The following is a 91,288-nucleotide window of genomic DNA, read 5'->3' as shown; positions in this document are numbered from 1 at the left end:
TCACTCTCCCTATCGCCGTGCCGGGACCCGCCCCCACACCCGAACAGAGAGCCCCGGGGGGGGGGGCGGGCCGGCGCGGGGCGTCGGGCCGCGCCCCCCCCCCCCCCCCGGCCACCTGTGGCACGGTCACCCCCCCCGGGGGCTCATGAGGCTGTGGTCGATCACGCAACACGCCGGTCCGTCAGCAGGTGTCGTACTTCCAGGCACCGCCCTCCTTCGTCCACGGCTGCGCCCGCTGGTCGAACTTCGGCAAGCCCTCACCCTGTAGCTCACTCGGGCCATGCCGCCGGCGGCATCCGCTTTCACGAGCGTGGGCTGGAGACGAAGGACGTCGTGGAAAAGGTCGAGTTCCTCTGCCGCGTCTCCGAAGGATTCATGGAACGCGGAGTCTTCGAGCCCGAGAATCTGCGCGATCTTCGCGCAATCGGCCGTTGCCTCGGTGAGATCAATACCACTTGCCGCGTCGGACTCTGGTGCAACGCCCTGCCCGCAAATTCAGCGTGGGGACGACGTACGTTCTCTCACCCGCCAGTTCCTCCTCACAAGGCTGGGCCACTGACGTCAGCCACTGCCACGTCTCGTGCGTACACACCGCCGACCGCTGAGCCGTCAAGGCCGCCTGTGCGACTCCGCCGCAGCCGGCGCAGCACACAGGCCGTCGTACCTCAGCGAACGAGACCGATCGCCTCGATCTCAATCATCCAGTCGGGATCGGCGAGTGAGGAAACCTCGACGAACGACTCCGCGAGGTGCGGCTTGTCCGGGAAGTATTCCGCGCGCAGTCCGGCGAAGACGTCCTGCCGCGTGATGTCGGTGACGAACACCGTCGCCTTGACCGTGTCGGCGAGGCTCGAGCCCGCGTTCGTCAGCACCGTGGCCAGATTCGCCAGCGCCTGACGGGCCTGGACCTCGAAGTCTCCCACGCCGACCGTGGCCCCCTGGGCATCAATCGGGGCCTGGCCCGATGTGAAGACCAGGTTCCCGACCCGGATACCGAGTGAGATGCCGGCCGACTCGTACCAGTCGGGCTCCGCGGAAACACGCACACGTTCGACAGCGACCTGTGTAACGGACATGATGCTGCACTCCCTCAACTTGCCAGTGAAGCCGAGTGGCCGTGAGCGCCACTCGGTGTGTTCCACACGCAACAGCTATGGAAGTTCGTGATCCATTCCCGAAGGACGGGAGCATAATTTCTCTGGTGCCTTCCGAAGTGGTCGACATGTGCTGTCCGTTCGGGGATCTGGCACACATTCCGTGAGGCGAACGGTGGGGCGGCGGCCTTGGCACGTGCCCTCGATGTGGCGGTGCGATTACCCCCGAGGTAATCGCACCGCCCAACCACCCTCAGCTACGTTCTGGTCATCGCTAACACCCCGGAACGAAGGAGCCTCGTGGTGTCCGCTTACGGCTTCGCTCATCTCCGCAGCCGCCGGAATCATTCCGACATCGTCGAGTACCTGGAGCGCATCCAGGCGACCCTCGACCCCTTCGCAGGCCGCTTCGTCATCCACGGCCCGCCGGCCGAAGTCGTAGAGGGTACGTGGCCCGGCAGCATGGTGCTGATCGAGTTCCCCAGCCTTGCCGAAGCCCGTGCCTGGTACGACTCTCCCGCCTACCGGGCCATCCTGAGTTTGCGTACCGATCACATCGAGGGTGACTTGCTGCTGATCGAGGGCGTCGGACCGAACTACGACCCGGTCGAGCGAGCTCGCAAGTTACGAACAGAAGCCGGCCGAGCGGGCCAGTCGACCACGTAGTCCTGCAGCCGCCTCCTCGCGCCGAGATATTTCGCGCTCGTTGTCTTTCCCCACTCAGTCACAGTCTGAGCAGCACAGTCATCGGACGGCCGTGAGAAGTACCCGTTTGCGGAGGAGCGGGAGTTTGGCGCGGCCGAACATCCGGCGCTTGACCATTTTGATGTGGTTGACCCGGCCTTCGACGGGACCGGAGTTCCAGTGGGTGGTCAGGCCCTGGACGACGGCGTCCCAGTCCTTCTCCAGGCCGGTGGCGAAGGAGTGGAGGCCGGGAAGATTCTCGGCTCGCGCGCCGATGACCCAGTCCTTCAGGTGCTGGCCGGTGCGAGTGGAGAGGATCTCGCCAAAGTTGCGAACGAGACGGTCGGGCGCCGCGAGTTCAGGGCAGCGGGCGAGGATATCGGTCAGCTGTTTGCCCTCGCTCTCCGAGAGCCGGTCGGGGTGGCGCATGATCCACCCAGTGACTTGCCGGATTCCGAGTGGCGCAGGCCCGACGACGCGGACGCGGCGTCGGCGCCGTGGCCGCAGGTAGTCGCTGATGGTTTGGTAGTTGCCGCGGTAGCCGAGCTTTTTCAGCTCTGCGTGCAGGTGAACGGCATTGGTGTGGCCCTCAGCCCAGCGCGTGTCCAGATAGGGCTTGTAGGTGTCCAGTTGGCTGGGCCGGGGTTGCCGCCGACCGCCGAGTAACTCCTCAGGGATGGCCGCGCGGGCGCATCGGCGCACCGTATTGGCGCCCATGTGTAATTCTCGGGCGATCTCCCGGATGCCGTGGCCCTGATCGAGGAGGGCGTGGACGATGGCGTGACGTTCACGGATGCGGGCTTCGATCGGCGACAACGGTTCCCAGGTTTTGCCACAGGTGAAAGCGGTCAGCGACCTGGACCGCCTGTGGGGCTCCGAGGCGGGCGCCTTCAGCGTAGGAACCGGCGCGATCTCGGCAGATCACCTCGACGCCAGGGTGTTCGATGAGCCATGTGGCCAGGGTCCCGGCGTCCCGTCCCGGCAGCAGGCCGAGCGGTTTGCGGGTCTGGCAGTCGATGAGCACCGTTCCATAGTGCTGCCCGCGGCGGGTGGCGAAATCGTCGACCCTGAGCACCCTGGGCATTGCCCAGGAGGGATCAGGAAGCGCCATCACTAGCCGCAGCAGCGTCATCCGACTGACCGCACTGTGCAGCACCACGGTCAGCCGGGCTCCCGCCCGGCCGGCGAGCGCGACGGTCACGGCCTCCAGAACCCGGCGCGAAGCAGGCGTCCGTCTTCCGTACCGAAACGTCAGCCCCTCGGCCTGCTCGACGAACGTACGACGCCCACACGGGGCGTTATCGCAGTACAACCGCCGCACGGTCAGCTCAATCAGCACCGGCTGGTCGCCGACCGGAGTATCGGCCAGCCGACGCTCGTAGCAGCTGTGCACACGACTCGGCGGAAGCTCGCAGTCCGGGCATGAAGCACTGCCATCGAGGGTTCTCGCAACGATGTGCACCACACCGCACTCCGTGAACACCCGCTCCACCAGAACCGCATTGAAGTGCGGAAACAGCACCGCTATGAGGTCATCACACGGCACCACGATCCCAGATGACGCGAGGTCACCGTGGCGAAACCCTGCTGATCGTCCTCACGGAATGTGTGCCAGATCCCCGTTCGGTGGTTCTCGGGGTTCGACGGGTAAGGTAGCCCGCTGAACACGGACAGGTACGGAGCCTGTCAATGCTGGTGGTCAGCTCTGGGTTCGCTGACGGGACTTGCGCGCGTGCCGGACGAACACCTCACCGAGGGTGCCGATGAACATGCCCAGTGACCCCAGCACGAACAGCCACAAGGCGATCCTCTCCAAGCTGGGAAACAGGAAGCACACGCTGCCAACCAGGAACGCCGTGTTGCCGAACCCGCCGATGACCAGATGGATGAACGGGAAGTCCTGGAGCAGGTACCGCTCGAGTCGGGTCAGCATATCTTCGTCCCTCCTGTACCGGATCGTTCCGTGGCTGCGCGGAGCTGTGGGGGTACCGCCTGGAACGACGCGGGAAACCTCCGTCGCGCGACCGCCCCAGCTTCCGGCCTCCCGGTTTCGTCTCCGCCTGCCGGCGGTTGCGCCTGTGGCCGCGGCATCGCCGCCCGCGTCGTACACAGGTCGTATGAGCAACGATGACGAACTCCACTCGCCCGGCGAGATCGTGCCGACCTCCGGCATCACGAATGCGACTGCGGACAGCACCGCGAGTACAGCACCGACGTCAAAGGCCACCGGTTCCCGCCACTGCACGACACCTGCACCGGCAGCGGCTGGAAGCTCAAGGCCCCCTCGCATCCCAACTCCTGACCTACCGCCGCCCTCTGCGCGCGCCCGGTCAGGTACCGAACAGCGGCACCGCACCCGGGCCCACGTCGAGGCGGGCGCGGTGCAGCCGTACCGGGTGCCGCCACCGGCCTGCCGCGTCCACCACCACCTCCACCACGGCACCGGGCCAAATCAAAGTGACGTCCAGGACGTCGCGCGCCCCAGCCCGCGGTGAACGTGCGGCCCGTCCACGGATGCCCGCCCGCCGCCGGCACCAGCAGCCCGGCGAGTGAAGTCGCGGCAGCGCGTGCGAGCGGGGCCGCCCGGCCGGTGCAGTGCAGCATGCCCATGGGGTCGTAGCGGCCTAGCAGCAGCGTGCGCGGCGCGGTCGTCGGTCCCGTGACGGCGCCCACGATGGCCTCGGTGGTGGCGCGGACCTTGTACTTCCGAGCCGCCCGTCGGCCCGGGCGGTAGGGCTCCTGGAGGTGCTTGAAGCACAGGCCCTCGATGCCAGCCGCCGTCCATGTCAGCCACTCACGCGCGGTTGCCGGATCGGTGGTCGCCGGACACAACGTGAACGGGCCGGTCAGCCCCGCCTCGGTGAACAGGTCCTTGATGGCGGCGCGACGGCGTGCGTAGGGCCAGGCGGTAAGGTCGGTGCCGGCGCAGGCGCAGTAGGTCGAAGACGTAAGCGAGCAGGTTCGTGGATTCCCGGAGTCGAACAGCAAGGAACCCGACGACGCATCCGAGGGAGGCTGCGTGAGCGGGCAGGTTCCCCGGGGCTCCACCGGTTTGCATGGCCCGTGCCCGTCGGACAGATGCCGGCTACCTACTCCCACATCAGCGACCGCGCCTTGAAGGAGGCGCAGGCCCGCCTGACTGGGCTACATGCCGAGTACGACCAGGCAGGTCAGTGCTCAGGTCCAGGATCTGCTGGCCGATGACCTCCGCAGAAACCTTGACGAAGACTGACCGCCCTCACATCCGCCCCTCGGGCTGGTCGTTGTAGCAGGGAAGGCCCCTGCCGGCCGTCGCCGTGGCGCGCATCCGTCAGTCGGCCAGCGTTCGCGTTCGCGCGTGTGGCCGGCCGGTCGGCTCAGTCGGGGAGCGGCAGGCCGGCGGCGTGGAACAGCCGGTCACGGGAGGCCGCGGCCTCGTCGAAGACGGTGTCCCCGGCCTTCAGCACACCGTTTTCCTTGAGGACGTCACCGGCCACCACGACCATGTCGACGTTGCCGGCGTGGCCGCCCGCGACGATCGTGGCGGCGACGTTCGTAGCGGGCAGCAGGTTGGCGTGGTCGAGGCGGATCATGATCAGGTCTGCCTCCTTGCCGGCGGTCAGGCTGCCGGTGCGGTTGTCGATCCCTGCGGCCCGCGCGCCCTCGATGGTCGCGAAGGACAGCAGGTCGGCGGCGTCGAAGGTCGGCAGGCCGGCGATCCGGTCCATGGGTCCGGCCGCGCCGGCGAGGATCAGCTGCTGGTAGGCGAGCGTTGCCCGCATGACGCCGAACATGTCACCGCTCACGATCGTCTCGGTGTCCACGCTGAGGCTCGGGCGGACACCGGCGGCCAGTAGTCGGTTGGTGGCCGGCTGGCCGAGGCCCGGCATGAAAACCTCCAGGGCGCCGGCCACGGACGCGGTGGCCCCGTGCGCGGCCAGCATCCTCAGCTCCTCGTCGGTCGACGTGCAGCAGTGGATGAACGTCATGTCGGAGGCCAGCAGCCCCGTCTCGGCGAGCTGCCGGATGGCCTGCTGATCCGCCCCCCACTCACCGAGGCCCACGTGCATGCTGATCCGCAGGCCCAGCTCCCGGGCGAGTCGGATGTCCTGTGCGGACACGTCGGGGGTGGACAGCTCCGGTCCGCGGAGCATCGCGTTCAGCGTGACCCGCGCCGAGTCGTCGGACAGCACCTCGTTGCGGATGCGCCGGATGTCGGCGGGATGCGTGCGGTTGCTGCCGAACTGCCACTGCTCGGCCTCCGTCGACGGCCAGCCGTGGTCGAAGACGGCGCGGATGCCCGACTCCCAGTGTGCCGCGATCGCCGCGTCCGAATGCTCGGGGCTGTTGCTGATGTGGGACTCATCCCGCACGGTCGTCACCCCGGAGTCGAGTGACATCAGGTCCGCCGCCAGGTTGCCGACGTGGACATCCCGAGGTTCGAAGTGCTGGCCGAGGCCGATCTGCACGTTGCTGCGGTACTCCTCATAGGTCCAGGCGGGGCCCAGGTTGCGCAGCGCCCCCTGCCAGTTGTGGCGGTGGGTGTCGATGAAGCCGGGCAGCACGGCGTTCCCCGTGCCCTCGACGACCCGGGCCCGGTCGTCGGACAGGTCCCGGCCGACTTCGACGATCCTGCCGTCGGCGACGAGGACGTCGCCCACGAAGTTGCCGAGCTTGTTGTCCTGCGTCATCAGGTACGCGCCCTTGATCAGGATGCGTTCCTTGTTCTGCGGCTGATTGTGGGACATCTGTTGTTCCTTTCGTGCCGTGGGCGGCACTGTGTCGCTTGTCCGTTGAGAAAGGGATGAGAAGAAAGGGACGGTGGGTCAGGTCCGCGCCCGGTCCGGGCACAGACGGGGATCACTTGCCGGAGGTGCCACGTGGGCGCCGGGAGGCGATCCAGACGGCGGCGAAGGTGAGCAACGCGCCGAAAACGGTGAGGACGGAGGGGAGCTGACCGCCGGAGGGGGCCAGGAAGTCCAGGGCGATCGAACTGGCGAGCTGTCCCGCGATCGAGGCCATGCTCAGCAGCAGGACACCGATCCGGCGCACGAGGAATGCCGAGGCACCGATGAACACCATGCCGCACAGGCCGCCGAGGTAGACCCACCAACTGGTGGGCAGCGGATGCCCCGACGTTCCCTGGACGAGTGTCTTCACGCCCCAGGCGGCGGTGAGAAACACCGCTCCGACGCAGAAGTTGAGCCAGGTCGCGGCGAGCGGCGAGCCTGACGCGGCGGCCGCCGCCCCGTTCAGGGCCTGCTGCACGCCGAGCAGGAAGCCGGCGGCGACCGCGGCGAGGACGGGCAGGACGATGGTGGCGGGCGCTGGGGTGTCGGCGAAGCGAGGTAGCGCGGACACGACCGCGGCCACCAGGACGACGGCCGCTCCCGTGAGCCGGGCGGCGCCCGGGCGTTGCCTCAAGCCGCCGCCGATGCCCCGGGCGTCCACGATCAGACCGCCGAGGGTCTGTCCGGCGATGGCTGACACGGTGAACACGGCGACGCCGGTGATCAGCGCGGCGGTGGACTGGGCCAGCGCGAACGTGCCACCCAGCACACCGGCCAGCAGGTACCGGCGGGGGAGCCGGCCGTCCCGGGCGGCCCCGGTCATTCTCCGCAGCGCGTCACGCAGCCCGGGTGAAAAGAGGGTGAGGAGGGACAGCAGGACGAATCCGCCCGAGAAGCTGATCGCCGCTGCGGCGATGCCGTCATCAAGGCTGTGGCTCAGTTCACCGTTGAGCCGGGCCTGTACCGGTACCACCATTCCGGCGGCGATGGCCGCCGCGACGGCCAGGAATCCGCCGCGGGACGCGGACGTGCGGGAGCGCCCCGGTGACTGCGGACCGGGCCCGGCAGGACGGCGGCCCGACGTAGGCGGCGCGGTGGGGATGGTCATGTCGAAGCCCTTCAGGAAGGCGGGAAGGGGCGCGGCCGGACAGGGCCTTGATGTCCCGGCCACTGGTGTCCGGTCGGTCCCACCTGCCGCGAAGCCCGGGGTGGCGCGGTTCTCGCTCAGAAGTCCGTACGCGCGATGTCGTCGAGGACCGACGGCCCCTGCGGCGACCAGCCGAGTACGCGCCGGGCGGTGCCGCCCGAGGCCTGCTGGTCGAGCAGGAGGGCCTCGCCGAGCAGGCCGAGCCGGTCGAGTGTCTGCACGACGGGCTCGGGCTCGACGCGTCCGGCCAGACCGACGGAACGGCTCACCGCTTCGGTGATCTCCCGTACCGTCGGGTTCACGCCGCCGGCGCCGAGGAAGTACGAACCGGCCGGGGCCTTCTCCAGCGCGAGCACGTACAGCTTGGCCAGGTCGTCCACGTGCACGGTGCTCCAGTGCTGGTCACCGGGCCCGACCATGGTGAGGGCCGGGGCGTTCCCCGTAGTTCGCGGACCGGCGGCGACGAGGTTCAGCAGGCCGCCGCCGTGCCCGTACACCACCGCCGGTGCGATGACCGAGGTTCTGACGGCCTGCGCGTCGCGTACTTGCTTGGCAAGCGGCACCCGCCAGGCGGTCAGGCGCGGGGCGTTCATGGCGGTCGACTCGGTGATCGCGGAACCGCTGCCGTGCAGCCAGACGCCGGTGGTGTGCACAAAGGGCCGGTCCGTGTCCCGCAGCGCGCGCAGGAAGCTGGTGACGGCCACCTCGTCGACGGTCGCACTGGTCTCGTCACCCGGTGACGCGACGTGGACCACGCCGTCGCTCGCGGCCGCGAGCTCCTGGAGAGCGTCACTGTCGGACAGGTCGGCGATGGCCGGCTCCGCACCCCTGGCCCGCACCAGTTCGGCCTTCTCGGCGGAACGGACCACGGCGGTCACCTGGTGGCCGCCGGAGATGAGCCGGTCGAGCACCGAGGCTCCGATGTAGCCGGTGCCGCCGGTGAGCAGTACGCGCATGGTCATCCTCTTTCACTGACGTCTGACGTTTTCCTGGACGGGTCGGTAGCCCGCACGACAACGGTCACTCCGGCTGACTATCGTGTCCAACGAATGTTTCCGAATATCTAATCGGGAACGTCGATAAATGAGGGACTGGTGGATCAGTGGATCAAAGGAGACTGGAGTACTTCCTCACGGTCGCCGAGGAACTGAACTTCACACGGGCGGCCCAGCGACTGCACGTGACACAGTCCACGCTCTCGGCCGGCATCAAGGCCCTGGAGCAGGACCTGAAGGCAGAACTGCTCATCCGCTCCACACGGTCGGTCAGACTGACAGAGGCCGGTTCGGCGTTCCTGCCCGAGGCGCGTACCGCGATCGAGGCACTCGACCGGGCCAGGGCCGCGGTGGAGCCGCTCTCCACGGGGCTGCGCGGCAGCCTCACCGTGGGGGTTCTCAGCGGACTGACCGTTATCGACGTGCCCGCACTGGCAGGCGACTTCCACCGGCGCCATCCGGAGGTCCGGTTGCGTACCGAGACCTCCCAGCGGGGGACCTCCGGGCTGGTCGAAAAAATCAAGGAAGGCCACGTCGACGTAGCCTTCGTGGGAGCCGATATCAAGGACCCACACCTCAGAGTGAGGGCCGTCAAGAGGTACCACGTCCAGTTGCTCGTTCCTGCCGGTCACCCACTGGCTCTCCGCAAGAGCGTGCGGCTCAGGGATGTTGCCGGGGAGCCTTTCGTCGACATGCCGATGGGGTTCGGGCAACGCCAGATCGTGGACGACGCGTTCACGAGGGCGGAGCTGTCCCGGCGTGTCCTGATCGAGGTGTCGGACATCACCACGATCGCGGAGTACGTGGCGCACGGTCTGGGCGTGGCGCTGCTGCCCCCGGACTTCGCGGAGACGGCCGGGGGCGCTGTGTGTCCCGTCCCCCTCGCGGACGCACCCCTGTCCTGGACGCTCGGCGTGGTCGCCTCGGCGACGCGCCCGCCGACACGGGCGCTGCACGCCTTCCTCGACCTCATCCCGCACCACATCCGGCGCGACCGCGTGTTCTAGGCAGACGTACGCGACCACGTACGAATCACTGAGCTCTTTCAGCGTGGCCACTGATCGGGTGACGGGATCGGTCCCCGCAACACACGAGGCTCCCGTGCCGTTGGAGGAGGTGTTCTACGTCTCAACCCACCGGCGCGGGAGCCTCGACGCCCGCCCCGCCGAGAACTCACACCCACCCAGCGCACGACTAACCGGGCACTGTGAGCAGCCCGAGCACCAGTCGAACGGGGGGTCGTCGCAAGGCTGAAGTCTTGGCGGATCTTCCGCAGAGCCCGATGCAGCCCGAACCGCCTGCCGTCAAACACCGCAGCGGTCCTCACCTTGGAGCGTCAGCGCTGGAAACGCTCAGTCCGCGAACCCACTGGAGCGGATGAGCCGCGAGACCATCGAGTGAGCCAGCACCTCGGGGTGGACTGGATGCTCGCGCACAACCTGCTCTACACCTACATCGCTTCCTATCTGCAGCAGATGCATCTCGCGCTCCGGCCGGACATCACACTTCTCGTCTTCGGTGTCGCCGCGCTCGGAGGGATCTGGATTACCGGCATCTTCATCGACCGCGCACTTCGCAGGCTCACCCTGGCGAGTGTGACCCTGTTCATCGTCGCCGCAGCGTTTCTTGCCGCCGCGCAGCAGTCCACTGTGCTCGTGCTGCTCGCGATCGTCCTGTGGGGCCTCGCGTTCGGCGGCTCGGCGACGCAGTTGCAGACGGCCATGGGGGAGGCCGCGGGTGAGAACGCCGATGCGGCGAACGCGATGCTGACGACTTCCTTCAACATGGCGATCTTTGCGGGCGGTGCTGTAGGGGCTGTGGTCGTCGATGGTGTGGGCGCGCCGGTTCTTCCAGCCGGGATGATCGCTCTCACACTCATGGCGCTCGTCACGGTCGGCTTCGGCCGACGCGCAGCATTTCCCGCAGGGCGTTGATCGAGAGAGGGGCGCATCGCCGCGATGCGCGCCGTGCGCTGCTGACTCGGGGCGCACCCGGCTCCGGCGGGAGCGCGCACAGCGCGCCGAACGGCTCGATACCGCCACCGCGACACGCTCAGCCCGGACGATCGGCAGCGGCCCGGCTCCGAGGCTGTCTTCCCTCACCGGCCCGCCTGACTGCGCGTATCACCGACAAGTGAGCGGCGAGGGTCCCGTCGCCGTGGAAGCCCGGTACGTCGAACGCAGCCGCTCAGAGCCGTCTCTTCCGTTCAGTGGCTCAACTCGTTTGCCCGGTCGACCTCGGCCATGTGTTCTTCGGCCCAGGTGCGGACGCCGGCGAGCGCGACCTCGAGTGACAGGCCGAGTTCGGTGATCCGGTAGTGCACGCGGGGCGGAACTGTCGGCTCGACGCGGCGCGTGACCAGGCCGTCGCGCACCAGGTTCTGCAGCGTCACGGAGAGCATCTTCTGTGAGACCCCCGGCATCCGGCGCTGCAGTTCCGCGAAGCGCACCTCCTGCGGGGAGGCCTCCGCCAGTACCTTGACCGCCATCGACGTCCACTTCGTGCCGATCCGGTCGAGCAGCCGACGTGTTGGGCACTGCGGGTCGAACAGGTCGCCGCGTACGTTCGAATCGCCCCTGACCTGGGAGGTCACCTGGAGCTCACCACCTGAAGAGAAAGTGCCGTCTTGGACACACCAGCGTACTTACCTATCGTTCCCTTGTCACCAATCGATACCACTGGAGTGCACATGACCGCCAGGACCGTCCCCCTGCCCGCCGACCCCTCTCATCCCGAGTCTCGCCCCGAGGTCGAGTTGCGCCGAGTCACGGCCAACGGCGTCGAACTCAACGTGGCGACGGCAGGACAGGGGCCCGCTGTCCTGCTGCTGCACGGCTTCCCGCACACCTGGCGGGTGTGGAGTCATGTCATCGGCGAACTGGCCACGCGTTACCGGGTGATCGCACCGGATCTGCGGGGCTTCGGCGACAGCGACCGGCCCGCGGACGGTTACGATGCCGGGACGCTGGCCGACGACGCCGAAGGCCTGCTCGAGGTGCTCGGCGCCCCCTCCGCGGCCGTGGTGGGCATCGACGTCGGCACTCCGCCCGCCTTCCTGCTGGCCATGCGTAGGCCCGACCTCGTGCGGCGGGTGGTGGTCATGGAGTCGCTGCTGGGCCGGCTGCCCGGGGCCGAGGGTTTCCTCGCCGACGGCCCGCCGTGGTGGTTCGGCTTCCACGGTGAGCCCGGGCTGGCGGAGTCGGTACTGGTGGGGCACGAGGAGCGGTACGTGGAGTGGTTCCTCGACCGCGGCACGCTCGGCCGCGGGGTGCCGCGGGACCTGCGCGCCCCCATCGTCCGGGCCTACGCGGCAAGCGACGCGCTGCGCGCCGCGTTCGGCCCGTACCGCGCGCTGCCGGCGTCCGCCCGCCACATCCGGTCAGCAGTGGACTCAGCTCGGTTGAGCGTCCCCGCGATGACGATCGGCGCTCACCCTGTGGGCCGCGCTCTCGAACACCAACTGCGCCCTTACGCTGATGACTTGGAAGGACACGTCATCGAAGACTGCGGCCACATCATCCCCCTGGACCGTCCCGACGCCCTGCTGCCCCTGCTGTGTCCGTTCCTCGCCGCGGACCTCTGACCACTCGACCGCCCCGATGCTCGGCGCGGTAGCGTAGCGATCATGGCGGACGGGCAGGCGGTCACCGAACCGGACGGTCGACTGCTGTGGCTCCCACCCGCGCTGCCGGGCCGTGCCCACGATCTGACCGCCGCCCGCACCCGCGTCTGCGAGCGCCAGGGCATCCCCATCCTGGCCGATCTTGCCTACCAACGCGGCGGCCCCTGGGTGAGCACGGGCATCATACGCAGGCCCCTGCGGGAACTCACCCCTACTGGGAAGACCGACAACCGCACCCTAGCCGCAGCACGGGGCACGGGTCGAGCGCGGCGTCTCCCGCTTGGCGTCACGGCGGATCTTCCGTAAATCTCGATACAGTCCGAACTGCATGACGTCAATCGCCAAAGCCGTCCTCACCCTGGAGCGGCAATGCTGAAGAAGCTCCTTGTCCGCACGGAGTTTGACGGGCCGGCGCCGCCGTGGACCCCGGCGGGACCGGACCGCGGGGATGCCGAGGATGAGCGGCTTGAGGGCGAGACCGTCGTGCATGTTCGCACCTGACACGGCGACGGCGGGCGGGGCTCCCTGGGCATCGGACAGCACGTGGAGCTTGCTGCCCTTCTTGCCGCGATCGATCGGGTTCGGCCACGTCAGACATCCCCCTTTCGGCGCGACCGGAGGCCGCGTCGACGATCGCGAGGTCCAGTCCACCTCGCCCCGGGCTCCGAGTTCGTCCAGCACCGCCCGATGCAGCCGACGCCACAGGCCGACCCCGGTCCACACCGTGAAGCGGCGATGCGCGGTGGCGGAGGACGTGCCGAACGTCGGCGTCAGATGACGCCGGGCACATCCGCTGGTCAGCACGTACACCACTGCGCTGGACACGGCCCGCTCGTCACGCGGAGCGGTCCCGCCACCCTGCGGTCGAGCCGCGAACGTCGGCAGCACCGGGGCGACCAGCTCCCAGAGCTCATCAGGAACCAGACGCTTCGACAGATCAGCACTCACGGTCGGCATCATGGCGCTCGAACATCAAGTCACGTGGCACAGCCTTCTGTGCCTGACCGATGCGGCCTCCCGGCAGGCGACTGCCTCCTTGCGTGCCTGCGGCAGGGCACCCCGCCACGCCGCAAAGAGCTCCCGCATCGCCTGCTGAGACGGCGGTACGCGCAAGCCGAAGTCACCCCGATGGCGCGGCCGGTTGAACGGATCGATCGGTGACTCCACCAGCACACCGAAACGCCGGCTGATCCCACCGGCGTACCGCTGCTCACGTAGTGGGCCGGCCAGGCCTGTGCCGCGGCGAGAACGCCGACGTCGCGGCGGCGGGCCAGGCGCTGCTGCAGGCGCTCGAACGCCGGCCGTCCGGCCTGCCACACCACCAGCTCCCCGTCGAGACCCGTGTCGGCGGGCAGCTGCGCCAGGGCACCGTCCCGGACCTCCGTGAACGCGTTCGTCATATCTGTGCCCTGCCGAGAGCGCGGCTGAAGGTCAACAGGCAGGATTCCGAAACACGCCCTCTAGCCTCTGCACCGGGCGGCGTGGGCGGCCAGCGCGTCGTGGAGGGTGGGGTGATTGTGCAGGAGTTCGTCGAGGCCGGTGAGGTACAGCATGCGGACGAGCCGGTCGGGTGCGGCGGCCAGGACAAGGCTTCCGTCCGCTTCCCGGGCGCAGCGCCAGATGCCGACCAGGGCGCTGAAGCCGGCGGAGTCGCAGAAGGTCACCTGGCCCATGTCCAGGATGAGGTGGTGGTGGCCCTGGGCGACGAGGTCGAGGGCTTGGGCGCGTGCGAGGGGTGCGGTGGTGTGGGTGAGTTCACCTGTGACGGCGACCAGGGCGAGGTCGCCGTCGGTGTGCTGGCAGGTCAGCTGGACGTGGTTCACGGGCGGCTCTTCGGCTGCGGGCCGGCGGGGGCGATGGCGTGGGCGACGGCGCTGGCGCCGTCCGTGGCTGTGTCGGGGGTGGGTACGGACAGGGCGAGCAGGGCGACGTCGTCGTCGGCGCCATGGGGGAGGGCGTCGATGAGGGCGGTGGTGTCCTCGATGAGGGCGGTGGCGCTGACGGGCCGGGTGCGGCCGGTCAGGAAGCGGGTCAGGCCGTCCTCGCCGATCATCGTTCCGTCCTGGGTGCGGGCTTCGGTGAGTCCGTCGGTGTAGAGGAGCAGGGCTTCGCCGGGGGTGAGGCGGAAGGTGTGGGAGGCGAAGCGGGCCTCGGGCAGGGCTCCGATGAGCATGCCGCCCTCGGGCCGGACGGGGGCGGCCAGCCGGCTCGTCCCGTCGGTGCACAGGTGGTAGACGGGCGGGTGGCCGCCGGTCGCGATGGTGATGTCGAATGATCCGTCGCTGCGGGGCTGGAGGATGCCGAAGACGGCGGTGCAGTAGCGGGTGCCTACTGACGGGTCGAGGAGCAGTGCGCTGTTCAGTGCTGTCAGGACCGCGTCGGGATCCGAGTTGATCAGGGCGGCGGCGCGCAGAGTGTAGCGGGTCAGGGAGGTCACGGCGGCGGCTTCGGGGCCTTTGCCGCACACGTCGCCGAGGAAGAACGCCCAGCGGCTGCTGTCGAGGGGGAAGACGTCGTAGAAGTCGCCCCCGACCTCTTGGGGGGAGGCGGTGGTGTAGTGGCATGCCAGCTCGAGTCCCGGGACCACGGGGAGGGTGGGTGGCAGCAGGGTGCGCTGGAGGGTGGAGGCGAACGCGGCGATGGCGGCCTTGTCCCGCTCCGCCCGCGCGCGGGCCTCTTCCTGTACCTTGCGGCGTTCCTGCTCGGCCCGCACCGCTTTGAGAGCCGACAGACGCAGTTCCATCTCGTCCAGGACCACCGCGGCCAGGTCCGCGAGCGTGGCGGTGTCCTCGCGTGTGATGGAGCGGGGTTGGGTGTCCAGGACGTTGACGGTTCCCAGGCGGTGCCCGTCGTCGGTGACGATGGGGGCCGCGGCGTAGAAGCGGACGCCCATCGGTCCGGTTACCAGGCCGTTGGTGCGGGCGACGGGGTCGGTGAGGGTGTCGGTGATGACCAGGGGGTCGTTGGTGAGGATGGCCGAGCCGCACAGGCCTGGCTCCCGGCTGATCTCGCTGCCACCGTCCAGGCCGTGGGCGGCCTTGAACCAGATCCGGTCCTCGTCCACGATCGTCACGCTCGCCACGGGGACGTCGAACAGCCGGGCGGCCATCGCTGCGACGCGGTCGAAGGCGCCGTCGGGTGGCGTGTCGAGGATGTCGTAGCGGCGCACCGCCTCCAGCCGGGCCGCCTCGCCTGCCGCACTTGGCGTCGGCTGTTCGGGGGTGTCCCCCCACTTGGCCGCGTGTCCCGCTTGCGGCATCCTTACCCACTCCTTGTCCGTCGGCCCGGGTGGTCGACGATGTGGGGAAGGATAGACCGGCCAAGCAGCTGAAATGAAGGCAGGCCCGTGGGCGGCCGTCGATGCGGACGGCCGCCCGGGTTGGTCACAGGCCGAGGTAGAGCCGCACGTTGGTGCCGTCCGCGTCGGTGTGTGTGCGTACCAGGTCGGCCACGTAGTGGACCAGCATCAGCCCGCGTCCGCCGATCTGCCCGCGCTCTGGCGGGCGGCGCCCGGCGAGCGGATCGGCGAGCCGCCCCGCATCGCGGACCTCGACGACGACCTGGCCGGTCTCCCGCCAGATGGCCAGTGTTCCCCGGCCGCCGCCGTGGACCACGCTGTTGGTCGTCAGTTCCGACACCGCCAGCTCCGCATCCAGCAGCCGCTCCCCGGCCAGGCCCAGCCGCACGGCCTCATCGACGGCGAAGAGCCGGACCGCAGGAAGCTCCTTCTCGCCGAAGGTGAATATCGCCGCATTCGGCGCGGCCGGCAGCGGCTCGTTGTAGCGGGCCACGACCGCTTCCCAGTCGTAGGCGTCACTGACCTGCTCAGTGCCGGCCGTGATGAGGGTGGGATGGGTGATGCGCGCATCGGCCAGCACGTCCGCGTCCAGCCGCACGTCGTCATACGGGCACAGGATCGTCACCGCCCTGTCCTTGAACGCGGCGTTGATCAACGCCTCGTGCTGCGCGCACGCCGGGTATTCCACTTCGGACCGGCCCGCCCAGATCGGCTCACCGATGATCCGCACTCTCCCCTCGGGGTGGGCGTCGGCGAACCCGCGCAGCACCTTGGGGATGATCCGCCCCGGATTACGGCCGGCCTCGGTCATGTCCAGGAACAAGATGCCCTCGGCGTCCGTGCCCAGCCCATTCTTGATCAGGTCCAGGTTGGGGCCGGGCACCGCGACGGCCATCGGCTCGCCATTCGCCAGGCCCTCCTGCAGGAACGCCACCGTCTGCTGCGTGTACTCCTGTTCGGTGCGGTAGAACAGGGCAGGATGCGCGAACGCCCCGTTGGTGGTCACCGTGCTCATCGCGGCGCCACCTCGATCCGGCGCTGGCCCGGCCAGAACATCTCCAGCACCCGCGGCAGCTGCGGCGGCGGATGCTCCACCACCACCCGCCCCTCGGGCAGGTTCAAGGCCGTGACGGCGAGCGCCGTCACCCCGGCCACGTCGACGAACGCCACATCCGACAGCTCCACATACGACACTCCCGCGTGCCGCTGGGCCAGTTCGGCCAGGGCCTCCTCCCAGGAGGGGCGCGTGACCACGCTGATCTCACCGCTGGCTCGTATCCCGGGACGGCCGGGCAACAAGCTCACCTCCAACGCGCCCCTTCCGGGCACCGCCGGGCCGGGTCCGCCCACCGCATGCGGGGCATCCACGCTCGGACTCCTTCATCATCCGCCAGCCACCTGCCGACCGGTTGGCACAGCACGGGCAGAAGGACACTCCTTCCAGCCGCGGAGTCTAATGCGGCCCGTCGGCCGGCCACCCGGCCTCCTCGAAGAAGCACTTCGTACCGCCCGCGAGATCAAGACCCGCGCCCCGCACTGCCGTGATCGCCGCCGAGCCGACTGCGCTCGCTACTGGAAGGGCTGGGACACCGCGGCCCGCAAGGCACGGCGACCGGCCGCCCGGCATCACCGACGACAGCGCCTGTCGCGCATCTGTCGGGCGTTCGCCGAGCACGCGGTTGGACACTCACCGGGAACACCCTTAGCTCCACGGTTCGACCTGATGCCGGTTAGTGGATTGCATGCCCGGCCGGGGGCGGGGTAGACGCTGCATCGCCGGTTCGTGAGCCGGCGATCACTGGGGTCGGTCGACCGGGAGGGAAGATCATGACGACGACCGTGCAGACCGCCGAGCGCGCCACCGCGATACCCGAGATCGCGGATCCGTCGAAGGTGGCGCCCAGGGACGCGCGGGAGTTGTCGAAGCTGTTCTTCGACCAGCTCGCGATACTGGAGGAGGGGACCCCCGACTACAGTTACGCGCGCAACACGCTGATCGAGATGAACATGTCCCTGGTCCGCTTCGCGGCCGGCCGGTTCCGCAGCCGTGGACCGGAGGAGATGGAGGACATCGTCCAGGTCGGCATGATCGGCCTGATCAAGGCCATCGACCGGTTCGAGCTGACCCGCGAGGTCGAGTTCACCTCCTTCGCCGTGCCGTACATTGTCGGCGAGATCAAGCGGTTCTTCCGTGACACCTCGTGGGCCGTGCACGTGCCCCGGCGGCTTCAGGAGGCCCGTGTCCAGCTGGCCCGGGCCACCGAGGAGCTGCGCAGCCGACTGGGCCGCAACCCCACCACCAAGGAACTGTCCGAGCTGATGAGTCTGCCGGAGGACGAGGTCGTCGAGGCCCGCCTGGCGGCCAACGGCTACAACTCCGCCTCCCTGGACGCGGCCATCAACGGCAGCGAGGACAGCGAGTCGGCGCTGGCGGACTTCATCGGCGCCGACGACGGAGCTCTCGAACTGGTCGAAGACTTCCACGCCCTCGCCCCGATGATCGCCGAGCTGGACGAGCGCGACCGGCAGATCATCCACTGGCGGTTCGTCGACGAACTCACCCAGAAGGAGATCGGCGAACGCCTCGGCTGCTCGCAGATGCACGTCTCCCGCCTCATCTCCCGTCTTCTGGCACGCCTGCGCGAAGGCATGCTCACCAGCACTTGAGCTGCTGGCCAACGGATCGCCTTCCCGTCTGACGGTAGGCGCCGCGGCGTGGGCAGGGAGGTCCATGAGAGGCATTACGGCAAGCCGCCGTTCCGGGCTCCAGCGCGGCGGGCCGCAACCATGCGTACACGGGGGCATCGATGTCAGGGCGGGGCCGGGCCGGTAAGGAGGCACAGTGATGGAGGAGTCGTCATTGCGGGCAGTGGGGTGGGCGCGCTCGCTGCCGATGAACACCGGCCCGAAGGAGGCACGCGATTGGACGCGCGAGCATCTTCAGGCCCTCGGCTGGACACACAGCCTCCCGCAGACGGTAGAAGACGTCCTGCTGACCGTGTCCGAACTGGTCACGAACGCCCATGTCCACGCGCACTCCGCGGCCCGGCTCGTGGTGACCTGGGACGGCTGCTGCCTGCACATCACCGTGCATGACGACGCCGCTGCCCTGCCCACGCCGCGCCCGCCGAGCGGCGACCGCCTCGGCGGACGGGGCATGCTCCTCGTCGACGCCCTGTCCGACGACTGGGGAACCCGTCCCTGCCCTCACGGCAAATCGGTCACTGCCTGCTTCTGTCCAACGGCCACAGCACAAGACTCTCTCACGAGTGAAGAGGGGTAGGTGACTCGTCAAAGTGCCTCCGAGCTGGATGGGAACGGGGGCGGGGTGGTCGGTGAACGTCCAACGGGGCGTGGGCGCGTCAGGAATGAGGGTGCCGCGCTGTGGGAGCAGCTGGTCGACTACAGTGCGGTGCGGGCCGTGACTGGCGCCGAGGTGGAGCACCACCGGGGAGCGGTCTGACGAGACGTCGTTGCCGTGCACCTGGGCGAGTGGTCAGCAACGCCCGGAGGACGATCGCGTCCGCGACTCAGACGGTCCAGCTCATGGACGGCACCAGCCTTGCCAAGCGCGTCGTCGAAGAGGCTGCGTCAAGGCAGCGGAGATTTCACAGAGCACGGGCCTTGCCCCTTGTCCGGCCACCGTATTGGTGGGAGAGGACCTCGCGTCGGTCACGTACGTCCGTATGAAGCGGGCGAGGTGCGCAAAGGCAGGTATCCAGTCCCGGCTCAACGGTCTGCCTGCCACCACCACGACTGCCGAGCTGATCGGCACCCTCGCCGGCCTGTCCGCCGATCCGGGGGTGCGGCCATCGCCCCGTAGAAGGATGTCGACGGGGTCACGATGCACTCCTGCGCCGCGATGAGCTTTGGCCTGCCGGGCTTCGTGTCCTGCACGCCGGGCGGGATCCAGCGGCTGCTGAGGCATACGACGTCGACCTCGCCGGCAAGCACGCTGTCGTGGTGGGCCGCAGCGTCATCCTCGGCAAACCGGTGGGGATGCTCCTGCCTGCCAAGGAAGCAACGGTATCGATGCCGGACACAACCCGGGCAACGTCGGCGACGTGGACTTCGACACCGCCCTCACCCGCGCCCGTCTGATCACTCCGGTACCTGGCGGCGCCAGGCCGATGACCATCGCCGTCCTGCTCGCACAAACCGCGGACGCCGCCGCAAACCAGCTCGGAATCCAGTACCACTGACCTCAATGGAAACGGACAGGCGGGTGAGTTCCAACAGCATGGGCTCTGCACAAATAGCGGATGGCCCGGTAAGTGACCGGGCGTCATGCGTTGGTGGGCCGTGTTCCCCATGCTTGGAAGAGTGTGGCGTGTACGACCAGGGTGCCGGGATCGTCGAGGTGCCGGGAGAGTGCTTCGATGTGGTCGTCCAGTTCGGGGTCGGTGATGAGGCCGTGCTCGGTAAGGGCCGACCGGCACAGCTGGGCTCGGTCGACGAGCAGGGTCTGGTACGGGTCGGTGTGCTGGAAGACATGCGTTGACGCCCGGACCTGGACGTCCTGGAGTCCTCGTCGGCGCAGCATGCCGGGCAGTCGGCGGCCCAGCATGACGTCCATGCCGTTGCGGCGCCAGAGTTCCGCGATCGCCGTGACGAGGCGGTCCCAGGAGGGGTGGGGCGGCTCGCAGATCCGGGTCAGCCAGTCGACGTCCTGCACGGCCACGGTGCCGCCGGGCTTGGTCAGGGCGACGATTTCGTCGAGGACCTGGTCGGTGTGGGGGACGTTCATGAGGACCAGGCGGGTGTGGACCAGGTCGAAGGAGGACTTCGGCAGGCCGGTGTCCGCTGCGTCCGCGCTGGTCAGGGAGACGTTGGTCAAGTGGTGTTCGTCGATGGTGCGGCGGGCCATCTCGATCATGCGGGGTTCGGCGTCCACTCCGGTGACCTGGCCTGTTTCCCCGACTCGTTCCGACAGTGCGTCCATGATGCCGAGCGGTCCGCAGCCGATGTCGAGGGCCCGGTCGCCCTTGTGCAGCGGCAGTCGGTCGAGTAGGGCGTGTGTGTCGTCCTCCAGTAACTTTCCTTGGAAGATCAGGCGCCGGCGCTCGTCGTCATCGGCTCCGAGGAGGTAGGGGGACGGGGTGGCGGGGGTGGAGGTCATGGGCTTTCCTTCTGGTCGGGCGGGGAGGTGGAGGTCTGCCGCAGCCGGTCCCGGAGTCCGAGGAGGTGCCGGTTCAGGTCGGGCAGTTCGGCGGGCCGGAAGGCGGTGGGCAGGTCGGCTCCGAATGCGCGGAGGGCGGCGTGTGTGCCGGAGGTGAAGCGCAGCAGGCCGTCCTCGCCGAGCCGCACGCCGTCGAGGTGCTCGCGTTCGCGGTGGAAGGCGACGGCCTCGGCGCGGGAGATCCCTGGAGGCAGCCGCAGTGAGAGGATGGAGCCGTCGATGCGCACCGGGTAGCCGCCCGGCAGTCCGTGGGGCGCGGGCAGGTGTCCCGTGTAGGAGGCGGCAGGGTCGGTGAGGGCGTGCAGCGCCGGCACGGCGCTGTGGGCGCCGAGTTCGTTGAGGAAGTCGCGGGGCATGGCGCGGATCTCGCCGAGCACTTCCGGCAGTTCGGTGAGCGGGGCGCCGTCCAGCCATCCGGCGGCCTCGTCACGCGGGTCGTCCGGTGCGCTCAGGTGCGCGTGGTGTGCCAGCAGCGACAGGCGGGAGTCGTCATGCAGGCCGAGTCGGGCGCGGGTCGCGGTGGCGAGGGTGGCGACGTTGCCCAGTCCGCACAGCACGGGCAGGCCCTCGGCGTGCAGCGCGGGGTTGACGAGGTCGGGGAAGCAGGCGTTGACCACCCGCGTGCCGGGCGAGGCGTCGGCGCAGGCCAGTACGGAGTGGCGGACCAGCGCGGCCTGGAGGGGAAGTGTGGCGCCGAAGCCGGCCCGGCGCAGCAGCCGGGACCAGTCGGAGTCTCGGGTGCGTGCCTCGCTCGGCGACTGTGGTGAGGCGCACACGATCAGCAACGCCGGTCGCAGGTCCTGAAGGAGGGGGCGTAGCCGGTGGGCTGGGGCGGGGCCGGCGTCGTGGGGGACGAACGTCACCTGCGTGCCGGCCAGTGTTCCGTGGCCGGTCGCGAGCGCGGCCACGTCGCGGGCCCGCTGGTGCGTGCGGCCGATGACGTGGACGGTGGTGACGCGCTCTGGGCGATGGGCCAGGCCGCGCAGCAGGCCCTGGGCGAACGCCCCGGTTCCCAGTACGGCCCACGCACGGGTCGGGCCGCTGGTCACGCCGTCACCGGTACGGGCGTCGGGACGGTGCCGTCGAAGAGTGAGGCGACAGGGACGGTGTGGGGGACTGGCAGGCCGGGGCAGCGGGCGCTGAGGTCGAGTCGGGGCGGGCGTTGGTCGTCGGTGAAGTAGACCGGTACGAGTGAGCCGTCCGGCCGGTGGGAGAGCAGCGGGTTCGCCACGAGGAAGTCGCGCAGGGCGGGGGTGTCGCGGCGCGCGTAGAGGCGGATGCGTTTGGTGGAGAAGTGGTTCGGTGGGAGTTCGACGCGCGGGCCGAGGCGGCGTTTCCATTGGAAGATGCCCTTGCTGATGAACGCCTCCGTGCCGTAGAAGTCGACGCGGGGGACGCCTTGCGTTTGGGCCCAGCGCAGCAGGTGGTGGTAGACCGCTTTGAAGGTGCCGTCGCGGTAGAGGCGCTCGTCGCCGTCGAGGACGCCCAGGAGGCGGGTGGTGAGCGTGGTGCCGTCGGCCGACCAGTGGCACAGGACGCCCGCCACGCGGTGACCCGCGTCGGTCAGGAAGAAGAGACTGCCGCTGGGCAGGATGGCGTGCCGGGCCACCGGCCATGCCTCGGTGCGGCTTCGGTCGCCGTGCCGGGTCGCCATGGTCGGCAGGTGCATGCGCCGGTAGAAGAACTCCAGGGCGTCGGGGGTGGTGTCCTCAGTCCACGTCCAGTCGTGTCGTGCGTGGTCACGGCGGAACTGCCAGCGTTCGCGCTTGGAGATCTGCTGTTCCAGGTCGTCGAGTTGTGCCGGTACGTCGACCGTGAGATGGATGCGGAAGGGTGCGGTGATGCCGCGTTCTGCGGGCAACTGGGCCAGTCGACCCGATTCGGCTCCGATGACGACCAGGTCGGCCGGGGGCAGAGCGCCGCGGGCGAGATCGTGCCACGCTACGAGGGCTTGTTCCCGGCCGCCGGTGTCCATGCCGAGCATGCTTCGCTGGTGTTCCAGCAGTTGGAGGATGTTGGTGCGGCCGGCGGGCAGTCCGACGTAGGCGATGTCCAAGAGGCCGCGCCGCTCACGGGAGACGACGGTCCTCACCCGCGTCGGCGCGTCGTCGACGATGCGACGGGTGGTCCGCCATGCCGGGTGCCGGCTGTTGTTCCAGGTGTAGCGCAGACGCGCGGGCAGTGAGGGAACGAGTTCGGCCGTCGGGCGCGGGGCGGCCGGACGGGCTGGCGTGGCCGGTTCGGACGAGCGGGGTGCGAGCAGCAAGGGGGCTCCCTGTCGCGGCGGGAGGGCTGGGGGGCGCGGGGCGCGAACGGGACTCGGCCCCGCGCCGTTGCGGTCAGCTGACCGCTTCACGTACGGCGAGGGCCAGTTCTCCGGCGTCCGTGACCGGCCGCAGATGCTCTTCGGGGACCGCCGCGTAGTCGCCGGCGGCGTAGGAGCCGGAACCGTGGACGAGAATGTCGTCGGCGTCCACCAGATCGCGGTCGATGGCGTTGAGTACTCCGGTCAGTGCCATCACCAGGGACCATTCGCGCAGGTGGCGCGGGTCGGCGGGCAGGTGGACACCGGTGGGTGCGAGCAGGGAGCGCACGGTCGGGTAGCGGTCGAGACACTCCGCCAGGGAGACCACGATGCCGCCCCCGCCTTGGCGGCGGATGATCTCGTTCATGCGTTGCGAGGTCGCTGGCTGTCGGGTGTAGAAGGTCGAGTCGAGCTGTTCGTCGGGCGCGTAGGCGGTTCGGGGGAAGTGGGGGTCGTGGTCCTGCACGAGCCGCCCGTCGCGCTCGGTCCAGCTCGGCCGGTAGTCGAAGCGGTCGTGGTAGAGGCTGGAGACCATGTCCGGGGTGCCCAGGTGCTGGACCAGGAAGTAGCCGGCCGAGGTGTCCGGCCACTGCTTGCCGGTGATGTGCTGTTGCCCGTGGAAGTGTCCCAGCAGTCCGAAGGCGCTGGACACGGCGTGGGCGTGCAACCGCGGCACGGTGGGCAGCCGGTCGCGCTCGAACAGGGCGCGTGCGGTGTCGGCGACGGCGTAGTTGAGTAGTTCCAGTGAGTGCCACAGCCGCACACCGTGTTCCCGGTGCAGGGCGGGGGACAGCGTGTCGGTGACGGTACGGGCGAGTTCCTTGACCTTGCCCGGTTCGGCCGTATCCAGCACGGTCAGCGGGTTGCTCCGGCGCAGGTCCGGGTCGTCGGTCAGGGCGGAGCGCCACAGCTTGGCGCGTGAGGAGGAGGGGACCACGCAGGCGATGCCCAGGGCCTGTGGGGTGGCCAGGCCGCACTCGTGGGCGCGCAGCACGGCGTCCCTGAGCGCGGTTGCCTTGTTGGCGCTGGACGGGGTGAGGATGACGACCCGTTCGCCGGTGCGCTCGATGTGCGCGACTGCGCGGGCGACGATCACCAGGGAGGCGTAGGTCTTGGTGGTGCGGGTGCGTGGGTTGTGCATCAGGTGCAGCAGTTCCACGCGGCGGCCTTGGTGTTCGGTCAGGGGATGGGCGCTGATCGTGCTGGGGGCGAAGAAGGCGTCCAGTGCGGGGCTTGGGCGTGGCAGTTCCCAGCGCGGTGTGAAGGCCGCGGCGTCGTGGTGCGCCTCCCCCGCGGTTTCGTGGAGCACTCGGCGCAGTTCCGCGTCGTAGCGGGTCAGGGATGCGGGAAGTCCGACCTGGTCGGTGGTGAGGGGCGGGGCGGAGGTCACGAGGCGGCTCCCTCAAGCAACTGGTCGCCCCGGACCAACTGCGCAGCGTCCGTCTCGGCGGGTACGTGGGCGGGGTCGGTGCCTACGTCTCGCGGGCGGTTGTGCCGGTCGACGAAGACGACGTCGGGCCTCAGCGTCCTCGCCTCCTCGTCGCTGACGGTGGCGTACGCGATGATGATCACCAGGTCGCCGACGGAGATCAGGCGGGCGGCGGCGCCGTTGATTCCCACGACTCCGCTGCCGCGGGCGCCCTCGATCACATAGGTGGTGAGCCGGTTGCCGTTGTCGATGTCGACGATGTCGACCTGCTCACCGGGTAACAGGCCGGCGGCGTCCATCAGGTCGCGGTCCAGCGTGAGGGAACCGACATAGTGAAGGTCGGCCTGGGTGACGGTGGCGCGGTGGATCTTTCCGTGGAGCATGGTGCGGTGCACAGGGTCCTCCTTCGCTGGAAAGTCAGGCCGCTACCTGGATACGCCGCAGATGCCTGCTGCGGTCGGTGAACGCGTTCCGGGCGTGCAGCAACCGCCAGTTGTCCCAGACCAGCATGTCGTTGCGCTGATAGGTGACGGCGACGTGCTCGGCCTCGAAGGCCCGCTTCCAGCGCTCCTGAAGGTCCGCCGCCGAGTCGTCGTCCTCCCGCAGGAGGTTGTTGCAGCTGAAACGGACGATGAGTCCCTTCTCGTGCTCCTCCAGGATCGGGTGCCGGGTCTTGAGGTCGAGCCCGAGGCGCTGGACGCCTTCGGTGGTCTTCCAGTCGTGGGCGTGGTCCAGCAGCCGCTTGCGCTCCTCGTCCGGCAGGGCCTGGACCCAGGGCCGGGTGTCGCACAGCGTAGTTTCGCCTCCGGGCCCGGAGGCCGGGGTGACGCACCACAGGGCGATGTAGCGGGGCGGCAGCACGGCGAAGTCGTACCCCTCGGTGTGCGGGGTGAGCGGGCGGGTGTTGCCCGCGTGGTAGACGTCGTCCATACCCGGCTCGGGGCGGACGTCGCCGACCACGGCGCCCGTGTAGTTGGGCACGAAGGTGCCGAGTTCCCGGCAGAACCTGACCTGGTCGAAGGTGTCCGGGACATTGCACATGAGGACGTACCCGTGCTCGTCCATCAGCTGATGGAAGGTTTTCGCCAACAGCTCGTCGCTCAACGGATTCCCGTTGAAATCGACCTGGGAAAGTATGCTCACTGGGGAGTGTGACAAGGCTGCTCCATGGCGTAGATCCTGCGGCGTTGAAGGCGCTGACGCCCGCTGAGAGTTACTTTCACGCGTCGGAAGACCATGGCTGGTGGATTCCTCCTCGGGCACGCGATGGATGTCCCGTCAAAGAGCCTTCCGACGCGGTGACTCCAGCACGATAGGCCGCGCCACGGGGAGCAAGTCAATGCCCGGAAGCGGTCGTTATTCGGTCATCTGCGCTAAGATCGACAATAGGGGTGCCAACTGTGAAGTCGCAGTCCAGTCGCGATGGCGCCAAGGATCCGCCCCGTACTTTCCTCCGCGCCGATGGCCGGTTCGCATCATTCAAGCAAATCCGTGAATAACCCTTCTGGGGAGGGGTACTCAGGCTGCTGCCATCTGTCTGTACGTTCACTCCGGCACCCGCGAGGCGATTGCCATTACCGCTCGCCGAGCGCTTGGGTACATTTCTCGCCGGAGTGTCGACGCCGTCGTACAGCGCGATTTCTGACCCATCCGCACTAGGTGCGGGCCAGGTGTGAACGGGACGGAGAAAACAGGTGAGAAACAGCAGTGCGCCGAAATCCGGGATCATGTCCGAAGCCGGCGTGGAGGACGACTTCCGCAAGGAGCGTGGGGCCGTACAGAAGCTGCTGTACTCCGAAGCGGTGTCGGCCTTCGGCGGCGGCCTGTGGTTCAGCATGTGGGCCGTCTATCTGACGGCGGTCAAGGGAATCCCCGCCGCCTCCATGGGCCTGGCCATGGGGCTCGGCGGCGGCGCCGGCCTCCTCGCCGCCGTGCCGGTCGGCGCCCTCGCCGACCGGCACGGCGCCCGTCAGGTCTTCGTGACCGTCAGCCTCGCCCGCGGGCTACTGGTGCTGCTCTTCCTCACCACCAACGGTTTCTGGAGCCTGTTGGTGGCAGCGGCACTGTTCACCGCCGCCGAGACGTCCGGCCGAGGCGTGAAGGTCACCCTGGTGTACCTCCTGATGCCGGACCACCGGCGCCTGACGGTGCTGGCCCAGGCCCGGGTCGTCCAGCACATCACCTACGCCGCGGGCGCGGGCGCCGCCGCATGGGTCCTGTCCACCGACACGGCCGGCCCCTACTACGCCGCACTGACCACAGTGGCTCTCTCGGCCTTCTTGTCCGCCGCGGTCCTCATCGGCCTGCCGCCCACCCCACCCGTGCCCGCCGCCCAGCGGAGTTCCGGCACCCGCGCGGTACGCGACATCCCCTTCCTGACCCTGATGAGCACCACCGCGCTGCTCTCCCTGTGCTGGCCGCTGCTCTCCAGCGGGCTCCCCCTGTGGCTGCAGTACCGGACCGCCGCCCCGGTCTGGCTGGCACCGGTGACCGTCGTCATCAGCTCCCTGTTCATCGCTCTCTACCAAGTGCGGGTGACCCGGCAGGGAGAGAGCCTGCGCGGCGCAGTCCGCTCGACCCGGAAAGCCGGAATCGCCCTGGCCGCCTGCTGTCTGCTGCTCGCCGCCGCAGCCTGGCCGTCAGACGCCCTGCTCTCCTCCCTCACCGTCCTGGCCGGCCTCGCCGCGCACATCTACGGCGAACTGCACTACGTCGCTTCTCGCTGGGGTCTTTCCCTGCGCCTCATGCGCCGCGACGCCGAGGGCGAGTACCAGGGACTGGCGGCGAGTACCGAAGGAGCAGTGGCCACCGTGGGTCCGGCAATGATCACCACTCTCGTCACCGGAGCACTGGTCGGCGGCTGGGCCGTGCTCGCCGTGGTCTTCGTGGCAGCCGCCGCGCCCACCCCGGCACTCTGCCGACGGGCGTTGCGGGCGCGCGGGGCGGGGGGTTCGACCGGCCCAGCGCCACGCGAGGAGTCGGGCCGATGAGGGAAAGGGCCGGGATCAGGCCCGTACTCCAGTGGTCCTCCAGAACCGGAGCAGCTCGGTGCTGAGCGCTTCAGGTGCGTCCTCGGCGAGGTGGTGGCCGGAGTCGATCGGGCCGCCGTCCAGACGGTCTCCTGCCCAGTCCTGCCAGACCTCCAGCACGTCACCGTAGAGGTCGGCCATGTCGTCACGAGTGGCCCACAGCACCTGGAGGGGACAGTCGACGCGTCGGTCGGCCTGTCGGTCAGCGTCGTCGTGGTGGCGATCGATACCCAGGCCGGCCCGGTAGTCCTCGCACATGGCGTGCACGGTGGCCGGGTCGTGGATCGCGCGGTGGTAGTCCTCGTACGCCTCGGTGCCCATCTGGTCGGGGGTGGCCTGGTACCAGGCGTCGGGGGCCATGTTGATGATGCGTTCGGCGGGCTTGTCCGTTTGGCCGAGGAAGAACCAGTGCCACCAACTCGCGGCGAACTTTGAGTCGCACCGGCGCAGTGCTTCGCCGATGGGTACGGCGTCCAGGATGCTCAGGGCGGAGACTGCCTCTGGGTGGTCGAGGGCGAGGCGGGTGGCCACGTAGGCTCCCCGGTCGTGGCCGACGACGGCGAACCGTTCGTGCCCGAGGTGGCGCATCACCCCCAGGCAGTCTCCGGCCATGGCCCGCTTGGAGTAAGGGCGGTGCTCCTGGTCCGTCGGGGGCTTCGAAGACTCCCCGTAGCCTCGCAGGTCGGGGCAGACCACCGTGTAACCGTCGGCGACCAGGAGAGGGGCCACGCGGTGCCAGGTCGCGTGTGTCCGTGGATGGCCGTGCAAGAGCAGTACCGCCGGACCGCTGCCGCCGTACCGCACCCGAAGCTGGGCTCCATCCCCAGTAACGCGTGCCAGCGTGAACCCGTCGAACATACTGCCTCCTGCATTCATCTGCCGCCGCATCGCTCGCTCCGATCAGCCCATTGTTTGCACGATCACACCCGGACAACGAGGCGACCGTGGTGTTCTGGCCCTTGCTGCTCTTGCCCCCGTGCGGAACGTCGAAAGCCTGCCGCCCTACGCGTCGCAGCGGCGAGCGGAGCGTCGGCGAAGCCAAAGGGCAGTCCGTACCAGCACAAGGCGAACCAAAGCATGACCCCGAACGCAAGGAGCTCGGCGAGGAGACTCGGTACGACAACGTGCAGGAGTAGAAGAAGGGTGCAACCGATGGTGAGCGCGAGCAGTACCATGCCGCCCACCACCAGGTGGCCCGCTATTTTGACGATGTCGCCCTTCATACGCTGCCCGGACAGAAACCGGTGGATGGAGACAGGCGCGATCAGTGCGCCGATCGCGGCTGCCCCGAGCATCACGGTGATCACGTATACGACGTGGTCGAATATTTTCATCTCGTGGAAGAACGGTGTGAAGGCCATGCTGAGCAGAAATCCGAAGGACCTGCACGCCGGTCTGCGTAGCGCTCGCCTCCTGCAGGATCTCGTTCCATTTCCGGTTCACTCGCTCCCGTGCCGGTTCCTCTGGTTCGGCACCAGCTCCCTGGGCGGCTGCCGATCGACCACCACTACAACCACAGGAAGGGCATTCGGGCTGCGGCGCGTTGGCAGACGGTCGCTGCTCCAGCTTGGTCATGGCATCCTCCGTTCCGAGAGTGTTCGCATGCCCGCTGGCAGGTGTCCTCCGTCCCTGCCCTGACGGCATACGAGTCAACGAGCGCAATCCGGCCCAGCTACTGCTGAGCCGCGACGGTCGCCAGCTCAACACGGCTGCAGCTCCGGGCACTCGCCATCCGGTCCCGGGGCACCAGCGGTATGTGCCTTCGGGGTTGTGGACGCGCGTTCCGATACCGTGTGGCTGGCCATCGATGGCAGAGACGGTGACGGCCGCTGCCCGTGCACACGAGTAACTGATGGTTTCAGAATCAGATCCTCCGTAAGGCCTCGCAGTTGGGGGCTGGGGCGTTGTAGGGCCGTCACGTGGTAGGCATGGGCAATGATTGGTCGCCTCCCGCTCGACGAGCAGCTTGCCGCCCTGAAGTCTGCGTTGGCCCGCAATGAGGTGCTGGTGGAGGTCCTGAACCGCACGGCAGGGTTGGGACTGCCCAACTGGTACGTAACGGCGGGTTGCCTGTTCCAGACCGTCTGGAACGTGGTCACTGACCGGCATCCCACCAGCGGGATCAAGGACTACGACGTCTTCTACTTCGACGACCGTGACCTGTCGTGGGAGGCGGAGGACACGGTGATCAAGGCCTCCGGCGCAGCGTTCGCAGGGCTGCCGGCGGAGGTCGAGGTCCGCAACGAGGCTCGTGTCCACCTCTGGTACGAGCAGAAGTTCGGCGTCGTGTGCGCTCCTCATGCCTCCACGGAGGCAGCCATCGACAGCTTCGCTGCGACCACTTGCTGCCTGGGTGTGCGCTTGGAGCCGGGCGGGCGGTGGCGCGTCTATGCGCCGCACGGGCTCTCGGATGTGTTCAACCTCGTCGTGCGGCCCAATCCGGTGCTCGCCCCGCGCGAGGTGTATGAGACCAAGGCGGCCCGCTGGCAACAGCAGTGGCCTGAGCTGACTGTCATGGGCTGGCCGTCGCAGTCGGCCGTCCTGGCGCCGTCTTCACCCTGAGAGGCGACAACCGCAGCACCGCCGTGCGCGCTCTGGCCGAGGTGCTACGCGGCTTCCCGGCCGCGATGGGCTCCGACCAGCCGCTGCCCGAGGTCGGCGCGGACCCCGTCACGGCGGTGTTCCACCAAGCCGTGCGGGCACCGGATGTTGTTCGTCCTGAACGACGCCGGCAGCAGCCGACAGGCGCGCGCTACTGCCGGCGAAGCCGATGTGCCTCGTCATCGCGGCGAGCCGGCACTGTTAACGGGCTTGATTGTCCATGAGGGAGCCCAGCCGAGCCCGCTGGAGCGGGTCGCGGTCTGGCCCGGTGGGCGCTACTCCTCTTTGCGGCCGACTCAGCGGACCGTCGGAGCTGGCGGCGCGACCACTTCGCGCAGCTCGGCGGCGGCCTGGGCCATGAGCTGAGCGAGGGTGGTGTCCGGCTCGGCTAGCCAGCGGGGCATGGCGCGCCGGTGGATCGCCAGCACCACGTCGATGATGAAGCGTGCTTTTCCGATCTCGACGCCGCGGCGCTCGAGCGCCGGTGCCAGCGCGTTGGCGATGTCGGCAAGCTTGATCAGATCGCGCTCGGCCAGTGCCGGGTTGGCGGCGATCACTCTTCCCCGGCGCAGCAGGAACTCGCGTGGGCGGAAGATCTCCTCGGCGGTTCCCAGCGCGGTCAGCAGCGCCTCGAACGGGGTGAGGCCCAAGTCGGCCGCCTCGACCTGGGCGACGAGGTGGGCCTCGAGTTCGTTGCCGGCGAAGAGGACTTCCCGCTTGTCGGGGAAGTAGCGATAGAAGGAGCGCTCCTTCAGACCGGCGGCGCCTGCGATCTGCGCGACCGAGGTGCGCTCGAACCCCTGCGTCTCGAACAGTTCAAGCGCCGCGCGTTCGAGCCGGCCCTGTGCGTCGGATTCCCATCGCGGCATATCCACCAGGGTACGACAACAGGAGCTGTTATCAGCTGATACGGTCAATGACAACAGATGCTGTTATCAGCCGGGAGACCGTCATGAAGGCCCTGCAATTCGACCGGTTCGGTTCCCCGGACGTGATCGTGCTCCGCGACGTCCCACAGCCAGAGCCGGGACCCGGCCAGATCCGGATCGCCGTGCGGGCGTGCGGCCTGACACCGGCCGACTGGCACGTCGTCGACGGTCTCCTCGCCGACCATCTGCCGCCGCTGCCGCGCGGGCTCGGCCTCGAGGTCGCGGGCACCGTCGACGCGCTCGGCGAGGGCGTCACCGGCGTCCAGATCGGCGACCGCGTGTTCGGCCCGGCAACCTTCGACGGCCCGACGGCCGGCGCCGCCGAGTACGCGCTGATGCCGGCCTGGGCACGCATTCCCGAGGGCGTAACCGCCGAGCAGGCCGCCGCGCTGCCGATGGCGGCCGAGACGGCGTGGCGTGCGCTCGACGACCTCGGCGTTCAGCCGGGTGAGCTGCTGCTCGTCCACGGCGCGGGCACCACCGTGGGTGAGGCTGCGGTGCGCTTCGCGCTGCACCGAGGCATTCGGGTGATCGCCACCGCCGGGCCGACTCGGGCCGCCGCCCTGGAGGAGATCGGCGCCCAGGTGACCGCCTACGGCGAGGGCATGGCCGAACGCGTCAGCGCACTGTCCCCGGGCCCCGTGGACCGCGCCCTGGACACCGCGCCGACCGGGGGCCGGATCGACCGCGCCGACCAGCCCAGTCCGGCCGGCGGCTCGCTGCCGACCCTGATCGAGCTGACCGGGGATCCCGACCGTGTCCTCACCGTCTCGGACTTCGCCGCCGCAGCCGAACTGGGCGTCCGGATCACCACCGAGATCCGCTACGACCAGATGAATGAGTTCGCCAGGCTCGCCGGCGAAGGCATCCTGGTCGTGCCGGTCGCCCGCACCTACGCCCTCGACCAGATCCAGGAAGCGGCCAAGCTCAGCCAATCCCGCCGCCCCGGCGGCAAGCTCGTGCTCGTCCTGTGATCACCTTGCTGGCCCGGTCAGGCGAAAGGAGTCCACAGAACCTGATGATCACACGGTGACCGTACCCGTCCCCGACCAGGGTCCCTACAAGATCGCGAAGTCACACTGGAGTACTAGGCGTGGAAGGCCTTCCGAAGGAGTTCGCCGAACTCGGCGGGGTGCGTGGTCAGGCCGGTGTGCCCGCCTGGATAGTGCTGGAGTTCCGTGCCGAGACGCTCGGCCAGGAGAGCCGCAGGACGGTAGGGCAGCTCGCCACGTGAGTCTTGGCCGCAGGCGAGCACGAGCCGGTCCGACAGTGCCTCCAGCCGGTGGATGTCCGGGGCGTAGGACATGAAGCTGGGCACGATGCGCCCGACGAAGTACGGGAGGTTGGCCATTGTCCGCTCGGCCCGCGCCGCTGCTTGCGGCGGAAGCTTGAGCTCGGCCTTCGGCTCGGTGGTGTCGCCGTCCTTCTTCAGCCCCGCAGCGAACACGGCCATCGCCGGCATGAGCCCCTGAGTGTGAAGCGTTTCCTGCACGCGCGCGATGAGCGTGCGATGTTCGGCGGCGTCCGGCAGGACCTCCACCATTGGCGGCTCGTGCGCCACGACGCGGTCGATGCGCTCGGGATGGGCGGTGAGAAGGTGCAGGGCGGCGATCGCGCCCGAACTGGCGCCGAACACCCGGGCGGGTTCACCGGGAGACAGTAGTTCCAGCATTCGGAACGCGTCGTCGGCGTGCTCGGCCACGTGCTGCTCGGCCTCGGGGTCGTCCAGCGTGCTTCGGGACATGCCGCGCGGGTCGTAGGTCGCGACCGTGTATTCGGCGGCCAGGTCGTCGGCGATGCCGTCGTAGGAGGCCGTGTCGCCCGCTCCTCCGGGGACCAACAGGAGGAGCGGGCCCTGGCCGCGCACTTCGTAGTGCAGGGTCGCGCCGTTCACACGCAGGCTGCCGATGGACGGGTCGGTCATGAGGAGTCTCCTTCTCGGGACGAGGGCCAGTGCTCCAGGAGGGTGTGCAGGGCGTCGAGGGCACGGACCCAGGAGTGTTGCGGCGAACGCTCGTGCGCAAACCCGCCCGCAGCCTCCAAGGCGATGAATCCGTGGAACGTGCTGCGCAGCAACCGGACCGCGTCGGTCAGATCGGGCTCGGCCAGTCCGTAGCCGCGCAGCATGCCGTAGGCCAGCTCGACCGCGCGCCGCGGTCCGGGCGCTCTTGCGGTCAGTTCAGGATCGATCTGGATCGGGGTCTGCGTCGCCATGTAGCGGCCCGGATGCTGGTGGGCGTACTCCCGCCAGGCGTTGGCAAACGCGATCAGCGCGTCCTTGCCCGCCCGCCCGGCGGTCGCCTCGGCGATACGGATGGTCTTCTCATCGGCGGCCAGCAGTGCGATCCGTCCGCGCAGATCCTCCAGACTGCGGACGTGCGTGTAAAGACTCGCGTCCTTCACGCCCAGCCGCCGCGCCACCTGCGACATGGTCACCTGGTCGAGCCCCACCTCGTCCGCCAGCTCGGCGCCCGCGATCGTCACCCGCTCCGCCGTCAGCCCGGCCCGCGCCATGCGCCCTCCCAATGATCCTAGAGGTCCTAGGTATAACCTAGTAGCCCTAGGAATCCAAACGAGGGTGGGTTCACGCAGGTACCGCTGTTGCAGGTGACGGGGTACCAGAGCCGGCCACCAGCGCCTGTGCGTGCGGGTGCCCGCTGGTCGCCGAGCGCGTGAGCGAGTTGCCGGCAACCTGCCGGTTCATCTCCGCGAGTCGCTTCTGCCCGCGGGCTTCGGGCCGCCGTGCTCGCCAGCCAGCGCGTGGGTTTGCACCGCAAGCTGATGAAGACGGCGGCCGCCGCCGACCTGTACCCGACCTCCATCGGCACCGACGCGAGCGTCTTTCCCTCGCCCGGTCCGTCCCCGCTGGACGTCCTGCCGCACACGCCCGAGGGCAAGCCGGCGACGGGCACGTTCCGGCTCGGGGTCTCGCCCGGGATGGTCAAGCACCAGGGCGCCCAGACCGTCCTGTGGACAGAGCAGTTGTTCGAGGAGTGCGGCGGCGTCTTCAACATCTCCAACGTCATCAAGACCGACCAGAGCGCCGGGGAAGGGGAGTAACCCATGGTGGACTCACTCGGGGACAGCCTGGACCGCGCACTGGAGGGAGCATTCACCCGCCGCCCTCTGGCAGAGCGCCCAGGCGCAGATGAAGTACCTGGTCAAGCAGCTCAAGGGCACCAAAGCTGCAGCCCAGAAGCACGGGAACTCCCAGCGCACCGTGGGGCGGTACGTCTCGGGCAAGCTCAAGCGGCCCCGCCAGGATCTGTCCGGCCGCCTGGAGCGTGAGGTCAAGAAAAGGTGGCAGCCGCAGATCCGCGCGAAGGCGAGGAAGAAGGCAGCGACCACGGACGGCCTGGTGGTCTCCACCCGCGCCCGCTCCGGCTTCACCGCCGCCGCAGGCACGACCGACGACGCCCGGATCCGCGACATCACCCGGGCCCTGCCGCCCGCCTTCGCGGACCATCTGTTCACCGCTCGGGAACAGGGAGCCACAGAGCAGCAGCTCCAGCAGATCGCAGCCGACGGCCTCGCCCAAATGTACTTCCGGGCCAACAACAGCCGCGCTCACGGGCTGGGCGTGGAGTTCACCGACGTGGAACGGCTCGACATCGAGCTGTAGGACGGCTCCCGCGAAAAGGCTTCGGCCCCGACTGTGACTGAGCGCTTCAGTTGGCAAGTGAGTGCGCGAGTTGGCAACTCGAGCGGGCGGCGTCGACGGCTCGGGTGAGCTGGGCCGCGTAGGTGTCGAGAAGCGGCTTCAACTGCTGGTAGAAGGGCACCTTGTTCTGCCGGATCCAGTGTCCGATGGAGAACCGGCCCTGGCTCCATGCCGCGTTGAGGTCGGGGTCGTTTCGGGCTTCGGCCGGTTGTGGGGCGAATTGGGTTTCACTGTGGGTGACACATTGACGGATGGGCGGCTTAGCTGTACTGACCCGAGAGGTTGGGGACGCGGCTGGCAGGTGGTAGCCCTTCAAAGCAGTGTGTCTCCGGTGATGGTTGTAGCTATGCAGCCACGCAGGGAACGCGTCGCGGCGTTCCTGCTTGCTGAGGTAGGGCTTGGCGTGTAGGCCCATTCGTCGAGGAGGGTGCGGTTGAAGCGTTCGACCTTCCCGTTGGTCTGCGGACGGTAGGGACGAGTGCGTTTGTGGGTGATTTCTGCGTCGGCCAGGGTGCTGGACCAGGTGCGCGAGCGGTAACAGGAGCCGTTGTCGGTCAGGACGCGCTGGACGGTGATGCCCGCCTGGCCGAAGAAGTGCTGCGCCCGGGTCCAGAATCCGGCGGCGGTCTCCTTCTTCTCGTCGGGGAGGATCTCGCTGTAGCCAGGCGGGAGTGATTGTCGACAGCGTTGTGTAGGTAGCTGTAGCTCGCGCCGATCCGGTTCTTGCGGCTGGCGTGGCGGCCCAGAACCTGATGACCGCCACCGTTGGGTATGTTGCCGAGCAACTTGATGTCGACATGTACCAAGTCGCCTGGCGCGGCGTGCTCGTGGCGTTGAATGACGCGGCCTGTAGTGCGGTCCAGATGCGACAGCCGGGCGATTCGGTATCGGCTGAGAACTCGGTGCACGGTGGCGGGGTTGAGGCCGAGCAGGTAGGCGATGCGGGCTGGGCCCCAGCGGCGCAGGACGCGGACTTTGATGATACGCCGCTCGGTTTGTGTCGGCGTCTGACGGGGGCTGAAGTGCGGGCGGCTGGAGCGATCCGTCATCCCAGCTGGTCCCTGCTCGCGGTAGCGGTCAGCCCACCGTTTCGCAGTGGTGGGCGAGACTTGGAAGCGTTCAGCCGCGCGGCGGAGTGGCCATTGATCGTCGACCACGCACTGCGCCAAACGCAGGCGGCCGGTTTCGGTCAGGGGTGGTTGCGGTGGGCCATGCCGGGCTTTCTGGCTCAGGGGATGACGATGGCCGTGCACGAGTGATGTCTCGTGCACCCTGCTGGTAGGTGGCGCCCCGATCTGGTCCCCGGCCGGAGGGGCGGCGCGAAGTCCGACGCGATCGCCGGTGCGGCGTGAGAGGGGCGAGGCACCCGCCGAGAGCTGGTTCGGAGGGCACCTCGCCGCCCTCATGCCGGGTCGGCGGGCAGAGCCGAGTACGGGTGGACTTCGATCCGCAGGGGCGGCTCGGCGAGGAGGCCGATGATCTCGTCGCGCAGCTCGTCGGCGAGAGGGCTGTTCTCGTAGGCGTCCTTGGCCTCGTGACTGCGGAACACCTCCATGTTCCACAGCACGTCGGGGTCGGCGTCCTCGCGGGCGATGATGAACCGGTCGGAGGACCCCGACTTCTCCATTCCTTCGGTGGCCAGCGCGAACAGCTTGTCGCCGAGTCCGGGCTTGGCGCGCATCTTGATGAGGTAGGCGGGCTGTTCCTGCAGTGCCATGTCTGTCTCCTTCTGTGTAGCGACGGGGCGTCTGGCGCGAGCCGCTCCTCCGCTACTGGAATGCCGTTCCATGGCAAGTGTGGAACAACGTTCCAATCATGTCAAAATGGAGGCGTGACACCACCGACGCGCAAGAAGCCCGAGCGACGCACCAGCCCCCTCTCCCGCGAGCGGATCGTCGATGCCGCCATCGACCTGCTGGACACGGCAGGCGAAAACGGATTGACCTTCCGAGCACTGAGCGAACGCCTCGCCACCGGCCCCGGCGCGATCTACTGGCACGTGGCAGGCAAAAGCGAACTCCTGGCCGCGGCCACAGGCCGCGTCGTCAGCATCGCGCTGGCCACAAGGAAGGCAGGGCCGCCGGGAGGGATACACAATGTCGCCCTCGGTCTCTTCGACGCGATCGAGAGACACCCCTGGCTCGCTCCCCAGATCACCGCCGAGCTCTCCCACAACCCCACCGGCCCGGTGACGACCCGCATCTTCGAAGACATCGGCCGACAGGTGTCCGCGCTGGACGTACCCACGAGCAGTTGGTTCACCGCGACGTCCGCCCTGATGCACTACATCCTCGGCGCCGCCAGCCAGAACGCCGCAAACCTCGCGCGCGCCCACAGCCTCGGACCGGAAGCCGATCGCAGCGACTACATGGACACCGTGGTGGGCGCATGGAAACAGCTCAGCCCCGACGACTACCCCTTCACCCGAGCCGTCGCCGACCACGGACTCGACCACGACGACCGCGCTCAGTTCCTGGCCGGTATCGACCTCATCATCGCGGGCGTCACGGCCCGCCCGCCCGCCGCTTAGCAGCCCGGCGAGGGAGTCGAGGATTTCTTCGGCGGTCTTGGTCCAGATGAACAGTTTGTCTTCGTTCCAGTCCTTGGCCCAGGCGCGAATGTCGGATTCGAGGGCCTGAATGTTCCTGGGTGCGCCGCGGCGGATCATCTGGTGGGCGAGGTAGCCGAACCACCGCTCGACCTGGTTGATCCAGGAGGAGGCGGTCAGGGGTGAAGTGCAGCTCAAACCGCGGGTGCTTCGCCAGCCAGGCCTTGATCGCCGGGGTCTTGTGCGTACCGTAGTTGTCCACGATCAAGTGGATCCGCAGGTGCGCGGGCACCTCCTTGTCGATCCGGATCAGGAACTTCTTGAACTCCACGGCCCGGTGCCGGTGGTGCAGGGCCGTGATGACTTCACCCGTGGCGACATCGAACGCGGCGAACAAGGTGGTCAGGCCGTTGCGTACGTAGTCGTGGGTGCGCCGCTTGGGTGGTGTCCACCACCGCTTCCACCTGGTCGACGCTGATGGTGGGCGGTCGGCCCGGCCGGGGCTCGTCGCCCAGGTCGTCCAGCCGCTGGGCGAGGAAGCGCCGCCGCCACTTGCGGACCGTGTCCGCGGTCACCCGCAGATCCCGGGCGACCGCGACAATTCGGCGGTACTTCCGGCCCCGCACACGCCAGCACGATCCGCGCCCGCAGGGCCGGCGCCTGGGCCGATGTCGCCCGACGCGTCCACCCCTCCAACACCGCCCGCTCGTCATCAGACAGCAGCAACGGCTCCAACTTGGGGCCCGACGAGGAACTGACGCACCAGCAGTAGAAGTCACACACCAACTAACGATCAACTACTGGCGCAGGACACAAGGCCCCTCTGGTCATGTCTGTCTTTGGGGGGTTCTGGCACACATTCCGTGAGAGATCTGAAAGTCTCGCTACGGGCGGCGGCCACCTGTCGACTGGTCGGCATCAGCGTCGCGCAGGGAGAGAAGGATCAGCAGCGCGAAGGCTGCGAAGGCGGCGCCTGTGCGTGCGTAGTTGAACGCCTCCCAGTGAGCCAGGATTTCGGCGTGATCGGCGGGTGCCGAGGTGGCCGCCCACTGCTTGATGCGGCCGTTGATGGGGACGTTGCCGAGGCGGGTGATCAGGAAGGAGGCCAGGGCAAGGAGTCCCGCCCCTCCGGCCAGCCGCCGTGAGGCGCCCCGCGTCATGGCGGCGAGCGCGAGGGCGCTGAGCGCCGACGCGCCCATGGTGCCTTGCATGGTGATGCCGTTCATCTGCATTAACTGGGCGTGGAAGGACAGCCTCATGTCGAGGGGCACGGCGTTGAAGGTGGGGACGAGGTTGGCCGCTCCGTAGCCGAATGCGCCGGCAAGGGCACCGGTGGACAGCAGGGCGAGGCCCTGGACGAGTCGGACGCGCACGCGGATCACTTCCCCGTCTGAGGTTCGGTGGGGGAGACGGCTCGCGTGAGCTGCTCAGCTCGTCGCAACAGGCCGTCGGGGGTGAACTCCGCGAACATGTGGACTCGTGTGGAAACCGGTCCGCCCTTGCGCATCCGGGCGTGGATCGTGAAGCGGGTCGCGATTCGGGCTCCGTCCGTGAACGCCTCGTGCACCTCGAAGCGGAACTCGCGCAGGTTCTTGCGCACCGGGCGGAGGTGAGCGACGAGGCGGTCCCAGTCGAGTGGTACGCCGTCGGCGACTTGAACGACGTCACGCGTGTAGTACCTGGACATCAGGTCAGAGGCGTCTTCCGAGCCATGGACCACGGCGTTGGTAAAGGTCGTGAAGAAGTCGGCGATGAACTGCTCGGGAGGCTCCGTGTGGAGAGGGTTCACCATGCTCCTGCCATGCGTGCGGGGCTACGCCCCCGCAACGATCTCGTACACGCCTGTAAGATATAGCGAGGCGTTGATATCTGACAAGGGTGTAAGAGTTGACTGCTTTCGAGACCCCAGGCGACTCACCGCGGGTTCGGCCTCGCCGTCGCGCCGACGCTGAGCGCAGTAGGGCCGCAGTGCTGGACGCCGCAGTTCGACTGCTGGCTGAGCGACCCGACGCTGGTATGGCCGCCATCGCCTCGGCGGCCGGCGTCACCCGCCAGACCGTGTACGCGCACTTCGGGACCCGTGACGCGCTGCTGGACGCTGTCGCCGACCGGATCACGGACCAGGCCATGGCCGCGATGGACGAGGCGGAAGAGAGTGGTTCCGCCCTGGACGCGCTACTGCGGCTGCAGGACACCGGCTGGCAGCTGTTCGAACGCAACCCGGTGCTCCTCCAGCTCGGAAGTACCCGCGCTGGCGTCGACGCCGACCTGGCCCGGCATGAGCCCGTCGCAGCCCGGCTCTCCCGGCTGATCGAGAAGGGCCAGGCGTCAGGCGAGTTCGCCGCCGCACCGCCAGCCACCTGGCTGGCGGCCGCAGTCACCGCTCTCGGCCACGCGGCCGGCGACGAAGTCAGGGCGGCCCGCATGTCAGTCGAAGAAGCGGCGACATGGCTACGGACCGCCACACTCGCCCTCCTGAGGTCAGGCTGAGGAACTCGGCACCCTAAGGTATGGCTTCTCGCGCTGTTCCAGGAAGTGCCGGAGCCTGAGCTGCTGGGTGTGGTGCATCGGCAACTGCTCGACGTCTTCGGGCGGTACGAACCGGAACTCGGTGGATTCGTCGGCGATTGCCAGTTGTCCGCCGGTGATGCGGGCGGTGAAACAGACGTTGAACTGTCGGCGGCCCTCGCCGTCGGTGTAGGCGATGATGTGTTTCGGGTCGGTGTAGGTGCCGACCAGGCCGGTGATCTCGACGTCGAGGCCAGTTTCCTCCTCGTTGTCGCGGCGGCGCTGGAGGCGGATGCCCACATCGGGCGGTGGCACGGGTGGTGTGTGGCCTGGGGGCAGCCGGCGGAGTCGCACATGCCGGCAAGCGGCCGGTTCGCATCCGGAGTACCGGCCAGCCGCAGGCACAGCGCCTTGGCCGGATCGATGAACCAGCAGTAGTTCGCCGTTCCCAGGTGGAGAGTGCGGACCCGAGCCGCGAGCGTGGAAACGACCTCCAGGTCGCTGTCGACCAGTTGGGGCGCGGTATCCGAGAGCTTGTGGAGCCCTCCGTCGACGCTGGTGAAGAGACTGATCAGGTCGCGGGCGCCGGGACCAGACGGCATGATTCCGCGCTGATAGTCAGGGTAGACGTGTGTCAGAACGCCGATGTTACGTTCTTCCTCAAGCTCGTTGATCTCGGCGAGAAACTTCGCCGGAGCGTCGCCCGGCCGCGCCGCGTACCCCTCTGTAGTGACTACAGAGGGGTGCTTGAGCTGCAGTCTTGCTGCGAGCAGGCCGCCAGGTCGGTATGCGGTCTCCACGGTGAGGGTGCGTCTGAGGGGCCCGTGGCGTCACCGGCCCCTCCGGGACGGGGGCGAGGCCCAGCCGCTGCCCTGCTGGCCCGTTCACCCACGTTCCGAAGTTCTGGTACGTCGTGTCGCAGAAGACCGGATGGAACAGCGGGGTGCCGGGCGCCGCGTCCGGGCCGAGGAGCTGCTCGGCCACCTCGATAGCTCCGTAGACCTCCCGGGCCACCACCCACTCGTCCCGGACGCCGCCGAGCGGTTGGCCCTTGATGAGCTTGCCCATGAGCCGGTAGCGGAACAGGCCCGGAGCGACTTCCTGGAGCGGCTGACGGCACCCGACGACCAGTTCGCCCAACTCGCAGTGCCGCATCCCCGCGAGCGCGGCACCGCCAGGCCGCAGGCCGTGGCCAGGTATCCGACCAAGAACTTCAGCTCAACCGAGAACAGCGGTTCCGTCCAGGCGACGTGGCCCTGACCGTCGGTTCGCTGCGCCTCGGCTGTGTTGCGGCCGTAGGGAGCGCGGACTCCGATGAGGGCGAGGGTCCCGATCCAGGTCGGGACGGGGGCCCGGAAGCCAGTCGGCCCGAAACTGCCGGGTCCCGCACTCCCGTGCGACAGGGTTGAGGGAAACAGCGGCCAGGAGGTCGTTCTCCTCGCGCGGTAGGCGAACACGGGCATCCTTCACTGCGGCGGTGTCATCAGTTCCAGAGGCTCTCCGGATTTAACGCGGCGCTCCAGGTTGCGCAGGAACGCCCCGTGTCCGGGCTGTTTGGTGGCGGTGAGGCTGCGGTCCGCGGCCTGACGCTTCCGCTTGGCCTCGGCTTCTCTCAGGATGTGCGGGGGTCAGGGTCTGGATCATGTACGGCACGGCGGCGGGCAGCGGCTGCTGGACTTCGGATGCCAGCGGCTGCACCTTGTTCGCGCCACCGACTTCGGCCGACCGGCCCGAGCCCCCAGCGGCACTCGCGCCGTCGAAGGGGCCAAGATCGTCTCGGAACCTCCGCCCGCTGAACAGCTCCTGGTATTGCGCGGGTCCGATCGCTGAGAAGGGTGTGTCAATCGAGTGGGTCTGTTCCGTAGCCGGTGGTGACGGAGGGTGCGGTCAGCCCAGGAGGATGCGGTGGAGGAGGAGGGGGAAGCTCGCGCGGCCGTACATCAGGCGCTTGATCAGCTTGGTTTTGTTGTTGACGCCTTCGGTGCCGCCGTTGTGGTGCGGCATGATGAGGGCGGCGTCGACTGCGGCGCGGTCCTTCTCGAGGCCCCGGGTGAAGGCATGCAGGTGGGGCAGGTCCTCGGCGTGGGCCGAGGTGATCCAGGTGCTCAGCAGGGTGGTGTTGTTGTCGATCACCAGCACCTCGAAGTCGTCGTACCGCTGGGCGGCGAGCGCGTCCAGGGTGGTGTTGACGACCTTTGGTGGCTCCGCGTAGCAGGGCTCGTGGACGCTGACCCGCGGACCGTGCGGCGACTCGGTACGGGCGGCCGATCGCGGGCGCTTCCAGGTGCGCTGGCACAGCACCTCCTGGCTGAAGTAGGCGTCCAGCAGCACCGACGGTACCCGCAGCGGCCCGAACACCATCGACACACCCACCATCACCGCCCCCAGCGGACCGGCAGGTGCGGCCAGCAGCAGCTGCGCCCACCAGGCCAACAGCACCAGTCTGAGCGGCATGCCGCTGACCACCGACACGTGCCCGGTAAGGTGCAGGTTCCTCGTCAGCGGCCTCACCGCCGTCACCGCAGCCACCACCACAAGAGCCGTCAGCACGGTCAACTGCCAGAATGCGGTTGTCCGAGCCAGGGTGAGCCGCCTGGTACGGCCGACTTCGCCGGTGGGCGCCGTAGGCCGCGGCAGAGAGCGGAGTGTGTTTGCATACGTCGTGCGGCTCGGCCGTCTCAACCGACGCTGGTACGGGGCCCGGCGCCCTCGTCGGTGCCGGCGCGGTGCAGCCACTGCGAGAACGTGATCGGATGGACGTCGAGGTCGGCGGCAATCTGTGTATGCCGAAGGCGGTCAGCCCTCTTGGCGGTGGACGATGCGGCCACTCTGCATGACCAGTCGTACTCTGCCCATGGCGCTGATGTCCGTGAAGGGATCACCTTGTACTGCGGCGAGGTCGGCAGTTGCGCCAGGTGTGAGGCGGCCGAGATCGGGTCGGTCGAGAAGGTCGGCGGCTGCGGAGGTCGCTGACCGCAGGGTGCGCAGGGGGCTGAAGCCGTGATCGACGAGGGTGGGGAACTCGCGCCAGTTCTCCGCGTGCGGGAACATGCCGGCATCGGTGCCGAAGGCGAGTTGGACGTTCGTTCGGGCTTGCCGGCGCAGCCCTTCGCGCAGGGGTTCGACGAAGGTCCGGTAGGCACGACGCATGTCGGCGGACCGTCCGTGCCAGAAGTCGTCGTCGTCCAGGTGGTCGAGGAAGCGACGCTGGCAGTGCTGGGTGGGAACCAGGAACGTGCCGTGGTGTTGCATCAGCTCGTACGTGGCGTCAGTGGCGAGTGTGGCGTGCTCGACGCTGCGGACGCCTGCTCGTACCGCGCGCTGTACCGCTTCGTCGGGAAAGGCATGGACGGCGCAGGGCAGTTGGAGGTCACGGGCGGTGGCGACGAGGACGTCGACTTCGTCTTGCGCGTAGGAGACTGTGTCGGGACTGTCGGCAGGTGAGGAAAAGCCGCCGCTGCCGGCGTACTTGATCCAGTCGGCGCCGTCTCTCGCCTGACGGCGGACCATGCGTCGGATCTCGTCCGGACCGTCGGCCACCGTGCCGATCTGGGTGCCGTAGCGCTGGGCCAGGCTGGGTTCTTTGTCCTCGTGTCCGCCCCGGGGCGAGAGGATGTTCGGCGCCGCGATGATTCGTGGCCCTTCGACCAGTCGTTCCCGCACAGCCTGGCGCAGGGCCACGTTGAGCGGTTGGTGGGCACTGCCGAGGTCGCGCACCGTGGTGAATCCGTTGGTGAGCAACGCACGCATGGCCGGGAGTGCGGTGAGGACCTGGTACGGCGCCGAGTCGCCGTCGGCCTCTTCGTCGGCCAGGTGGACGTGGCAGTCGATGAGGCCGGGCAGCAGCGTGCACTCTGGCAGGTCGACCACCTCGGCTTTGGCGGGCCCCCGCACCTTGCCGCCCGCTTCGAGGATCTGTCCGTTCCCGACCAGGACGTCCACTCCTGGGCGCGGGCGGTCACTGACACCGTCCCAGAAAAGCGGGGCCCGCAGTACCACCGGGTTCACGTCGGATTGCGTCACCGGTCTCCTTATGTGGGTGGGGGGAGGGGACGGTAGTCAGGTGAGGTGAGCACGTCGCCGGGGCCGGGGTTGCCCGGTTCGCTGCCGCCGCCCAGTAGGGTCATCACACCCCAGGCGGCGTTGATTCCGGAGGCCAGGGCGTGGTCGAGCCAGCCGGGCGAGAAGGAGGTGTCGTCGCCGGCCAGGAACAGGGCGTTGGCGGGTTCACCCGGCACGGACGGACGGCCGCTGTGGTCTTTGAGGCTTTGGTGGAACAGGTCGTGCTGGTAGCGGTACTCGCCGGGCTGGGAGAAGCGGGCGATGCCGCGGAAGTTCGGCTCGTTGCCCCAGGAGATGGTCACCGCGGACGCGTCGGCCGCCGCCCGCCGCAGTTCGGGTGCCATGTCGGGGTGGACGGCGGTCAGTTCCCGTACGAAGGCCTCGACCCGTTCAGGCAGTGAGGATGCGGCCACCTTCATCGAGTCGAAGGACCAGGTGAAACTCAGATCGAGTACCGCTGTCCGCCCGCCCGCGGCCCGGGGAGGGCCGTAGTCGCTGGTGTACGTCGCCCGGGGGAGCCGGTCGGTCAGCGTCACGCCGTCCATGCTGGTGCCGGACCAGAACGGCTCGGGTACGACCAGCGATGTCTTCGCCGCCGGCCAGTACGTGATGCCGCGTACGGCGCGCCACAGGCGCGGCCCGAGGGGGCTGGGGCCGTCCCGGTCGGGGGAGCGGAGTTCGACGGACGTCTCCAGTAACTGCAGTTGAGGAGTGAAGACGACTGCTGTGAACGTCTCCTGGCGGCCGTCCGAGCTGTGCACGGTGACTCCGCGCCGAGGGTCATCGGAGGTCTCCAGCAGGGTGACCGCAGGCCGCAGCATCCCGCCGTTGACCTCTTCCAGGCTCACGCCGCGACCGTCGGGACCCTGGGTCCGGTGCGCCCAGAAGCCTTCGGCCAGTGCGCCGATGCCCTCCCGCGGGCGCTGGAAGACCGCGCCCTCGGCTGTCAGCAACAGCCTCAGCAGTTCGACCATGCTCATGCCCCAGAAGCAGTCCCAGGCCGCAGGGCCGATCCCGGCGGTACCCAGAAGCCGCGCCTGCTCCCCGGACAGGCCCGCGCCTTCGGGGTCGACGAGGAAGCGGCGGAAAGTCCACTGATCGAAGCGCCGCACGATGTCGGCCCATCGACGGCGTATCGCCGCCAGGTCGCGGTCGGCCACCGCACGCCGCAACTGCGGCACACCTACCCTTTCCAGAGCGGCTTCCCATCTGGTGTGGGCGCGGCGGAACTCTTCATTCTGCCGGTAGAGGTCAGTGATCTCACGGGCCGGGTGGCTGCGTCCGTCGACATGCCACACGGTCACCGGTGTGGTCGGGTAGGCGAAATTCTCCCGGAACGGCACCATGTGCAGTCCGAACAGCGCCGCGTACTGCCCCAGCAGCCGCGCGGAGTCCGGGAAGCGCATGCAGCCCAGCTCGACTACCGCGCTGTCGGCGGGATCCATCCGGCGGCTGTACATTCGGCCGCCCAGCCGCCGTCCACCGGGGCCGTGGGGAGATGACTCCGCCTCGTAGAGTACCGGTCGGCAGCCTATCCGCAGCAGTTCGTAAGCGGCACACAGACCGGCGCCCCCCGCTCCGATGACGGCGACGGGTGCCCCCAGCGCGGATGCGGGAAGGCTGCCGATGCGTCGGCCGTCCGCGAGGTGAGCGGCGTAGTCGAAGGGGAAATCGACCTGCAGGTCACACGCCGGTGGCGGGGATCCGCTGGACACGTGCGGGTACCTCCTTGGCCGTCGGGCGGAGAGCTCTGGCGAGGGCAGCGGTAGTCACCACAGGAACACCAGAGAAGAAACGATTTTGACCCAGTCACCGTTGTCCGGCCCCCGCGCGTCCACGCTCGCCGCGTGGGTGCGCACCGCTGTCCCGGCGATCGTGTAAGAGCCCTGGCCCGGCCGGTGCAGTGCTGCCCCGTCGAAGTCCGGCTGTCCCAGTTCCAGACCCATGGCGGTCAGTGCCATCTGGACCGCCTTGGCAGCTGCGGCCTCGGCGGTCTTGCCCACCGCGTCCTGCTCGTGCACTTCCGCCACACACCCCAACCCTCCGTCCTCGGGCACAGCGATGCCCACCGCGGTCCCGATACGTGTCCCGGGGGTGTTCGTCTCGGCCAGCGCCTGGATGGCGAACAGGATCTGCCCGTCCTTGAGCTGAGCCCCGCCTTCCTCGCCGGACACGAGAGTGCAGTCCGGCGGGACACGGCTGGAGACAGTGACCCGGTTGACTCGTCCCAGCCCCGCGTCCATGTACATCAGGTCGTGTGCCTGCAGTTCGCGGGCGTGTACACCGACACCGGTGGTGAAGTACATCCGACGGGGGACGAGCGGCTGAATACCGGAAACGTTCATCAGGTCTCCTCGGGGTCGGGGCAACGGGATTCGGTTCGAAGAGCCGGTGCGGGGGCGGTCAGAGGAGGTTCGCCGTCGGTCAGCGCCACATGCTCGATGAGGCCCCGCACGGACCCGGTCCTGCGGTGGACGGCCCGTTGACGCTCAGCACCGCTGCCCTCACGCATCAGCAGGTCGAGCCACTGATCGACCATCGTCCGCTCGTCGTCCTGGACGAGGTGAGGGCTGATCGCAGCGCGCAGAGCGCTGATGTGCCAGGCGGCTGGGGGCTCGGTGCCCGCGGCAGTGCCGCACAGATCCGGCAGATGCCCGGAAACGCCGGTCCGGGCCGCTCGCCAGCAAGCCGCGATCAGCACCTCCTGCTGCACCTGGGGTGCGGGCACGTGCCGCTCCATCTCGCTCCGGGCGTGGGCCACCAGCGCACGCACCAGTAACGCGTATGCCACCGTCTCCTCGACGGTGGGCAGGACATCGGCGATCCGCACCTCGACCGTCGGCACGTGCCTGGACGGCCTGGCGAACCAGTAGATCATCGCGGGATCCAGAGCGGCCCCGCTGGCCACGAGCGAGCGGACGATCGCCTCGTAGTGCCCGGCCGACCGCAGCCAAGGCGGCGGTCCGGCGGTCGGCCATCTGCTCCACACCATCGCGCGCCAGCTCTCGTATCCGGTGTCTCTGCCGCGCCAGAAGGGCGAGTTCGCGGTAAGGGCCAGTAGGAGCGGAAGCCACGGCCGCAGGTGATTGATCACCTGGACGGCCGTTTGCACATCCGGCACTCCCACGTGCACATGGCAGGCACACACGGCCTGGTCCTCGAGCAGCGGGCCGAACTGCTGCCGAATACGCGCGTACCTTGGCTGGTCGCGCAACCCCGGCACACAGGACGGCTCCGTGCCGAGCGCCGGACCCGCGGAGCCGTCCGGAGAGGTGCCGGACGCCAGGAGCAGGCAACCGCGCGTATCCGCGGCCCGCGCCGCCTCCCGGCGTAACCGCACCAGCTCCTGGTACAAGGCGGATGACCCGTCACATACGCAGCTGACGGTCTCCACCATGGCCTGGGACAACTCCTGCACCAAGTACCCGCCGCCGAGCCGGTGCCGGCTCTCTTCCACCACCGGGCTGCTACGCCCCACCGGCCGCAAGGTGCTCCGGTCGATGAGGAGGAATTCCTCCTCGACACCCAGCGTCGCGCTCTCGGGTAAGTCCGCAGTGTTCTGCGAGTCCACAGCGCCTCCGTTCACCCGCCAGCGACGAACTCCTTGCTGCGGTATGCCTCTTCCAGCGAAGTACCCCCGGTCGCAGCCCTTACCGCCAGTCCTCGTAAGTAGTGAAAACAAAGGCTTTGTGGGACGGCAGATGTGCGCGTGAGTGAACCGCCCCCGGCGGGCGGACTGTGGTTCGCTCCCGGGCCTGGGTGTCTACGCCGCGGGAGGCGGGACCGTGCGGGGCTGCGAACGCGTTTCAGCTGCCGGTTGCCCCCTCTGGGGGATGTTCGCCGTGGGACCGAGGTTCCAGACTCCGGGTCACCGGGGCGAGGTCCGCATCACTTCGATAACAGGAGGTGACGGCCTGCCGTTCGGCGGTCTGCGTCACTGGACGTTGTGCCTGCGCCTGACACCTGCCGGTGCGCCTTGGCAGGCGACGGTGTGGGGAGCCGCGGAGGACTTCATCATCGGGGTGTCGCACCAGTCGCCCCGCCCACCGCGTCTGGCCGTCCACGAGCGGCTTGCCCTGGATCATCACCGGCCCCGTCTCGGCCGCTGCATGGCTTTCGCCCCCGAGGCCGACGTGGTCGTACTGGTGCCCCAGCCAGCGCCCGTGGTGAGCGCGCTGCTCACCGCTCCACCACGGCTCGCGGTGCGCGATTCCTGGGACAGGGAGAGCGGCCACCTCGACCAGGCGGTGGCCGCGGATCCCACCGCATCCCGGCTGCTGGCGTCAATCCCGGCCCTGGTGGCGACGGGGAGCCCGGAGGCCCTGCCCGCCGTGCACCGACTGGCCCGCCACCACGCCCGCTTCGTGTGTTGGCAGGCGGTTCGGGCGGTCTACGCCCCGGTAGCCGGTCGGCGTCTGCTGGGCGAGGCCGTCAGCGATCCACACCCGGAGGTGGCGGAAGCCGCGGAACAAGCCCTGGACTTTCTCGCCTGCCGCCCGAAGCCGTCCCGTCCCTCTGCCTGAAGCGTGCAGAACGCACCGTACCGGAGCCCGTACATGACACGCATCGTAGACGTCACGCCGGCCGGCGCGGTCGACCTGGCCGACTGCCTCGACCACCTGCGCGGCTGTCTCGACCCGGCAGAACCGGACAGCCTGCTTGCGTCCGCCCCCCTGCTGTACGCGCTCGGCGCCGGCCCGCTGCTGCTCGGTTCCGGCCCGGGGTGGACCGTACGCGCCGACATCTGGTCCCCCGCGGACCGCAACGACGCCGCCCTGCACTCGTACGAACTCCCACCCGATCACAACTTCTCCTTCCTGACCGTCGGCCACCTGGGCCCCGGATACCGCACGGAAGTCTGGGAGTACGATCACCGCCCCGGTCTCACCGAGGGGACCGGGCGGACCTGGTGTCTGTAGAGGAAACGACCCTGCCCGCCGGCCGGGTCATGCACTACCGAGCCAGCCGCGATGTCCGCTTCCAGCACCCGTCTCCGGCCACGTCCGTCTCCCTCAACCTCCTGGTGCACAGGCCGGAGGAACAGGGCCGGGATCAGCTCCTGTTCAACACCGCCAGCGGAACCGTCCAAGGAACCGCGATCGAACGGCGCCGCACCGGACAGCCGCTGCTGTGTGCCATCGCCGGCCACGTCGGCGACGGCAACACCGTCGGCGTCCTCCACGACATCGCCACCACCCACCCACTCCCCGCCCTGCGCGCCACAGCGCACGAGGCATACGACCGTCTCACCGGCCCGGACGGTCACCAGCCGCCGGTTCGTCCCTCTCGGGCCAGTTCCTGAGCGTCGCGGCGAAGCTTTCCCGCACCCGATCGGCATGGTGTCGGATGTCCTCCTCCGCCCAGTCGGCGGTCTCGACCGGTGGCAGTACGGCCACGTCGACACGGCCCGGGCGAAGCAGCCGGCCGTCGCGGTCCATGACGTCGGTCGCGTTGCGGATGACCACCGGCACCACAGGTACGGCGGCGCGTGCGGCGACCCGGAACGCCCCCGTGCGGAACGGGCCGAGGTCCGGGGTGCCCGCTCTCGTCCCCTCCGGTTCCACCAACACCGACACGTCCCGGCGCAACCGCTCCACCGCCGACGCCAGCACGGCGGCGGACTGGTCCCGGTCGTTCCGGTCCACGAACAGAGCACCGGTCCAGCGCAGGAAGTGCCCGAGCCCCCAGACGTCACCGAGCTCGCGCTTGACCATCGCGCACCAGTCGGAGCGCAGCAGGTGGGCCAGGATCAGGGCGTCCACCGGGCTGCTGTGATTGGCGACGAACACCGCGGGCCGCCGGGCCCGCAGATGGTCCCGGCCGGTCACGCGTACCCGCACGCCCGCCGCTCGCAGGACCAGATCGCTGCCCAGCCGCAGGGCGGTCGCCGCGGCCGTGTGTCTGTCCCAGGCAGCCGCTCCCGCGAACGCCGAGGCGGTGAGCGCGGTCAGGGCGGCGCCCACGGCTCCCGACGTCGCGACCAGGGCTGCCGCCTGTCCGCCTCGCGGCGGCTCGAGCCGGACCACCGGCCAGCCCATGGCGTGGGCCACCTTGGCCAGGGCCTCCTTGGGGTTGACGGCTCGGGGCCGGCCGACGTTCTCAAGCAGCGGCAGGTCCTCGTAACCGTCGCAGTAGGCGAAGCTCTGGCTCAGATGCGCCCCGTGCTCGGTGGCGTGCGCCCGCACCGCGGCCAGCTTGGCGGTGCCCGCGCACAGTGGGGCAGGACGTCGCGTGTCGATACGGCCGTCCGTCACTTCGACGGGTGTGCACAGCAGATCCACGCCGAGTGCGCGGGCCAGCGGCTCGGCCTGCGGTCGGCTGGCCGCGGTGGCGATCGCCACAGTGTGACCCTGGGCCTGGTGCGCCCGCACCAGCATCCAGGCGTCACGGCTGATGCGTGGGACGATCTCCTCGGCGAACACGCGCTCGCTCAGCTCGGACAGAGCCTCCGCGGGCTTCCCGTGCCAGTGCGCGGCGGCGGCGGCGCCGAGCCGGGCCGCGGCGTGGTTCTCGACGCCCGAGCGGGCCCGCAGCAGATCGGAGACGATCCGGGCGGGCGGCGCGGAGGTGAGGGCCCGCCATGCCTCAGCGGGCCACTCGCCGTGCCGCAGCCTGTTGCGGCAGAAGGCGAGCGCGGAGTGGCCGCGGATCAGGGTGCCGTCGAAGTCGAAGTACGCGCCGGTCTCCGGCCCCTGTGGTGCCGCGGCGACGGCCGACAGCAGCCGGTCGGCGTCCCCTCGCGGGTGGCCGGCGGGAGTCAGCGTGCCGAGGCCGGGAAGGCGCGCCAGCCCGGTCACAGCCTCTCCCGATCTCGTCCGGGCTGTTGCCCCAGTTTCTCCAGGACTCTGAGGTCGTCCAGCACGGCGCTCAGGTGTCCGAGCCGCCCGCGGCGCAGCAGAACGCTCTGAGCACCGAGGAAACCTCGGCGCTCGGCCTCCAGCAGCATCGCGGCGTACAACTGGGGGGAGACGCACGCGTCGGTGTCGTGGAGGCTGTCGGTGGCGCGGTGGGAGAGGGCGGCCTCCAGGGCAGCGGCGCGTTCGGCCTCCCGGCCCTCGGCGAAGAGGCACAGGTGCCGGAAGACGTTGCGCTGTGCCGCGACCACCGGGCGCGCGATGTCCGGGGCGACGAGTTGCCCGGCGTCGGACAGTTCGCGGTCGAACGCCCAGGGTGCGTCGGTTCCGGGGCCCTGGGCGGTGGCCAGCCTCTTCAGCTCGACGACGGCGTTGGCCAGCAGGAGGGGATCCGTCTCCAGCCCGGTGCCACAGGTCAGGAGGTCCATCACTAACCGTAGCTGCCGCACTCCGTGCTCCCAGGCGGCGTGGGGGTCCACTCGTGAGCCGCGCAGCGCGGCGACCTCCGCGGCGGCGCGCGGCCAGAACCAGTGCACGCACTGGTTGCGGTACAGCGCCGCGACCCGGGCGCGGGGGCGGTGGACGAGATGAGCGCCCCCCGACGCGGACGCTACCGCTCCGGCCCGGCGCAACCGGTCCAGTGCCGCCTGGACCCCGTCCTCGTCGCGCAGCACCGCCGCGGGTGCGCACGGCGCGTTCCACCGTTCCAGGGCGTCCAGCAGGGGCTGGACCCGCCGATGGACGCCGTCCGCGGAGAAGGGGGCGAAGCGGCTCGTGAGCGCCAGGCAGACCAGCGCTTCCGGGGTGACCGGGGTCGTCCTGGCGATGCCCCGGTTGACATCGCGGCCCAGGCGGCGGGCGGCGGCACCGTGTCCGGTGGGGGCCGGCCGTCCGTAGGCCCCGGCGGCGAGTGGAGCGGCGAAGCGCACCTCCACGCGGCCCGCCGCGCGGCGGTGGTCGCGCACGTACCGGGCGAACCACCGCAGCGACTCGGGCCTCTTGGGCCGCCCTGCCTCCTCGTCGGCCAGTTCCGTGCCGCCAGGGACCGGCGCATGCGTCAGTGACACCGGCACGAACCACGCCTGGCGGCCGGTGCCGGCGCCGAGAGCTTCCAGGGCGTGGGTGAGCAGTCCCAGACGCGGCGGCTGGAGCAGCCCGGTCCTGGTGCGGCTGCCCTCGGGGTACCACTCGAGCGGTTGCCCGAGATCGATGAGGTAACGCAGGTAGAGCCGCAGCGCCGCGCGGTACGTCTCGTCCCCGTGTGGGCGGCGGCGCACGAAGACCACACCGGCTCGCCGGGCCGGCGTCGACAGCAGCGGGATACGGAGGTTGTCCCCGGCGAACCAGATGTTGCGCGGCAGCCCGCAGTCGCGCAGCACGCGCGCGAGGAACAGCGGATCGGCGTAGGCGCGGTGACTCGGCAGGAAGATGACCGTGCCGCTGGCGGCCAGCCGCCGCACCATGTGGCGTTCCTCCGCCCGGCTGTCCACCTGCCACGGGCCGGTGACGAACCACTGCAGGAACCGGCCGAAGGCCTCCCTCCAGCGGCGGCCGCCGCCCGCGGCCATCTCGCGCAGGCAACGCCGCAGTGCGTCGCGCACGACGTCGGGCGCGCGGCCGGTTTCACGGGACAGCCGAGCCGTCTCGGCCGAGGCGGCGGGCTGGGCGAGTACGGCGGTGACCACCGCTTCGGGGCTGTGTCGGGTCATGGAGCTACTCCTCCTCACGGCCGCACGACCGCACGACCGCACGGTGACGGTGACGAATCAGGAACCGGCCGCGCTCCGCGTCCGGACGGCCTCGGACGACCGCCCGGACGGCCCGGTCCGGGTCCGCAGCAGCGAGTGCAGCAGCGCTTCGTCCGGGTCGGCACCCGTGACTGCCTGGTACCGGACGGCGGCGGGTCGTGCCTCCTCCAGCACCGAGGGGGTGACCAGCGATCGCACGGACACCTCCTCCAGGGCACGCAGCGCCGCCCGGACGGCGTCGAGCGGTTCCCGTGCCAGCGCGTTGCGCGGCAGGGCGCCCGCGACCTGGTGGTGGCAGGCCAGACGGACCGTCCTCACCTCGGCGTGCTCACCGATGTCCGGTTCCCGCGGAGGGAACGGCCGGAAGCGGAGCGGATGCACGTCGGCACCCGTTCGCAGCGCGGCCTCCAGGACCTCCTGCGCACCGACCGCCCGCGCGTGCCGCGGCCCGTCGGCCGACCAGATCACGTCGCCGCCGTGGTCCAGATGGGCCGCCGCTCGCAGGGCGGGAGGTTCGGACAGCGGGGCGCAGGGACAACGACGCGGATCGAGTCGGGTGCCGGGGCCGTCGAAGACGAGGCCGAGCAGCCTGCGGGTCCAGCCCCCGCCGCCGAGCAGCAGCGGAGGGGTGCCGCGCACGGCCGCGTTGACGGCGGCGAAGACCAGGGCTGCGGGTTCGGTGTCGCGGCCGTGCGCGTACAGGCGGCCGGGCCCGTCGTGCGCCGGGCCGGCGGACCCGGCGTACTCGACTTCGGTGAGGAAGCCCTGTACCAGCGCCACCAGCAGGTCGTACCCGTCCCCGTCACCGTTCCGCTCCCGCCACCACCGGCCGACGCGCGCCACGTCCAGGGTGCACGGCGCGGACTCCCGGACCGTGACCGCGTCCCCGCGGTGCTCCACCGACAGGTGGTGCCGGGTGAGCGGACGGTTGCGCGACGAGGCCCCGAGCGGGTCGGCGTCCGGGAGCACGGCGGACGGGTGGGCGCCGCACCGCGCGGCGACGTGCTGCCGGACGGCCACCTCGGCCAGCCGGTCACCGGCGGACCTGCCCGGCTTCAGGCCGAACACCGTGTCGACGGTGCCGGGGAACCAGTCGACCTCCCTCATGTCCCGCGCCGTGACGACGGTGGCGTCGGCCCTCGTCCTGCCGATGCCGGGGCCGGGCAGCGGCGAACGATCGCGTAGAAAGGCGCGGCGCTGCCCGGGGTCGTACGACGCCAGGAATCCCATCGGCACCAGACGTTGCTCCAGGCGCAGGGTCGCCAGCACCCGCCCGGCTTGGTGCAGGAAGAGGTCCGTCACCGGCCGGTCGGGATCGTCGTCGGCCAGGCCCGCGAACCGGGCGTCCACACGTACGGTCGAGGACTCCGGCAGCGGCTCGTACAAGCGCAGGTGAACCAGGCGCCGGGGGTAGGCGACGCGCCCCGGCGCGATGCGGGCGTCCCAGCGTTCGAAGCTCTGGTGCGGGATGATGTGCAGCGCGCCGTCGAGCAGTCCCGGGTGCACCGTGCCCCGCGGCACTCCGCACAGGGCCGGCCGGAGCACGCCGCTGCTGCCGCGCTCGCCCCAGCGCATGCCGGCCAGCACCTGGAAGGCGGGCCCGTGGAAGACACCGCCGTCTTCGTAGGGCAGGCACAGCGCGGGCCGGGGGGCGGCAAGCGGTGCGGGCACCTCGGGTGGTGGCCCGGCCTCCTGGTGCACCACGGCCGTGGCCACCGGCTCGTACCGCGACAGGGCCGGGTTGGCCGCCTCGCGCCAGGCCAGCAGCCGTACGTCGGCGCGGCCATCGGTGGCACGGACCTCGGTCAGCAGACGGCGGGGCCCGTCCAGTACGACCCACCGGTCCATGACCAGATCCTCCACCGCCCGGACCTGCCGTCCGGTGTGCCGCTGTGCGGCCTCGACCAGGAGGTCGGCGGCGCACGTCATGGGCAGTGCGGGAGCGGTGTGGGCGGGCCGGTGGTCGGCCGCCCAGGTCTCGGTGCGCGGATCGAGCACACGCGCGGCGAAGTGGCCGGGGGGCTCCGGCGGGTCGATCTCGGTGACGCGCAGACCGATGCCGCGGACGTGGTAGATGCGCAGACCGTCCACCGTGAGCCAGGCCTGGGCCACCGCGTACCGGCCGTCCTGATCCTGCCCCGTGCCGGTGATCTCCAGGTCGATGACCACCTGCTGGGAACGCGGCGTGACCTGTCCGCGGTACTTCCAGGTCAGCGGCTCCTCGTCCGCGAACACTTCGAAGCGCGGCGCGCGCATGCCGGCGGCGAATCCCTTCTCGATCAGCAGGACGCGCAGCAGCTGGTACATCGTCTCCACGCCCAGCGAACCTGGCTGGACGGGGTCCTGGTAGAAGTGGGCCCGGAAGTACCAGTTGTCGGCGCGCACGGTCTGTTGTCCCCGGATGCTGCCCAGGCCGGCCGACCCGCCGAGCGGCCGGCACCGGGTGAACCGGTCGGCCGTGACGAGACGGGGATGGCCGATGCGCAGCGGGCCCGTGCAGTACTTCTCCGGCCGCACCGTGAGGTCGGTGTCGGGCGGGCCGTCCAGTGTCTCCCCGCCGTCCGCGCGGCCGTCGCCGCCCGCGTCCTCGCTGGCGCCCAGGCCGGTCTGCGCGTCGAACGCCCCGGCGGGGAAGTACCCGAAACTCGTCGAGCAGCTGAGCGCGGGCGCGCCGTCCGCGGTGCACTCGATGTCGAAGAAGACCAGCACCATCGGTCCGTTGGAGGAGACCTCCCGCAGCGTGGCGCGAGTGCGCAGGACCCGGGTGCCGGTGGGCACGGGGGCCAGGACGGTCGTGGTGCCGTCGAGATTGCGGAAGAAGAGGTCCTGCCCGGCGTCGGGAGCGCACCCGGTGAACTGCGCCAGCCAGCCGCACGGCTGCAGTGCGGCTTCCATCAGGATCGCCGTGGGGAGGGTACCGCCGCTTTCATGCCAGAACCAGGCGTCCTCGGCCAGGTCGAACTCCGTCTCCACCGAACTGCCCGGTGCGCAACGGCCCGGCTCGGCGTGCAGCTCGGTGACCCGGTCCACGCACAGGTAGGGCGGGCCCGGCAGCCGGGGGGTGCGGCGCCTGCCGGACAGTTTCGCGAACGCCGGGCCCATCGCCTCCCCGGGCCGCCCCCAGGCGGAGGCCAGCATGCTGTCCCGGTCCAGCAGCGTGCCGTCGGCGACCACGGTCCGCCGCGACGCGGGGGTGGCGCGCAGTTCGGCGGCCGGGACCGGCAGCCCGGCCGGTGCGTCGCCACCGGAGCGCGCGAGGGTACGCCAGTGGTCCAGCGGGGTGTCCGGTACGAGCCGCAGGGCCAGTCCTTCCGCGTGGAACGACTTCCTGCCGTCCACGGTGCAGAGCAGGTCGGCGCGCAGCACGGGTTCCGCTCCCTCCTCGACGGAGCGGACGAACAGTTCATAGGTCAGCAGCTCGTTGCCGGGGACCGCCTGGCCGCGGCAGCGCATGCGTACGCTCTCGTCCAGGACCGGCTCGAAGCGCCAGCCGTCCCGCTCTCTGGTCAGACCTAGCGCTGCGAGGTGGAAGGCCATCGCCTGGTGGCCACCCTCCAGCATCAACGTCCCCGGCATGCAGGGGTCGTTGTGGAAATGCCCTTCGAAGAACCAGTCGGTCGCGGACAGCGGCAGCTCGGCGCGCAGATACCCGGCGCCCGCCGGCCCGCCCCGGGGGTCGAAGTGGGTGACCCGGCGGATCAGCTGATGGGGGCCGTCGGCGATGCGAGGTGTCCTCAGGTGACTGCGCGTCACTTCCCAGTCGGCACCGAAGCAGTCGGCCGGCCGGCCCTGGGCGAAGGCCGCGACCTGCTCGGAGCCGAAGGAGCGCACCTCTGCCTCTGTGGCCGGTTGCTCGTCGGCCGGTCGGTCGGGGTGCGCGGCATCAGGCGTCCACAGCAGGCCCGCCGACTTGTCCAGCTCTTCATTGGTGAAGAAGCCCGCCTGGCCGTTGCGCACGCTGATGCGCCGTTCACCGCCCACCCAGCAGTCGTACTCGAAGAAGAACAGCCGCACGCCGGTGTGCTCGGCATGGCCGGTGATCTCGATGCGGTAACAGAGCGTGTCGCCGGGCGCTGGGAGGGGGCCGTGGAAGGTGAGATCGCAGCCGAGTAGCCGGTAAACGCGGTCCGCGGGCTGCTGCAGGTCGACGCCGAGCCAGCTGATGAGCAACAGGTCCGCCTGTCCGGCCTCGACGGTCAGGGCGGGCGCCATGCGGCCGGCCGGGTCGAGGTACCAGGCGTCGGGCGTAACGTCGGTCTCGGTCCAGATCACGCCGGTGCCCACCGAAGCCGGTTCGGCGTCGATGCCCGTCACCCGGTCGACCAGCAGCATCGGCGGACGCGGCAGTCGTGTCTGGCGGCGGCGGGCGTCCTGCGCCCGGAACCGTGAGCCGAAGAGTTCGGACACCGGCCGGTGTGCCAGGCGTTCCAGTTGCATGCGGTCGAACTTCGGTCCGGGCAGTTCCGACGCCGGCGGCGGAGCAGGCCTGTGTGCGGCAGGCCGCGGCCGACCGGCCGGCCCGCCGCCGGTGCCGGGGCCGCCGGTCGCGGACGGACCAGAGGCGCCGGCCATGGGCTCGCCGATGGCACCGGTCGCCACCGTGGTCGCGCCGTCCCTGGCCGGACCGGGGCCACCGGCCGCCGCGCCGGGGACGCCGGCCGTCCTCATGGGCTCGGGGAGCACTGCGGCCACCGGGGCGTGCATTGCGGGCCGCTGCCCCGTCGACGCGCGAGGCGCGGCATGGCGCGCACCGGGTCCGCGAGCCGGTCCTCCACCGCTCACGGCGTGGGCCGCTCGCGCCGGAACCGCCGTGCCGGGAGCGCGCGCCGGGTCCCGCCGGTCCGGCCCCGGCGACACGGGCGGCAGGCTTCCCGCCACCGTGATGGTGCGTGCCGCCCGGGCGAGCACGGACGGTGGTGGCGTGAGCCGGCGGGTCAGGGCCTCGTGCCGGACGGGAAGGCCGGCCGCCGCGAGCCGCGCGGTCACGTCGAACAGATGGTGAACCGAGCGGTCCGGCGCGGCGTCGAGGGCCACGGCGAGATGCTCCCGGTCGCGCAGGACCTCCGACGCCCACCCGGTGCACAGTTGCTTGGGGCCGTGCTCGATGAACACCCGCACACCGTCGGCGTAGGCCTGCTCCACGGTCGAGGCGAAGTCGACGGTGCCGGTCGCCTGAGCGGTCAGCGCGTCCGCGACGCCGTCGGCGGTCGGTGGCAAGCCGGTTCCGGTGGCACAGTCGTAGAAGCGCACATCCAACGGTTCCGTCGGGCGGTGGTGGAAGGCCCGCCAGCGGTCGGCGACCGCCTCCACCTCGGGGGCGTGGGCGACGACGTCGTACGCCAGCCGAAAGGCGTAGGCGGGACGCAGGGAGGCGAGGACCCGCGCGCAGGCCTGCTCCTCTCCACCGATCATGCAGCTGGTGGGACTGTTGACCGCGGTCAGATGCACCGCCGTCTCGCCTTCGAGCAGCTCTCGGACCCGCTTTGGCGGCGCCCCGATCAGATGGGTCGCCCATCGGCTCCCCGGCACCCCACGCTCACGCCACACGGCGCGTACGGACTCGCAGGGGCCGGTCAGCAGGCCGTTGAAGAGCGGATCGCCCATGGCGTCCGCGACCAGCGGACGCAGCTCGCGCCACAGGGACAGGGAGATGAGCGCGCTCACTGCCCCGGAGGAGTAGCCCAGCACGCTGTGCGGACGCAGCCCCAGGGTGTCCCGGCTGAGGGAGGTGTGCAGATGGCTGAGCATGGACGACGCCCAGATCCGCTGCATGGCGGTGGGCTCCGGGGCACCGGCCGGCGGTTCGTAGAGCCACTGCACGAGCCGCCCGAGATCTCCGCACCGCTCGGCCAGGGCGTGCTGGGCGTCGGGGCACGCCAGCAGCAACGGGCGGCCCATCCCGTGGTAGGTGGCGGCACCGCCGGTGTAGACGAACGCCACCTCACCGCCCAGCGGCCGCGCCCGGTGGTGCACGCCCTCCGGCCGGGAACCGGTGCCGCGCAACCAGCGCACCGCGGCCGCGACGCGATCGCGCAGCTGCGCCTCGCCGTTCGCCTGCACGACCAGCCGGGCGGGACCCTGGTCATCCTCCCGGTAGGAGAGCGCCTGTTCGAGGGCCGCCTCGGTGTCGGCACCGGAGAACACGTGCAACCGCGGTGGTGCCTCGGTGAGGACCGCGCGAGGGGGTCCGGACCCGGCGGTCAGCCTGAGCCGGTCGGCACCCACCGACTCGGCGGCCCGGACGATGACCTCGGCGCTGCGCGGACCGAGCCACGGTGCCGCCGGGGCGCCGGTGCGTGGCAGCAGCGCCCTGCTCAGGGCGGCGACGGCAACCGCCACGCCGACCATGCCGTGGGCGCAGTCGGCGTGTCCCAGCAGCTCGGCGGTGTTCACAGCGGCCGGGCCGTCGGCCTCCACGTCACCGACCAGTAACCCGGCGGGCCGGTCGATGTCATCCGGTCCGCCCGCAGCGGGCAGGACGGCCAGGATGCGGTCGCCCTCCCGCCGGGCCGCGCTCGCCGACTTCACGACGAGGACCACCGCGGCGTTCACCGGCCGCAGTGGCCGGCCCAGCGCGGACAGCACGGAACGGTGCACCTCCTCGTCGGGGAAGGCGACGGCGCCCACCACGGCCGCATCGCACTCGTCGGCCCGGATGGCCCGGGCGGCGAGACGCAGCGCGCTGAGACCGGAGGCCTCCCGGTCGGACAGCGCGAACCCGGGCCCGGTCAGGTCGAGGGCGACGTTGACCTGGTTGGCCAGTGTGGCGCCCATGTGACGTACCACGGCGTTCGCCGTCAGCGGCGCGCTCAGCGGCGCGGGCTCCTCGTCCGGTCCGGCGGTGACCCGGGTCTTCCGCCAGCGCGTGCTGTACCGCGCCGTGTCGGGCGTGCTCTCGGCGCCGACCATGACGAGGGTCCGTTCCCTGGGGAGCCTCAGCCCGGCGACCGCCTCCTGGCACGCGCTGAGCAGCATCGCCTGCTGTGGGTGCGCGTCGGCGAAGTCGGCCGGCGGGAAGGGGAGTTCGTCGAGGGCGAGACGGATCTCGTGGGCGGTGCGGGCGCGGTCGTCGCGTCGGTGCCTGCCCCGGCCGTCCGCGACGGCCCGCCCTCCCGCCGTCAGGTCGCGGACGAAGTCGGCGACATCGGTTCCGCTGCCCAGCCGGACGCCCAGCCCCACGACTGCCAGATCCTGCGTACCGCCGTCTTCCGGACCGGACGTCGCAGCGAAAGTGCCGCCCGCCGGCCCAGCGGTCTCCCGCCGGGTGTCGCCGCCGGGCGCGTCAGGGGCCGTTGCGCCGCTGGTGCGCGAAGCGGTGGCGGTGCCGGACCTCGGCCCGGCGCAGGGCTCCGCGGCGAGAGCGGGTCCCGCCGCGCCCGCCGGACCGTCGGCTACCGGCAGGCGCACGGTGCCCGACGGGGCCTGCGGCCACGCCTCGACGACCAGGTGTGCGTTGCCGCCGCCGAAACCGAAGGCGCTGAGCGCCGCGGCCCGCGGTCCCGTCCAGTCCTCGGGCTCCGTCGGCAGCCGGAACGGCCCGCCGGCGAGCGCGGTCAAGGGGTCGCGCACACCGGTGGCCGGCGGCACCACGCCGGTACGGAGGGCCTGAACGAGTTTGATCAGCCCCACCGTGCCGGCGGCGGGCAGCGCGTGGCCCACGTTGGCCTTCGAGGACCCCACCGGCAGATGACGAGCGCCGGTGAACACCTCGGCACTGCTGCGGATCTCGACCGAGTCGCCCAGTGGTGTGCCGGTCGCATGGCATTCCAGCAGGCCGATCCCCTCCGGTGCCATTCCGGCCTGCCGGTACGCCTCGTACATCGCCCGCCGCTGGGCGTCCTCGTTCGGGGCGAGGAAACCGCCGCGTCGACCGTTGTTGCACCATCCGACGCCGCGCACCACCGCCAGGACCGGCAGGTCACGGGCGAGCGCGTCCGGCAGCCTCATCAGGGCGACGAAGGCGGCGCCCTCGGCCGGGACCAGCCCGTCGGCCCGGCGGTCCAGGGGCAGACTCCGGCCCCGGGCGCTGAGCGCGCCGAGTGCCGTGAAACCCATGTGGATGTAGAGGCTGTCCGCGCCGCTGGCGCCGCCGGCGACCATGACGTCCGCCTCGCCGTCGTGCAGGCGGTCGCACGCGAGCTTGATGGCGTACAGGGAGGAGGCGCAGGCACCGTCGAGCGTCAGCGTGCCCGCGCCCAGCCCGAGCAGCCGCCCGGTGAGCACCGCCGGGTACCCGAAGCAGAACCGGTTGAGAGGTGCCGGCCCGTCGGCCGCCGCCCTGCCGCGGAAGGCGTTGCCCGTGCGCCACTGACGCACCGAGAGGTCCGCCAGGGCGGCGGTGGGATAGGCCAGGTTGCCCATCACCAGGCCGGTGCGGGTGCTGTGACGGGCGCCGGGCACGGTCTCCAGCGCCGCGGCCGCGGCGTGCGCCGTCCAGCGGAAGACAGGGGCCAGGCGCTGGGCCTCCGTAGGGTCCCAGCCCAGCGAACGCGGGCGGAAAACGGTGTCGAAGTCACGTACGTAACCGCCCACGGCGCTGACGACCCGGTCCGGGGCGGGGCGGTCGGACAGCACGGCCGCGGGGTCGATGCCCCAGCGGCCCTTCGGGACGGGGCCGACGGCGGTTCGGCCTTCGACGACGGTGTCCCACAGCTCTTCGGGCCGCAACGCCCCGGGGAGCACGCAGCCGTGGCCCACCACGGCGATCGGTGGAAAGGTCATGAGTCGTCCTAGGGGTGAGAGAAGGGCGGGGGGATCGCCCCGGGTGCAGACGGGCCCGGGGAGGAAGGGGTTGGAGAGGAGACGAACGGGAAGGAAGGGCCGGGGCGGGGGCGTCCGGCGAGCGCCCCCGCCCCCGCCCCGGCCGCGCCGGGACCGTCCGTCGGGACGGCCGGTCAGTCCGGCCGGACCACCAGCCGGATGCCGTGGAGGGTTGCGCGAACGGCGCCGTCCTCGTCGGTGAGCACCGCGTCGCACACGGCTTCCAGCTCGTCGGCGGACCGGCCGGTGACCCGGCACGTGACCGGCCCTGGCCCGGCGGGTCCCGGCCGGTGCACGACGCAGCGGGACACCGCCATGGGAAGAGTCGCCCTGCCGACGGCCTGCTCCGCCCAGAGCACCGCCGACTGCATCGCGCCGTCGACCAGCGCGGGGTCGGTGCGCCAGAGCCGCTCCCGGGGCCAGCCCATCTCCGCCAGGCCGTGCAGGACGGTCAGGGACCCTGCCGTGTCACAGCCGACGACTTCGTCCACCACTTGGAACAGCGGCCCGTGGAAGTGCGCTTTGTCCCCGTAGCGAAGCGGAGGACAGGGGGCCGGCCGCGGGGCCCCCTTCGCGGGGTCCTGCGGTGTGCCGGGGGCCTCCAGCGGCGCCACAGCGGTGAAGCGGGGGCAGTCGCCCGCACCGCGCAGCTCCAGCGACCACCCGTCCGGCCCTGGAGTGTGCGCCGCGTGCAGGGTCAGCCACTGGGTGTCCGGATAGTCCTCCAGGACCAGGGTTCCCCTGACCCGCACGTCGTGCAGGGCGAACGGTCGGCCGACGTCCCGCTGCCCCGGCACGGCCCGGGCGAGCAGTTCCACGGCGGTCGCCACCGGCAGGATCACCCGCCCGGCGATAGCGTGGTCGGCCAGTTCCGGATGCTGCTCACCGTTGACGAGCACGGCACCGCGGGGAGCGGGACGACGGGCCCGGGGGCCGGTCGCCCCCCACCGGGCGATCTGGTCAGCGTCGGGAACCAGTACGATCCGCGTCGGGCCGCGGGCGGAGAGCACCTCGTCGGCGAAGGCGGCTGCACCGGCCTCCGGCGCGATCAGTGCGGTACCCGCCTCGTCGAAGTGCTCCTGCAACTCGGGCGTGACCATGCCCCCGCGCCAGGCTCCCCAGGCCAGTGAGACCACCCGCGCGTCCGGCCGCTGCCGGGCCAGCACCGCGGCCATGTGGTCCTGCACGGCGTTGGCGGCGGCGTAGTCGGCCTGCCCCGCGTTGCCGACCGCCGCGCTGACCGAGGAGAACAGGCACACCGTGTCCAGGGGGTCCTCTGCCGTCGCGTCCAGCAGGTGGCGCAGGCCGTCGACCTTCGTGGTGAAGACGGTGTCGAACTGGTCGTCGGTCTTGTCGGTGAGCGGTTTGTCAGCGATGACGCCAGCGGCGTGCACCAGGCCGGTGACCGGGCCCCAGTCAGCGCGAACCTTGTCCAGGCAGCTGCGGACGGCGACCGGGTCCCGGGTGTCCACGGCGGCGTAGCGGACCGTGGCGCCGGCCTCCTCCAGGCGGCGCAGGGTGGCGCGGACCTCATGGGCCGCCAGGTGCTGTGCCGCCTCGGCCCGCACCTGCGCGGGCGGGCGGACCCGGCCGGACGCCCGGTCGCGGTCCATGAGCGTCCGGGTCAGCGCGGCCAGACCGTCCGGTCCGGTCTCCTCCGGTGACTCGTCGGGCAGTGGGGTGCGGCCCAGAAGCAGCAGGTGCACACCCCGTACCCGCCCGGCCAGCGTCGACAGGCACTCGGCGGTGATGCCCCGCCCGCCTCCGGTGACGACGAGGAAGGAGTCGGCGCCGAAGCGGTCCGGCGCGGCGGACGACGGCGGTGCTTCCTCATAGGCCAGCACACGGCGTTCCCCGTCCGCGGAGAGGGCGACGTCAGGGTCGGCGCCCCCCGTGAGGAGTTCCGCGGCCAGGGCCCGGCCGACCGCTTCGGGGGGACGGTGGCCGCGCTCGCAGTCGATGGCCCGGACGACGGCCGACGGCCATTCCCGCGCCGCGGTCCTGGCCAGCGCGGCGCCGCCGTTCAGCCAGGCCTGCTCGCCCTGACGCCCGCACTCGCCGAAGTCGCCCCCGCTGTCGTGGACGATGACCACGGACGTCTCCCGGCCGGTGGACCGGTCGGGCGAGGACGGGGCCAGAGCTCGCAGGGAGCGCATCAGATCGCGGTGGAGTGCCCCGCTGGCATCGCATGGCGAGGCGTACGCCCGCAGTGCGTCCAGGAGCACCACGCAGCCGGCTTCGCGGGCGGTCCCGTCCGTCGGCGGCTCGGAGGTGACCCGTGCCCGGATCCCGTGAGCGGTGAGCTCCGCGGCGAGGGCCGGCGCCACGCCTGCGCCGTCGTCGGTGATGAGCACGGAGGTGTTCAGTCCGGGTACGGACAGTCGGGGCGGTCCGGACGGCACCGCGACCGGGGCCAGGCGGACGAGCCGGGGAGGGGCCGGCCCGCCGGCCCGGTCCTGTAAGGAACTCTTGCGCCCGGTCGCCGCCTCGGCCTCGGCCAGCCGCTCGGTGACGTCTCCCAGCGTGTGCAACGCCGCCACGTCCGCCACCTCGACGTCCGCCAGCCGCGGTACCTGCTGCCGCAGCGCGGCGAGGATCTGGACGCGCTTGATGGAGTCGATGCCGAGGTCGGCTTCCAAGGCCATGTCGGGGGTCAGGATGTCCTCGGGGTAACCGGTCAGGTCCGCGACGACCGTGCGCAGGACTTCGGCCAGGTGCTCGGCGGAGTGTGCGGCCGCCTGCCCCCCGGCGGGCGCCGTGTTCTCCGGTGCGTGGGGTTCCGGGGCGTCGGGTTCCGGTGCCGCGGCCTCGTGCGCGGCCGCTGCGGGTTCCGTGGTGTCCGCCACCGTCGCGCTGGTCACCGTGGTGCCGGGCAGGTCGGCAGCGGCCTCCTCAGATGTCCGCGAGGGAGGCGGGGCGATATCGGTGCCGATGGCGAAGCCTGCGTACGGACCGACGGGGTCGGCCTCCTCAGCATCGGCCCGGGACGGGTCGCCCTCCTGGACGTCCCGCGCCGCCTCGCCCTCCGGTGCGCCCGGTTCCAGAGCGAGCCGTGCCAGTCCGGCCAAGGCCGCCTGGGTCGAGTTGAGGAAGGCCTGATGGCTCTCGGCCATCATGCGCTGGTGCTCGGAGTGGACCTGCGCGGTCTGCTGCTGGGCCTCGCGCAGCAACCGCAGTGCCTGCGGGCCGTCCGGCGCCCCCTCGGGGGGCGCGGAACCGCGCTCGTCGGGCGGAAGGTGGTCAGGGGGAAGATGCATGTCCGTTCTCACTTCTCTTCGGTTCGGGCCGACTGTCGGGCCGGCACGGGCGGGTAGGGCCGACCGGCGTTGTTGCCGCCGATGGGCACGCGCATCCGGGGTTTCCTCCGTTCGCGGGCGGGCCTGTGGTCCTTCCACAGCGCCGTGAAGTCGATGGACCGCGCGGTGTGCACGGCGAGGGCGCCGACAGTGTCGTAGAGGGTGGTGAGCCCGTCGGTCCCCCGCCGGTCCGCGGCGACGGCCAAGTGGGGGCGGTCGCCCAGCACCCGGGAGACCAGACCGCTCAGGGCGCTGCCCGCTCCCAGTTCCAGGAAGATTCGGACACCATCGGCGTACATAGCCTCGACCTGTGCGGCGAAGCGCACGGGTGACGACATCTGGGCACCCAGTACCTCCCTGATGGCGGCCGGTTCAGCGGGGTAGCGGCCGGCCGTGACGTTCGACCACACGTCGCATCCGGGCGGTCGCAGGGTGATGTCGTCCAGATACGCCGTGAAGGGTTCGGCCGCGGCAGCGACAGCAGGGCTGTGGAAGGCCGCCGCGGTCTCCAGCCGGGTCGTCGCCACCGAGTCGGCGGCGAGCGTCTCCTCGGCCCGCTGCACCGCCTGCGTGGTGCCGGCCAGCACCACCTGGTCGGGCGCGTTGTGGGCGGCCAGCCAGAGCCCGTCCGGCGGTGTCGAGCCCAGTACGCGGGCGAGCCGCTCCTCGGGGCAGGTGACCGCGATCATGGCGCCGGGGGTCTCGGCCGTGGCCCTCGCCATCAACTCACCGCGCCGGGTGGCCAGCCGGAACAGGGTTTGGCCGTCGTAGACGCCGGCCGCGTGCAGGGCCGTCAGTTCGCCGAAGCTGTGGCCCGCGGTGCAGTCCGGCAGGATGCCCAGCCGGTCCAGTACGGCGAGTTGGGCCAGGCTCTGCACGGCGAGCGCGGGCTGCGCGTTCTGGGTCGCGGCCAGGGCACGCGTCCGCTGCCGACGGCCCTCGTCGTCGAAGGCGGGAGGCGGGAAGACCAGGCGGTGCGGCGCCAGGCCCCACTCCGAACCCCAGTCCGCGGCGCGGTCCCACACCTGCAGCGCCCAGGGCACGTGCAGGGCGAGGCCCGCTCCCATGCCGACGTACTGGCTGCCCTGCCCGGAGAAGAGGTGGGCGAGGCGGCCCCGTACCGCCTCCGGGCCGCGGTAGTGGGTGCGGCACGGCTGCGTCACGGGACGCTGCGGGTCCTCGGTGATCCGCTGCGCCGCCGCCCGCAGCCGCTTCTCCGCATCGGCCGCACCGCCCGCCATGACCGCGAGGCGGTAGTCGAGGGAGGGGTCGAAGTCGGTCTGTGTGCGGCGGGCAAGATCCGCCAGGTCCTCGTCGGATTCCGCCAGTCGCAGCACGGCGGCGGCCAGTTCGGCGGGCGAGTCCGCGGACAGCATGAGCAGTTCGTTCTGCACGTGCCGCACCAGCGGTGGTGCCGGGCGCCCGGCGGGAGGCCTGTACTCCTCCGCGGTGACGTGGAAGTTGCTGCCGCCGAACCCGAAGCTGGAGACGGCGGCCCGCCGGGGGTGGTCGGGGTTGCGGACCCAGGGTCGCGCCTCGGTGTTGACGTACAGCGGGCTCTTGGCCGTCCGGACGGCCGGGTGAGGACTTCCGATCTTGATGGTCGGTGGCAGCGCCCGGTGGTGCAGTGCCAGCACGGCTTTGAGCAGTCCGGCCGCACCCGCCGCCGATTTCGTGTGCCCGATCTGGGACTTGACCGAGCCGATCGCGCACCATGGCTCGGCGGCATCGCTGCGGTCGTCGGCGAACACGTTGAGAAGGGCGGTCAGCTCGGCCGTGTCACCCGCCTTGGTTCCCGTCCCGTGTCCCTCCACGAGTTCGACGGTGGAGGGACCGTAGCCGGCTTGTTCATAGGCACGGCGCAGGGCCAGCTCCTGGCCGTCGGGCACCGGAGCGTAGATGGCGCCCCCGCCCCCGTCCGACGAGGCGCCCAGCCCCTTCAGCACCGCGTACACCTGGTTCCCGTCGCGCTCGGCGTCCGCCAGCCGGCGCAGCGCGAACATCACGATGCCCTCGCCGAGCATGGTGCCGTCGGCCGCGTCGGAGTAGGGGCGGCAGTCCTGGGTCGGCGACAGCGCCGGTGTTTTGCTGAAACACATGTACATCGGGATGCCGTTGCACGTGTCGGCACCGCCGGTCAGTACGGTGTCGCACCGGCCCAGCTGGAGTTCGGACACCGCCATCGACAGGGCGGCCAGCGAGCCGGCGCACGCCGCGTCCACGGTGCAGTTGGGGCCCTTGAGATCGAAGCGGTTGGCGATGCGGCCGGCCACCACGTTGCTGAGCAGGCCGGGGAAGGTCGCCTCCTGCCACGGAACGTACTGTCCCGCGATCCGGTCGCACAGCCGCCCGGCCTCCTCCTTCCCGATCCCGCCGTCCCGGAGCGCCTTCAGCCATACGGGGCGCTGGATCCGGCAGGCCATCTCGAAGAGCAGTTCCAGTGCGGAGGTGCCGATGATGACCCCCACCCGTCGGCGGTCCATCCGGGCCAGTTCCCCACCGGTGGCATCGAGCAGCGCTTGCTCGGCCGCCACGAGGGAGAGCAGTTGCGTCGTGTCCGTCGCGGGCAGGGCGTTGGGCGGTACGCCGAACGCCAGAGGGTCGAAGTCGACAGGGTCGAGGAATGCTCCGCGCCTGACGTAGGTGCGGTCCGGTACGGAAGGGTCCGGGTCGTAGTAGTCGTCGATGAGCCAGTGGGTCGATGGCACGTCGCGCATCAGGTCGCGACCGCTTACCAGGTTGCGCCAGAAGCCGTCCGTGCCGTGCGCGCCCGGCAGCAGGGCACCGACTCCCACAACGGCGATGTCCAGGGGGCCGGGCGGGCGGGGCGGCGTGAGGGCGGGAGGGGTCAGGGCCATGATGGTCCTCCTGGAGGACGGGTGGACGGTTCGGTGGGGACAGCGCCGGGGGCGATGCGGCCCGGAGCGCCCGCCTACGGCAGAGGAGCGGAGGGCGGGAGGCGCGAGGTGGGCGGGTCGCGGGTGTCCGGGCCGCTCCGCGAGGCCGCCGTGAGCCGGTCGCCGCGGCGGAGCCACCGGTTGGCTCCGCGATGTCCCGGGCCTCCCGGCAGCCGCGTGGTCGGTCACCCGGCGGCAGCCGGTGCGGTGCGGGTGGGAGCGGGCGGGCGGTTTCTCAACCGAGACGTCGTGGCGTGAAGGAGAAGGCCGACGGGGGCACCGGCACGCCCACCGCCCGCAGCTGCTGCGCCCGGGTGACCACCGTGGCGCCTTCCAGCAGGTTCAGCCCGATCTCGGCGACCGAGCGCTCCGCCGGGTCGGCCAGGAAGCTGCCGGCGGCCCAGTGGTTGAACGCGCCCATGGAGGGGCCGCACCAGAGCTGGTAGTCCAGTCGACGGTCGGCTGTCCCCTCAATGGCCCAGCGGCTCGACTGCCCCAGGTACCAGCGGAAGAGCAGTGCCATCCGGTGCCGGGGGTCGGCGGCGGCCCGTTCGAGTTCGCTCGGATCGCGGCGCCGCCAGAACGTCTCCGTCTCCCTCCATACCTCCTCGACGGAGGAACGCAGCACCTCGCGTTCCAGGCGTGCGCGCGTGGTCTCAGGAAGCTCGTCGAGGGACGCGTACCGCTGGTAGAGCTGGTGGAGGAAGCGTGCCCGCCGGGGGAACATGGTGCCCCTGGCGAGCACCTGTACCTGTACGCCGAGTTCGAACATGTCGGCGGCCGGGGCCATCACCGTGTCGGCCAGGTCCGCCGTGGCGAGCAGTGCGCGGGCCGCCTCGCTGACCCCGGCCTCCACCGCCGTCTGGTTGACCGACCCGGTGACCACGTACGCGGCTCCGGACGCGAACGCGCCGGCGACCGCCTGGGGTGTGCCCAGCCCACCGGCCGCGCCGATCCGCACCGGCGCGTACCGGCCCGCGGACTGCTCGCGCAGCGAGAAGAGGCGTGACAGCAGTGCCGGAAGCGGCCGGTTGTCCGTGTGCCCGCCGCTGTCCGCCTCTGCGGTGATGTCCTCGGCGACCGGAACGCGTGCCGCGAGGGCCGCCTCCGCCGCGCTGAGGCGGCCCGCTGCCACGAGTGCCCGCACCAGGTCCGGCGGTGCCGGCGACATGAAGGCGCGGGCGGTTTCGGGGCGGGAGACCTTCGCCATGACCCGCACCGGCCGGTGGACGGAGCCGTTCGGCAGTTCGCGGATGCCGCGGAGCGCCAGACGGACGACGGCGGGGGTGAGCTCCATGAAGGCGGAGACCGACGCGGTGGGTACCCGATGGGCGAGGATCAGGTCGGCCACCGCCTCCTCCACTCCGCGTTCCGCGGGCGAGTGGATGAGGTTGACGCCCCAGCCCGGTGCGTCGCCCAACTCGCGCCGCAGGCACAGGATCGACCGCTCGACCTCTTGCGGAGACAGTCCGGCAGCTCCGAAGATCCCGAGCATGCCGGTCCGAGCCGCCGCGATGACCATGGCCGTGGTGGCAATGCCGTTGGCCATCTCGCCGACGACATAGGGAAAGCGCAGCCGGTGGGCGGTACGGAAAGCCACGTCGCCCAGCCGTTCGGGGCCGGACGGCGGCAGGGTGCCCGTCAGGCTCCAGCCGGTGCCCGAGGGCACGGGACACGCGTCGCGCAGCAGAACGCCGTGGGCGCCGTCGCTCAGCCGGCGGACGATGTGGACCGCGGACCTGGGGGTCCGGGCGGCGTGCTCGGCGCCCGCGGTGCTGAAGTCCGGGTGGTCCGGGACCGCGGCTCGGCCGTCCGACGCAGTGGCGAGCAGGTGGGCGGGTCGGGAAGTCACGTGTCCTCCGGTCGGTCCTGGCCCACGGCTTCATCGGTCTTCGGTTCGGCGCCCGGCTCCGGTCGCTCCTGTGGGCCGTGGGGCGCGGAGGGAGCGGCCGGGACGACCGGGCCCGGCTCCGGGCCGTCCGTGCCGGATGGCGCGGAGGCCGAGCTCTGAGTCGCCAGGACGCGGATCGCGGCTTCGGTGCGGCTGTGGACACCGAGCTTGCGGAATGCCGTGGAGAGATAGTTCTTGATGGTCTGTTCGGACAGCGCGAGCGCGCGGGCGATGCTCCGGTTGGTCATCCCGCGGCTCATCAGGAGCAGCACCCGCTGCTCTTGGGGACTGAGCCGGGAGAGATCGAGGCCGGTGTCCTCAGCCTGCGGTACTTCCCGGAGGGGCTGGTCGCTCCGGTCGCGGAACGGGCTGCGGGGCGCGGGCGGGCCGGGCTTCCGGTCGGCTGCCCGGCCGGCGTGCGGCAGGAGCATCGCCGCTTCCCGGAGCAGGCTCAGCGCACGGGCGTGTGCTCGAGTGATGGACTCCATCAGCTCCAGCGCGCTGAGCAGTATCAGGTGCCCCTGTTCTGACGGTGAGGGGACTGGGGACGGCTCCGGGCTGCCTTGAGCCGGGCGGCAGGGGGGACGAGACAGATCGGGGGGGTGGGACACAGCGGGGTCACATCTTCCTGGGAAGGTTTCGACAGTGAGCGCCGGGAGGGGACAGGGGCAGTGCACCGGCACGCGCGAAGGGTTCGGGAGGCTCTTCCGTGGGTGACTCACTTGTCGACAAGGTTTTCGATCTCCCGAAATCCGCCCTTTAGAGCAGAGTGCAGCAGTTCAGGGCGTTTTACGGCGCCGGAATCGATGTTCACGCCAATAGCGCACAGGTAGTCGTACGAACACATGGCCACGGAGAAACCGCAGTTCACAACAGGTGCGAAGGGATGGATTCCGGCCACGCCCACACCGGCCACCTCCAACCGCTGCTGTGGCCCTGCCACGTAGGTGCAGTGGACGTCACTGGCCGTCAGGTGTCGGGCGAGAGCTCGCACGGCGGGACCGGGCGCCGCTGCCAACAGGCAGGACAGTGGTCCGAGCCCGTCCGGATCGATCAGTGGATCGGCGCGTGCGGCCCGCACCATCGTGTGGACGCCCTCCAGGCGACGCAGCGGATTCGCTTCCCCGGACAGCCCCGCCAGCCGCAGGCCCGTGAACCGGTTCCCGGCCTCGACCGCGCCTGGCCTGGGAGGCAGGGCCACCGCGATCGCCATCGGCAGGTGGCGGCAGGTGAGACCGAGCTCCTCGTGGTAGAGGCGCAGGCCGCCCAGGACACTGGCGAGGAAGGCGTCGTGCGTGGTACCACCGACCAGCCTGCCCGCAGCGCGCAGTGTCTGGCGCGGCACATCGAGAACATGCAGCGCCCGCTGGTGGGACCGCTCCCGCAGGGCCGGCGAGTGGGGGGCCGGAAGCGTCAGGGCGGAGACGCAACTGCGCCCGGTGGCCCGGGGCCGCATCGCCAGGCGCGACAGCGTGCCGAGAGGCGTCAGCAGTCGGTGCACCGCCGTGCCCGTCAGGCGCCGCAGTTCGTCGGCCGCCGCACCGGGCAGGCCGGGCAAGCCGGTCAGGCCGGTCAAGGGCGGGATGCCCGGCCGACCGGGAGGATCCGACCGTGCGTCCGCGGGCGGCACCACTCGCAGGGGGCCCGGCTTCCTCGGCGCCGCGGAGGTGTCCTCACACAGGGCGCTGAGCATGGCCTGGACGGACCGGCCGTCGGCGAGCGCGTGATGCACCTTGAAGACCAGGCTGGCGCCGGTGGCCGCCGGTCCGTCCACGAGCACCGCTTCCCACAAAGGGTGCGCGGTGTCGAACGGTGTCGTCGCCATCGTCTGGGCCACATCCAGCGCGCCGTTCGCACCGTCCGGGTGCCGCACCCGCCGTAGGTGATGGCGCAGGTCGAGCACGGGCACCGGTTCCCAGCGGGGGCGGCCGACACCGAAGGGCGGTTCAGCTAGACGGGTACGCAATCGGGGATGCGCCTCCACCGCGTGGCCGACCGCCGAGCGCAGCCGATCCCATTCCGGGGCGGCGTCGAGGGTGAGCAACGCCAGCACGGGCAGCCTCGCCTCGGTGCTCTCCGTCCGCCACAGGACAGCCTCGGACGTGGTCAGGGCGCGGGAGCCGCCCGGCAGCCGTGGTCCCACGTCACTCTCCCCGGTCCGGTGACGGCAGGTCGGCCGGACCGGACGGTCCCAGGCGGGGAGCGCCGGGGCCCTGGCTTCCGGATGTCACTGTCCCGCAGGGGACGACAACCGCGCACACGGGCGTGTCGGTAGCCGGGGACGCGGCACCGGGCTGCCGTGGCGCGCACGGGACGAGCGGAGCCTCGGTGCCGGCCGACCCCTGGAAGCCACCGGCGCTGTCCGGTGCCGACCCGGCGGATGCCGTGACCGAGGGCTTGGCAGGTGACCCCGGTGCGCCGGCGGGCGTGCGCCCCACCGTGCCGACGGACGCAGCCGGCTCCGAGGCCGCCGGGAGCGGCGCCGTGGAAGCGACGGCCGGCGTGGCCGTGGGCGCGGCACCGGCGACACCGGGGCCGGTCACGGTCACGGACAGCGGGGCGGGGGCGGGGACGGACAGCGGGGCGGGGGCGGGGACGGCCGGCGACGCCGGGGGCGAGGGCTGGCCCGGGTAACCGCAGGCAGCCAACAGACCGGCGGAGGTTGCCGCCAGCACGGTGAACACATGGCGCGTTGTCACAGGAAATCCTTCGATTCAGGAACGGCGATCTGAGGTGGGTCCTGACAACTGCACGGCAGGAAGCGGACAACGGGAGCGTCAGGACCGCAATTCACGGAAAAAGGAAGCGAAAGACCGCATGAAGCGCAGCAGCGCGGCAGTCGCGTCTTGGAGAAAAGACGCGAAGTCGGTGGGCGCTGTGAAGATGAGATAAAGCGAGATGGTGAACAGGAGCCAGAACATCAGGCTTCTTCCACGAAAGAACACGGCAGGCCCTTCGGCCGCGCTCAGGCGGCTGTCGTCGGTTGCACGAACGGAAGCGACAGCGTGGCCGGGGAGTCGTCGTGGGAATGCAGGGTGACCCTGCTCAGGAAGCGGGTGCGTATCGCACAGGTGGGGTCGCTGGTACCGACCAGGAGCCCGATCCGATGTCCCGTGGGGATGTCCCGGAAGGTGGCACGCAACCGCAGGTCGACGGGTACCGGGCACCGACCCCCCGTCGTCAGGGTCGCCGCGCCCTGGCTGATGAGCTGCCCGAAGCCGGAAGGGCCGACGTCGTACAGGTGGGCCGTCAGCGTCACTCGTCGTGCCGGGCAGGTGACCGCCAGCCGCAGTCGGGGAAATCCGCGCAGGTGGCCGGTGGATGTCCCGGGCGCCGTCAGCCAGCTCGCGGCCACGCTTCCGGGAACCATGGGGAACCAGATGCCGGGAGCGAGCCCAGTGGCCCGCTCGACAAGCGACGTCAGCAGCACGATTCGATCGGTCGCGCCCGAGGGGATCGCTCCCAGCAGGCGGTTGCTCCAGGCGCCGCCGCGGCCCGCGAGCAGACCGGGCCCGAGGATGCGGGGCGGGCCGAGGCCGTACGGCACACCGGGGTTCGCGGTCGGCGGGACGACGTTCTCCACGCTGTGCGGAGCGGTGCTTCCAAGGACGACCACTGCCCCGCTGCGGTCCACGACGGTTGGCAGGCGGCGCATTTCGTGGTCGAGCCAGCGCCGGGCGTACTGCCACACCTCGCGCCCCGCGTGGCTCGCCAGCTGGGCCACCGGCACGATCGGGTGGTCGTCGGGATGCAGGAGCAGAACCGACCTGGTGGTGAGCGCGGCGTGCAGGTCGATGGTCGGGTCCGGACGAAGCACGGTGTCGTTCCAGCCTGCGGAGAGCAGTACGGACACGGACCGGGCGTTGAGCTGTTCCACACACGAGGCAACGGACCGCCGGGCTGCCCAGTGTTTCAGCTCGGCAAGCTGGAGCCCGGTGTAGAAGCGAGCCATGGCGGCGACGAAGGAGTGCTCCGCCCGGCCGCGCAACAGGCCCGAGCTGAGCAGTACCGCGGCGTTCAACCGGGGGGTGTCGTCGTCGGCCAGCGCGGCGTAGAGATCCGCCCAGCCGTCCAGGGCGACGACCGTGGTGACGCGGTCGTCCGCGGCGGCGGACAGCAGACTGATGGCCGCGCCGTAGGACACCCCGAGGGCCGCGATCCTGCGCCGGTCGGCGGAGGGGAAGTTGGCGAGCGTCCAGTCGAGGACCGTCCGGAAGTCCGCCACGTCCTGCGGGGAACCGGCGTCCACCAGGCCGCCGGAACCGCCGAAACCGCGCGGCGTGTAACCGACCGCCAGGTATCCCGAGTCCGCCAGCCACGTCAGCATGGCTGCGAAGCTCGACTGGGTCGCCGCCCAGCTCGCGGGCAGAACGACCACCGGCTGCGAGCCGACCGGATACGGACCGTTCCCCGACCGGCTGCGGTAGAGGGTGACATCCAGGCGGGTCCCGTCCGGGCAGGTCACACAGCGACGTTCCTGACGCGGTCCGGCGGTGCCGAGAAGCGATGCGAGAATGAGGTCGGCCTGCCGGCCCGCGGTCACGCGTTGACGGCTATTCATACGATTCCCAGGTGCGAGGATCGGAACGCGGCAGCCGTGCGGCTGCCGACGTCAACGACGGTAGGACCGAGGAAGGACGCCTCACAATGAGTACCTTCTTCCAGGTACGGGGCAGCGTTTAGAACGTCGTCATGGGGTGACGCGAAAAGGTTGTGCACCAGTAGCGGCGAGGCAGGAGAAATGCTCCAAACATTTCGGGCCTCGTTTTTCTCGTGCAGGGGGGAGCGGCGGTCCTCCGGTAGAAGCCGTTCCGCGCCTTTCCGGACCGTCGTTCGCGCGGTCGGCTGGCAGCAGTCCGGCCACCTGTTGCACGGCCACCGCGGCGCCGTGTTCGGGCATGGGCGTACGGGAGACCGCGACACGGTGACTCGCAGCTGCTATGCCAAGGGCGGTCGGGCCCGGCCTCTCACCTGGTAGCGCAGCCGCCCGGGACTGTGAGGTCCCAGCTTGCCGCGGGAGGACTGGCGCACAGCCCCTCCGATACCTGGCCTCGGCTTTGACCGCCTGCCATCCGGACAACAACCGGCCCGGACCGGCGGAGGGACAGAACAGGCCGACACGCGGTGACAGTGGACACAGGAGCCCGGTTCGGCGCCGCCCAAGACCTCACCTTCAGCAATGTGCCGGGGTGAAGACGAGTTCTACGTCGGGCGCCGGGAGCCGCCGGGAGCACCGCGACGGCCAGACGGTGGCGGAGGAGCGCCAGAAGAGGGCTGTCCGGGGGCGGGCCATCTCGTGGGCGAGTGCCCGCGCACCCGCAATCCCACATGATCGTGGACAACTACGGCACCCACCGTCCCGGGACCCGTATCCGCCAGCTCACGTCGCGGCGCCCCGCATGCAACAGCGGGACCCGCGCGCCGGTGTCGCGCGCCAGTCCGTCCGCCACGGCACAGCCCGCAGCGCCGGCTCCGACGACCACGTGCGGAAGTCCTCCGCCGACGCGCACGCCACAATCGGCACCGCATCGAGTCTCCAGTCAGCAGCCTTGGCCAACTACCAAATAATCCAAACGATGGGCCCTGAGAGGTCGTTTTCTCCCGTTGTTTCATCCCGAAATCTTTGGTTGGTGTGACTTTGCGGAGTCGCGCCAGGAGATGGTGTTCTCTCTGGTGAGGCGGCGGGCCATGAGGTCGGTCATGGCCAGGTGAATCATGGCTTCTGAGCGGGCCGGGAGCGTTTCGCAGTCGCGGGCCAGACGGCGGTGGAGCATCAGCCAGCCGTAGGTGCGCTCGACCGCCCAGCGTTTCGGGATGGGTGTGAAACCCCTCGTCCCGGGAGTGCGGGCGACGATTTCCATGTCGATGCCGAGGGTGGCGGCGTGTTTGACGAAGTGCTTGCGGTGGCAGCCGTCGGTCCAGACCTTGCGGATACCGGGGTGGTCGGCGACCTGGTTGAGCAGGTGGGTGCCGGCCACAGAGCCCCCTGGACACTGGCCGCGGTGACCAACACCGCGACTAGGAGGTCGATCGTGTCGGTCACGATGCTCCGTTTCCCGCCTACGATCTTCTTTCCCGCATCCGTGCCCTGACTCATGGTGGGGACACTGGTGGAGGTCTTGACGCTCTGGGCGTCGATCACGCGGGCCCACGGGCTCGCGTTCCGCCCCTCCTTCTGCCGCACCAACTCCCTGAGCAGGCCGTCGAGCTGGGCGAACACGCCTTCCTTCTGCCACTTCGCGAAATAGCCGTAGACCGCCTCCCAGGGCGGGAAGTCGTGGGTCAGGTAGCGCTACTGCACACCGGTCCGGTCCACGTACAGGATCGCGTTCATGACCTCGCGCAACTCGTGCTTGGGCGGGCGGCCGATGTCCGGGGCGTGCCGCCGTCGCTCGGCCCGCCAGGCAGACAGAACGGGCTCGATCAACTCCCAGCGGGCCTCGGATAGATCACTCGGATACTGACGTCGCTCACTCATGTCCTGGACGTACCGCCCGGACGTAATGCGCCCAGGCGTGCGTCTTCGCCCTTGGAAGCGCGTCCACGGAAATGCGGCGTCCTGGGATGAGACAGGCGCAAGTATCGACCCGTCCCAGCCGTCACCCCATCCGACCGTCGAGACACAGCTGCCTCCATAGGCGCACCAACACCACGGCCTCGCGCCACTCAAATCTGGAGGTAAGAGAACTAAAAGGACTAAAACGACCCTTCAGAGGGCGTTTACGCAGGTCAAGGCCTATATGTGGCTCTCGTCCCTGACCTGCTTCAAGGGCCTTCATCCATAGGCGGTGAATGACGCTCTCCACGGCGGATGTTCGGTCATCCGTCTTGCTCGCTTCTGCAGCTGGAAGTCCGTCTGGTTTGAAGTTGCCGCAGAATCACCGATGAGCTTCTTCAGCGTTGCCGCTCCAGCGTGAGGACGGCTTTGGCGATGACGACATGCGGTTGGGGCTGCATCGGGACCTGCGGAAGATCCGCCAGGAATTCAGCCGGGCGACGCCGCGCTCGGCCGGTGCCCGTGCGGCGGCCAGGGCCCCGGTTGGCGATCGCAGATGCGGATGATGCGGTGGGTGCGGGCGGCGGTCAGGTCGTGAGCCCGGCCCGGCAGCACAGGTGAGAGCCACAGCAGTCGGCCGTCCGGATCGGTGACGACCTGCGCGTTCACGCCATGCCGGCGGTGCTTGTGGGAGTAGTCGGCCCGTCCGTCACCGATCCGGTCGCACTCGGCGCCGTCCAGCAGGACGAAGTCCGGGTCGTGTTCGCGCAGGACCTTCAGCAGACCCGGTGCTCGTTCGGCGAGCAGGAGGACGACCGCGCTGGTGTAGGCGTGGGCGGTGGACTCGCTGATCCCCAACCCGGCAGCGATCTTCGCGAGGGTGACGTGTTGGCGCAGGTACACCAGTGCCACCATCGCGCGCTGGGACGGGCGGAGCTTCCATCGCCGGTCGCCCTCACGGGTGACGATGAGCATGGTGACCCACTCCACGAGCGCATGAGGCAGGTCAAGCACGGCAGGACAGACGACCAACGAGGCGCCCGAGCAGCGTGATTGAGACGTCAGACAGGTCGGTCAACAGCCCGGGGGCCTAGGCCCTGTCTCTTTGAGGATCGGACGCCTGGGATGAGGGCCGACTACTCTGTCGTGATGGCCAAGAGGATTGAGTCGGAGCTGGTGGTTGACCTGCGGGGTAGGTCAATCGAGACGCTCGATGACTTCTGGGACGCTGTGGCTGAGCCTTGCGGACTGCCGGACTGGTTCGGTCGGAACACGGAAGCCTGGCGGGACACCATCCAGACGCGGGGCATCTCCGAGCTCATCGACAGCTACGACGTCCTGGTCGTGCACGTGGACGAACGAGGAGTCTTCGCGGCCCGGAACCGCGAGGCTCGAGCCCTGCGAAGCGCCTTTTCAGGGAGGCAGTCGCGTCTGGTCGTGCACGAGCTGCTCTGATCACCGCGTCGAGCGGGACCAGATCAGGATGGCCGCCAAGTGCAAAGCAGCCTCATAGGTCAGGGCAAGCTTGTCTGTGCGCATCGCCAGACCACGCCATTGCTTCAAGCGGCTGATGCACCGTTCGACGGTGTTGCGCTGCTTGTACGCCTCCGCATCGAAGCCTGGTGGCCGGCCTCCGGCTCTCCCTCTGCGCAGGCGGTGTCCGATCTGGTCAGCAGGCTGCGGAATGACGGCGCGGATGCCCCGCCGTCGGAGATGGCCGCGGATCGCGCGGGAAGAATAGGCGCGGTCCGCGAGGACGGTCTCCGGTCGAGTCCGCGGCCTGCCGAGTCCGCGTCGCGGGACGCGGATCCTCGCCATGACGGCCTCGAATGCCGGAGCATCACCCGCCTGACCAGCGGTGACGTAGAGGGCCAACGGCCGTGCCCGGTTATCACTGGCCAGATGTACCTTCGTACTCAGGCCGCCACGAGAACGTCCGAGTGCGTGATCCTCGGGTTCTGACCGTCGCGCAGCCCCCTTTTCACGGCCCCAGCCGCGTGCTGATGGGCCCGGCAGATGGTGGAGTCCACCGAGACCGTCCACTCCACGTCGTCATCCGCGTCGGCGGTGGCCAGGACTGCGGCCAGGATCCGTGCCCAGGTGCCGTCGGCGGCCCACCTGATGAGACGTTTGTGGGCCGTTTGGAAGGAGCCGAGCTCATCCGGCAGGTCCCGCCAGGGCGAACAGGTACGGTACTTCCACGCAATGGCTTCAAGGGTGCGGCGGTGGTCGGCCCATCGCCGACCGCGGACCGGATCGGCCGGCATCAGCGGCTCGATCCGGCCCCACATCGCATCAGTGATCACTAACCGGATGGACACATCCGATCAACTGACCAGCCCTCCAAAGAGACACGCTCTAGCTCGTTGCGGCTCGCGGACCCGTCACCTGATCGGTGGCCACCTCGAAGAAGCTCATCGATCTTGTGCGTCACCGACGCCAAGGCGGGCTGGACGGGATGGTGAGCACGACGCGACGGCCGTCGCTGAAGGTCCTTCGCTAGATGTGGAGGCCCAGGGAGACCAAGCCGTCGTCGACGTGGGTTATGTGGGTCTTCTCGACCGAGAGAGTCATCTTCGGCTTGCGGACCAGCAGTTCACCGATCTCCGTCTTGAGCGTTTCGGCTTCGGAGGACATGTTGGTCGACGTTGTCGAAAGCAAGCCTTGATGTCGCCTTCGATGACCCAGGTCACGTCCCTTCTGGTGGTGTAGGCGATCAGTCGTCTGATGCCGCGGGCAGGACGGTCGGGGTGTCGGTGTAGAGGACGTTCCTGCTCTCGTTGGAGAGGTAGCGGCGGGGAAAGGCGATCCATTCGTCGTGGAGTTCGGCGAGGACCGCCGTCCCGAGACGGAGGACGGTGGCCGGGTTGGGGAAGACCTGGACGACGTCGGTGCGGCGTTTGATCTCGAGCGCGGCGTCATCGTCTCCCACGAGACGATCCGCGGCTGGTGCGCGAAGCTCGGGCAGGGCCACGCGAACGGCCTGCGCCGACGGCGGCCCCGACCCGGCGACAAATGGCACCTGGACGAGGTCTTCATCAAGATCGGCGGAGAGCAGAAGGACCTGTGGCGGGCCGTCGACGCCGACGGCAACGTGCTCGACATCCTCACACAGAACCGGCGGGACAAGGCTGCTGCCCGCCGCTTCTTCCGTAAGCTGCTCAAGAAGACGCGCACAGTGCCCCGGGTGATCGTCACCGACAAGCTCCGCTCCTACCGAGCGGCCCACCGCGAGGTCATGCCCTCCGTCGAGCACCGGCAGTCGAAGTACCTCAACAACCGGGCGGAGAACAGCCACCAACCCACCCGGCAGCGGGAACGCGCAATGAAGGGCTTCCGCTCAGCCGGTGGGGCGCAGCGGTTCCTGTCCGCGTTCAGCGGCATCTCACCGCGCTTCCGGCCCCACCGCCACCTGATGACAGCCTCCGGCTACCGCGCCGAGATGACCCTCCGCTTCGCCATCTGGGAGCAGGTCACCGGCGCCGGCCAGCCCACCACGGCCTGAACACAGGCCCGGGCCGCGGGCCCACCATGCCCCGACGCACCATCAGACACTCACGCACCCAACAACGTGGCAACGCCGACTGATGGCCGTGAAAGCTGGTACAGAAGGCCGTTGGCGTGAGACATGCGATGCAGGGACTAGTCATGGCTCAAATACGCGGCGCTAGGTTGACCTTGGATGTGAGCCGAACAATATATTCCTGTTCACTGTTGTTCTCTCGCGTCTTCCGACGAGTCCTCGGGCGGGTGGCCGAATATCGGTACCGGGGATCCTGTGTCACCCCCGCGTTGAGACGTTTCTGACGCAATCAACGATGGAGCCTGCTTTCATGCAAGTCACCCGAATGAAACCCGCGCCCGCGCAGTGGCCACCGGCTGTAGCAACGCCGAGTGAGGCCGGTCTCGGTACGGTCTGCGATTGGTCGGCCGCCTCGTGACGCCGCCCCTCCAGTCGTCCGGTCGATCGGGCCCCGGCTCCCGGTGGCCGAAGGAGACCATGCCCTGTGAGCTGGCGGCGCCAGACCGTGAGGCATGTCTCAGATTGTTGACCACGACGCGGTCGGTGCGTCGTCGTCTGGACACCTCACAGCCCGTCGACCTCGAGACGGTACGCACCACGCTGACGGCGGCACTGCAAGCACCCAACGGTTCGAACGATCAGCCCTGGCACTGGACCGTGATCACCGATCCGGACACGCGAAGCGCACTCGCAAACGTGTACCGCGACGCTGCTCGGCCGTACCTGGCGTCGATGCGTGAGCGCGTGGAAGGCGGGATGCTTCGGCCGGCGTTTATGAGGCGTCCGTCCATCTCGCGCGAATTTTGCATGAAGTGCCGGTCCTGCTCGTACCCTGCCTGGCCGTCGGTCCGGAGAAGTACCGGGATATGTTCGAGAGGCTGGGCTACCAACAGCCGGTCGATCACCCCGCACACTCCGTGTACTACGGCTCCATCCGGCCGGCTGTCTGGAGCACTCTCCTCGCTCTGCGCGCTCAGGGACTGGCGGGAGCCGTCACGTCCCTGCACTTGACGCACGCCGACGCGGCCGCTCGCATCCTGCGGCTGCCCGACGGGGTCGCTCAAGCCGCCTTGCTGGCCGTCGCGCACCCCACCGGGGACAGTTTCCGCCCGGCCCCTCGCCATCCGATCGATGACGTGCTCCACCACGACACCTGGTAATGGGGCTCACCCCGATCGCCAGTTGCCGCGCGCAGGCAACTGCACAGCAGAAAGGTCACTGCTCATGGCGGATCCGGACAAGCCACCCGCCCCGCCGTCACCCTTCACCGTGGGCGTAGACGGTCCTCTCGCCGCCGCCCGGCGCACGGTGCTGCGCGAGATCGACGCCCTGCTCACACGCGCCGAGGAGGAACAGGCCCAGCAGTTCATCGACGCCCTGTACGGCGCCCGGCGCGTCGTCGTTCTGGGCGTCGGCCGCTCCAAACTCGCGGTGGACGCATTCGCCATGCGGCTGATGCACCTGGGACTACCCGTTCACGTCGCCACCGAGGTGACCTGCCCCGCGGTCACCTCCGGGGATCTGGTCGTCGCGTGCAGTGGCTCCGGGCAGACACCGACCGTCGTCCAACGCGCCACGACCGCCCAGGAGGCGGGAGCGCGGGTGGTCGCCGTCACGGCCAACGTCGACTCGCCGCTGGCGCATCTCGCGGACCTCGTCGTCCATCTGGCCGAGTACAGCCAAGACTATGAGCAGGAGGGCTCTGCGCAGTTTGTCGGCACGCTGTTCGAACAGGGGGCGCTGGTCCTTTTCGACTGCTTGGTATTGGCCGTCCAGCGCAAGCGCGACATCGATCCGGACGAGATGTACGGACGCCACAACAATCTGGAATGAGGCGTGTACGCGTTCGCCGCCCGCTCCTCGAAGGGAGGACCCGGCCGTGCCGGAAACCGGAACACCGGCCGTCATCAGCTGCACCAGCACCAAAATGAACCTCGGCCTGGCCGACACGCTCCGCTGGCTGGACAACGTGATCATGCCGCACGCAACCGCCCTCGCCGCCCTTTCCTTCTTCGCCTGCCTGCCCCACCCCCTCCTGATCCCCGCCCGCGATCGCCTGGCGGGAAGCGGCGTGAACGTGGGCGCGCAGGACGTCTGGCCCGAAGGCGGGGCAGTGACGGGCGCCGTCAGCCCCGAGCTCCTGGCCGAGATCGGCTGCACCCATGTCATGGTCGGCCACGCCGAACGCCGTCACACCTTCGGGGAGGACGACGGCCTCGTCACCCGAAAGACCGCGGCCGCCTCCGCCGTCGGGATCACGCCCCTGGTCTGCGTCGGTGAAACCGCACAGCAGGGCCGCATCGCGGCTGCCGAACACGCTGTCGCACAGGCGACCGCCGCACTGGACGGTATCCGGCCCGACCGTCCGGCGCTCGTGCTGTACGAACCTGTCTGGGCCATCGGCAGCAGTGAGGGCGCCGACCCCGAACACGCCGGCCACGTCGTGCGTGCCCTGCAGGCGGCCACCGCAGGCCGCAACGTGCGCTTCCTCTACGGAGGTTCGGTCCTGCCCGGCACCTACACGCGCCTGCGACAAGCCGGCCACTGGGACGGTGTCGCTCTGGGGCGGGTCGCGCAGGACGCCGGAATGCTTGCGGAGACCATCGCCGAACTACTGGACGACGCCGAGAACCGAGCCCAGCACCAGGCCCGCTGACACGGACCCGGTCTTACGAGGCTGAAGGCGTTCGCCGGCTGGAGGAGGGGCCTCTGGGCGGCGAACGGCCGGTGGCCCGGCCAGCGCCCCCGGCCGGAGCTGACTGGGGACCTGCACACGGAACGAGCGGCGGAAACGGACACCACTTTCCACTGTAACCGGCCAGAAGGCGGAGTGATGGACGATCAGGGCGTTGACGGCTTCTTACTCCGACCGGCCCGCGTGTGGGACGGGCGAGCACCACGGTCGGTCGAGAATGTGCACGTTCTGGTGAAAGGTGAGCGTATCCGCAGCATCGGCCGTGGCACGTCGATCGCGGGCGCATCTCCTGTCTCTGTCGACCTGCCGGGCTGCACGCTGCTGCCCGGCCTCATCGACTGCCATGTCCATCTGCCGGATGAGGGAGCGGACGAGGACTCCGCGTTGTACCAGCTGCTGACCGCCGTCCCGGCCATGAAGGCGCTGCTGACCAACGGGTTCACCACCGTCCGGGACCTGGGAAGCGCCCATCAGCCACTCAACATCGCGCTGAGGCGAGCCGTGGCGAACGGCCTGGTGCGTGGGCCGAGGATTCTCGCAGCCCCGAACATGATCTCTTCCCGTGGCGGCCACGCTGACAAAGCCCCACGCCTCGCCGAACGCTACGGTGCACAGATCGGGACAGTGGCTGACGGAGTGGAGGAGATCCGGCGTCAGGTGCGGGAACAGGCCCGGTTCGGAGCCGACTGGATCAAGTATGCGGGGAGCGGAGGGTTCTCCTCGCCCGCCGACGCCCCCGGCTCCGTCGCCTACTCTCAGGAGGAGGTGGACGCGTTGGTGGGTGCCGCACGGGATGTGCGGCTGCCCTGTGCCGTCCACGCCATCCCCGACGAGGCAGTTGCGCGGGCGGTGCGTTCCGGCGTACGGAGTGTGGAGCACGGCTCGCTGGCCACTGAGCGGACGCTGGAGTCGATGACGCGTAGCGGCACCTTTCTCGTACCCACGCACTACTGCCAGCTCGAAGCTGCGAACCGAATGGAGACAGGCTCCTCCCGCCTCGGTCACTGCGGGCAGGCGGATCACGTCGACGCCGAGGAGATCCGAGCCGGGATGCGTCGGCAGGCCCGCTCCGAGGTGCGGATCGCGTTCGGTACCGACGCGGGCATGTTTCCGCACGCCGACAACTGGCGCGAGTTTCCGGCGTTGGTCACGAACGGGCTGACGCCGCTGCGGGCGTTGAGGTCAGCGACCGTAACTGCTGCGGAGCTGCTGCACCAGAGCGAACTGGGCAGCATTACGCCCGGCTTCATCGCAGACCTAGTGGCAGTCGACGGCGACCCCTTCACCGATATCGACTCCATGGGGCTGGTCCGGTTCGTGATGCAGCAGGGGCGAATCGTGCACCTTACATGCTAGCCGCGCCGCCACCAGAGTCAGTCGCGCAGACGCAGCGGCTGTCGGTCAGGGTGACGTGCGGGCAGACGACAGGGAGAAACCGATGCTCTTTCCGTCCGACCATGACCTGCAAATCGGCGAGGAGGGCCGCACTCAGGAAGGGGTGCGCTCCGACCAGCAGCTTCTCGACCAGTTCATGGCCGAGGGCCTGCAAGCACGTGAGTCTGCGCTGGGATTCCCGGTCAACCTCGACTTTGACCACCGCAGTCTGGCCGGATTTCTGGGCCTGCATGCGAACAACGTGGGAAGTCCTCATGACGAGAGTCAGTACCACCTCAATACCAAGCCTCTGGAACGAGCCGTCGTCTCGTTCTTCGCGGACCTCGCGGGTGCCGTTCCAGGAACGGCGTTCGGATATGTCTCCAACGGAGGCACGGAAAGCAATATTTTCGGGGTATACGTGGGCAGAGAACGCTACCCGGATGCGGTTCTGTACGCATCCACCCAAGCTCACTACTCCGTACCGAAGATCGCCCGCCTGCTGCGGATGGACTACGCGGAAGTGGACGTCCTGCCCGACGCGGCCATGGATCCGGACAGTCTTCAGGCCCGCTGCCGTGAGAACCCCGGAAGGGCGGCAGTGGTCGTCGCCACGATCGGCACCACGGGTCAGGGCGCCGTCGACGATCTCATCAGCCTGGGAGCAGCGCTGCGCCAGGCCGGGGTCGACCGGTTCCACCTGCACGCAGACGCCGCTTTCGGCGGGCCCATCGCCGCCCTGGGACCACTGCCCCGTGCGTGGGGGTTCACCGCCGGCGCCGACAGCATCGCCATCAGTGGACACAAGATGATCGGCTCTCCAGTGCCCAGCGGGATCGTCCTGGCCCGCGCGGACCTCGTGGCAGGTATCAGGGAGCCCGGTGTGGCCGTGGGCGCGGACGACGACACGATCAGTGGCTCGCGTGATGCCTTGGCATCAGCTCTGCTGTGGCGGGAGCTGCGACGTCTGGGACGTCGGGGGCTGGCGGACAGGGTCAAGCACTGTGTGCGGACAGCCGAGTACGCTGCCGAGCGATTGCAGGCATGTGGCCGGAATCCCTCATATGTTCCAGGCTCCAACACGGTGCTGTTCGACGCGCCTAGCCAAAACCTGTGTGACCGCTGGGCCCTGCTGCACGACGGCGGCCGCGCCCATCTGAACACGATGCCTCATGTCGAACGCAAGCACATCGATGCGCTCTGCCGCGATCTGGAGGCGACCCAGTGAGTGTTCGAGGCCGCGACCGGCCCGGGGCCTGTGAGCGGGCCGCTGTTTCAGAGCGGCGGCGGTACCCGTGACGGCGATCTTCCATCCCGCCGTCGGCTCCGGAGCGGCCGAGCAGGAACCGGCCTGGGCGAACCGGCCGCCCTTCGCTCTGACATGTCCATTTCTCTACCCCCTGGGGCTTATTGCGAGGTCATCTGCGTTGACATGCCGTCGAACACGTTGGGTGGTCTTTTCGCCGTCTTTCCTGTTTGCCCCAACTGCTTCCTTGCGCAACGGATGTAGTCACCTTGCCAGCCATTCGAGTCGGCGACGCGGGCAGTAGCGTCAAGGTCGGGTGGCGCTGCGCACGGCGGGGGCAGGAGCGGAGGCCGGGTAGGAGAACGCTTGAGGGGTGACCGGCGGACGGCCGGATTCTCCCACCAGAGATGGGCCCCGCCCCCTTCGACCGCAACGAGATCGGCTGGTGACAACCTCCTCTTGGCCACCGACGCATGGGCCACGGGCGCAAGACGGGGGGCTGTGCGCTTCGCCCTCTGAGCTTGTCTTTTAACGTCCGGCGTCGAACGCGGCTCGAACTTGATCAGCGTTTTCGCAGTTCGGCGGACGTATAGGCGGCCTTCGTTTGATCCTGTGCTCCGTCACAGAGTGGATCAGCGCGAAGGCCGTGGTCGTGAGTTTGGTGCGTCAGGGAGCGTTTTCCAACCTGACGATGAGGTGTGGTGAAGGACCAGGGCGGCTTTTACGACGTTGGTGATGTGGTTGGTGCTGCAGCGGAGTTTCCGCAGGAGGCGTCAGATCTTCAGGGTGGCCGTCGCCAGCTCACCGACACAGTGGGTCTTGGCGTGAGTGGTGTTGTGCCGGCGCTTCCACCGTTTGAGGCGGCGGCCCCGAAACGGCACCCGGACAAGGGCGCCAGCGCCTTGATACGCCTTATCGGCCCAGCATTGAGTCCCGCATCAGCAAGGGCTTCGGTGATCCCGTGTCGTCGCGCTGCGGTGAGGTCGTGTGTGGATCCGGGCAGTGCGGGCGAGGCCCACAGCAGCCGCCCGAACGGATCGGTGAGGACCTGGACGTTCGTTCCGTGGCGTTTGTGTTTTCCCGAGTGGTACGGAGTGTCGGCGGCGATGCGGTCGATGGGGAGCAGGGTGCCGTCGAGGATGACGAACGCCTTCGCTCGTATCGCCCTCATCGCCTCAGCCAAGGACGGGGCGAGGGTGGACAGGATCTCCACGGCTTCCTGTACGTATCGGAAGGCGTCGCGATCCCGATGCCGAACCCGGCGGCGAGCTGGGCGTAGGTGTCACCGCACCGCAGATGAGCCAGGCCGAGCAGGGCCTGACGTGAAGCGGGAGGACGCCGCCATCGCGTCCCGGTCTCCTGCCGCCTGGCCGCCAGTTGCCCGGTCGGGAACCGCAAGGTACGGCTGGACAGATCTGTCGAGGACGGACAGACAAGCACGCAAGGCTCCTGGCGAACACAGGTGATCTTGGTCGAGAAACCCGTCTGCCAGGAGCTTCTTCAATGCGCAGGACTATCCAACTCGCGGTCAGCGACGCCACCTTGGCAACGGTTCACTGGCAGGGTCGTCCTGTGGCGGAAGCGGATCTCCAGTCGGGCGTCCCCTCGCGCTCGCTTCCTCGGGCGAGGCTTCGGGCCTGCCCTTCGTGAATGTCGCTTGCCCACTCCCAGCCGGGCTTGGGCGATACGACCCGTGGGTCGCTGGAAACCCGGGCGTCACGTAGGTCCTCCACGTACGCTCGATCCAGTTTGATCCTTGCGCGTACCTCCTCGTCCCTGGCGACGGATCCGTGTCCGGGGATGAGGACATCGACGTCGTCCGCTACGCCCTCGAGCAGTCCCAGCCCGACGAGGTAGTCCTCAATCGGGTTGTCGGTGTCTTCGAACATGGGAACGAAGACATCGGAGAGCATGTCGCCGGGAAACGACGCCGTTCACCTGGCCTCCGCGGGCGGTCACGGCCATCCCGGTCGCGTCGGTGACCAGCGAGGTCCGCATATGGTCGCCGATCGGCCAGCCCAGCACGCGTCGCGAGCAGATGTCGGTCACCGTGGCGAGGTAGAGCCAGGTCGTGCCGACGGCGACGTAGGTGATGCCGCCGCACCACCCGGTGTTCAGGGCGTCCGCGGCGAAGGCGCGCATCACCAGGTCCGGCACGGGCGGCGCGGTCCTGTCCGCGATCGTCGTCCGCTTCTTCTTCGCAGATGCCGGCCGACGATGTGGTTGACCCGCACCAGCCGGGTCACGCGCTTGCGGTTGATCCGCCGTCCCCTCGCACGCAGCTCGGCATGGACGCGCGGGGCACCGTAAACGCCATCGTGCGGGGCGTGAATGGCACGGATCTCGCTCACGGCCCACTTCTCCTCGGCCCGTCGCTCGGCGCGGGCCTGCCCGGTGGCCAGACGGCGGTAGCAACCGGCGCGGGACACACCGAGCACCCGGCAGATCCGCTTGCCGCCGAAGTCGGCGCGGTTGTCCGAGATGAAGTCCCAGCGGCGAGGGCTCACTTCACCTCCCGAGCGAAATACGCGGCCGCCCGGCGCAGGATCTCGCGCTCGAGGTGCCACTCTTTCTCAGCCTTCAGCAGCCGGGCGTTCTCCGCCCGCAGCAGGGCCGGCTCATCCACCTCGCCGCCCGTGTCACGACGTCCGGGCACGGCCTGGTTCTCTCGTCCTTGCGCGCCCTCGTCCGCAGCGACTCCGCGGTGGTGCCGAGATTCGCGGCCACCGCCGCGTACGTCCGCTTCCCGGCCGCGGCACGGTGGAGCGCGACCGCGTCCTTCCCGAACTCCTCCGGATACGGAGACTTGCGTCCCACGTGGACATCCCTCCCTGGACTGTCAAGATCCAATGCCAGGGTGTCCACTCCAAAGGATCAGTCTCACCATCGGCGTCACCCAGGACGGCGGCCGCGAGGTCGTCGGTGTCATGGTCGGCGACAGCGAGACCGAAGTCTTCTGGGCCCAGTTCCTGCGTCACCTGCGAGAACGCGGACTGAGTTGCGTCCGCCTGGGCATCTCCGACAGCCACAGCGCTCTGGTCAAAGCGATCCGCAAGAGGAGGGCGGCGAGGCCGGCGACGACGGCGATCTGGAGGGTGGCGAGAGCGGCGACGGAGCCGGTCTCGCCCTGCGTCCCCAGGTCGATGGCAGTGGTGCCGATGACCTGTGACCCGGCCCCGGCGAGCAACAGGGCGGGGACGTACTCGCGGATCGTCTGGGCCCAGATGAGCAGAGACGAGGCGAGCATCGCGGGCACCAGGGGGCGGATGAGGATGCCGGGGCGCGAGCGGAGTCGGGGCCGTCCGCCGCGGCGTCAGCGGCGGCCGGCTCGGTGGCTTTCCGGCGGCCCCAGGTAGCTCGGCTTCAGCCCGCCCGTGTCGACGACGAGCCTTTGCACTACCACCGTCGGGTCCACCATCCACAACTTCAGGGTGTGGGTGCCCGGCCCGGACACTGTGTGCTCGGTGACCGTGAGGTTGGTGTTGTCCGAGGTGTTTCGTTCCCATTGCTTGTTCATCGACGTGTCGTCGGCGCCCGTGACCCGGGTGACGTTCACCGTCGTCGGCGCAGCGCCGTCGAACGACACCGCGTACCGAAGGCCCTCCGTAGGCAGCACGTTGTTGCGCGGCGACAGGTACACCAGCACCCGCACTGTCCCCGGGTCCGTCGTCAGCGTCACCCCGTACTCCAGGCGCGGGCCGTTCCCGCCCGGCGCGCGGCTCGGCGCCGTCACCGGCCAGGGTGTCACACCCGACCCCGTCCGCCCGATGTCCGGGATCTCCCGCCAGGTCACCCCATCTGTCTCCACCGCGCGCGTGGCGTGCGCCGCCTCCATCGCCACGTACCCCGACGCTTCCACGAACCCCCGGCGCCCCCCGCGCGCGCCCAGCCGCGGGTTCTCCACGCGCGCCGTCACCCGCACCGCCCGGCCACCCGGTCCGCGCACCGTGAGCGGCACCTCGGTGGTCCCGCGCGGCGCACGCCGCCAGTCCACCCGCACCGTCGCCCGCACCTGGTGCGTCACCCGGCCCCGCGCGCGGTCCACCGTCAGCCACTCCACCGGCGACTCGATCCGGTACGCGAACGGCTCCCGGCCCCGGTTGAACACCTCGACGTACGGATCGGGCGCGGTCCGGTACGGGCTCAGCGCCGGCAGTACCGCGGGCGCGTCCGAAGCGGGCCACCACGCGTCCGAGCCGTCGAGCCCTACGCCCATCTCCGCCCCCGCCGGGACCTCGACGCGCTGGACCGCCGGAAACACCTCGTCCGGCAGCGCCACGTGGTCCGGCGTCTGCGGCTGCTGCCAGGCCGCGTCCGGGCCGTACCGCGCCACATTTCCATAACCGATTTTCGGCTGGGTCTGGAAGCCCCTCCACTTCCCCCCGGCCAGCTCTTCGTTGTAGTGGTCCGACAGGGCCTGGTCGTCGGCGAAGCGCGCATCGGTGACGTCTGCCAGGGCGTTCGCCGCCGCCCGGCCCTGCGTCGCGTAGTGCAGGTTGGTGAACTCCGCCTCGCGCAGCGCGTACAGGTTCGCCGTCGCCTTCACCTGGTAGAACGCGAGCTGGAAGTACGCGTCCTGCCGCTCGGCCGGGAGCAGCGCCCCGATCCGCTCGGCGCGCCCGGCGAGCCGCCGCCACTCGTCGGTGACGCGCTCCAGCTCCCGGTAGTGGTTGAGGTGGTACGGGCTCTGCTGGTCGTCGTAAGCCACCGCGGAGGGGTCGGTGGCCGGGTTCTTCGCAGGGTCGAGGCTGATCCGGCGGTTCAGCAGTTCAGGTTTGCGGCGCGCCTGGAGCACACCGTACTCGTGCAGCACCCTGGCGATCGCGGCGGCGTACCGGGGGCCGAAGTTCTCCTCCGCGTAAGCCCGTTCCCATTCCTCCAGGCGCTCCAGCGGCCAGCGGTCGGGTTCCCACGCGTAGTCGAGGAAGAACTGGAGCGGCAGCTCGTGGTTCTTCATGTCGCCGACGTTGACCACCCACAGCCGCTCCACACCGTACGTGTACGCGAGGTGGAGTTGCTCCCAGGTGGAGGTGAGGTTGGTGGTGTCGACCCACTTGTAGTTCCGGCCGCCGCCGACGTAGTCGAAGTGGTAGTAGATGCCGTATCCGCCCGCGCGTGGCTCCATCGACTGGTCCGGGAGCTTGCGCATGTTGCCCCAGTTGTCGTCGCAGAAGATCACCGTGACGTCCTCGGGCGGGCGCAGGCCCTCGTCCCAGTACCGCTGGACCTCCTTGTAGAGCGTCTGCACCTGGGGTATCGCGGTGAGCCGGTCGGCCCCGGCCTCCTCGGCGAGGATGCGGCGCTGGGCGGCGAGGATGGACTCCATCAGCTCGATGCCGTCGCCGTCGGGCAGGCTGACGTCGCCGTTGCCGCGCATGCCGAGTGTGACGACACCCTCGAAGTCCTGTTCCACCATGCGGCGGACGCCGTCGCGCCAGTACGCCTCGATGGCGTCGCGGTTGCGGCGGTAGCTCCACTCGCCGGTGCCGCCGTACGGGTCGCGGCCCGGGACGGTGATGTTCCCGGCGGCGTCGCGCCGCGCGGCGACGGCGTGGCGGTTCCACTCCTCGATGCCCCGCATCATGGGCGCCTCGTGGGAGGTGCCCATGACGACGCCGTAGCGCTTGGCGGTCGCGTGGTTCTCCGGATCGTCCTCGGCGAAGGCCCGGCCCCACACGGCGGGCCACAGGTAGTTGGCCTTCAGCCGCAGCATGACCTCGAAGATCTTCTCCCAGAACTTGCTGTTGAAGCCGTTCGGATACCCGGGCGCGAGGCCGGGGCCGAAGTACGCCGGAGCCCACGTGCCGAGCGCCGGGTTCTCGTCGTTGATGAAGAAGCCGCGGTACTTCACCGCCGGAGTGCCCTGCGTGTGGCGGCCCGGCAGCACGTACAGCTCGTCGTGGCGGTGCGGGGGCACGTCGTCCCAGAAGTGCCACGGCGACACCCCGATCTGCCGCGACACCTCGTACGCTCCGAAGATCGTCCCGCGCTGGTCGCTCCCCGCGATCACGAGGGCGCGCCGCACGCCCGGCAGCGGATCGCGCACGACCTGCTGGAGAGACGTCTCCCACTTTCCCCCGATACCGGACACGTCCAGTTTCCCGGTTTCGACCAGGCCGTCGAGCAGAGGGCTGCGGCCCAGCGTGCCCACGAGCACGATGTCCCGCGACTCCGCCCCCGGCAGGCCGTGTGCGACGGCGGGCTCCGTGCCGGTCACCCGGCCGATGTCCGTCCGCAGATCCCCGACGACCCGCACCACGCCGGGGTGGTCGCCTTCGTCGACCACGAGCGGCGCCGCCCGACCGCCCGCCACCAGTGGAAAGGCGTCCCGGGCGGGGGTGAAGGACACGAACCGGCGGTAGGGGCCGGAGCCGGACCCCGGTCTCCCGGCGGCGGCACCCGGCCCGAACGGCGATGCCGGGGCGGCGGCCGCCACGGGGGAGGGGGCAGCGACGGAGGCCACCGCGGTGGCCACGGCCGCCGCCAGCACCGTGCGCCGACGGGGAGACGGGGACGGGGAAGCGGGGGTGCCGCCTCCGAGGGACCTGTTCATTACTCGACCTCCGGAACGGAACGATCGGGACAGGGCGTGAAGTGTGAGACAAGGAGTGGCAGGGGGCGGCGGAGTGCGTGCGGGGGTCGCTGCCT

67 protein-coding genes, 17 pseudogenes and 1 riboswitch (1 of these 85 running past the window's edge) are annotated in these 91,288 nt (G+C 69.9%); of the genes and pseudogenes, 30 read left to right on the top strand and 54 right to left on the bottom strand.

Going from position 1 to position 91,288, the window contains the following annotated elements; genetic code table 11:
- Positions 1 to 665 precede the first annotated feature (665 nt).
- Positions 666 to 1,142 (bottom strand): RidA family protein, encoded by a 477-nt coding sequence (locus tag ACFW48_RS18855; RefSeq protein ID WP_386315975.1) that lies wholly within the window; start codon positions 1,140 to 1,142, stop codon positions 666 to 668.
- A 255-nt stretch (positions 1,143 to 1,397) separates the two neighbouring features.
- On the opposite strand from ACFW48_RS18855, the gene ACFW48_RS18850 reads away from it, so the two are divergent.
- Positions 1,398 to 1,760 (top strand): DUF1330 domain-containing protein, encoded by a 363-nt coding sequence (locus ACFW48_RS18850; RefSeq protein WP_386315973.1) that lies wholly within the window; start codon positions 1,398 to 1,400, stop codon positions 1,758 to 1,760.
- A 78-nt stretch (positions 1,761 to 1,838) separates the two neighbouring features.
- Here the strand turns inward: ACFW48_RS18850 and ACFW48_RS18845 are convergent, their stop codons facing one another.
- From ACFW48_RS18845 to ACFW48_RS18820, 6 genes are all read right to left on the bottom strand, one after another.
- Complete coding sequence (locus ACFW48_RS18845) at positions 1,839 to 2,594, bottom strand: transposase (protein WP_386315971.1); 756 nt, start codon at positions 2,592 to 2,594, stop codon at positions 1,839 to 1,841.
- Entirely contained in the window at positions 2,566 to 3,300 is a 735-nt protein-coding gene (locus ACFW48_RS18840; RefSeq protein WP_386315969.1) for an ISL3 family transposase, read from the bottom strand. The genes ACFW48_RS18845 and ACFW48_RS18840 overlap by 29 nt, the downstream gene beginning before the upstream one ends.
- A gap of 177 nt (positions 3,301 to 3,477) precedes the next feature.
- Positions 3,478 to 3,711, bottom strand: coding sequence for a YrhK family protein (locus ACFW48_RS18835; protein ID WP_386315967.1), 234 nt, complete (start codon positions 3,709 to 3,711; stop codon positions 3,478 to 3,480).
- Between the two features lie 1,423 nt (positions 3,712 to 5,134).
- Positions 5,135 to 6,505 (bottom strand): amidohydrolase family protein, encoded by a 1,371-nt coding sequence (locus ACFW48_RS18830; RefSeq protein WP_386315965.1) that lies wholly within the window; start codon positions 6,503 to 6,505, stop codon positions 5,135 to 5,137.
- Between the two features lie 112 nt (positions 6,506 to 6,617).
- Positions 6,618 to 7,655, bottom strand: coding sequence for a DMT family transporter (locus ACFW48_RS18825; RefSeq protein ID WP_386315963.1), 1,038 nt, complete (start codon positions 7,653 to 7,655; stop codon positions 6,618 to 6,620).
- Positions 7,656 to 7,771: 116 nt separating this feature from the next.
- The gene (locus ACFW48_RS18820; RefSeq protein WP_386315961.1) at positions 7,772 to 8,650 is read right to left on the bottom strand and encodes an NAD-dependent epimerase/dehydratase family protein; all 879 of its coding nucleotides are present in this window, start codon (positions 8,648 to 8,650) and stop codon (positions 7,772 to 7,774) included.
- A gap of 146 nt (positions 8,651 to 8,796) precedes the next feature.
- Here ACFW48_RS18820 and ACFW48_RS18815 point away from each other — a divergent pair, with 146 nt between their 5' ends.
- The 3 genes and pseudogenes from ACFW48_RS18815 to ACFW48_RS18805 all read left to right on the top strand — a co-directional run bounded on the left by ACFW48_RS18815 (position 8,797) and on the right by ACFW48_RS18805 (position 10,623).
- On the top strand, positions 8,797 to 9,696 hold the full coding sequence (locus tag ACFW48_RS18815) for a LysR family transcriptional regulator (protein WP_386315959.1): 900 nt from the start codon (positions 8,797 to 8,799) through the stop codon (positions 9,694 to 9,696).
- A 144-nt stretch (positions 9,697 to 9,840) separates the two neighbouring features.
- A pseudogene (locus tag ACFW48_RS18810) lies at positions 9,841 to 10,032 on the top strand (transposase family protein); the annotation flags it as partial.
- Positions 10,033 to 10,086: 54 nt separating this feature from the next.
- Positions 10,087 to 10,623 (top strand): MFS transporter, encoded by a 537-nt coding sequence (locus ACFW48_RS18805; RefSeq protein WP_386315957.1) that lies wholly within the window; start codon positions 10,087 to 10,089, stop codon positions 10,621 to 10,623.
- Positions 10,624 to 10,895: 272 nt separating this feature from the next.
- Here the strand turns inward: ACFW48_RS18805 and ACFW48_RS18800 are convergent, their stop codons facing one another.
- Complete coding sequence (locus ACFW48_RS18800; protein WP_386315955.1) at positions 10,896 to 11,282, bottom strand: winged helix-turn-helix transcriptional regulator; 387 nt, start codon at positions 11,280 to 11,282, stop codon at positions 10,896 to 10,898.
- A gap of 96 nt (positions 11,283 to 11,378) precedes the next feature.
- On the opposite strand from ACFW48_RS18800, the gene ACFW48_RS18795 reads away from it, so the two are divergent.
- Positions 11,379 to 12,272 carry an alpha/beta fold hydrolase gene (locus ACFW48_RS18795; protein WP_386315954.1) on the top strand — a complete coding sequence of 298 codons (894 nt, stop codon included), beginning with the start codon at positions 11,379 to 11,381 and terminating at the stop codon, positions 12,270 to 12,272.
- 54 nt (positions 12,273 to 12,326) lie between these two features.
- Positions 12,327 to 12,687: pseudogene (locus ACFW48_RS18790) on the top strand (transposase family protein); the annotation flags it as partial.
- A 323-nt stretch (positions 12,688 to 13,010) separates the two neighbouring features.
- Here ACFW48_RS18790 and ACFW48_RS18785 read toward each other — a convergent pair.
- The 5 genes and pseudogenes from ACFW48_RS18785 to ACFW48_RS18765 all read right to left on the bottom strand — a co-directional run.
- Positions 13,011 to 13,268, bottom strand: a pseudogene (locus tag ACFW48_RS18785) (transposase); the annotation flags it as partial.
- 503 nt (positions 13,269 to 13,771) lie between these two features.
- The gene (locus tag ACFW48_RS18780; protein ID WP_386315952.1) at positions 13,772 to 14,134 is read right to left on the bottom strand and encodes an STAS domain-containing protein; all 363 of its coding nucleotides are present in this window, start codon (positions 14,132 to 14,134) and stop codon (positions 13,772 to 13,774) included.
- The gene (locus ACFW48_RS18775; protein ID WP_386315950.1) at positions 14,131 to 15,570 is read right to left on the bottom strand and encodes a PP2C family protein-serine/threonine phosphatase; all 1,440 of its coding nucleotides are present in this window, start codon (positions 15,568 to 15,570) and stop codon (positions 14,131 to 14,133) included. Before ACFW48_RS18775 ends, ACFW48_RS18780 begins: the two co-directional genes overlap by 4 nt.
- 124 nt (positions 15,571 to 15,694) lie before the next feature.
- Positions 15,695 to 16,624 carry an anti-sigma factor RsbA family regulatory protein gene (locus ACFW48_RS18770; protein WP_386315948.1) on the bottom strand — a complete coding sequence of 310 codons (930 nt, stop codon included), beginning with the start codon at positions 16,622 to 16,624 and terminating at the stop codon, positions 15,695 to 15,697.
- Positions 16,621 to 16,977 carry an STAS domain-containing protein gene (locus tag ACFW48_RS18765; RefSeq protein WP_386315946.1) on the bottom strand — a complete coding sequence of 119 codons (357 nt, stop codon included), beginning with the start codon at positions 16,975 to 16,977 and terminating at the stop codon, positions 16,621 to 16,623. The genes ACFW48_RS18770 and ACFW48_RS18765 overlap by 4 nt, the downstream gene beginning before the upstream one ends.
- Positions 16,978 to 17,436: 459 nt before the next feature.
- Between ACFW48_RS18765 and ACFW48_RS18760 the strand changes: the two genes are divergently transcribed.
- From ACFW48_RS18760 to ACFW48_RS18750, 3 genes and pseudogenes are all read left to right on the top strand, one after another.
- Positions 17,437 to 18,276 (top strand): RNA polymerase sigma factor SigF, encoded by an 840-nt coding sequence (locus ACFW48_RS18760; protein WP_386315944.1) that lies wholly within the window; start codon positions 17,437 to 17,439, stop codon positions 18,274 to 18,276.
- 178 nt (positions 18,277 to 18,454) lie between these two features.
- A complete protein-coding gene (locus tag ACFW48_RS18755; RefSeq protein WP_386315942.1) occupies positions 18,455 to 18,892 on the top strand; it encodes an ATP-binding protein in 438 nt (145 codons plus the stop codon).
- A gap of 128 nt (positions 18,893 to 19,020) precedes the next feature.
- Positions 19,021 to 19,106: riboswitch (ZMP/ZTP riboswitch) on the top strand.
- Positions 19,107 to 19,155: 49 nt separating this feature from the next.
- Positions 19,156 to 19,811, top strand: a pseudogene (locus ACFW48_RS18750) (tetrahydrofolate dehydrogenase/cyclohydrolase catalytic domain-containing protein).
- Between the two features lie 83 nt (positions 19,812 to 19,894).
- Here ACFW48_RS18750 and ACFW48_RS18745 read toward each other — a convergent pair.
- From ACFW48_RS18745 to ACFW48_RS18720, 6 genes are all read right to left on the bottom strand, one after another.
- Positions 19,895 to 20,728 (bottom strand): methyltransferase domain-containing protein, encoded by an 834-nt coding sequence (locus tag ACFW48_RS18745; RefSeq protein WP_386315940.1) that lies wholly within the window; start codon positions 20,726 to 20,728, stop codon positions 19,895 to 19,897.
- The gene (locus ACFW48_RS18740; RefSeq protein ID WP_386315938.1) at positions 20,725 to 21,837 is read right to left on the bottom strand and encodes a hypothetical protein; all 1,113 of its coding nucleotides are present in this window, start codon (positions 21,835 to 21,837) and stop codon (positions 20,725 to 20,727) included. Before ACFW48_RS18740 ends, ACFW48_RS18745 begins: the two co-directional genes overlap by 4 nt.
- The gene (locus ACFW48_RS18735) at positions 21,834 to 23,054 is read right to left on the bottom strand and encodes a GNAT family N-acetyltransferase (RefSeq protein WP_386315936.1); all 1,221 of its coding nucleotides are present in this window, start codon (positions 23,052 to 23,054) and stop codon (positions 21,834 to 21,836) included. Before ACFW48_RS18735 ends, ACFW48_RS18740 begins: the two co-directional genes overlap by 4 nt.
- A 73-nt stretch (positions 23,055 to 23,127) precedes the next feature.
- On the bottom strand, positions 23,128 to 24,483 hold the full coding sequence (locus tag ACFW48_RS18730) for a DUF6002 family protein (protein WP_386315934.1): 1,356 nt from the start codon (positions 24,481 to 24,483) through the stop codon (positions 23,128 to 23,130).
- Positions 24,480 to 24,917 carry an aspartate 1-decarboxylase gene (gene panD, locus ACFW48_RS18725; protein ID WP_386315932.1) on the bottom strand — a complete coding sequence of 146 codons (438 nt, stop codon included), beginning with the start codon at positions 24,915 to 24,917 and terminating at the stop codon, positions 24,480 to 24,482. Before panD ends, ACFW48_RS18730 begins: the two co-directional genes overlap by 4 nt.
- A 22-nt stretch (positions 24,918 to 24,939) precedes the next feature.
- The gene (locus ACFW48_RS18720; RefSeq protein WP_386315931.1) at positions 24,940 to 25,665 is read right to left on the bottom strand and encodes a TauD/TfdA dioxygenase family protein; all 726 of its coding nucleotides are present in this window, start codon (positions 25,663 to 25,665) and stop codon (positions 24,940 to 24,942) included.
- Positions 25,666 to 26,216: 551 nt separating this feature from the next.
- Between ACFW48_RS18720 and ACFW48_RS18715 the strand changes: the two genes are divergently transcribed.
- Positions 26,217 to 27,512: an MFS transporter gene (locus ACFW48_RS18715; protein ID WP_386315929.1), complete on the top strand. Its 1,296-nt coding sequence runs from the start codon at positions 26,217 to 26,219 to the stop codon at positions 27,510 to 27,512.
- Positions 27,513 to 27,527: 15 nt separating this feature from the next.
- Here the strand turns inward: ACFW48_RS18715 and ACFW48_RS18710 are convergent, their stop codons facing one another.
- Together ACFW48_RS18710 and ACFW48_RS18705 are read right to left on the bottom strand one after the other, a co-directional pair.
- Positions 27,528 to 28,409, bottom strand: a complete 882-nt coding sequence (locus ACFW48_RS18710) for an alpha/beta fold hydrolase (RefSeq protein ID WP_386315927.1) — start codon at positions 28,407 to 28,409, stop codon at positions 27,528 to 27,530.
- Positions 28,410 to 28,553: 144 nt separating this feature from the next.
- Positions 28,554 to 29,126 (bottom strand): annotated as a pseudogene (locus ACFW48_RS18705) (DUF6328 family protein).
- A 360-nt stretch (positions 29,127 to 29,486) separates the two neighbouring features.
- Between ACFW48_RS18705 and ACFW48_RS18700 the strand changes: the two are divergent.
- Entirely contained in the window at positions 29,487 to 30,113 is a 627-nt protein-coding gene (locus tag ACFW48_RS18700) for a nucleotidyltransferase family protein (RefSeq protein ID WP_386315925.1), read from the top strand.
- Positions 30,114 to 30,448: 335 nt separating this feature from the next.
- Here ACFW48_RS18700 and ACFW48_RS18695 read toward each other — a convergent pair whose 3' ends face one another.
- Positions 30,449 to 31,021: a TetR/AcrR family transcriptional regulator gene (locus ACFW48_RS18695; protein ID WP_386315924.1), complete on the bottom strand. Its 573-nt coding sequence runs from the start codon at positions 31,019 to 31,021 to the stop codon at positions 30,449 to 30,451.
- Between the two features lie 83 nt (positions 31,022 to 31,104).
- Between ACFW48_RS18695 and ACFW48_RS18690 the strand changes: the two genes are divergently transcribed.
- Positions 31,105 to 32,055 carry an NADP-dependent oxidoreductase gene (locus ACFW48_RS18690; RefSeq protein ID WP_386315922.1) on the top strand — a complete coding sequence of 317 codons (951 nt, stop codon included), beginning with the start codon at positions 31,105 to 31,107 and terminating at the stop codon, positions 32,053 to 32,055.
- A gap of 113 nt (positions 32,056 to 32,168) precedes the next feature.
- On the opposite strand, the gene ACFW48_RS18685 is transcribed toward ACFW48_RS18690, so the two are convergent.
- Entirely contained in the window at positions 32,169 to 33,005 is an 837-nt protein-coding gene (locus ACFW48_RS18685; protein ID WP_386315920.1) for an alpha/beta fold hydrolase, read from the bottom strand.
- Complete coding sequence (locus ACFW48_RS18680; RefSeq protein WP_386315918.1) at positions 33,002 to 33,595, bottom strand: TetR/AcrR family transcriptional regulator; 594 nt, start codon at positions 33,593 to 33,595, stop codon at positions 33,002 to 33,004. The genes ACFW48_RS18685 and ACFW48_RS18680 overlap by 4 nt, the downstream gene beginning before the upstream one ends.
- Before the next feature lie 246 nt (positions 33,596 to 33,841).
- On the opposite strand from ACFW48_RS18680, the gene ACFW48_RS18675 reads away from it, so the two are divergent.
- Complete coding sequence (locus ACFW48_RS18675) at positions 33,842 to 34,141, top strand: hypothetical protein (RefSeq protein ID WP_386315916.1); 300 nt, start codon at positions 33,842 to 33,844, stop codon at positions 34,139 to 34,141.
- Between the two features lie 3 nt (positions 34,142 to 34,144).
- Positions 34,145 to 34,703: pseudogene (tpg, locus tag ACFW48_RS18670) on the top strand (telomere-protecting terminal protein Tpg).
- A gap of 299 nt (positions 34,704 to 35,002) precedes the next feature.
- On the opposite strand, the pseudogene ACFW48_RS18665 reads toward tpg, so the two are convergent.
- Positions 35,003 to 35,955, bottom strand: a pseudogene (locus ACFW48_RS18665) (IS481 family transposase).
- Between the two features lie 189 nt (positions 35,956 to 36,144).
- On the bottom strand, positions 36,145 to 36,459 hold the full coding sequence (locus ACFW48_RS18660) for a putative quinol monooxygenase (protein WP_386315914.1): 315 nt from the start codon (positions 36,457 to 36,459) through the stop codon (positions 36,145 to 36,147).
- A gap of 114 nt (positions 36,460 to 36,573) precedes the next feature.
- Here ACFW48_RS18660 and ACFW48_RS18655 point away from each other — a divergent pair, with 114 nt between their 5' ends.
- Positions 36,574 to 37,272 (top strand): TetR/AcrR family transcriptional regulator, encoded by a 699-nt coding sequence (locus tag ACFW48_RS18655; RefSeq protein WP_386316308.1) that lies wholly within the window; start codon positions 36,574 to 36,576, stop codon positions 37,270 to 37,272.
- Here the strand turns inward: ACFW48_RS18655 and ACFW48_RS18650 are convergent.
- The 3 genes and pseudogenes from ACFW48_RS18650 to ACFW48_RS18640 all read right to left on the bottom strand — a co-directional run.
- Positions 37,258 to 38,025: pseudogene (locus ACFW48_RS18650) on the bottom strand (IS630 family transposase); the annotation flags it as partial. The gene ACFW48_RS18655 and the pseudogene ACFW48_RS18650 overlap by 15 nt on opposite strands.
- A 149-nt stretch (positions 38,026 to 38,174) precedes the next feature.
- The gene (locus ACFW48_RS18645; protein WP_386315912.1) at positions 38,175 to 38,663 is read right to left on the bottom strand and encodes an anthrone oxygenase family protein; all 489 of its coding nucleotides are present in this window, start codon (positions 38,661 to 38,663) and stop codon (positions 38,175 to 38,177) included.
- A gap of 5 nt (positions 38,664 to 38,668) precedes the next feature.
- Positions 38,669 to 39,082 carry a nuclear transport factor 2 family protein gene (locus ACFW48_RS18640; RefSeq protein ID WP_386315910.1) on the bottom strand — a complete coding sequence of 138 codons (414 nt, stop codon included), beginning with the start codon at positions 39,080 to 39,082 and terminating at the stop codon, positions 38,669 to 38,671.
- Positions 39,083 to 39,258: 176 nt separating this feature from the next.
- Between ACFW48_RS18640 and ACFW48_RS18635 the strand changes: the two genes are divergently transcribed.
- Positions 39,259 to 39,780 (top strand): TetR/AcrR family transcriptional regulator, encoded by a 522-nt coding sequence (locus ACFW48_RS18635; protein WP_386315908.1) that lies wholly within the window; start codon positions 39,259 to 39,261, stop codon positions 39,778 to 39,780.
- Here ACFW48_RS18635 and ACFW48_RS18630 read toward each other — a convergent pair.
- Positions 39,772 to 40,074: pseudogene (locus ACFW48_RS18630) on the bottom strand (NUDIX hydrolase); the annotation flags it as partial. The gene ACFW48_RS18635 and the pseudogene ACFW48_RS18630 sit on opposite strands and share 9 nt — an antisense overlap.
- Positions 40,075 to 40,728: 654 nt before the next feature.
- Here ACFW48_RS18630 and ACFW48_RS18625 point away from each other — a divergent pair.
- Positions 40,729 to 41,058, top strand: coding sequence for a hypothetical protein (locus ACFW48_RS18625; protein ID WP_386315907.1), 330 nt, complete (start codon positions 40,729 to 40,731; stop codon positions 41,056 to 41,058).
- A 627-nt stretch (positions 41,059 to 41,685) separates the two neighbouring features.
- Here the strand turns inward: ACFW48_RS18625 and ACFW48_RS18620 are convergent.
- From ACFW48_RS18620 to ACFW48_RS18600, 5 genes and pseudogenes are all read right to left on the bottom strand, one after another.
- Positions 41,686 to 41,907: pseudogene (locus tag ACFW48_RS18620) on the bottom strand (transposase); the annotation flags it as partial.
- Between the two features lie 687 nt (positions 41,908 to 42,594).
- Positions 42,595 to 43,821, bottom strand: coding sequence for an amidohydrolase family protein (locus ACFW48_RS18615; RefSeq protein ID WP_386315905.1), 1,227 nt, complete (start codon positions 43,819 to 43,821; stop codon positions 42,595 to 42,597).
- An 8-nt stretch (positions 43,822 to 43,829) separates the two neighbouring features.
- Positions 43,830 to 45,575, bottom strand: a complete 1,746-nt coding sequence (locus ACFW48_RS18610) for a flavin monoamine oxidase family protein (protein ID WP_386315903.1) — start codon at positions 45,573 to 45,575, stop codon at positions 43,830 to 43,832.
- A 54-nt stretch (positions 45,576 to 45,629) separates the two neighbouring features.
- Positions 45,630 to 46,205: a pyruvoyl-dependent arginine decarboxylase gene (locus tag ACFW48_RS18605; RefSeq protein WP_386315901.1), complete on the bottom strand. Its 576-nt coding sequence runs from the start codon at positions 46,203 to 46,205 to the stop codon at positions 45,630 to 45,632.
- A complete protein-coding gene (locus tag ACFW48_RS18600) occupies positions 46,205 to 47,431 on the bottom strand; it encodes a glutamate--cysteine ligase (RefSeq protein ID WP_386315899.1) in 1,227 nt (408 codons plus the stop codon). Before ACFW48_RS18600 ends, ACFW48_RS18605 begins: the two co-directional genes overlap by 1 nt.
- 538 nt (positions 47,432 to 47,969) lie before the next feature.
- Here ACFW48_RS18600 and ACFW48_RS18595 point away from each other — a divergent pair.
- Genes ACFW48_RS18595 through ACFW48_RS18585 form a run of 3 tightly spaced genes read left to right on the top strand, consistent with a single transcriptional unit; the run spans position 47,970 to position 49,162 of the window.
- Entirely contained in the window at positions 47,970 to 48,383 is a 414-nt protein-coding gene (locus ACFW48_RS18595; protein WP_386315897.1) for a HEAT repeat domain-containing protein, read from the top strand.
- A 33-nt stretch (positions 48,384 to 48,416) separates the two neighbouring features.
- Complete coding sequence (locus tag ACFW48_RS18590; RefSeq protein ID WP_386315895.1) at positions 48,417 to 48,779, top strand: hypothetical protein; 363 nt, start codon at positions 48,417 to 48,419, stop codon at positions 48,777 to 48,779.
- Entirely contained in the window at positions 48,770 to 49,162 is a 393-nt protein-coding gene (locus ACFW48_RS18585; protein ID WP_386315893.1) for a hypothetical protein, read from the top strand. The genes ACFW48_RS18590 and ACFW48_RS18585 overlap by 10 nt, the downstream gene beginning before the upstream one ends.
- Here the strand turns inward: ACFW48_RS18585 and ACFW48_RS18580 are convergent.
- The 8 genes from ACFW48_RS18580 to ACFW48_RS18545 all read right to left on the bottom strand — a co-directional run bounded on the left by ACFW48_RS18580 (position 49,107) and on the right by ACFW48_RS18545 (position 71,449).
- The gene (locus ACFW48_RS18580) at positions 49,107 to 50,657 is read right to left on the bottom strand and encodes an HAD-IB family hydrolase (RefSeq protein ID WP_386315891.1); all 1,551 of its coding nucleotides are present in this window, start codon (positions 50,655 to 50,657) and stop codon (positions 49,107 to 49,109) included. The genes ACFW48_RS18585 and ACFW48_RS18580 overlap by 56 nt on opposite strands.
- Entirely contained in the window at positions 50,654 to 52,423 is a 1,770-nt protein-coding gene (locus ACFW48_RS18575; RefSeq protein WP_386315889.1) for a 1-acyl-sn-glycerol-3-phosphate acyltransferase, read from the bottom strand. Before ACFW48_RS18575 ends, ACFW48_RS18580 begins: the two co-directional genes overlap by 4 nt.
- A 57-nt stretch (positions 52,424 to 52,480) precedes the next feature.
- The gene (locus ACFW48_RS18570; protein WP_386315887.1) at positions 52,481 to 61,183 is read right to left on the bottom strand and encodes a beta-ketoacyl synthase N-terminal-like domain-containing protein; all 8,703 of its coding nucleotides are present in this window, start codon (positions 61,181 to 61,183) and stop codon (positions 52,481 to 52,483) included.
- 173 nt (positions 61,184 to 61,356) lie between these two features.
- On the bottom strand, positions 61,357 to 64,479 hold the full coding sequence (locus ACFW48_RS18565) for an SDR family NAD(P)-dependent oxidoreductase (RefSeq protein WP_386315885.1): 3,123 nt from the start codon (positions 64,477 to 64,479) through the stop codon (positions 61,357 to 61,359).
- A gap of 8 nt (positions 64,480 to 64,487) precedes the next feature.
- A complete protein-coding gene (locus ACFW48_RS18560; protein ID WP_386315883.1) occupies positions 64,488 to 67,376 on the bottom strand; it encodes a beta-ketoacyl synthase N-terminal-like domain-containing protein in 2,889 nt (962 codons plus the stop codon).
- Positions 67,377 to 67,650: 274 nt separating this feature from the next.
- The gene (locus ACFW48_RS18555; protein WP_386315881.1) at positions 67,651 to 69,267 is read right to left on the bottom strand and encodes a PfaD family polyunsaturated fatty acid/polyketide biosynthesis protein; all 1,617 of its coding nucleotides are present in this window, start codon (positions 69,265 to 69,267) and stop codon (positions 67,651 to 67,653) included.
- Complete coding sequence (locus tag ACFW48_RS18550) at positions 69,264 to 69,794, bottom strand: response regulator transcription factor (protein WP_386315879.1); 531 nt, start codon at positions 69,792 to 69,794, stop codon at positions 69,264 to 69,266. Before ACFW48_RS18550 ends, ACFW48_RS18555 begins: the two co-directional genes overlap by 4 nt.
- 230 nt (positions 69,795 to 70,024) lie before the next feature.
- On the bottom strand, positions 70,025 to 71,449 hold the full coding sequence (locus ACFW48_RS18545) for a wax ester/triacylglycerol synthase domain-containing protein (protein ID WP_386315877.1): 1,425 nt from the start codon (positions 71,447 to 71,449) through the stop codon (positions 70,025 to 70,027).
- Between the two features lie 185 nt (positions 71,450 to 71,634).
- Between ACFW48_RS18545 and ACFW48_RS18540 the strand changes: the two genes are divergently transcribed.
- Positions 71,635 to 71,940, top strand: coding sequence for a hypothetical protein (locus ACFW48_RS18540; RefSeq protein ID WP_386315875.1), 306 nt, complete (start codon positions 71,635 to 71,637; stop codon positions 71,938 to 71,940).
- A 331-nt stretch (positions 71,941 to 72,271) separates the two neighbouring features.
- On the opposite strand, the gene ACFW48_RS18535 is transcribed toward ACFW48_RS18540, so the two are convergent.
- The 3 genes and pseudogenes from ACFW48_RS18535 to ACFW48_RS18525 all read right to left on the bottom strand — a co-directional run bounded on the left by ACFW48_RS18535 (position 72,272) and on the right by ACFW48_RS18525 (position 76,834).
- A complete protein-coding gene (locus ACFW48_RS18535; RefSeq protein WP_386315874.1) occupies positions 72,272 to 73,867 on the bottom strand; it encodes a CocE/NonD family hydrolase in 1,596 nt (531 codons plus the stop codon).
- A gap of 1,048 nt (positions 73,868 to 74,915) precedes the next feature.
- Positions 74,916 to 75,784 (bottom strand): annotated as a pseudogene (locus tag ACFW48_RS18530) (IS5 family transposase).
- 416 nt (positions 75,785 to 76,200) lie between these two features.
- Positions 76,201 to 76,834, bottom strand: a pseudogene (locus ACFW48_RS18525) (transposase family protein).
- A gap of 93 nt (positions 76,835 to 76,927) precedes the next feature.
- Here ACFW48_RS18525 and ACFW48_RS18520 point away from each other — a divergent pair.
- Positions 76,928 to 77,257 carry a barstar family protein gene (locus tag ACFW48_RS18520; protein WP_386315872.1) on the top strand — a complete coding sequence of 110 codons (330 nt, stop codon included), beginning with the start codon at positions 76,928 to 76,930 and terminating at the stop codon, positions 77,255 to 77,257.
- Here the strand turns inward: ACFW48_RS18520 and ACFW48_RS18515 are convergent.
- From ACFW48_RS18515 to ACFW48_RS18505, 3 genes and pseudogenes are all read right to left on the bottom strand, one after another.
- Positions 77,258 to 78,093 (bottom strand): IS5 family transposase gene (locus ACFW48_RS18515; RefSeq protein WP_386316307.1). Its coding sequence is split into 2 segments (ribosomal slippage): positions 77,258 to 77,790 and positions 77,790 to 78,093, totalling 837 coding nucleotides; the frame shifts between segments, so codons are not numbered across the junction.
- Positions 78,094 to 78,301: 208 nt separating this feature from the next.
- On the bottom strand, positions 78,302 to 78,439 hold the full coding sequence (locus tag ACFW48_RS18510; RefSeq protein WP_386315871.1) for a hypothetical protein: 138 nt from the start codon (positions 78,437 to 78,439) through the stop codon (positions 78,302 to 78,304).
- Between the two features lie 79 nt (positions 78,440 to 78,518).
- A pseudogene (locus ACFW48_RS18505) lies at positions 78,519 to 78,710 on the bottom strand (transposase); the annotation flags it as partial.
- Here ACFW48_RS18505 and ACFW48_RS18500 point away from each other — a divergent pair.
- The 7 genes and pseudogenes from ACFW48_RS18500 to ACFW48_RS18470 form a co-directional block, all read left to right on the top strand.
- Positions 78,708 to 79,307: pseudogene (locus tag ACFW48_RS18500) on the top strand (IS6 family transposase); the annotation flags it as partial. The pseudogenes ACFW48_RS18505 and ACFW48_RS18500 overlap by 3 nt on opposite strands.
- A gap of 495 nt (positions 79,308 to 79,802) precedes the next feature.
- A pseudogene (locus ACFW48_RS18495) lies at positions 79,803 to 80,063 on the top strand (nitroreductase family protein); the annotation flags it as partial.
- 128 nt (positions 80,064 to 80,191) lie between these two features.
- Positions 80,192 to 80,485 carry a hypothetical protein gene (locus ACFW48_RS18490; RefSeq protein WP_386316319.1) on the top strand — a complete coding sequence of 98 codons (294 nt, stop codon included), beginning with the start codon at positions 80,192 to 80,194 and terminating at the stop codon, positions 80,483 to 80,485.
- 64 nt (positions 80,486 to 80,549) lie between these two features.
- Positions 80,550 to 81,158 carry a 6-phospho-3-hexuloisomerase gene (gene hxlB / locus ACFW48_RS18485; protein ID WP_386315869.1) on the top strand — a complete coding sequence of 203 codons (609 nt, stop codon included), beginning with the start codon at positions 80,550 to 80,552 and terminating at the stop codon, positions 81,156 to 81,158.
- 46 nt (positions 81,159 to 81,204) lie between these two features.
- Positions 81,205 to 81,981, top strand: a complete 777-nt coding sequence (locus ACFW48_RS18480; protein ID WP_386315867.1) for a triose-phosphate isomerase — start codon at positions 81,205 to 81,207, stop codon at positions 81,979 to 81,981.
- A 177-nt stretch (positions 81,982 to 82,158) separates the two neighbouring features.
- The gene (locus tag ACFW48_RS18475) at positions 82,159 to 83,376 is read left to right on the top strand and encodes an amidohydrolase family protein (protein ID WP_386315865.1); all 1,218 of its coding nucleotides are present in this window, start codon (positions 82,159 to 82,161) and stop codon (positions 83,374 to 83,376) included.
- 82 nt (positions 83,377 to 83,458) lie between these two features.
- Entirely contained in the window at positions 83,459 to 84,622 is a 1,164-nt protein-coding gene (locus tag ACFW48_RS18470) for a histidine decarboxylase (protein WP_386315863.1), read from the top strand.
- Positions 84,623 to 85,272: 650 nt separating this feature from the next.
- Here ACFW48_RS18470 and ACFW48_RS18465 read toward each other — a convergent pair.
- The 3 genes and pseudogenes from ACFW48_RS18465 to ACFW48_RS18455 form a co-directional block, all read right to left on the bottom strand.
- Positions 85,273 to 86,080 (bottom strand): annotated as a pseudogene (locus ACFW48_RS18465) (transposase family protein).
- Positions 86,081 to 86,193: 113 nt separating this feature from the next.
- The gene (locus ACFW48_RS18460) at positions 86,194 to 86,553 is read right to left on the bottom strand and encodes a hypothetical protein (RefSeq protein WP_386316318.1); all 360 of its coding nucleotides are present in this window, start codon (positions 86,551 to 86,553) and stop codon (positions 86,194 to 86,196) included.
- 10 nt (positions 86,554 to 86,563) lie between these two features.
- Positions 86,564 to 87,457: pseudogene (locus ACFW48_RS18455) on the bottom strand (IS3 family transposase); the annotation flags it as partial.
- Between the two features lie 32 nt (positions 87,458 to 87,489).
- Between ACFW48_RS18455 and ACFW48_RS18450 the strand changes: the two are divergent.
- A complete protein-coding gene (locus ACFW48_RS18450) occupies positions 87,490 to 87,996 on the top strand; it encodes a transposase (protein WP_386315861.1) in 507 nt (168 codons plus the stop codon).
- Here the strand turns inward: ACFW48_RS18450 and ACFW48_RS18445 are convergent.
- Entirely contained in the window at positions 87,954 to 91,193 is a 3,240-nt protein-coding gene (locus tag ACFW48_RS18445; RefSeq protein ID WP_386315859.1) for a glycosyl hydrolase 115 family protein, read from the bottom strand. The genes ACFW48_RS18450 and ACFW48_RS18445 overlap by 43 nt on opposite strands.
- 93 nt (positions 91,194 to 91,286) lie before the next feature.
- Positions 91,287 to 91,288, bottom strand: partial view of an SGNH/GDSL hydrolase family protein gene (locus ACFW48_RS18440; RefSeq protein ID WP_386316305.1) — a 2-nt sliver only. The gene runs 1,309 nt beyond the window's last position; just 2 of its 1,311 coding nucleotides fall inside the window; its start codon lies off the right edge, out of view — the gene reads right to left on this strand; its stop codon straddles the right edge of the window (only 2 of its three bases are visible, at positions 91,287 to 91,288).

Origin of the sequence: Streptomyces sp. NPDC058812 (assembly GCF_042744565.1) — a bacterium.
GTDB classification, from domain to species: domain Bacteria; phylum Actinomycetota; class Actinomycetes; order Streptomycetales; family Streptomycetaceae; genus Streptomyces; species Streptomyces thinghirensis.
Note: the sequence above shows the minus strand (reverse complement) of the source record. Positions and strands in the feature narration are given on the sequence as shown.

Excerpts from the sequence above, each read along its gene's own strand:
- ACFW48_RS18710 (WP_386315927.1), bottom strand. The coding sequence starts at position 28,409 with ATGTTCGACGGGTTCACGCTGGCACGCGTTACTGGGGATGGAGCCCAG.
- ACFW48_RS18595 (WP_386315897.1), top strand. The coding sequence starts at position 47,970 with ATGGCTTTCGCCCCCGAGGCCGACGTGGTCGTACTGGTGCCCCAGCCA.
- ACFW48_RS18685 (WP_386315920.1), bottom strand. The coding sequence starts at position 33,005 with ATGACCGACCCGTCCATCGGCAGCCTGCGTGTGAACGGCGCGACCCTG.
- ACFW48_RS18795 (WP_386315954.1), top strand. The coding sequence starts at position 11,379 with ATGACCGCCAGGACCGTCCCCCTGCCCGCCGACCCCTCTCATCCCGAG.
- ACFW48_RS18535 (WP_386315874.1), bottom strand. The coding sequence starts at position 73,867 with ATGAATAGCCGTCAACGCGTGACCGCGGGCCGGCAGGCCGACCTCATT.
- ACFW48_RS18770 (WP_386315948.1), bottom strand. The coding sequence starts at position 16,624 with ATGAGCACGGTGACCACCAACGGGGCGTTCGCGCATCCTGCCCTGTTC.
- ACFW48_RS18550 (WP_386315879.1), bottom strand. The coding sequence starts at position 69,794 with ATGGAGTCCATCACTCGAGCACACGCCCGTGCGCTGAGCCTGCTCCGG.
- ACFW48_RS18835 (WP_386315967.1), bottom strand. The coding sequence starts at position 3,711 with ATGCTGACCCGACTCGAGCGGTACCTGCTCCAGGACTTCCCGTTCATC.
- ACFW48_RS18460 (WP_386316318.1), bottom strand. The coding sequence starts at position 86,553 with ATGCTCTCCGATGTCTTCGTTCCCATGTTCGAAGACACCGACAACCCG.
- ACFW48_RS18775 (WP_386315950.1), bottom strand. The coding sequence starts at position 15,570 with ATGCCGCAAGCGGGACACGCGGCCAAGTGGGGGGACACCCCCGAACAG.
- ACFW48_RS18625 (WP_386315907.1), top strand. The coding sequence starts at position 40,729 with ATGGAACAGCGGGGTGCCGGGCGCCGCGTCCGGGCCGAGGAGCTGCTC.
- ACFW48_RS18590 (WP_386315895.1), top strand. The coding sequence starts at position 48,417 with ATGACACGCATCGTAGACGTCACGCCGGCCGGCGCGGTCGACCTGGCC.
- ACFW48_RS18570 (WP_386315887.1), bottom strand. The coding sequence starts at position 61,183 with ATGACCTTTCCACCGATCGCCGTGGTGGGCCACGGCTGCGTGCTCCCC.
- ACFW48_RS18690 (WP_386315922.1), top strand. The coding sequence starts at position 31,105 with ATGAAGGCCCTGCAATTCGACCGGTTCGGTTCCCCGGACGTGATCGTG.
- ACFW48_RS18510 (WP_386315871.1), bottom strand. The coding sequence starts at position 78,439 with ATGTCCTCCGAAGCCGAAACGCTCAAGACGGAGATCGGTGAACTGCTG.
- ACFW48_RS18450 (WP_386315861.1), top strand. The coding sequence starts at position 87,490 with ATGCCAGGGTGTCCACTCCAAAGGATCAGTCTCACCATCGGCGTCACC.
- ACFW48_RS18695 (WP_386315924.1), bottom strand. The coding sequence starts at position 31,021 with ATGCCGCGATGGGAATCCGACGCACAGGGCCGGCTCGAACGCGCGGCG.
- ACFW48_RS18605 (WP_386315901.1), bottom strand. The coding sequence starts at position 46,205 with ATGAACGTTTCCGGTATTCAGCCGCTCGTCCCCCGTCGGATGTACTTC.
- ACFW48_RS18745 (WP_386315940.1), bottom strand. The coding sequence starts at position 20,728 with ATGACCTCCACCCCCGCCACCCCGTCCCCCTACCTCCTCGGAGCCGAT.
- hxlB (WP_386315869.1), top strand. The coding sequence starts at position 80,550 with ATGGCGGATCCGGACAAGCCACCCGCCCCGCCGTCACCCTTCACCGTG.
- ACFW48_RS18825 (WP_386315963.1), bottom strand. The coding sequence starts at position 7,655 with ATGACCATCCCCACCGCGCCGCCTACGTCGGGCCGCCGTCCTGCCGGG.
- ACFW48_RS18490 (WP_386316319.1), top strand. The coding sequence starts at position 80,192 with ATGTTCGAGAGGCTGGGCTACCAACAGCCGGTCGATCACCCCGCACAC.
- ACFW48_RS18470 (WP_386315863.1), top strand. The coding sequence starts at position 83,459 with ATGCTCTTTCCGTCCGACCATGACCTGCAAATCGGCGAGGAGGGCCGC.
- ACFW48_RS18700 (WP_386315925.1), top strand. The coding sequence starts at position 29,487 with ATGATTGGTCGCCTCCCGCTCGACGAGCAGCTTGCCGCCCTGAAGTCT.
- ACFW48_RS18565 (WP_386315885.1), bottom strand. The coding sequence starts at position 64,479 with ATGCATCTTCCCCCTGACCACCTTCCGCCCGACGAGCGCGGTTCCGCG.
- ACFW48_RS18560 (WP_386315883.1), bottom strand. The coding sequence starts at position 67,376 with ATGGCCCTGACCCCTCCCGCCCTCACGCCGCCCCGCCCGCCCGGCCCC.
- ACFW48_RS18520 (WP_386315872.1), top strand. The coding sequence starts at position 76,928 with ATGAGGGCCGACTACTCTGTCGTGATGGCCAAGAGGATTGAGTCGGAG.
- ACFW48_RS18445 (WP_386315859.1), bottom strand. The coding sequence starts at position 91,193 with ATGAACAGGTCCCTCGGAGGCGGCACCCCCGCTTCCCCGTCCCCGTCT.
- ACFW48_RS18760 (WP_386315944.1), top strand. The coding sequence starts at position 17,437 with ATGACGACGACCGTGCAGACCGCCGAGCGCGCCACCGCGATACCCGAG.
- ACFW48_RS18830 (WP_386315965.1), bottom strand. The coding sequence starts at position 6,505 with ATGTCCCACAATCAGCCGCAGAACAAGGAACGCATCCTGATCAAGGGC.
- ACFW48_RS18640 (WP_386315910.1), bottom strand. The coding sequence starts at position 39,082 with ATGGTGAACCCTCTCCACACGGAGCCTCCCGAGCAGTTCATCGCCGAC.
- ACFW48_RS18680 (WP_386315918.1), bottom strand. The coding sequence starts at position 33,595 with ATGGCGCGGGCCGGGCTGACGGCGGAGCGGGTGACGATCGCGGGCGCC.
- ACFW48_RS18755 (WP_386315942.1), top strand. The coding sequence starts at position 18,455 with ATGGAGGAGTCGTCATTGCGGGCAGTGGGGTGGGCGCGCTCGCTGCCG.
- ACFW48_RS18820 (WP_386315961.1), bottom strand. The coding sequence starts at position 8,650 with ATGCGCGTACTGCTCACCGGCGGCACCGGCTACATCGGAGCCTCGGTG.
- ACFW48_RS18475 (WP_386315865.1), top strand. The coding sequence starts at position 82,159 with ATGGACGATCAGGGCGTTGACGGCTTCTTACTCCGACCGGCCCGCGTG.
- ACFW48_RS18575 (WP_386315889.1), bottom strand. The coding sequence starts at position 52,423 with ATGACCCGACACAGCCCCGAAGCGGTGGTCACCGCCGTACTCGCCCAG.
- ACFW48_RS18660 (WP_386315914.1), bottom strand. The coding sequence starts at position 36,459 with ATGGCACTGCAGGAACAGCCCGCCTACCTCATCAAGATGCGCGCCAAG.